General features: G+C 67.7%; 101 protein-coding genes (2 of these 101 running past the window's edge). 41 read left to right on the forward strand and 60 right to left on the reverse strand.

Going from position 1 to position 112,296, the window contains the following annotated elements; genetic code table 11:
• The 7 genes from ACSFA2_RS05560 to ACSFA2_RS05590 all read right to left on the reverse strand — a co-directional run.
• Window positions 1-4,506, reverse strand: the 5' portion of a protein-coding gene (locus ACSFA2_RS05560) for an amino acid adenylation domain-containing protein (protein ID WP_435454321.1). It extends 498 nt beyond the left edge of the window; the window shows 4,506 of its 5,004 coding nt (coding positions 1-4,506); its start codon is at window positions 4,504-4,506; its stop codon lies beyond the left edge, outside the window.
• The gene (locus tag ACSFA2_RS05565) at window positions 4,503-11,822 is read right to left on the reverse strand and encodes a hybrid non-ribosomal peptide synthetase/type I polyketide synthase (protein WP_435454322.1); all 7,320 of its coding nucleotides are present in this window, start codon (window positions 11,820-11,822) and stop codon (window positions 4,503-4,505) included. Before ACSFA2_RS05565 ends, ACSFA2_RS05560 begins: the two co-directional genes overlap by 4 nt.
• Before the next feature lie 385 nt (window positions 11,823-12,207).
• A complete protein-coding gene (locus tag ACSFA2_RS05570; protein ID WP_435454323.1) occupies window positions 12,208-12,852 on the reverse strand; it encodes a histidine phosphatase family protein in 645 nt (214 codons plus the stop codon).
• 25 nt (window positions 12,853-12,877) lie between these two features.
• Window positions 12,878-13,516, reverse strand: coding sequence for a DUF4136 domain-containing protein (locus tag ACSFA2_RS05575; RefSeq protein WP_435454324.1), 639 nt, complete (start codon window positions 13,514-13,516; stop codon window positions 12,878-12,880).
• A gap of 50 nt (window positions 13,517-13,566) precedes the next feature.
• Window positions 13,567-14,484 (reverse strand): tRNA 2-thiocytidine(32) synthetase TtcA, encoded by a 918-nt coding sequence (gene ttcA, locus ACSFA2_RS05580; protein ID WP_435454325.1) that lies wholly within the window; start codon window positions 14,482-14,484, stop codon window positions 13,567-13,569.
• Window positions 14,481-14,852 (reverse strand): dihydroneopterin aldolase, encoded by a 372-nt coding sequence (locus tag ACSFA2_RS05585; protein ID WP_286648303.1) that lies wholly within the window; start codon window positions 14,850-14,852, stop codon window positions 14,481-14,483. Before ACSFA2_RS05585 ends, ttcA begins: the two co-directional genes overlap by 4 nt.
• A gap of 7 nt (window positions 14,853-14,859) precedes the next feature.
• Window positions 14,860-15,645 carry an SDR family oxidoreductase gene (locus ACSFA2_RS05590; protein ID WP_435454326.1) on the reverse strand — a complete coding sequence of 262 codons (786 nt, stop codon included), beginning with the start codon at window positions 15,643-15,645 and terminating at the stop codon, window positions 14,860-14,862.
• On the opposite strand from ACSFA2_RS05590, the gene ACSFA2_RS05595 reads away from it, so the two are divergent.
• Complete coding sequence (locus ACSFA2_RS05595; protein WP_435454327.1) at window positions 15,644-16,774, forward strand: class I SAM-dependent methyltransferase; 1,131 nt, start codon at window positions 15,644-15,646, stop codon at window positions 16,772-16,774. The genes ACSFA2_RS05590 and ACSFA2_RS05595 overlap by 2 nt on opposite strands.
• Before the next feature lie 15 nt (window positions 16,775-16,789).
• On the opposite strand, the gene ACSFA2_RS05600 is transcribed toward ACSFA2_RS05595, so the two are convergent.
• A complete protein-coding gene (locus ACSFA2_RS05600; RefSeq protein ID WP_435454328.1) occupies window positions 16,790-17,170 on the reverse strand; it encodes a DUF5329 family protein in 381 nt (126 codons plus the stop codon).
• Window positions 17,171-17,313: 143 nt separating this feature from the next.
• Between ACSFA2_RS05600 and hisN the strand changes: the two genes are divergently transcribed.
• The 3 genes from hisN to ACSFA2_RS05615 are packed head-to-tail and all read left to right on the forward strand — an operon-like array spanning window position 17,314 to window position 19,244.
• Window positions 17,314-18,087, forward strand: a complete 774-nt coding sequence (hisN, locus tag ACSFA2_RS05605; protein ID WP_435454329.1) for a histidinol-phosphatase — start codon at window positions 17,314-17,316, stop codon at window positions 18,085-18,087.
• Between the two features lie 9 nt (window positions 18,088-18,096).
• Window positions 18,097-18,291, forward strand: coding sequence for a DUF2905 domain-containing protein (locus ACSFA2_RS05610; protein ID WP_435454330.1), 195 nt, complete (start codon window positions 18,097-18,099; stop codon window positions 18,289-18,291).
• Window positions 18,292-18,314: 23 nt separating this feature from the next.
• Window positions 18,315-19,244 carry an ROK family protein gene (locus ACSFA2_RS05615; RefSeq protein ID WP_435454331.1) on the forward strand — a complete coding sequence of 310 codons (930 nt, stop codon included), beginning with the start codon at window positions 18,315-18,317 and terminating at the stop codon, window positions 19,242-19,244.
• Between the two features lie 4 nt (window positions 19,245-19,248).
• Here the strand turns inward: ACSFA2_RS05615 and ACSFA2_RS05620 are convergent, their stop codons facing one another.
• Window positions 19,249-20,013, reverse strand: coding sequence for an SDR family NAD(P)-dependent oxidoreductase (locus ACSFA2_RS05620; protein WP_435454332.1), 765 nt, complete (start codon window positions 20,011-20,013; stop codon window positions 19,249-19,251).
• Between the two features lie 105 nt (window positions 20,014-20,118).
• Here ACSFA2_RS05620 and ACSFA2_RS05625 point away from each other — a divergent pair, with 105 nt between their 5' ends.
• Window positions 20,119-21,030: a LysR family transcriptional regulator gene (locus ACSFA2_RS05625; protein ID WP_435454333.1), complete on the forward strand. Its 912-nt coding sequence runs from the start codon at window positions 20,119-20,121 to the stop codon at window positions 21,028-21,030.
• Window positions 21,031-21,036: 6 nt separating this feature from the next.
• On the opposite strand, the gene otsA is transcribed toward ACSFA2_RS05625, so the two are convergent.
• The 3 genes from otsA to ACSFA2_RS05640 form a co-directional block, all read right to left on the reverse strand.
• Window positions 21,037-22,425, reverse strand: coding sequence for an alpha,alpha-trehalose-phosphate synthase (UDP-forming) (otsA, locus tag ACSFA2_RS05630; RefSeq protein WP_435454334.1), 1,389 nt, complete (start codon window positions 22,423-22,425; stop codon window positions 21,037-21,039).
• Window positions 22,422-23,177 (reverse strand): trehalose-phosphatase, encoded by a 756-nt coding sequence (gene otsB, locus ACSFA2_RS05635; RefSeq protein ID WP_435454335.1) that lies wholly within the window; start codon window positions 23,175-23,177, stop codon window positions 22,422-22,424. The genes otsA and otsB overlap by 4 nt, the downstream gene beginning before the upstream one ends.
• A 73-nt stretch (window positions 23,178-23,250) precedes the next feature.
• On the reverse strand, window positions 23,251-24,510 hold the full coding sequence (locus ACSFA2_RS05640; protein ID WP_435454336.1) for a multifunctional CCA addition/repair protein: 1,260 nt from the start codon (window positions 24,508-24,510) through the stop codon (window positions 23,251-23,253).
• A 120-nt stretch (window positions 24,511-24,630) separates the two neighbouring features.
• On the opposite strand from ACSFA2_RS05640, the gene ACSFA2_RS05645 reads away from it, so the two are divergent.
• Window positions 24,631-25,356 carry an OmpW/AlkL family protein gene (locus ACSFA2_RS05645; protein ID WP_435454337.1) on the forward strand — a complete coding sequence of 242 codons (726 nt, stop codon included), beginning with the start codon at window positions 24,631-24,633 and terminating at the stop codon, window positions 25,354-25,356.
• Window positions 25,357-25,427: 71 nt separating this feature from the next.
• Here the strand turns inward: ACSFA2_RS05645 and ACSFA2_RS05650 are convergent, their stop codons facing one another.
• From ACSFA2_RS05650 to ACSFA2_RS05660, 3 genes are all read right to left on the reverse strand, one after another.
• Window positions 25,428-26,117, reverse strand: a complete 690-nt coding sequence (locus ACSFA2_RS05650; RefSeq protein ID WP_435454338.1) for a glutathione S-transferase family protein — start codon at window positions 26,115-26,117, stop codon at window positions 25,428-25,430.
• Window positions 26,118-26,197: 80 nt separating this feature from the next.
• Window positions 26,198-26,740, reverse strand: coding sequence for an MgtC/SapB family protein (locus ACSFA2_RS05655; protein WP_435454339.1), 543 nt, complete (start codon window positions 26,738-26,740; stop codon window positions 26,198-26,200).
• Window positions 26,740-28,737 (reverse strand): lytic transglycosylase domain-containing protein, encoded by a 1,998-nt coding sequence (locus ACSFA2_RS05660; protein ID WP_435454340.1) that lies wholly within the window; start codon window positions 28,735-28,737, stop codon window positions 26,740-26,742. Before ACSFA2_RS05660 ends, ACSFA2_RS05655 begins: the two co-directional genes overlap by 1 nt.
• 9 nt (window positions 28,738-28,746) lie before the next feature.
• Between ACSFA2_RS05660 and ACSFA2_RS05665 the strand changes: the two genes are divergently transcribed.
• Window positions 28,747-29,376 (forward strand): 5-formyltetrahydrofolate cyclo-ligase, encoded by a 630-nt coding sequence (locus ACSFA2_RS05665; RefSeq protein ID WP_435454341.1) that lies wholly within the window; start codon window positions 28,747-28,749, stop codon window positions 29,374-29,376.
• Here ACSFA2_RS05665 and ACSFA2_RS05670 read toward each other — a convergent pair.
• Window positions 29,373-30,356: a LysR substrate-binding domain-containing protein gene (locus ACSFA2_RS05670; RefSeq protein ID WP_435454342.1), complete on the reverse strand. Its 984-nt coding sequence runs from the start codon at window positions 30,354-30,356 to the stop codon at window positions 29,373-29,375. The genes ACSFA2_RS05665 and ACSFA2_RS05670 overlap by 4 nt on opposite strands.
• A gap of 129 nt (window positions 30,357-30,485) precedes the next feature.
• Between ACSFA2_RS05670 and ACSFA2_RS05675 the strand changes: the two genes are divergently transcribed.
• Window positions 30,486-30,815, forward strand: coding sequence for a DUF2917 domain-containing protein (locus tag ACSFA2_RS05675; RefSeq protein WP_435454343.1), 330 nt, complete (start codon window positions 30,486-30,488; stop codon window positions 30,813-30,815).
• A gap of 6 nt (window positions 30,816-30,821) precedes the next feature.
• On the opposite strand, the gene ACSFA2_RS05680 is transcribed toward ACSFA2_RS05675, so the two are convergent.
• Window positions 30,822-31,223 carry a BLUF domain-containing protein gene (locus ACSFA2_RS05680; RefSeq protein WP_435454344.1) on the reverse strand — a complete coding sequence of 134 codons (402 nt, stop codon included), beginning with the start codon at window positions 31,221-31,223 and terminating at the stop codon, window positions 30,822-30,824.
• A gap of 160 nt (window positions 31,224-31,383) precedes the next feature.
• Here ACSFA2_RS05680 and ACSFA2_RS05685 point away from each other — a divergent pair, with 160 nt between their 5' ends.
• Window positions 31,384-32,085, forward strand: a complete 702-nt coding sequence (locus tag ACSFA2_RS05685) for a Crp/Fnr family transcriptional regulator (protein WP_435454991.1) — start codon at window positions 31,384-31,386, stop codon at window positions 32,083-32,085.
• Between the two features lie 120 nt (window positions 32,086-32,205).
• Complete coding sequence (locus ACSFA2_RS05690; protein WP_435454345.1) at window positions 32,206-33,498, forward strand: MATE family efflux transporter; 1,293 nt, start codon at window positions 32,206-32,208, stop codon at window positions 33,496-33,498.
• 7 nt (window positions 33,499-33,505) lie between these two features.
• On the opposite strand, the gene ACSFA2_RS05695 is transcribed toward ACSFA2_RS05690, so the two are convergent.
• The gene (locus ACSFA2_RS05695) at window positions 33,506-34,438 is read right to left on the reverse strand and encodes a hypothetical protein (protein WP_435454346.1); all 933 of its coding nucleotides are present in this window, start codon (window positions 34,436-34,438) and stop codon (window positions 33,506-33,508) included.
• 169 nt (window positions 34,439-34,607) lie between these two features.
• On the opposite strand from ACSFA2_RS05695, the gene glmU reads away from it, so the two are divergent.
• Window positions 34,608-36,032, forward strand: a complete 1,425-nt coding sequence (gene glmU, locus ACSFA2_RS05700; RefSeq protein WP_435454347.1) for a bifunctional UDP-N-acetylglucosamine diphosphorylase/glucosamine-1-phosphate N-acetyltransferase GlmU — start codon at window positions 34,608-34,610, stop codon at window positions 36,030-36,032.
• Here the strand turns inward: glmU and ACSFA2_RS05705 are convergent.
• The gene (locus tag ACSFA2_RS05705) at window positions 36,029-36,535 is read right to left on the reverse strand and encodes an Lrp/AsnC family transcriptional regulator (protein WP_435454348.1); all 507 of its coding nucleotides are present in this window, start codon (window positions 36,533-36,535) and stop codon (window positions 36,029-36,031) included. The genes glmU and ACSFA2_RS05705 overlap by 4 nt on opposite strands.
• A 139-nt stretch (window positions 36,536-36,674) precedes the next feature.
• Between ACSFA2_RS05705 and glmS the strand changes: the two genes are divergently transcribed.
• Window positions 36,675-38,555 carry a glutamine--fructose-6-phosphate transaminase (isomerizing) gene (gene glmS / locus ACSFA2_RS05710; protein ID WP_435454349.1) on the forward strand — a complete coding sequence of 627 codons (1,881 nt, stop codon included), beginning with the start codon at window positions 36,675-36,677 and terminating at the stop codon, window positions 38,553-38,555.
• Window positions 38,556-38,614: 59 nt separating this feature from the next.
• Here glmS and ACSFA2_RS05715 read toward each other — a convergent pair whose 3' ends face one another.
• Entirely contained in the window at window positions 38,615-39,682 is a 1,068-nt protein-coding gene (locus ACSFA2_RS05715; RefSeq protein WP_435454350.1) for a class I SAM-dependent methyltransferase, read from the reverse strand.
• Between the two features lie 90 nt (window positions 39,683-39,772).
• On the opposite strand from ACSFA2_RS05715, the gene ACSFA2_RS05720 reads away from it, so the two are divergent.
• From ACSFA2_RS05720 to ACSFA2_RS05730, 3 genes are all read left to right on the forward strand, one after another.
• Window positions 39,773-40,849: a GlxA family transcriptional regulator gene (locus ACSFA2_RS05720; RefSeq protein ID WP_435454351.1), complete on the forward strand. Its 1,077-nt coding sequence runs from the start codon at window positions 39,773-39,775 to the stop codon at window positions 40,847-40,849.
• A gap of 95 nt (window positions 40,850-40,944) precedes the next feature.
• Window positions 40,945-41,859 carry a protein NO VEIN domain-containing protein gene (locus ACSFA2_RS05725; protein WP_435454352.1) on the forward strand — a complete coding sequence of 305 codons (915 nt, stop codon included), beginning with the start codon at window positions 40,945-40,947 and terminating at the stop codon, window positions 41,857-41,859.
• A 112-nt stretch (window positions 41,860-41,971) separates the two neighbouring features.
• The gene (locus ACSFA2_RS05730; protein WP_435454353.1) at window positions 41,972-42,172 is read left to right on the forward strand and encodes a hypothetical protein; all 201 of its coding nucleotides are present in this window, start codon (window positions 41,972-41,974) and stop codon (window positions 42,170-42,172) included.
• 27 nt (window positions 42,173-42,199) lie between these two features.
• On the opposite strand, the gene ACSFA2_RS05735 is transcribed toward ACSFA2_RS05730, so the two are convergent.
• The 3 genes from ACSFA2_RS05735 to ACSFA2_RS05745 all read right to left on the reverse strand — a co-directional run bounded on the left by ACSFA2_RS05735 (window position 42,200) and on the right by ACSFA2_RS05745 (window position 47,633).
• On the reverse strand, window positions 42,200-42,586 hold the full coding sequence (locus tag ACSFA2_RS05735; RefSeq protein ID WP_435454354.1) for a hypothetical protein: 387 nt from the start codon (window positions 42,584-42,586) through the stop codon (window positions 42,200-42,202).
• Window positions 42,587-42,772: 186 nt separating this feature from the next.
• Window positions 42,773-45,340 (reverse strand): cyanophycin synthetase, encoded by a 2,568-nt coding sequence (gene cphA, locus ACSFA2_RS05740; RefSeq protein ID WP_435454355.1) that lies wholly within the window; start codon window positions 45,338-45,340, stop codon window positions 42,773-42,775.
• A 40-nt stretch (window positions 45,341-45,380) separates the two neighbouring features.
• On the reverse strand, window positions 45,381-47,633 hold the full coding sequence (locus ACSFA2_RS05745; protein ID WP_435454356.1) for a cyanophycin synthetase: 2,253 nt from the start codon (window positions 47,631-47,633) through the stop codon (window positions 45,381-45,383).
• A gap of 127 nt (window positions 47,634-47,760) precedes the next feature.
• Between ACSFA2_RS05745 and ACSFA2_RS05750 the strand changes: the two genes are divergently transcribed.
• The 3 genes from ACSFA2_RS05750 to queC all read left to right on the forward strand — a co-directional run bounded on the left by ACSFA2_RS05750 (window position 47,761) and on the right by queC (window position 51,298).
• On the forward strand, window positions 47,761-50,031 hold the full coding sequence (locus ACSFA2_RS05750; protein WP_435454357.1) for a cyanophycin metabolism-associated ABC transporter: 2,271 nt from the start codon (window positions 47,761-47,763) through the stop codon (window positions 50,029-50,031).
• Window positions 50,031-50,507, forward strand: coding sequence for a cyanophycin metabolism-associated DUF1854 family protein (locus ACSFA2_RS05755; RefSeq protein WP_435454358.1), 477 nt, complete (start codon window positions 50,031-50,033; stop codon window positions 50,505-50,507). Before ACSFA2_RS05750 ends, ACSFA2_RS05755 begins: the two co-directional genes overlap by 1 nt.
• Window positions 50,508-50,596: 89 nt before the next feature.
• Window positions 50,597-51,298 carry a 7-cyano-7-deazaguanine synthase QueC gene (gene queC, locus ACSFA2_RS05760; protein WP_435454359.1) on the forward strand — a complete coding sequence of 234 codons (702 nt, stop codon included), beginning with the start codon at window positions 50,597-50,599 and terminating at the stop codon, window positions 51,296-51,298.
• Here queC and ACSFA2_RS05765 read toward each other — a convergent pair.
• The 17 genes from ACSFA2_RS05765 to gspG all read right to left on the reverse strand — a co-directional run bounded on the left by ACSFA2_RS05765 (window position 51,277) and on the right by gspG (window position 69,825).
• Window positions 51,277-53,049, reverse strand: coding sequence for an ABC transporter ATP-binding protein/permease (locus ACSFA2_RS05765; RefSeq protein WP_435454360.1), 1,773 nt, complete (start codon window positions 53,047-53,049; stop codon window positions 51,277-51,279). The two genes, queC and ACSFA2_RS05765, sit on opposite strands and share 22 nt — an antisense overlap.
• Window positions 53,050-53,155: 106 nt before the next feature.
• Window positions 53,156-55,408, reverse strand: coding sequence for a phosphocholine-specific phospholipase C (locus ACSFA2_RS05770; RefSeq protein WP_435454361.1), 2,253 nt, complete (start codon window positions 55,406-55,408; stop codon window positions 53,156-53,158).
• A gap of 20 nt (window positions 55,409-55,428) precedes the next feature.
• Entirely contained in the window at window positions 55,429-55,674 is a 246-nt protein-coding gene (locus ACSFA2_RS05775) for a hypothetical protein (RefSeq protein ID WP_435454362.1), read from the reverse strand.
• Window positions 55,675-55,783: 109 nt separating this feature from the next.
• Complete coding sequence (locus ACSFA2_RS05780) at window positions 55,784-56,680, reverse strand: 5'-nucleotidase (RefSeq protein ID WP_435454363.1); 897 nt, start codon at window positions 56,678-56,680, stop codon at window positions 55,784-55,786.
• A 293-nt stretch (window positions 56,681-56,973) separates the two neighbouring features.
• Window positions 56,974-57,606: a hypothetical protein gene (locus ACSFA2_RS05785; protein ID WP_435454364.1), complete on the reverse strand. Its 633-nt coding sequence runs from the start codon at window positions 57,604-57,606 to the stop codon at window positions 56,974-56,976.
• A gap of 28 nt (window positions 57,607-57,634) precedes the next feature.
• Window positions 57,635-58,450 (reverse strand): hypothetical protein, encoded by an 816-nt coding sequence (locus ACSFA2_RS05790; RefSeq protein ID WP_435454365.1) that lies wholly within the window; start codon window positions 58,448-58,450, stop codon window positions 57,635-57,637.
• Between the two features lie 705 nt (window positions 58,451-59,155).
• Window positions 59,156-60,388, reverse strand: coding sequence for a type II secretion system inner membrane protein GspF (gene gspF / locus ACSFA2_RS05795; RefSeq protein ID WP_435454366.1), 1,233 nt, complete (start codon window positions 60,386-60,388; stop codon window positions 59,156-59,158).
• Window position 60,389: 1 nt separating this feature from the next.
• Window positions 60,390-61,808, reverse strand: coding sequence for a type II secretion system ATPase GspE (gspE, locus tag ACSFA2_RS05800; protein ID WP_435454367.1), 1,419 nt, complete (start codon window positions 61,806-61,808; stop codon window positions 60,390-60,392).
• A 25-nt stretch (window positions 61,809-61,833) separates the two neighbouring features.
• On the reverse strand, window positions 61,834-64,107 hold the full coding sequence (gene gspD / locus ACSFA2_RS05805) for a type II secretion system secretin GspD (protein ID WP_435454368.1): 2,274 nt from the start codon (window positions 64,105-64,107) through the stop codon (window positions 61,834-61,836).
• 2 nt (window positions 64,108-64,109) lie between these two features.
• On the reverse strand, window positions 64,110-64,907 hold the full coding sequence (gene gspN / locus ACSFA2_RS05810; protein ID WP_435454369.1) for a type II secretion system protein N: 798 nt from the start codon (window positions 64,905-64,907) through the stop codon (window positions 64,110-64,112).
• Between the two features lie 6 nt (window positions 64,908-64,913).
• The gene (gene gspM / locus ACSFA2_RS05815) at window positions 64,914-65,531 is read right to left on the reverse strand and encodes a type II secretion system protein GspM (RefSeq protein WP_435454370.1); all 618 of its coding nucleotides are present in this window, start codon (window positions 65,529-65,531) and stop codon (window positions 64,914-64,916) included.
• Window positions 65,528-66,733, reverse strand: a complete 1,206-nt coding sequence (gene gspL / locus ACSFA2_RS05820) for a type II secretion system protein GspL (RefSeq protein WP_435454371.1) — start codon at window positions 66,731-66,733, stop codon at window positions 65,528-65,530. The genes gspM and gspL overlap by 4 nt, the downstream gene beginning before the upstream one ends.
• Window positions 66,734-66,855: 122 nt before the next feature.
• Window positions 66,856-67,896, reverse strand: a complete 1,041-nt coding sequence (gene gspK, locus ACSFA2_RS05825; RefSeq protein WP_435454992.1) for a type II secretion system minor pseudopilin GspK — start codon at window positions 67,894-67,896, stop codon at window positions 66,856-66,858.
• A 2-nt stretch (window positions 67,897-67,898) separates the two neighbouring features.
• Entirely contained in the window at window positions 67,899-68,546 is a 648-nt protein-coding gene (locus ACSFA2_RS05830; RefSeq protein WP_435454372.1) for a PulJ/GspJ family protein, read from the reverse strand.
• Between the two features lies 1 nt (window position 68,547).
• Window positions 68,548-68,910: a type II secretion system minor pseudopilin GspI gene (gene gspI / locus ACSFA2_RS05835; RefSeq protein ID WP_435454373.1), complete on the reverse strand. Its 363-nt coding sequence runs from the start codon at window positions 68,908-68,910 to the stop codon at window positions 68,548-68,550.
• Window positions 68,907-69,410 carry a prepilin-type N-terminal cleavage/methylation domain-containing protein gene (locus ACSFA2_RS05840; RefSeq protein ID WP_435454374.1) on the reverse strand — a complete coding sequence of 168 codons (504 nt, stop codon included), beginning with the start codon at window positions 69,408-69,410 and terminating at the stop codon, window positions 68,907-68,909. The genes gspI and ACSFA2_RS05840 overlap by 4 nt, the downstream gene beginning before the upstream one ends.
• Window positions 69,385-69,825: a type II secretion system major pseudopilin GspG gene (gene gspG, locus ACSFA2_RS05845; protein ID WP_435454375.1), complete on the reverse strand. Its 441-nt coding sequence runs from the start codon at window positions 69,823-69,825 to the stop codon at window positions 69,385-69,387. The genes ACSFA2_RS05840 and gspG overlap by 26 nt, the downstream gene beginning before the upstream one ends.
• 76 nt (window positions 69,826-69,901) lie before the next feature.
• Here gspG and ACSFA2_RS05850 point away from each other — a divergent pair, with 76 nt between their 5' ends.
• Window positions 69,902-70,393, forward strand: coding sequence for a type II secretion system protein N (locus ACSFA2_RS05850; RefSeq protein ID WP_435454376.1), 492 nt, complete (start codon window positions 69,902-69,904; stop codon window positions 70,391-70,393).
• Between the two features lie 18 nt (window positions 70,394-70,411).
• Here the strand turns inward: ACSFA2_RS05850 and ilvA are convergent, their stop codons facing one another.
• Window positions 70,412-71,965 (reverse strand): threonine ammonia-lyase, biosynthetic, encoded by a 1,554-nt coding sequence (ilvA, locus tag ACSFA2_RS05855; RefSeq protein ID WP_435454377.1) that lies wholly within the window; start codon window positions 71,963-71,965, stop codon window positions 70,412-70,414.
• Window positions 71,966-72,214: 249 nt separating this feature from the next.
• Between ilvA and ACSFA2_RS05860 the strand changes: the two genes are divergently transcribed.
• A complete protein-coding gene (locus ACSFA2_RS05860; protein WP_435454378.1) occupies window positions 72,215-72,664 on the forward strand; it encodes an OsmC family protein in 450 nt (149 codons plus the stop codon).
• Between the two features lie 9 nt (window positions 72,665-72,673).
• Here ACSFA2_RS05860 and coq7 read toward each other — a convergent pair whose 3' ends face one another.
• Window positions 72,674-73,303, reverse strand: a complete 630-nt coding sequence (gene coq7 / locus ACSFA2_RS05865; protein ID WP_435454379.1) for a 2-polyprenyl-3-methyl-6-methoxy-1,4-benzoquinone monooxygenase — start codon at window positions 73,301-73,303, stop codon at window positions 72,674-72,676.
• 272 nt (window positions 73,304-73,575) lie between these two features.
• Here coq7 and ACSFA2_RS05870 point away from each other — a divergent pair, with 272 nt between their 5' ends.
• The 7 genes from ACSFA2_RS05870 to ACSFA2_RS05900 all read left to right on the forward strand — a co-directional run bounded on the left by ACSFA2_RS05870 (window position 73,576) and on the right by ACSFA2_RS05900 (window position 81,918).
• Window positions 73,576-74,781 carry a porin gene (locus ACSFA2_RS05870; RefSeq protein WP_435454380.1) on the forward strand — a complete coding sequence of 402 codons (1,206 nt, stop codon included), beginning with the start codon at window positions 73,576-73,578 and terminating at the stop codon, window positions 74,779-74,781.
• A 220-nt stretch (window positions 74,782-75,001) separates the two neighbouring features.
• Window positions 75,002-75,982, forward strand: a complete 981-nt coding sequence (locus ACSFA2_RS05875; RefSeq protein ID WP_435454381.1) for an ABC transporter permease — start codon at window positions 75,002-75,004, stop codon at window positions 75,980-75,982.
• Entirely contained in the window at window positions 75,982-77,205 is a 1,224-nt protein-coding gene (locus ACSFA2_RS05880; protein ID WP_435454382.1) for a M20 aminoacylase family protein, read from the forward strand. Before ACSFA2_RS05875 ends, ACSFA2_RS05880 begins: the two co-directional genes overlap by 1 nt.
• Before the next feature lie 34 nt (window positions 77,206-77,239).
• Window positions 77,240-78,823 (forward strand): ABC transporter substrate-binding protein, encoded by a 1,584-nt coding sequence (locus tag ACSFA2_RS05885; RefSeq protein ID WP_435454383.1) that lies wholly within the window; start codon window positions 77,240-77,242, stop codon window positions 78,821-78,823.
• A 151-nt stretch (window positions 78,824-78,974) separates the two neighbouring features.
• Window positions 78,975-79,886 (forward strand): ABC transporter permease, encoded by a 912-nt coding sequence (locus ACSFA2_RS05890; protein WP_435454384.1) that lies wholly within the window; start codon window positions 78,975-78,977, stop codon window positions 79,884-79,886.
• The gene (locus ACSFA2_RS05895; RefSeq protein ID WP_435454385.1) at window positions 79,886-80,893 is read left to right on the forward strand and encodes an ABC transporter ATP-binding protein; all 1,008 of its coding nucleotides are present in this window, start codon (window positions 79,886-79,888) and stop codon (window positions 80,891-80,893) included. Before ACSFA2_RS05890 ends, ACSFA2_RS05895 begins: the two co-directional genes overlap by 1 nt.
• Complete coding sequence (locus ACSFA2_RS05900; protein ID WP_435454386.1) at window positions 80,890-81,918, forward strand: ABC transporter ATP-binding protein; 1,029 nt, start codon at window positions 80,890-80,892, stop codon at window positions 81,916-81,918. Before ACSFA2_RS05895 ends, ACSFA2_RS05900 begins: the two co-directional genes overlap by 4 nt.
• Before the next feature lie 24 nt (window positions 81,919-81,942).
• Here ACSFA2_RS05900 and zwf read toward each other — a convergent pair whose 3' ends face one another.
• Window positions 81,943-83,409 (reverse strand): glucose-6-phosphate dehydrogenase, encoded by a 1,467-nt coding sequence (gene zwf, locus ACSFA2_RS05905; protein WP_435454387.1) that lies wholly within the window; start codon window positions 83,407-83,409, stop codon window positions 81,943-81,945.
• 124 nt (window positions 83,410-83,533) lie between these two features.
• Between zwf and ACSFA2_RS05910 the strand changes: the two genes are divergently transcribed.
• Complete coding sequence (locus ACSFA2_RS05910) at window positions 83,534-84,175, forward strand: HAD family hydrolase (protein WP_435454388.1); 642 nt, start codon at window positions 83,534-83,536, stop codon at window positions 84,173-84,175.
• Here the strand turns inward: ACSFA2_RS05910 and ACSFA2_RS05915 are convergent.
• Window positions 84,167-84,841: a lipocalin family protein gene (locus ACSFA2_RS05915; protein ID WP_435454389.1), complete on the reverse strand. Its 675-nt coding sequence runs from the start codon at window positions 84,839-84,841 to the stop codon at window positions 84,167-84,169. The two genes, ACSFA2_RS05910 and ACSFA2_RS05915, sit on opposite strands and share 9 nt — an antisense overlap.
• A 105-nt stretch (window positions 84,842-84,946) precedes the next feature.
• Here ACSFA2_RS05915 and tal point away from each other — a divergent pair, with 105 nt between their 5' ends.
• The 3 genes from tal to ACSFA2_RS05930 all read left to right on the forward strand — a co-directional run bounded on the left by tal (window position 84,947) and on the right by ACSFA2_RS05930 (window position 87,889).
• Entirely contained in the window at window positions 84,947-85,900 is a 954-nt protein-coding gene (tal, locus tag ACSFA2_RS05920; RefSeq protein WP_435454390.1) for a transaldolase, read from the forward strand.
• Window positions 85,897-87,456: a glucose-6-phosphate isomerase gene (pgi, locus tag ACSFA2_RS05925; protein WP_435454391.1), complete on the forward strand. Its 1,560-nt coding sequence runs from the start codon at window positions 85,897-85,899 to the stop codon at window positions 87,454-87,456. The genes tal and pgi overlap by 4 nt, the downstream gene beginning before the upstream one ends.
• A gap of 100 nt (window positions 87,457-87,556) precedes the next feature.
• A complete protein-coding gene (locus ACSFA2_RS05930; protein WP_435454392.1) occupies window positions 87,557-87,889 on the forward strand; it encodes a DUF805 domain-containing protein in 333 nt (110 codons plus the stop codon).
• A gap of 57 nt (window positions 87,890-87,946) precedes the next feature.
• Here the strand turns inward: ACSFA2_RS05930 and msrA are convergent, their stop codons facing one another.
• The 5 genes from msrA to ACSFA2_RS05955 all read right to left on the reverse strand — a co-directional run bounded on the left by msrA (window position 87,947) and on the right by ACSFA2_RS05955 (window position 90,739).
• Window positions 87,947-88,669 (reverse strand): peptide-methionine (S)-S-oxide reductase MsrA, encoded by a 723-nt coding sequence (gene msrA, locus ACSFA2_RS05935; protein ID WP_435454393.1) that lies wholly within the window; start codon window positions 88,667-88,669, stop codon window positions 87,947-87,949.
• Between the two features lie 26 nt (window positions 88,670-88,695).
• The gene (locus tag ACSFA2_RS05940) at window positions 88,696-88,932 is read right to left on the reverse strand and encodes a thioredoxin domain-containing protein (protein WP_435454394.1); all 237 of its coding nucleotides are present in this window, start codon (window positions 88,930-88,932) and stop codon (window positions 88,696-88,698) included.
• 22 nt (window positions 88,933-88,954) lie between these two features.
• A complete protein-coding gene (locus ACSFA2_RS05945; protein WP_435454395.1) occupies window positions 88,955-89,206 on the reverse strand; it encodes a pentapeptide MXKDX repeat protein in 252 nt (83 codons plus the stop codon).
• A 106-nt stretch (window positions 89,207-89,312) separates the two neighbouring features.
• A complete protein-coding gene (locus tag ACSFA2_RS05950; RefSeq protein WP_435454396.1) occupies window positions 89,313-90,104 on the reverse strand; it encodes a molybdopterin-binding protein in 792 nt (263 codons plus the stop codon).
• Complete coding sequence (locus ACSFA2_RS05955; protein WP_435454397.1) at window positions 90,101-90,739, reverse strand: cytochrome b/b6 domain-containing protein; 639 nt, start codon at window positions 90,737-90,739, stop codon at window positions 90,101-90,103. Before ACSFA2_RS05955 ends, ACSFA2_RS05950 begins: the two co-directional genes overlap by 4 nt.
• 99 nt (window positions 90,740-90,838) lie before the next feature.
• Between ACSFA2_RS05955 and ACSFA2_RS05960 the strand changes: the two genes are divergently transcribed.
• On the forward strand, window positions 90,839-91,564 hold the full coding sequence (locus ACSFA2_RS05960; protein WP_435454398.1) for a response regulator transcription factor: 726 nt from the start codon (window positions 90,839-90,841) through the stop codon (window positions 91,562-91,564).
• On the forward strand, window positions 91,561-93,039 hold the full coding sequence (locus ACSFA2_RS05965; RefSeq protein WP_435454399.1) for a sensor histidine kinase: 1,479 nt from the start codon (window positions 91,561-91,563) through the stop codon (window positions 93,037-93,039). Before ACSFA2_RS05960 ends, ACSFA2_RS05965 begins: the two co-directional genes overlap by 4 nt.
• 64 nt (window positions 93,040-93,103) lie before the next feature.
• Here ACSFA2_RS05965 and groL read toward each other — a convergent pair whose 3' ends face one another.
• The 5 genes from groL to ACSFA2_RS05990 all read right to left on the reverse strand — a co-directional run bounded on the left by groL (window position 93,104) and on the right by ACSFA2_RS05990 (window position 100,688).
• The gene (groL, locus tag ACSFA2_RS05970) at window positions 93,104-94,756 is read right to left on the reverse strand and encodes a chaperonin GroEL (protein ID WP_435454400.1); all 1,653 of its coding nucleotides are present in this window, start codon (window positions 94,754-94,756) and stop codon (window positions 93,104-93,106) included.
• Between the two features lie 29 nt (window positions 94,757-94,785).
• A complete protein-coding gene (locus ACSFA2_RS05975; RefSeq protein ID WP_056572926.1) occupies window positions 94,786-95,076 on the reverse strand; it encodes a co-chaperone GroES in 291 nt (96 codons plus the stop codon).
• Window positions 95,077-95,303: 227 nt separating this feature from the next.
• Window positions 95,304-96,155, reverse strand: a complete 852-nt coding sequence (locus ACSFA2_RS05980) for a glycoside hydrolase family protein (protein WP_435454401.1) — start codon at window positions 96,153-96,155, stop codon at window positions 95,304-95,306.
• Window positions 96,156-96,335: 180 nt separating this feature from the next.
• Entirely contained in the window at window positions 96,336-98,939 is a 2,604-nt protein-coding gene (locus ACSFA2_RS05985) for a di-heme oxidoreductase family protein (protein WP_435454402.1), read from the reverse strand.
• A gap of 840 nt (window positions 98,940-99,779) precedes the next feature.
• Window positions 99,780-100,688 carry a LysR family transcriptional regulator gene (locus ACSFA2_RS05990; protein WP_435454403.1) on the reverse strand — a complete coding sequence of 303 codons (909 nt, stop codon included), beginning with the start codon at window positions 100,686-100,688 and terminating at the stop codon, window positions 99,780-99,782.
• 113 nt (window positions 100,689-100,801) lie between these two features.
• Between ACSFA2_RS05990 and ACSFA2_RS05995 the strand changes: the two genes are divergently transcribed.
• Window positions 100,802-101,671 (forward strand): NAD(P)H-binding protein, encoded by an 870-nt coding sequence (locus ACSFA2_RS05995; protein ID WP_435454404.1) that lies wholly within the window; start codon window positions 100,802-100,804, stop codon window positions 101,669-101,671.
• Window positions 101,672-101,711: 40 nt separating this feature from the next.
• Entirely contained in the window at window positions 101,712-102,539 is an 828-nt protein-coding gene (locus ACSFA2_RS06000) for an aldo/keto reductase (RefSeq protein ID WP_435454405.1), read from the forward strand.
• 445 nt (window positions 102,540-102,984) lie between these two features.
• On the opposite strand, the gene ACSFA2_RS06005 is transcribed toward ACSFA2_RS06000, so the two are convergent.
• Window positions 102,985-105,201: a bifunctional diguanylate cyclase/phosphodiesterase gene (locus ACSFA2_RS06005; protein WP_435454406.1), complete on the reverse strand. Its 2,217-nt coding sequence runs from the start codon at window positions 105,199-105,201 to the stop codon at window positions 102,985-102,987.
• Between the two features lie 74 nt (window positions 105,202-105,275).
• Complete coding sequence (locus ACSFA2_RS06010) at window positions 105,276-105,542, reverse strand: hypothetical protein (RefSeq protein WP_435454407.1); 267 nt, start codon at window positions 105,540-105,542, stop codon at window positions 105,276-105,278.
• 732 nt (window positions 105,543-106,274) lie between these two features.
• Between ACSFA2_RS06010 and ACSFA2_RS06015 the strand changes: the two genes are divergently transcribed.
• The 3 genes from ACSFA2_RS06015 to ACSFA2_RS06025 all read left to right on the forward strand — a co-directional run bounded on the left by ACSFA2_RS06015 (window position 106,275) and on the right by ACSFA2_RS06025 (window position 109,041).
• Window positions 106,275-107,348, forward strand: a complete 1,074-nt coding sequence (locus ACSFA2_RS06015; protein WP_435454408.1) for an acyltransferase family protein — start codon at window positions 106,275-106,277, stop codon at window positions 107,346-107,348.
• 229 nt (window positions 107,349-107,577) lie between these two features.
• The gene (locus ACSFA2_RS06020; RefSeq protein ID WP_435454409.1) at window positions 107,578-107,712 is read left to right on the forward strand and encodes a hypothetical protein; all 135 of its coding nucleotides are present in this window, start codon (window positions 107,578-107,580) and stop codon (window positions 107,710-107,712) included.
• An 81-nt stretch (window positions 107,713-107,793) separates the two neighbouring features.
• Window positions 107,794-109,041, forward strand: coding sequence for a M16 family metallopeptidase (locus tag ACSFA2_RS06025; protein ID WP_435454410.1), 1,248 nt, complete (start codon window positions 107,794-107,796; stop codon window positions 109,039-109,041).
• A 69-nt stretch (window positions 109,042-109,110) separates the two neighbouring features.
• Here ACSFA2_RS06025 and ACSFA2_RS06030 read toward each other — a convergent pair whose 3' ends face one another.
• On the reverse strand, window positions 109,111-109,311 hold the full coding sequence (locus ACSFA2_RS06030; RefSeq protein ID WP_435454411.1) for a hypothetical protein: 201 nt from the start codon (window positions 109,309-109,311) through the stop codon (window positions 109,111-109,113).
• Window positions 109,312-109,565: 254 nt separating this feature from the next.
• Between ACSFA2_RS06030 and ACSFA2_RS06035 the strand changes: the two genes are divergently transcribed.
• A complete protein-coding gene (locus ACSFA2_RS06035) occupies window positions 109,566-110,054 on the forward strand; it encodes a hemerythrin domain-containing protein (protein WP_435454412.1) in 489 nt (162 codons plus the stop codon).
• 81 nt (window positions 110,055-110,135) lie between these two features.
• Here the strand turns inward: ACSFA2_RS06035 and ACSFA2_RS06040 are convergent, their stop codons facing one another.
• Window positions 110,136-110,324 carry a hypothetical protein gene (locus ACSFA2_RS06040; RefSeq protein WP_435454413.1) on the reverse strand — a complete coding sequence of 63 codons (189 nt, stop codon included), beginning with the start codon at window positions 110,322-110,324 and terminating at the stop codon, window positions 110,136-110,138.
• Between the two features lie 379 nt (window positions 110,325-110,703).
• On the opposite strand from ACSFA2_RS06040, the gene ACSFA2_RS06045 reads away from it, so the two are divergent.
• Entirely contained in the window at window positions 110,704-110,829 is a 126-nt protein-coding gene (locus ACSFA2_RS06045; RefSeq protein WP_435454414.1) for a hypothetical protein, read from the forward strand.
• Window positions 110,830-110,892: 63 nt separating this feature from the next.
• On the opposite strand, the gene flhD is transcribed toward ACSFA2_RS06045, so the two are convergent.
• Window positions 110,893-111,243 (reverse strand): flagellar transcriptional regulator FlhD, encoded by a 351-nt coding sequence (gene flhD / locus ACSFA2_RS06050; RefSeq protein ID WP_435454415.1) that lies wholly within the window; start codon window positions 111,241-111,243, stop codon window positions 110,893-110,895.
• A 349-nt stretch (window positions 111,244-111,592) separates the two neighbouring features.
• Here flhD and ACSFA2_RS06055 point away from each other — a divergent pair, with 349 nt between their 5' ends.
• Complete coding sequence (locus tag ACSFA2_RS06055; RefSeq protein WP_435454416.1) at window positions 111,593-112,249, forward strand: hypothetical protein; 657 nt, start codon at window positions 111,593-111,595, stop codon at window positions 112,247-112,249.
• A gap of 2 nt (window positions 112,250-112,251) precedes the next feature.
• On the opposite strand, the gene ACSFA2_RS06060 is transcribed toward ACSFA2_RS06055, so the two are convergent.
• Window positions 112,252-112,296, reverse strand: the 3' end of a protein-coding gene (locus ACSFA2_RS06060) for a hypothetical protein (RefSeq protein ID WP_435454417.1). It continues 654 nt past the right edge of the window; only the last 45 of its 699 coding nucleotides appear in the window; its start codon lies off the right edge, out of view; the stop codon is at window positions 112,252-112,254.

Here is a 112,296-nt window from a genome sequence, read left to right on the forward strand (position 1 = left end):
GTCCCGGAAGGCGGTGCCGGTCTCGGGCAGGTAGATGTCGGCGTTGTAGGCGATCGGGCCTTCGAGGCCGTGCGGCTTCTCCAGCAGCCACAGCCCCAGGTCGTCGGTGGCGCCGCGCTGCAGCAGGTGCACCTGCTTGTGCGCCAGGCCGCCGAAGTCGAGCGGGCGCTCGCGCGCGTCCTGGAACGAGAAGAGGCCCTGGTACAGCCCCGCGCCCTGCGCCAGGTTGACGAACTCGGGCTCGGTCGCCATGCGTTCGAAGGGCACCTGCTGGTAGCCCATGACCGCCACCAGCTCGTTCTTCACGTAGCGGATGAAGCCACCGAAGCCCAGCGTTCTGTCGACCTGGAAGGGCAGCGGCAGCACGTTGTTGAAGAAGCCCATGACCGATTCGAGTTCGGGCACTTCGCGGCCGCGCACCGGCGTGGCGATCACGACCGAGCGGCTGTCGATGGCGCCGCTCATCATCAGCACGTAGGCGCCCAGCGCCAGCATGCTGAGCGTGACGTCGTGCTGGCGCGCCACTTCGCGCAGGCGCTGCGTGGTGGCCTGGTCGATGTGGATCCAGTTCACGCCGCCCTTGCCGGACATGCCGGCCTTGCGCGGCATGTCGGTCTTGGCGGCGCGCGGTGCGGGCATGCGCGCGAAGCGCTGCTTCCAGAAGTCGAGTTGCCGGGTGAACTCCGGCTGCGCCATCCAGTCGGCGTACCACTGCGCGTAGTCGCCCATCGAGACCGGTGGCTCGGGCAGCGTGTGCTTCTGGCCGCGCACCAGCGCGCCGTAGATGGCCGACAGCTCGGTCTGGTAGATGTCGAAGGACCAGCCGTCCCACACCAGGTGGTGCGGCACGAACATGAAGGCATGGTCCTCCGGCCCCATCCTGTAGAGCGCCATGTGGAAGAGCGGCGCGCGGTGGATGTCCAGCGGCTGGTCGGCCAGTTGCTGCATGCGGCCGGCGAGCTCGGCCTCGCGTTCTTCCTCGGGCATCGCGCTGAGGTCGACCAGCGGGATGTCGAAGTCGACCCGCGGGGCAATGACCTGCACGGCGGCGCCGTGCTCGTCGGTGCCGATCGCGGTCCGCAGGGCGGCATGCCGCTGCACCATCGTCTGCAGCGCGCTGCGGAACTTGGCAACGTCCAGCGGTCCGCGGAAGCGGTGGCCCGACGGCGCGTTGTAGACCGGACGGCCCGGGTGCAGTTCTTCGAGGAAGCGGATGCGTTCCTGCATCGGCGTGAGCGGCGCGCTGCGGCGATCGGGCATGTGCACGATCGGTTGCTGCGCCACCGCCTGGCCGGTGCCGCGCAGGCGGTTCACCGTCTGCGCGATGCGCTCGACCGTGGGCGATTCGAACAGCGTCGACATCGGCAGCTTGAGCTGCAGGTCGCGGCTGAGCTGGGCCGTGAGGCGCGCGGCCAGCAGCGAATGCCCGCCGAGCGCGAAGAAGTCGTCGTGGATGCCGAGGCCGGGCAGGCTCAGCGTCTGCTCCATCGCCGCCAGGATCTGGCGTTCGAGCTCGTCGCGCGCCGGCACGGCGGCGTCGCGGCGCGTGGCGGCGGCGCTGACGGGCGGGGGCAGGGCCTTGCGGTCGATCTTGCCGTTGGGCAGCAGCGGCAGCGCGTCGAGCGCGACGAAATGCTGCGGCAGCATGTACTCGGGCAGGAAGCTGGCCAGGTGCTGGCGCAGGGCCGTCGCCTCGGGCATGGGGCCGCGCGGCACCACGTAGGCCACGATGCGCACATCGCCCGGCGCGTCCTCGCGGGTGACCACCAGCGCACGGTCGATGGCGCCATGGCGCGCCAGGTTGGCTTCGATCTCGCCGAGCTCGATGCGGTAGCCCCGCACCTTGACCTGGTGGTCGGCGCGGCCCAGGCATTCGAGCACGCCGTCGGCGCGCCAGCGGCCCAGGTCGCCGGTGCGGTACCAGCGGGCGCCGCTGCCGTCGTGGGCGGGCACGAAGCGCTCGTCGGTCAGTTCGGGGCGGTCGAGGTAGCCGAGCGTCACGCCGGCACCGCCGATGTAGAGCTCGCCGGTCACGCCCACGGGCAGCGGCTGCCCCTGCGGGTCGAGCACGTGGAACTGGGTGTTGATCACCGGGCGGCCGATGGGAATGACGCCCTCGGCGCGCAGCACGCGGTGGAAGCTCGACCAGACGGTGGTTTCGGTCGGGCCGTAGCCGTTCCAGAGTTCACCGACCATCGGCAGCAGCTGGCGCGCCAGATCGGCGGGCAGCGGCTCGCCGGTGCAGATGGCCAGCAGGTCGCGGCGGCCGGGCCAGCCGGCGTCCAGCAGGATGCGCCAGGTGGAGGGCGTCGCGTCGACGAAGTCGACTTCCTCGGACTCGATCAGCTCGCGCAGGCGGTCGCCCTGCATCGCCTGCGTCTTGTCGGCCACCACGATGCGCGCGCCCACCGTCAGCGGCAGGATCACTTCGGACACCGCGATGTCGAAGGACAGCGTGGTCACCGCCAGCACGCGGCGCTGGGCGTCGATGCCCGGCACCGTGCGCAGGCCGGTCAGGAGATTGACCACCGTGCGGTGCGGCACGCGCACGCCCTTCGGGCGGCCGGTGGAGCCGGAGGTGTAGATCACGTAGGCCACGTTGCCGGCATCGCCGCCGTGCGACGGTGCCGCTGGGGTCGGCTGCACGCCGTCGGCGCGCACGCGGGCCAGCCCCTGCAGGGGCGTGGTGGCGTCGGTGTCGGCATCGGTCACGGCGACGCGCAGTTGCGCATCCTCGATCATGAATTCGATGCGTTCGCGCGGGAAGGCCGGGTCGAGCGGCACGTAGCCGGCGCCCGACTTCAGGATGCCGAGCAGCGCCACCAGCATGTGTGCGTTGCGCGCGCAGCACAGGCCGACCAGGTCGCCCGGGCCGATGCCCTGCGTCTGCAGGGCGGCGGCGAGGCCGTTGGCACGCTGGTCGAGCTCGCGGTAGCTGAGCGACGCGCCGCCGGCGCGCACCGCCACCGCATCGGGCGTGGCCTGGGCCTGGCGGCCGATGAGGGTGTCGATGCGCAGCTGCGCGTCGTAGGGCGCGGCCGTGGCGTTGAAGGACTGCAGCAGGGTGAGGTCTTCGCTGCTGCAGGCCAGGGCCTGGGCGACGGTGGCCTGCGGCTGGCGCGCAAGCTGCGCCAGCGCGTCGCCGTACAGCGCGAGCCAGCGCCGCACGGTGGCTTCGTCGAACAGCGCCGTGTTGTATTGCAGCTCGAGCTGCAGGCCGTCGGCCACGGGCACCGCGTTGAGGAACAGCTCGAAGTTCTCGTAGTGGCGGGCGTTGCCCGACAGCCGGCTCTGCAGCCCGGGGAAGCTGCCGCCCTGCGCGGTCGTGGCGCGGTCGAGGTTGAACATCACGCTGACCAGCGATGGGCGGCTGGGGTCGCGTGTCACCGGCAGGTGCCGCAGCAGCGTGCCGTAGGTCAGCGTCTGGTGGTCGAAAGCGTCCAGCAGCGTGTTGGCGATCTGACGCAGCAGCACGTCGAAGGGCTGGGCCGGATCGACCGTGACGCGCACCGGCAGCAGGTTGACGCAGTGGCCGACCAGCTTGGGCATGCCGCTGGCCGCCTGGCCGGCGGAAGGCACGCCGACCACGAGATCGTCCTGCTGCGACAGGCGATGCACCAGGGCGGCAAAGACGCTGAAGAGCGTGGCGAACAGGCTGACGCCGGCACGCGCGCCGAGCTGGCGTGCCGCCTCAACCAGCGGCGCTGGCAGCAGCACGTCGGCTCGCCGCGCATCGAAGCTGCGGCGCGCGGCGCGCGGGCGGTCCAGCGGGAGTTCGAGCGCGGGCAACGAGTTGCCGGGGTACTGGCCGAGCCAGTACGACAACTGCGTCTGCGCCATCGGCGTGACCGCTTCGGCGCGTTCCCATTGGGCGTAGTCGGCATAGCGGGGCGCCGGCTCGAGTGCCGTGACCTGGCCGCGCTGCGCGGCATAGAGCAGGCCCAGGTCGTCGGCGATGACGCCCCACGACCAGCCGTCGCACACCGAGTGGTGCGCCGTCATCAGCAGCACGTTCTGCGTGGGGGCCAGCCGGTAGAGCGCGGCGCGAAACAGCGGGCCCTGTTCCAGGTCGAAGGGCGTCTCGACCGCTTCGGTGTGCGCCTTGGCCATGGCCAGGGCTTGCGCCGCGGCATCCATGCCGCTCAGGTCGTGCAGTGGAAGTGCGAATGCGCCCGGCACGGCGACGACCAGCTGCTCGCCATCGGGCGAGAAGGTCGCGCGCAGCGCCTCGTGCCGCGCCAGCAGCGCGGTCATCGCGGCCGACAGGGCGGCGGTGTCGAGCGTGCCATCGAGGTGCAGGTCGACCGACTCGTTGTAGGCGAGCGAGGCCTGGCTGCCGAGCCGGTGCGCCAGCCAGACTTCACGCTGGGCCTCGGTGGTCGGGATGACGCCGGAAATCGCGCCCAGGGCGAAGGGGTCGAAGTCATCGACTTCGATGGCTTTGGCAACGTTCTGCAGGGTCACGTCGTGCTTTGCCGCGTCGCGGGTGTCGGGCCAGCTGCTCACGCGTCCACCTTGCGGTACTTGCCGGGGCTGGCGGGGTCGGGCACGAACCAGGCGGGCTGGCCGTCCTTGTCGCGGCCCAGGCGGGCATCGGGCACCGGCGGGTGCGCGGCGTCGAAGGCGCGGCTGGCCGGCGCGCGGCCGGGCAGGAATTCGGCTTCCTGCATCTCGGCGATCGATTCCCGGAAGGCCGACTTGATGGTCGCGATGTCGTCGCGCGTGTGCGCGGTCGTCATGAAGCAGGGGAAGTTGTCCAGGATGTGCACGCCGCGGCTGCGCATCATCGCGAACAGCAGGTCCTGCAGCGGGTGGTCTTCCAGCCAGCTCACGCGCCAGAGCGACGCGAAGTAGCGGATCTCCAGCGGCGCGCCCACCTCGCGGCAGAAGGCCGTGAGCTCGTCGGCCATCGCGGCCGTGTGCAGGTTGAGCTGCGTCTGCAGCGCGTTGCCCGAGGCCTTCAGGTGGTCGAGCGAGGCCTTGGCCGCGGCCAGCGTGAGCGGGTGCCGCACGAAGGTGCCGGCGAAGTAGGTGACGCCGACGGTCGGAATCGAATCGTCGCCGTAGTTCCAGGCGCCGCCGTCGAGCGCGTCCATGTACTCGCGCTTGCCGGCGATGGCGCCGATGGGCATGCCGCCCCCGATCACCTTGCCATAGGTGGCGAGGTCACCGCGGATGCCGAACAGCGCCTGGGCGCCGCCGGGGTGCGCGCGGAAGCCGGTGATCACCTCGTCGAAGATCATGCAGGTGCCGCTCTGCGCTGTGATGGCGCGCACTTCCTGCAGGAATTCCTTCGGCTGGAAGTCGGGACGGCGGCTCTGCACCGGCTCGATCAGCACGGCCGCCAGCTCGTCGGCGTTCTCGCGGATGAACGCGAGCGATTCGGGCGTGCCGTAGTCGAGCACGCGCACGTCGCCGAACATGCCGCTCATCACGCCGGGCGTGGCCGGGATGCCGCGGGCGCCACGGCCGGCGCGCACCAGCACCTCGTCGAAGGTGCCGTGGTACGAGCCGCTGAACAGCACGACGGTGCTGCGGCCGGTGTGGGTGCGCGCGATGCGGATCGCCGCCATCACCGCTTCGGAGCCGGTGTTGCACAGCGCCGCGCGGTCGAAGCCGGTGAGCTCGCAGATGCGCTGCGTCACCTCGGCGGCCAGCGGGTGCTGCGGGCCGATCTCGTAGCCGAGGTCGAGCTGCTTGCGGATCGCGTCGTTCAGGAAGTCCGGCTGCCAGCCGAACATGTTCATGCCGAAGCCGTTGAGGGTGTCGACGTACTCGTTGCCGTCGATGTCCCACACGCGCGAGCCCTTGGAGCGGTCGACCACCAGCTGGTAGGTGATCTCCTTGGTCGCCGGGCGGAAGCCGTTGACCACGCGCGGGTCGGCCATGTGGGGGCGGTTGGCGGCGGTGAAGTCCTTGCTCTTGCGGCTGCGCTCGACATAGCGCCGCACGAAGGCGTCGAGCCGGGCCTGCTGGCGCGGCGTGATCTCGCGGTTGGGCGTGGTGTGGATGCGGGCGATGGCGCCGAAGGCCTTCTTGACGTCGTAGGGGACGCCGCCGGTCGGCCTGTCGTCCGTCGTTGCCGGCGTGGCCGATGCCACGGGGGTCGCAGCGGCGATGGCGACAGGAGCGGCCAGGGTCGGCGTGCCGGCCAGCAGCGCGAGCTGCTGCTGCATGAGCTGCATCTGCTGCGCGATCACCTGTTGCAGCAGCGGCGTGCCGGCTTGCGGCAGCGCGGGGGCGAAAGTCGGTACCGCCATCGACGGCAACGCGGTCGCGACGGCCAGCGGCGCAGCGACCAGGGCCGGCGTGGCGCGCACCGGCGCCGGCGCTGGCGTGACGCTCGCCGTCGGTTCGGGCGGCAGGCTCTTGTCGAGGTGATCGACCAGCAGGTCGAAGCTGCGGCAGCCCTCCATCAGCTGGCGGAAGCTGATGTTGATCTTGAAGTGCTTCTTGACCTGCAGCGCGGCCTGCGTGAGCACCAGCGAATCCATGCCCTGGTCGATGAAGGTGGTCGTGCCGTCGGCGTCGGCCATCGGCGTGCCGGAGATGTCTTCGAAGAGTTCGCGCACCTTGGCGTGCAGGGTGGCGTGGCGGGCGTTCAGGACGGCGGTGGGCATGGCGTGCTCCGTGGGAGGGTCGATGACAAGGGCGGAAGCGGCAGGCGCAGGCGACAGGGGCACGGCGGCCGACGGGGCCGGTGCTGCGATGTCGACCCAGTGGCGCTTGCGCTCGAAGGGGTAGGTGGGCAGCCGGACGCGGGCCTTGCGGCTGCGCGTGTCGAGCTGCTGCAGGTCGGGCGTGGCGCCCAGCGTCCACAGCCGGCCGAGCGCCAGGCGGTGGGCGACGAGTTCGTCGGCCGGCGCGGCGCCGAACACCGGCAGGGCGGCCGGCGCCGGCCTGTCGCGCGTGGCCTGTTGGCGCACCAGCGTGCTCAGCGTGTTGCGCGGGCCGAGCTCGAGGAAGAGCGGTTGTGCGAACTGTGCGAGCGCCTCGGTCACGGCGGGCGCGAAGCGCACCGCCTCGCGCAGGTGGCGCGCCCAGTAGGCCGGGTCGGTGGCTTCGGCGGCGCTCAGCACGCGGCCGGTGAGCGTCGAGAGGATGGTTCGCTGCGGTGCGTTCAGCGTGACCTCGCGCACCAGCGCCTCGAAGGGCGCCATGGCCGGCGCCATCATGGCCGAGTGGAAGGCGTGGGAGGTCTGGAGCAGCCGGGCGGCGACGCCGTCGGCTTCGAGCCGTGCCTGCAGTGCCGCGATGGCCTCGGTCGGACCGGCGGCGACGCAGGCGTTGGGGCCGTTCTCGGCGGCCAGCGAGAGGTCGGCTCCGAGGTAGGGCGCGAGCTGGGCGGCCGCGAGCCGCACCGACAGCATCTGGCCGGCCGGCAGCGCCTGCATCAGCGCGCCGCGCTGCGCCACCAGGCGCGCCGCGTCGGCCAGCGACATCACGTTGGCGATCACCGCGGCGGCGAATTCGCCCACGCTGTGGCCGATCATCGCGGCGGGGCGGAGGCCCAAGGCCAGCGTGCGGCGTGCCAGCGCGACTTCGAGCGCGAAGGTCGCCGGCTGCGTGACCGAGGTCGGCAGCAGCGCGTCGGCATCGTCCGAGAACATGCGTTCGCGCAGGCTGAAGGGCAGCACCGCGTCGAAGGCGGCGAAGCAGTCGTCGAGCGCGGCACGGAAGATCTCGTCGTGCACATACAGCGTGCGGCCCATGCCGGGGTACTGCGCGCCCTGGCCGGGGAACAGCAGCACCAGATCGTGCGTGCGGGGGGCCACGGCACCGCTCACCTTGTAGGGCGTGGCGGCGTCGCGCAGAAAGGCCACCGCTTCGGCGCTGCTGTCGGCCACCAGCGCCAGCCGTTGCGCAAAGGCCTTGCGGCCGACGCGCAGCGTGTGGGCCACGTCGCCGACGTTCAGCGTGGGCTGCGCTTCGAGGTGGTCGGCCAGCTGTGCGGCCATGCGGGCCAGCGCCGTGGGCGTGCGGGCCGACAGCGTGATCAATTGCGGGCCGGCGACCGGCTCGGAGGGCGGGGCCAGCGGCGCTTCTTCGAGGATGACGTGCGCGTTGGTGCCGCCCACGCCGAAGGAGCTGACGCCCGCGCGGCGCGGCGTGCCGGCCTCACGCGGCCAGGGCGAGAGCTGCGCGTTCACCTGGAACGGCGTGCCGTCGAAATCGATCGAGGGGTTGGCGCTGTCGAAGTGCAGCGACGCCGGCAGGCGCTGCTCGTGCAGGGCCAGCGCGGTCTTGATGACGCCGGTGGCGCCCGCAGCCATCAGCGTGTGGCCGACGTTGCTCTTGACCGAGCCGATGGCGCAGAAGCCGCTGTCGGCCGTGTGGCGCGCATAGGCGCGGGCCAGGGCGGCCACTTCGACCGGGTCGCCCATCGGCGTGGCTGTGCCGTGCGCTTCGACGTACGAGATGCTGCGCGCGTCGACGCCGGCCGAAGCCAGCGCCATCGACACCACCGCCGCCTGGCCGTCGACGCTGGGCGCGGTGAAGCTGGCCTTGACCGCGCCGTCGTTGTTCACGCCCACGCCGCGCAGCACCGCATAGATGGTGTCGCCGTCGGCCTGCGCGTCGGACAGGCGCTTGAGCATGACCACCGCGGCGCCGTCGCTGAACACCGTGCCCTGGGCCTTGGCGTCGAAGCTGCGCGTGTGGCCGTCGGGCGAATACATCGCGCCCTCTTGATAGAGGTAGCCGCTGTTCGGGGGGCAGTGGATGGCGACGCCGCCGGCCAGTGCCATGTCGCACTGGCCTGAGCGCAGCGCGTGGAAGGCCTGCGCCATGGCCACCAGCGAGGTCGAGCAGGCCGTGTTCAGGCTGATGGCCGGGCCGGTGAGGTTGAGGCGGTTCGCCACGCGGGTGGCGAGGTAGTCTTTCTCGTTGCCGAGCATCACGGCGAAGTCGCCGACGGCTTCGATCAGGTCTTCGCGCGGCATCACGTGGCGCTGGAAGTAGGTCGCGTTGTGCATGCCGGCGTACACGCCGACCGGGCGCTGCTGCTGGTCGGGCGCATAGCCGGCGCGCTCCATGCATTCCCAGCAGATCTCCAGGAAGAGACGCTGCTGCGGGTCCATCAGCGTTGCTTCCTTGGGGTTGATGCCGAAGAAGGCGGCGTCGAACTGGTCGACGTCGTCGAGCACGCCGCGGGCGCGTACATAGGCCGGGTCGGCGCGCAGCGCGGCGCTCACGCCGGCGTCGAGCGTGGCGTCGTCGAAGAAGCGGATGGTGTCGCGGCCTTCGACCAGGTTGTCCCAGAACTGCTCGACGTCGGCGGCGCCAGGGAAGCGGCCGGCCATGCCCACCAGGGCGATGGGCTCCTGCGCGTCGCCGCCGAGGGGTGCGGCGCGCACGGTCGCGGGTGCGGCGGCTTCGCCGTCGAGCGCGCGGGCGATCGCCTGCGGCGTCGGGTTCTGGAAGAAGAGATTGGTCGACAGGCGTTGGCGGCTGCTGGCCTGCAGGTCGGCCAGCACCTTGAGCACCCGCAGCGAGTCGCCGCCCAGGTCGAAGAAGTTGTCGGCGCGGCCGGCCTGGTCGATGCCCAGGGCGCGTGCGAAGGCGGCGCACACCAGGCGTTCGGTGTCGGTGCGGCCTTCTTCATACGGCTCGGCCATCTCGGGGCGCTGGGCCAGCGGTTCGGGCAGGGCGCGGCGGTCGATCTTGCCGTTGGGCGAGCGGGGCAGCACGTCGAGCACCACGAACAGGCCCGGCACCATGTACGGCGCCAGCGTGGCCTTGAGGTGGGCGCGGAAATCGTCGGCGCTGGGCGCGGTGCCCGGTTGGGTGGTGACATAGGCGACCAGGCGCGCATCGCCGCCACCGTCGTGGCGCGCCAGCACGGCGCCTTCGCGCACGGCGGGGTGCGTCAGCAGCGCGCTCTCGATCTCGCCGAGCTCGACGCGGAAGCCGCGCACCTTGACCTGGTGGTCGTTGCGGCCGATGTAGTCGATCTGGCCATCGGCACGCCAGCGGCCGATGTCGCCGGTCTTGTAGAGGCGCGCGTCGGGGTCGTGGCTGAACGGGTCTGCGACGAAGCGTTCGGCCGTCAGTTCGGGCCGGTGCAGGTAGCCGCGCGCCACGCCGACGCCGCCGATATGGATCTCTCCGGCCACGCCGATCGGTGCGACCCGGCCATGGCGGTCGAGCACGTGGATGCGGTTGTTCGCCACCGGGCGGCCGATGGCGGGCAGGGCGGCCCATTCGCGCGGGTCGGCGGCCAGCTGCAGCGCGGTCACGACGTGGCTTTCGGTCGGGCCGTACTGGTTGTGCAGGCGGCAGCCGGGGTGGCGCGTGAAGAAGGCGCGCACCGCCGGGCTGGCGTGCAGTTGCTCGCCGGCGGTCATCACGTCCTGCAGGTCGGGCAGCGATTCGTCGGCGGCGACGGCGTATTCGGCGAAGTTCTGCAGCGCGATGAAGGGCAGGAACAGGCGTTCGACGCGGTGCTCGCGCAGCACGGCCACCAGCGCCTGCGGGTCGCGACGCACGCTCTCGTCGATCAGCACCAGCGTGCCGCCGGCCACGAGCGTCGCGAAGATCTCCTGGAAGGCGACGTCGAAGCCCAGTGCCGCGAACTGCAGCGTGCGCTGCGGCCGGGCGACCCCGGGGTTGGACAGCTGCCAGTGCAACAGGTTGACCAGGCCGCGGTGCGGCATGGCCACGCCCTTGGGCGTGCCGGTCGAGCCCGAGGTGTAGATGACGTAGGCCAGCTGCGACGGCGACATGGGGGGCACGGCGGCAGGCAGCGGTGCGCCGGCGTCGGTCGACTCGGCGGGCGCCGACATCAGCGCGTCGAGCAGCAGCACCTCGGCCGTGCCGGCGGGCAGCGTGGTCTGCAGCGTGCGCTGCGAGAGGATGACGGCGGGCCGGGCACCCTCGAGGATCACGGCGGTGCGGTCGGCCGGGTGGCTCGGGTCGAGCGGCACGTAGGCGCCGCCGGCCTTGAGCACCGCCAGCAGCCCGACCACCATCTCGAGGCTGCGCTCGACATACAGCGCCACCGGCACGTCGGGGCCGACGCCGCGGGCTCGCAGCTGGCGGGCGAGGCGGTTGGCCTGACGATCGAGCTCGGCGTAGCGCAGCGTGCGCTGGCCGAAGCGCACGGCCTCGGCATCGGGCGTGCGCGCAGCCTGCGCCTCGACCAGTTCATGAATCAGTCGATTCGATGGCCAGTCGGCCGAGCTGGCGTTGAAGCCATCGAGCAGCGCCTGTTCGTCCGTGCCGATCAGGGGCAGCGCGTGCCACGGCGTGTCGGCGTGGTCGGGCAGCGCCGCCAGCACGGTCTGTACATGGCCAGCCCAGCGGGCGGCGGTGGCCGCGTCGATGCTGGCGGCGTGGTGCAGCACGCCGCCCAGGCCGCCGTCGGGGCGTGCGGCGAGCGCCAGCGTGAGGTCGCAGGGGGTTTCGGTGCCCAGGGGCGCGAGGGTGCCGAAATGGAAGGCGGCTTGCGTTCGCAGGTCGATGGTGCCGGGCTGCGATGTGGCGTCACGCAGCATCGCCTCAAGGCGCGGCAGCCAGGCGGCCAGCGTCGGTTCGCCGCGCAGGTCGAGATGTAACGCGCGCACGGACGCGTCCGTGCCAGGGCGGCCGGCGAGCAGGAACTCGTCCTGGGTGCTCAGCCGTGCCAGCACCACGGCCCACGCCGCGAGCGCCAGCGTCTGGACGGACGACCCGTGCGCGCGGGCCAGCCCGTCGAGGCGGGCGGTCGAGGTGGGGGCGATCGTGAATGCGAAAGAGGCGGCACGCCCGGCACCGATCGGCGAGGGCAGGGGAAGTTCGAGGGGGCTCGCGGCGGAGGGAAACGACGGAAGTGTCTGGTTCATCGGTGTGCCTTTCACACGACGGTTCCCAGTTGGGAAACCTCCGCGGTCATCTCTCTCGTCCTCGCCCTGCCTGACTTGTCAGATTTAATAACAAAGCGCTCTTTTTGCTGCTGATCTTCCACCTTGTGGATTGAGTTCGCCCTCTGCCGAAAGTCCAATCCACGGCATAGGCCGTTCTGGCAGATGGTGACGTGGGACGCAATTGGTTGCGATTGACAACTTGACAGCAGTCATCGTGACAAGGCGTTACGCACAGTGCATTGTGCGCCCATTCTTGTAAGAAATGAATACTAAACACCTCAAGTCAACCATCGATCGACCCCGCTGGTGGGTCGATGTGTGATGTATTACCGCTGAACGCCGCCAGGGGCGCGAGCCCGGCAACTCAGTCGATGGTTTCGTCGAGGGCGTTGTCGACGAGGTGACCCACGTCGCCCCAGCCGACCAGGCTCAGGCCCTGCGGCGTCCAGAGGAGCCGGTTGATGGCGGCGTTGCCCAGGTGCCAGGTGCGCGGCGCCTGCAGGTCCTGCCGCGTGGCGGCGCGGTACAGCACGTCCATGACGCCGCCATGGGCCACCAGCACGACCAGCTCGCCGGCGTGCCGCGCCGCCAGTTCCTCGGCCACGCCGGTCACGCGCTCACGGAAGGTGAGCAGCGACTCGCCGTGGCCGCCGGGCCGGTAGTCGGGTTCGCGCGTGCGCCAGCGCCGGGCATCGTCCGGCGTCTCGGCGTCGATCTCGGCGAAGGTGCGCCCTTCGAAGCTGCCGAAGGCGCGCTCGCGCAGCCGCGGCTCCGGTTGCACGGCCAGGCCCCGGGCCGCCCCGATCGCCTCGGCCGTCTGCCACGCCCGGGCGAGGTCGCTGGCGTAGATCGCCGAGATCGGCTCCTCGCCGAGCGCCCGGCCGACCTGCCGGGCCTGGCGCAGGCCGGTGTCGTTGAGGCCGATGTCCAGCTGGCCCTGGATGCGCGTGTCCACGTTCCAGGCCGTTTCCCCATGGCGGACGGCGATGAGCCGGGTCGCCTCCATCACGCGGCGGGCGCGCGCAGGCGCTGCGTCATGGCGTGGCCTTGGGAATCTCGATGTTCACGCGGCGCTCGCCCTCCGGCGGGGTCGGGAAACCCTGCAAGGCGGCCTGGAACATCACCGGCAGGACGGCCGAATCCGCGCTGTAGGGCCCGTCGTTCCGGGCACGGGTCTCGTACACCACCTTGTTCGACGGCAGCTCGCGCAGCACCACGCTCACTTCGCGCAGGTACCAGGGGCTGGACGCCGGCGGGAAGCCCGGGCCATACCAGCCGGGGCCGTACCAGCCGCGCCCGTAGCCCATGCCGAAGCGCGGCCCCGGGCCCCACGGCCCCCAGCCCGGGTAGAAGCCGGGGTCGCCCCACGGCGAATAGGTGGGCGTGACGCGGGCGCCGATCTGCGCGGTGTAGCGGGCACCGGCGTCGTCGCGCCGCAGGCCCGCGCGTTCGAGCGCCGGCGCGGCCATGGCTTCGAGCGCCGCTGCGCCGCGCGCGCCGTCGCCGTCCTGCTGCGAAGGCAGCCGTTCGAAGCGGTAGGTGGCGCCGGCCGCCACATCGGCGGCCGGCAGGCTCGAGAAGCTGCGCACGTCGCTGTCGACCACCCAGCGGGTGGCGCAGCCGCTGAGCAGGGTCAGCAGCGCGGCGGCGGTCAGGATTCGGCGAAGAGGCATGGCGAGAGATCTCCAAAGGCGCGATGGCGGCAGCAACGCCGTCGCGCCGCTCAGAGCTGAACGATGCGCAAGGGTGAGGCCGTCGCAGGGAACTCGGGTGCGTCGAAGGCCTTGTCGCCGTCGGGGTCGGGCACACCCGTCGCCTTCAGACCCTTGAAGTCGAAGGATGTTCCGTCGAGCAGGTGCGACGGCACGATGCTCTGCAGGGCGCCGAACATGTTCTCGATGCGACCGGGGTGCTTCTTCTCCCATTCGCGCAGCATTTCGCCGACCTGCTTGCGTTGCAGGTTTTCCTGGCTGCCGCACAGCGTGCAGGGAATGATCGGGAATTCGCGGTGCTGGGCCCAGCGGATCAGGTCCTTCTCGGCCACGTAGGCCAGCGGGCGGATCACCACGTGGCGCCCGTCGTCGCTCACCAGCTTCGGCGGCATCGACTTGAGCTTGGCCGCGAAGAACATGTTGAGGAAGAAGGTCTGCAGCATGTCGTCACGGTGGTGGCCCAGCGCCACCTTGGTGGCGCCCAGCTCGTCCGCCACGCGGTACAGGATGCCGCGGCGCAGCCGGCTGCACAGGCCGCAGGTCGTCTTGCCTTCGGGGATCACGCGCTTGACGATGCTGTAGGTGTCCTGCTCCTCGATGTGGAAGGGCACGCCCAGCGCCGTGAGGTAGGTCGGCAGCACGTCTTCGGGGAAGCCGGCCTGCTTCTGGTCGAGGTTGACCGCCACGATGTCGAAATGGATCGGCGCACGGGCGCGCAGCTTGAGCAGGATGTCGAGCAGCGCGTAGCTGTCCTTCCCGCCCGAGACGCACACCATGACCTTGTCGCCCTCTTCGATCATGTTGTAGTCGACGATGGCCTTGCCGACTTCGCGGCACAGGCGCTTCTCGAGCTTGTGCGTTTCGCGCTCGATCTTCAGGACCTTGTCCTGCGACACGGCTTCTTCGTGATCTGTCCAAACAACGCTCATGACCATTGCCCCGTTTCCACGCGAATCGCCACTTCGCAGTCGTCGAAGATCTTCAGCTTGGCGATCTTCACCCGCACGCCCAGCACGCCCGGCAGTTGCATCAGCCGGTGCGCCAGCTTGCCGATGAGGCTTTCCAGCAGGTTCATGTGCACCTCGGTGCACTCGTCGATGATGATGCGACGCACCTTTCGGTAGTCCAGCACGTGCGTGATGTCGTCGTCGGCCGGCAGCAGCGGCTGGCTGCCGAGGTTGAGCTCGGCGTCGACCTGAATCTGCTGTGGCGCGTCGTGTTCCTGCGCAAGGATGCCGAGGCTGGCGTCGAAGCGCAGGCTGGTCAGCGTGAGGATCTGGGTGCCCTTGGTCAGCATCGGCGGCTCACATCAGCGAAAAATCGCGTTCGAATTTCATCAGGTGCTGGCCACCGTCCACCAGCAGCGTCGTGCCGGTGATGGACTGGTTCTCCAGCGCGAATCGCACGGTGGCCGCCACGTCGGCGGCCGTCGAGGAGCGGCCCAGCGGGCTGGCCGAATGCAGGCGGCGGAATTTCTCCTCGCTCAGCAGGTGGCTCGTGAGCGTGAGGCCCGGCGCGACGCCCACCACGCGCAGCTGTGGCGCGAGCGCCAGGGCCAGCATGGTGTTGGCGGCCTCCAGCGCGGCCTTCGACAGCGTGTAGCTGAGGAAGTCGGGGTTCTGGTTCCAGAGCTTCTGGTCGAGCAGGTTCACCACCGCGCCTTGCGCCTCGGCGCCGCGCGACAGCAGGTGCGTGTGCAGGGCCTGCGCGAGCAGGATCGGCGCCGCGGTGTTGGTGCGCAGATGCGCCTCCAGCGACGCGAAGCCCAGGCTCGCCGCGTCGTCGTGCTCGAACAGCGAGGCGCTGTTGACCACCGCGTCGAGCCGACCGAACTGCGCGACCACCTGCGGCAGCAGTTCGCGCACCTGGGCCTCGTCGGCCAGGTCGGCGCTGACCATCGCCGAGGTCACGCCCGAGCGCGCGGCGCAGTCGGCCGCGGTCTGCCGCGCCTCGTCGGCCGAGTGCCGGTAGTGCACCGCCACCTGCCAGCCGCCGTCGGCCAGTGCGAGCGCGATCTCGCGGCCGAGCCGCTTGGCGGCGCCGGTGACGAGAACGGTGCGCACGGGGCGCGCGGACGAGGGCTGGGGCATGGGGGAAGAAGTGAAGAGAGACAATCGCGGCGTGACCACGACCCCTCCAATTTTAACGACCGCGCTCGACCGGCTCATCGGTCAGGCCATTCAACGTGCCGGGGGCTGGATCGGCTTCGACCGCTTCATGGCGCTCGCGCTCTATGCGCCAGGGCTCGGCTACTACGCCAACGCGAGCCGCAAGTTCGGCCACCTGCCGTCCTCGGGCAGCGACTTCGTCACCGCCCCCGAGCTCACGCCGCTGTTCGGCCAGACGCTGGCCGTGCAGGTGGGCGAAGCGCTGGAACGCAGCGGCACCGACGAGGTCTGGGAATTCGGCGCCGGCTCCGGCGCGCTGGCGCTGCAGTTGCTCGACACGCTGGGCGAGCGCATCGCGCGCTACCGCATCGTCGACCTGTCGGGCACGCTGCGCGCGCGCCAGCAGGAGACGCTCGCGGCCCACGCGGCGAAGGTCGAATGGCTCGATGCGTTGCCCGAGGCGATGCAGGGCGTGGTGGTCGGCAACGAGGTGCTCGACGCCATGCCGGTGCAGTTGCTGGCCCGCGTCGGCGGCCGCTGGTTCGAGCGCGGCGTGGTCGCCGGCGTGCAGGGCGGCTGGGCCTGGGAGGACCGCCCGACCACGCTGCGCCCCCCGATCGAGATCGACGGCGAGCACGACTACCTCACCGAGATCCATCCGCAGGCGAAGGCCTTCGTCGCGACGCTGGCCGACCGGCTGACGAAGGGCGCGGCCTTCTTCCTCGACTACGGCTTCCCCGAGTCGGAGTACTACCACCCGCAGCGCCACATGGGCACCGTGATGTGCCACCAGGCGCACCGTGCCGACGACAACCCGCTGCTCGACGTCGGCGCCAAGGACGTCACCGCGCACGTCGACTTCACCGGCATCGCCCTGGCCGCGCAGGACGCCGGGCTGCACGTGCTGGGCTACACCAGCCAGGGCCGCTTCCTCATCAACTGCGGGCTGCTCGGCCTGTCCGACCAGGCCAGCGTGGCCCAGCGTGCGCTGGCGGGCCACCTGGTGCACGAGCACGAGATGGGCGAGCTCTTCAAGGTGATCGGCCTGGCCGCTGGCGAACCCTGGGAGCCGGTCGGCTTCGCCGCGGGCGACCGCAGCCACACCCTGTAGCGCGCCGAGTGCGCATCAGGGCGGCGGTGAGCCGCGGACCGCGCGCAGCTCCTTCTTCAGGAAGGTGTTGGCCTCCACGGGCGCGGCGTCGCCCAACTTCACCATGTATGGCTTGCCGGTCATTTCCGAGCGCGAGGCGCACAGCTCGATGAAGTCCTCGGCGGTGACGATCTTGTCTTTGAAGTGCGCGTACTTCGCCTGCATGTGCTGCGCCGCTTCGGCCGCCGTGTGGGCGCCGCCGTTGCGCAGGAAGGTCATGGTCGACATCTTCTCGACGCGCTGGATCAGCGTCTGGATCACCACATGCTCGTCGGCGGAGGGCGTCGCCGCGCTCAGCGTCGCCCAGGCCAGCAGCAGTGCCGGCAACAGGTGCCGAAGCCATCGATGAAATGCCATGCCTTTGTCTTTCCGTGAGGTCTTTCCGTGAGAGTTGGGGCCATGCTTGCAGCCTCGGCGCGGCCTGTCAAACTGACACCCCCCACTCGGGTCTAATGGCCCGTCTGTCCTCGATCCCGTCACCCTTCGCCGAGCCCTGCCCGATGAGCCTTTCCCCCGACCTCCTGCGCACCGCCCATGCCCTCGCCGATGCCGCGGCCGCGCAGTCGATGGCCTACTTTCGCACGCCGCTGGACATCATCACCAAGGCCGACGAAAGCCCCGTGACGCTGGCCGACCGCGCCGCCGAGACGGCGATGCGCGCGGTGCTCGCCGCCGAGCGGCCGGCCGACGGCATCTATGGCGAGGAGCATGGGGCCGAGCGCGTCGACGCCGCGCGCGTGTGGGTGCTCGACCCGATCGACGGCACGCGCAGCTTCATCACCGCCTCGCCGCTGTGGGGCACGCTGATCGGCGTGCTCGAAGGCGCGCGCGTGGTGCTCGGCATGGTCGACATGCCGGTGCTGGGCGAACGCTGGGTGGGGCAGGCCGGCGTCGGCGCGCACCGCAACGGCGTGGCCGTGCAGGCGAGCACCTGCCGCGAGATTGCAAAGGCCCGCATCGTCACCACCTCGCCCGATATCTTCAATGCCGCCGACTGGCAGGCCTTCGACGCGCTGAGCCGGCGCTGCGCGATGCGCCGCTTCGGCGGCGACTGCTACGGCTACGCGCAACTGGCCGGTGGCACCGTCGACCTGGTGGTCGAAACCGGCCTGCAGCCCTACGACTACCTCGGCCCGGCCGGCCTGATCGAGGCGGCCGGCGGCGTGATCACCGACTGGGAAGGCCGCGCGCTGGGCCTCAAGTCCGATGGCCGCGTCGTGGCGGCGGCCACCCCCGAACTTCATCGACAGGCGCTGGCTGCCCTGGCTGCCTAGACTGTTGGCATGATTCGCTGGCTGCTCGTCGTCGTGCTCGCGCTGCTGCTCATGAGCGGGCTGACGGCGTGGCTGCGGCGCTTTGGCTTCGGGCGCCTGCCCGGCGACTTCGAATTCCGCGCCTTCGGTCGCGAATGGCAATTGCCGATCGGCAGCACGGTGGTGCTCAGCACCCTCGCTGCGTTGGTGGCCAAGCTGATCTGATTCCCAAGAGAGAAACCCACGCCATGAGAGCCTGCGTCGACATCGGCGGCACCAAGGTCGCGGTCAGCCTGGCCCTGCCGGGCAACGACACGCTGATGGCGCGCCAGTCCGAGCCCACCGCCAAGACCGGCCCCAACGACGCGGTCGCGCAGCAGGTGCTGCGGCTGATCGATGCGGCCTGCGTCGCCATCGGCGTGTCGTCGTCGGCCATCGAATCGGTCGGCGTCTCGTCGGCCGGGCCCTTCGTGTTGAACGACGGCTGCATCGAACTCGCAACGCCCAACATCTGCGGCGGCCTGGCCGGCCCGGCGCGCGGCCTGCCGAACGACTGGATGACGGCTCCGATCGAGGCGCCGCTGCGCCAGCGCTTCGCGCACGTGCGGGTCGAGAACGATGCGGTGGCCGCGCTCGAGGCCGAGCGCCGCTGGGGTGCGCTGCAGGGCCTGGACCACTGCGCCTACGTCACCTGGAGCACCGGCGTGGGCGTCGGCCTGTGCGTCGACGGGCGTCCGCTGCGCGGCAAGAATGGCAACGCGGGCCATGCCGGCCACACCTTCGTGTCGGACGACGACAACCGCGACGCGCTGTGCGGCTGCGGCAATGTGGGCGACGTGGAAGGTCTCATCGCCGGCAACGCGATCGCGCGGCGCTTCGGCCAGCCGGCGGAGGAACTGTTCAAGGCGGCGGTCGCCGGCGAGCCCGAGGCCGTGCGCACCACCGACGCGCTGTGCCGCGTCATGGGCCGCACCCTCTACAACCTGGTCGTCACGCTCGACCTGCAGGCCATCAGCCTGGGCGGCAGCGTGTTCTGGCACAACCGCGACTTCCTGCTGCCGCGCCTGCAGGCGCACATCGACGGCCACCTGGCGCCGCTGACCCGCGGCGTGCGCTTGCACGCGGCGGGCCTGGGCGACAAGGTCGGCGACTACGCCGCGCTGGCGCTGGTAGATTGAGACCTCAAAGGAACATCCCGCCAGACGCTTCGATGCGCTGGCCGGTGATCCAGCGGTTGCCCGGCTGCAGCAGCATCGAGATGGCGCCGCCGATGTCGTCGGGCAGGCCGACGCGGCCGAGCGCGGTCTGCGCGGCGATCATGGCGTTCAACTGCGCGTTGTCGCGCACGGCACCGCCGCCGAAGTCCGTTTCGATGGCGCCAGGCGCCAGCACGTTCACCGAGATGCCGCGCGGGCCCAGTTCCTTCGCGAGGTAGCGCGTCAGCACCTCGATGCCGCCCTTCATCGACGCGTAGGCGGCATAGCCGGGCAGGGCGAAGCGCGCGAGGCCGCTCGAGATGTTGACGATGCGGCCACCGTCGGCGATCAGCGGCAGCAGTGCCTGCGTGAGGAAGAACGGGCCCTTGAGGTGGATGTCGACCAGCGCGTCGAACTGCGCCTCGGTCGTCTCGGCGATGGACGCGTGGATGCCGATGCCGGCGTTGTTCACCAGGTGGTCGAAGGTCTCGCGCTGCCAGACGCGGGCCAGCGCCGCCTTCACCTCGGCGGCGAAGGCCGGGAAGCTGCCGCTCTTGGACACGTCCAGCGGCAGGGCGACGGCACGGCGGCCGAGCGCCTCGATTTCGCGGACCTGCGCCTGTGCTTCGTCGACGCCGCTGCGGTAGGTGAGGATCACGTCGGAGCCCTGGCGGGCGAGGTGCTGGGCGGTGTTCTTGCCGAGGCCGCGGCTGGCGCCGGTGATGAGGGCGATGGGTGCGTTCATGGTCATTCCTTGGGGTTGAGAGTCGATGGAATGAACTGTAGGAGGAGACAATCAACCGATAAACAGCTGAAAATCAACAAAACTGTTCAGCCATGGAGAACAATGGCGGCCATGGTCATGGAACTCGGCGCGCTGCGCACTTTCGTCACAGTCGCCGAATTGGCGAGCTTCACCCGCGCGGCCGAGCGGCTCGGCATGCCCAAGGCGCGGGTGTCGACCACGGTGCAGCAGCTCGAGGCCGAACTGGGCACGCGGTTGTTGCATCGCACGACGCGCACGGTGCGTCTCACGCCCGACGGCGAGCAGTTCCGCGAGCGCGCCCTGTTGCTGCTGGCCGATGCGGACGAACTGCAGGCGCTGTTCCAGCAGGCGCCCAGTGCGTTGCGTGGCCGGTTGCGGCTCGATCTGCCCATCGGGCTGGCGCGCGCGGCGGTCATCCCGCGGCTGCCGGAGTTTCTGGCCCTGCATCCGCAGCTCGACGTGGAGCTGAGCACCACCGACCGCCGGGTCGACCTGATCCATGAAGGCTTCGACTGCGTGCTGCGCATCGGCACGCTGGAGGATTCGGGTCTGGTGGCGCGCCGTCTGGGCGAACTGGCGCAGATCAATGTCGCCAGCGCGGCCTACGTGGCTGCGCACGGCACGCCGCGCACGCTCGACGATCTGGCGGCCCACCGGCTGGTGCGCTATGCGCCCGGGCTGGGCGGCGGCGCGGCGCTGTGGGAGTACGACGTGGGCGAGGGCTTGCAGACGCTGCCGATGGCCAGCATCGTCACGGTGACCAGCACCGATGCCTACCAGGACGCCTGCATCGCCGGGCTCGGCATCATCCAGGCGCCGTCGTTCTGGCTGCGGTCGTTGATCGATGCGGGCCGGCTGGTCGAGGTGTTGCCGGCGTTCCGCGCGCCGCCGATGCCGGTGTCGCTGCTCTACCCGCACCGCCGCCATCTGTCCAAGCGGGTGCAGGCGCTGATGGACTGGATCGACGGCGTGTTGCGTCCGTTCCTGCAGACGCCCGCCTGAGGCGCGTCAGGAGCGCACGTTCGGCAGGGCGCGCAGTGTGTCGAGGAAGGTGTTGCGCCACCAGTGCACATCGTGGTCGCGGATGCGCTGCAGCAGCTTCTGATGCCGCGCGCGCCGTTCGTCGAGCGGCATCTGCAGCGCCTGCTGGACCGTCTCGGCCGTGCCGTGCACGTCGTACGGGTTCACCAGCAAGGCTTCCTTCATCTGCTCGGCCGCGCCGGCGAAGCGCGACAGCACCAGCACGCCGGGGTCGGCCGGGTCCTGGGCGGCGACATATTCCTTGGCCACCAGGTTCATGCCGTCGCGCAGCGGCGTCACCAACCCGACAGCGGCCGCGCGGCACAGACCCGGCACGCGCTTGCGGGCCACCATGCGGTGGATGTAGCGCACCGGCATCCAGTCGAGCTCGCCGTAGTCGCCATTGATTGCACCGCACAGCGATTCCAGCTCTCGCCGGATGTCGCCATAGGCGTCGACGCTCTCGCGCGTGGGCGAGGCGATCTGGATCAGGGTCGCGCTGCGCCGGTTCTCCGGGTAGTTCGCCAGCAACTCGCGGAAGGCGCGCACGCGGTGCGGAATGCCCTTGGAGTAGTCGAGCCGGTCGATGCCCAGCAGCAGACGACGCTGCGAATACTCGCGCTTCATCGTCTCGTACATGTCCTTGGCTTCCTTGGCGTGCGTGAGCGCCAGGAACTGGTCCACATCGATGCCGATGGGGAAGGCACTGCAGCGCACCGTCTGGCCGTAGGCGCGGTACATGTCGTCGCCCAGCGCCTGGCCATGCGCCTCGTTGATCACATAGCGCTCGAAGTGCTGCACGTCCTGGTTCGCTTGAAAGCCGATCAGGTCGTAGGCGAAGAGGGAGCGCGCCAGCCATTCGTGCTGCGGGATCGCCGCCATGATGATCTGCGGCGGCAGCGGAATGTGCAGGAAGAATCCGATGCGTTGGCGGCACCCCATGGCGCGCAGCTCGGCGGCCAGCGGGATCAGGTGGTAGTCGTGCACCCAGATGATGTCGTCTTCCTGCAGCAGCGGCATCAGCTTGCGCGCGAACAGCTGGTTCACGCGCCGGTAGCCGCCGATGAAGCCGGCGTCGAAGTTGGCCAGGTCGAGGCGGTTGTGGAACACCGGCCACAGCACGTCGTTGCTGTAGCCGGCGTAGTAGCTGTCGTGGTCTTCGCGGCTGAGGTCGAGGGTGGCCAGCGTGACCTTGCCGGCCTGGTGCTTGTGCATCTCGCCTTCGCCGGTCGGGCCGTCCTCGACGATGGTGCCGCTCCAGCCGAACCACAGGCCGCCGGTCTGCTGCAACGATTCGCCCAGCGCCACGGCCAGGCCGCCGGCGGCGGGTTTGCGCGGATCGGCCACGCGGTTGGAGACGACGACGAGCCGGCTCATGCCTTCGCCTCCGGACTCGGACCATTCGCCAGCAGGTCGCGCGCTTCGAGCAGCCATTCGTAGACGGCGAGCGTCGAGTCGAGCCGGTGCAGCGCCTGCGTCGGCCCGGAGCCGACCTTGATCGCGATGCCGCCGCGTGGCTGCACGACCGCGAAGCCGGTCTCGTCGGTCGTGTCGTCGCCGGCGAACACCGGCACGCGGCCGGCGAAAGGCGCCTCGCGCATGAAGGCGTCGATGGCGACGCCCTTGTTCACGCCCGCAGGCTTCACCTCGAAGACAAACTTGCCGTGCAGCAGCTCGAGTTGCGGCTGGCCGTCGAGCAGGCGCACGAGTGCGTCGCGGCAGACGTCGCCCAGGTCGGGCGCCATGCGGTAGTGCAGCGCGATGGCCGAATGCTTGCGTTCCACCAGCAGGCCCTTGTGCGCGCCCGCGAGGTCGTTGCAGGCGTCGAGCACGAAGGCGAGGTCGGGCGCGCGCTGTTCCTGCATATGGCCTTCGGCATTGCGGCGCTGCACGCCATGCTCGCCGGCGGAGGGCAGGCGCAAGGGCGCCAGGAACCGGTCGAGCACGTCGATCTGGCGACCCGAGACCACGGCGAGCGCGCCGCCCAGCAATCCGTGCAGATCGGTGAGCAGGGCCACGAGGGCGGGTGGCACTTCGATGGCTTCAGGGGTTTCGGCCAGGGCGACCAGCGTGCCGTCGAAATCCAGGAAGAGGGCGGCGTCGGGGGTGAGGCGAGGAGGCTTCTGCATCGCGACAGACCTTAACAGTCGCTGCCGTGGCGTCGCGTCGGCCAACGCCGCGAGTGCCTGGGGGCCGTAGGGCTCAGCCCGCCTCGCCCAGCAGTGCCGCCACCGCCTCGGTGCGCGCGCGGGTCACCGCCTCGCCGATCTTCGGTCCGGTGGCGCCGCGCTGCGCCGCCGCCTCGGCGATCGGCCGCGTGGGCACGGCCAGCGCGGCGTCGAGCACGCGCTGCAGGCGTTCGCGTTGCGGATAGGGTCGGTCCTCGAAGCCGAGCCTACCGCGCGCATCGCATTCGCAGGCCAGCAGCGCCTGGGCGAAGCGCTGCGGCTTGCGCAGGGCGTCGCAACGCTCCAGCAGGCGCATCAGGGCGGTGGCGCCCAGGTCCGCGCTGCGGTGGATGTTGCCGTGCTCGCGCGCCACCACCTCGGCCAGTTCGCGCAGCTCGACCGGGATGCGCCAGCGTTCGCAGACGGCCTGTAGGAGTTTCGCGCTGCGCTGCTCGTGGCCGATGTGGCGCGGCAGTTCGTCGACGCGGGTCGTGCCCTTGCCCAGGTCGTGCACCAGGCAGGCGAAGCGCACCGGCAGCGGCGCCTGCAGGCGCGCCGCCATGTCGAGCACCATCATCAGGTGAACGCCGGTGTCGACCTCGGGGTGGTGCGCCTCCGGTTGCGGCACGCCCCACAGACGATCGACCTCGGGCAGCAGGACCTTCAACGCGCCGCAGTCGCGCAACACCTCGACCATGCGCGACGGGTGTGCCTCCATGAGGCCGCGCGCGAGCTCCTGCCAGACACGTTCGGGCACCAGGGCATCGACCTCGCCGTCGGCCACCATGGCGCGCATGAGTGCCTGCGTCTCGGGTGCGATCGAGAAGTCGGTAAAGCGCGCGGCGAAGCGCGCGACGCGCAGGATGCGCACCGGGTCTTCGCGGAAGGCGTCGGTGACATGGCGCAGCACCTTCCGCTGCAGGTCGCGCTGGCCGTGGTACGGGTCGACCAGCGCCGACGCGTCGATCGGCACATCGCCCGCACGCTCGGCGGGCAGGGCGATGGCGTTGATCGTCAGGTCACGGCGGGCCAGGTCCTGCTCGAGCGTGACGTCGGGCGCGGCGTGCACGACGAAGCCGCGGTAGCCTGGCGCGCTTTTGCGCTCGGTGCGGGCCAGGGCGTATTCCTCGCGCGTCTGCGGGTGCAGGAAGACCGGGAAATCGCGGCCCACGGGCAGGTAGCCGCTCGCTTCCATCTGTGCCGGCGTCGCGCCGACGACGACCCAGTCGCGGTCACTGCCCGGCCGGCCGAGCAGGGCATCGCGGACCGCACCGCCGACCAGAAATGTGTTCATGGGGTCGAGTGTAGGGATAGCCCGGGGACAAAAAAAGCACGACCGTTCGTAATATTCGGGATGGCATCCGGCCAACGTGCCGGTGTCGGCATCGCATCTTTACTTGGAGGCAAATCGTCAATGAAAAAATCACTTTTCGCGCTGGCGGCCATGACGGCCTTGGGATCGGGCAGCGCCATGGCGCAGAACGCGGGCGACTGGGTGCTCGGCACCGGCTGGCTGCACTTCGCGCCGCAGGACTCCAGCAAGCCGCTGACCTTCACCTCGCCGATCAGCGCCGCGGTGCCGGGTTCGGGGGCCGGCGTCGGCAGCGCCGACACGCTGGGCCTGAGCGCCATCTATTTCTTCGACAGCAGCTGGGCGATGGAAGGCGTGTTCGGCATGCCGCCGACCTTCAAGCTGGAGGGCGAAGGTTCGCTGGCCCCGATCGGCCGCCTGGGCGAAGCGAAGCAGTGGAGCCCCACCTTTCTCGCCAAGTACTACTTCGGCAACGGCAACGATGCCTTCCGTCCGTCCGTGGGTCTGGGTGCCACCTATGTCTGGTACAGCGACGTCGATCTGTCGAATGGCCTGCAGACGGCACTGGGCGCGCGCCTGGGCCGCCCGCCGGGCAGCACGAGCACACGTGCCAAACTCGACGACTCGTTCGCGCCCGTCTTCAACGTGGGCGCTTCGTACCAGATCGACAAGCACTGGGGCATCTCTTTCTCGGTGTCGTACATCCCCCTGAAGACGACCGCGAAGCTGACCACGCGCAATGCGGCCGGCGCGACGATCGCCACCAGCGAGGCCAAGCTGAAGCTCGATCCGATCGTGACCTATCTGGCAGCCACCTACCGCTTCTGAGTTCTGCGCATCGGCTTCGCCTCAGGAAAAACGCCGCGTAGTGCGCGGCGTTTTTTTTGTAATGCGGGGCTTCAGTCCTGCAGCCGGTAGGGCTCGTCTTCCACGACGAATTGATGCTCGGCCAGCGCCGCGTCGGTCCAGGCCCTGACCGATGGCAAGGCGTGCACGCGCGCCACGTACGCCGCGATGGCCGGCGGCACCGGCAACGCATAGGTCTTCAGGCGCGAGGCCATCGGTGCGAAGTAGGCGTCGGCGATGCTGAAGTCGCCGAGCAGCATCGGGCCGCCGTGCTGCGCCAGCAGGTCGCCCCACAGTTGCACCAGCCGGTCCAGGTCGGCGCGCACGTCCGCCCGGTCGCGCATCAGCAACCGGCCCTGGGATGCGAGGTCGGCGTCGATGTTCATGCCGCAGTGGCCCCGGATCGCGCGGAAGCCGGCGTGCATCTCGGCGCAGGCACTGCGCGCCTGCGCGCGGCGGGCCTTGTCGGTGGGCCACAGCGCCTTCTCGGGAAAGGACTCGGCCAGGTACTCGGCGATGGCCAGCGTGTCGGACACGACGATGTCGCCGTCGACCAGGAACGGCACCGTGCCCGCGGGGTTGATCGGCCGCACGGCCTTCTTGAAGGCCGAGTCCGGGCTGGAAAAGTCCGCCCCGAAGCGCACCATGACTTCCTCGAACGGAATGCCGGCCTGCGTCATGAGCACCCAGGGGCGCATGGACCAGGACGAGTAGTTCTTGTTGCCGATGTAGAGCTTGAGCATGGCGGTTCCCCGATCAAAACGCCGATGCTAGCGGCGATCGGTCTGGCCATTGATGCCGAAGCACGTCTGATTTGATGCGCTCAGCGCGGCGGCGCCCGGTCGTCGGCGGCGTTCTCCGGCGGCGCCTGCCGCGGGCCGACGACGCGTTCCAGCAGCGCCACCGCGCGTGGCACCAGCATCAGCACGGCCAGCGCCAGCAGCGTGCTCAGGATGGCCGTCGTTTCCCGGCCGAGCCCGCAGGCCATGCCGATGGCGGCGGTCATCCACAGGCCCGCGGCGGTGGTCAGGCCCTGCACCTGCTGTTCATCGCGGCCATGCTTGAGGATGGTGCCTGCGCAGAGGAAGCCGACGCCCGCCACCAGCCCCTGGATCACGCGGCTCATGTCGGCCGGCACGATGCCGGTCTGCTGCGGGATCAGCACGAACATCGCCGAGCCGATCGCCACCAGCATGTGGGTGCGCACGCCGGCCGCCTTCCCCTGCTGCTCGCGCTCGAAGCCGAGCGCGAAACCCAGCACGCTCGCGAGGGTGAGGCGCACCACGATGCGGGTGAACTGGGCGACGTCGCCGGCATCCGAAAATTCGGCTGCGACGGTGTCGAGCACCTCGTCCACCCAGGCCATCAGGGCAGGTCCTTGTTGGGCTCGGGCTCGCGGGCATCGCGCGGGCCGACGCGGCCGAGGCGGCTCTTGAGCGACTGCGGCTGTCCGGTGATGATGGCGGCGTAGTTGGTGGTGTTGGCCAGCACCTTCTTGACGTAGTCGCGCGTTTCGTTGAAGGGCACGTTCTCGGCCCAGATGGCGGCGTCCATCACCGGTCCGTTGCGCCAGTTGCGCGGCCGGCCCGGGCCGGCGTTGTAGGCGGCCGCGGCGAGCGCCATGGAGCCGTCGAAGTCATCGAGGGCCAGCTTCAGGTAGTTGGTGCCGATCGTGATGTTGGTTTCGCGGTCGTTGATCTGGTTGGGTGTGAAGCCGGCGAGGCCGATCTTGTTGGCGGTCCACTTCGCCGTGGCCGGCATCACCTGCATCAGGCCGGAGGCGCCGACGCCCGAGCGTGCGTCCATGATGAAGCGGCTTTCCTGGCGGATCAGCCCATAGACGTAGGCCGGGTCGAGCCCGATGTCCTGGCTCTTGCGCAGCACCGTGTCGTGGAAGGGCATCGGGAAGCGCTGGTCGATGTCGATCGCGCCCTTGGTGCGTTCGCTGGTGTTGATGCAGCGGTCCCACACCTCGCGCTGGCAGGCGAAGTCGGCGGCGGCGAGCAGTTCGCGATCACCCATGCCGCCCTTGTCGTGCAGGTTGGTGGCGTAGTTCCACTCGCGCACGCCCTCGGGCCGCAGGCCGATCGCGATGGCGTACAGGCCGCGTGCGAGCGACGGGTTGTTGCGCGCCGTCTGCTTTTCCTCGGGCGTGAGCGGGTCAGGCCTGGTCGGCACCATGGCGCGCTGGCCCAGGTCTTCCAGGGCCAGCAGCTCGTAGAAGCCGCGCGTGCCGGCGATGGTTTCGAGCAGCGTGCGCGCCTGTGCCTTGCGCTCGTCGCCGCCCATGGCGGTGAGGGCGCGGGCGCGCCAGTAGACCCAGGTCGGGTCGTCCTGCGCGACCTCGCTCATGGCCAGGACGGAGGCGTTCACGTCCTTCCACTGGCCGGCGCGCAGCGCGGCGCGCACCTTCCAGCCGAGCATGTCGTCGGACAGGTCGCTGTTCTTCGTGACGTTCGCGAAGTAGACGTTGGCCTGCGGCGAGAGCTTGGTCGCGGCCTGCCGGCCGATGGTGCCCCACAGCCAGTTTCGCTCTTCGGCGGTGAGCATCGGCGCCCACTTGCCCTCGAGCTGGCCGGCGGCCTGGTCGGGGTCAGCGACGGCGACCTTGATGAGGGCCAGCACCACCATCTCCTTGCGGGCGCGCGACGCGGCGATGATCGCGCCGCCCAGGAACTTCGCGGCGCTGGCGTTGACCTGGTCGAACGTCGGCAGCGCATCCGGTGCGGCCAGCGTGACGGCGGCGCGCGCGGCCTGTGGCCGGTTGGCCTCGATCGCCAGGCGGGCCTTCTTCCAGGCTGTGTCAGGCGACAGCAGGCGGGAGGCGATCAGCCGGTCGGCCGCGGTCAGGCAGCCATCGTCGGCATCGCGCTGGCGCAGCCAGGTGTCGCGCACCGACTCGACCTGCGCCTTGGTGGCCGCGCCGGTCTTGAGGACATCGACCAGCGTCGCGTAGCACTGCACCTGCGCGTCGTCGCGCATGCGAAAGCCGGCGTACATGTCGGCGAAGCCGTCCCAGTCGCGGCGCTGGCCGAGCAGCAGCAGCCAGTCGTTGCGCAGGCGGTCTTCCTGGTAGGTGCCGGCGTAACGCGCAAGAAAGTCCTGCACCTGGATCGGACTCGCCTCGTTGAGCCGCACCTTGAGTTCCCAGTAGGCGGCCCAGGGTTCGAGCGCATGGCCGCGCGCCTGGGGCAGCAGGGCGGCCAGGCGCGCCTTGTCGCCGCGCTGGAAGGCCTGTTTCATCTGAACGATCACGTCGTCGTTCGTGTTTTGAGCGCAGGCGGGCTGGAGCAGCGCAGCGAGCGTGAGGGCGATTGCGCCGAGGAGGTGGCGCCGGGGTGCCAAAATGCCAGGAACTTGCATCGGGGGATTATGGACAAGGCACACGATGGAAACGCGGCCGAAGGCCGCAAGGAAACGGCTGCTTTTCTGAAGGCTCAGCTACGGGCAGCGCTCATCGAACAACGTCTGGCGATGCCCGACCGCGGACAGCGCGCCGATCTTTTGCAGCGCGTCATGCGCATCTGGCTGGTCGGCCGGCCCGACACCGTCATCGGCGCCTACTGGCCGATCAAGGGCGAATTCGACCCCCTGCCGGCGTTGCACCGCTGGAAGGAAGATGGCGAACTGCTCGACGAGCCGCATCGCCGCCGCATCGGGCTGCCGGTGGTCAACCGCGTCCACAAGACCTTGACCTTCCATTCCTGGTACCCCGGTTGCCCGATGGAGAACGATGCCTATGACATCCCGAAACCCAAGGACACCGAACTGATCGTGCCGACGCTGCTGTTCGTGCCCTGCCTGGGCTACAGCGCGGGCGGCTATCGACTGGGCTACGGCGGCGGCTTCTACGACCGAACGCTGGCGGCGCTGGAGCCGCGGCCCTTCACGGTGGGCCTGGGCTTCACGAATGGCTTCCTCGACGACCTGGAAACCGAGGCACACGACATGCCGCTGGACGCCATCCTGAACGACAACGGCGTGGTCTGGCCGGTGGGCTAATCCATGTGGTCGACGGTGTCCGGGTCGGGCACCTCGCCGATGGTTTCCCGCGTGATGGCCGCCTGCTCGCGCAGCCAGTCGCAGAAGGCCTTGATCTCCGGGCGCAGCGCGTTGCGCGGGCCGATCAACAGCCAGTAGGCCATCGGTGAATCGAGCCGGTGCTGCGGCAGCACCTCGACCAGGTCGCCGTTGGCCAGGCTCTCGGCGATGAGCGAACTGCGCGCCAGCACCACGCCCTGGCCGGTGAGGGCGGCCTGCACCATCTGGTAGGCATAGTTGAAGTAGAGCCAGCGCTTGGGCTGGGCGCGGCTCTGGCCGTTGTCCTCGAACCAGCGGCGCCAGGTCAGCCATTCGAGGTGGGTGCGGTGGGCGTCGCCGGCCTCGATCAGCGTGAAGCGGGCGATGTCGGCGGGCGCCTTGATGGGCGGGTTGCTTTTGATGAGCCACGGGCTCGCGACCGGCGTGAGCGTTTCGCCGAACAGGCGGATCGCGTCCGGCGGCATGTTTTCAGGCGGTGCATAGCGCAGCGCCATGTCGACGTCGGCCACGTCGAGGTCGACCGCCGTGTCGCTGGCGTCGATGCGGATGTCGATGTCGGGGTTGTCGCGCTGGAAGGCTTCGAGCCGCGGGATCAGCCACATCGACGCGAAGGACGCGAAGGTGGTGAGCGACACGCTCCGCCGCCCCGCGCTCTGGCGGATCTGCCGTACCGCGCCGTCGATGCGCGGCAGCGACTGCTGCACCGCCAGCAGCAGCAGCGCGCCGGCGCTGGTGAGTTCGACAGCCCGCGTGTGGCGCAGGAACAGCGCCACACCCACCTCTTCCTCCAGCGACTGAATCTGCCGGCTCACCGCCGACTGCGTGAGCGCCATCTCCTCGGACGCCGCCCGGAAATTGAGGTGCCGCGCCACCGCCTCGAAGGCGCGCAGGTGGCCGGCAGAGATCGGGCGGGTGCGCAGGTGGGTCTGGGAGTGCTGCATGGATTGATGCGGAAATGGAATCAGTAGCGTACTTCCATTTCATTGGACCGCCAATGGCAAGGCGCCGATCATTCATTCCCGAAGCGTGCCACTGCGCTTTGGAGATCCAGCCCGTCAAAGGAGTCCGCCATGTCCGCCACCCTCAGCCCCTCGTCCTCGCTTTCCTCTCTGCCGCTGCCGAGCAAGGCCGCCATTCCGCCAGCGGTGCGCCGCGGTGCCTGGCAGATCGCCGCTGGACAGGCGATGACCCTGAAGGCGCGCAGCGAGAGCGTCCTGCGGGTGCGTCAGGGCCGGTTGTGGGTCACCCGCGATGCCACGGCCAGCTGGGGCAGCGAAGACCTGGTGCTGGCGCCGGGCGAGTCGCTGGTCGTGGCGGCCGGGCAAAAGCTGGTGATGGAGCCCTGGGACAGCTTCGGGGCGACCTACAGCTGGGACGCCAGCGCCGCCGCGGCGGCCTGAAGGCGTTCAGCCGTTGACGTCGAAGCTCGGACGCAGCGCCAGAAAGCGCTCCAGCGCGGCCGGGCCCTCGAGCGCGTGGATGCCCGCCATGTCGTCCGGCTCCTCGCTCTGCGCGAAACCCAGGTCGAAACGATGGTAGCGGCGCTCGTCGCGCGGGCCCTCGTACAGCACCTGCACGCCCTCGTGTCGCGCGTCCTGGCGAATCCGGTCCATCAACGGGGTCAGGGCTTCGGGCGGGCCCTCGATGTGTTGGCAGAAGTGGAGGCCGTCGAACACCAGCAATCCGGTGATGCCTCGTTCGGCATTGCGGGTGCGCGCCTGGGCAACGATCTGGCCGACCACGGTGGGCCGCTGATGGGGGGCGAGGACGCTGACGTAGAGAAGTTCGAAAAGAGCGGGTGCAGGCATGGGCGCGAAAGAGTGCCGGGGGAGTGTAGGGAGCAGAACCAATTCATGAAATGTCAAAAGACACTCTCACCGCGCCTATAGTCCCGGCGTGAAATTCGACGAACACACCCTGCCCACGCCCCTGCCGCCCCATTGCGACCGCGCGTGCGAAGCGTGCGGGTTGCGCGGCAACGCGGCCTTCCTGCCGATCTCGGCCGAGGAATTGAAGGCGATCGAGTCCTTTCGGGTCGACACCCGTCGTGTCGAGGCGGGCGGTACGGTCATCGAGGAGCATTCGCGCAGCGCCCAGCTCTACACGCTCTACGCAGGATGGGCCTTTCGCTACAAGTCGCTGAGCGACGGTCGGCGCCAGATCCTCAGTTTCCTGCTGCCGGGCGACTTCATCGGGTTGCAGGACGAGTTCGCGGAGGGGCAGACACACGGGGTCGAGGCCGCATCGGACGCGACCTTCTGCGTGTTCGAGCGCGACCGGCTCTGGGACCTGTTCCATGCGCAGCCCAAGCTGGGCTACGACATCACCTGGCTTGCCGCGCGCGAAGAGAAGATGATCGACGACAACCTCGTCACCACCGGCCGGCGCAATGCCGGCGAACGGGTGGCCATGCTGCTGATGCACCTCTACCGGCGGGCGGAGCGCGTGGGCATGGTGCGCGACGGCTGGGTCCCGTTCCCGTTCAACCAGCAGCACATCGCCGATGCCCTGGGACTGTCGCTGGTGCACACCAACAAGACGCTGCGGCGGTTGCAGCGCATGGGGCTGCACAAGATCGACGGCGGCTGGCTGCGCATCCTCGAGCCGCATGCGCTCGAGGCGCTGGGCGACTATTTCGAGCGGCCTTTGCGACATGTGCCACTGATCTGAGGCGCCCGGCCGGCCGAACGGCCGCGCCTTCGCGTATCGTCGGGGCTCCTCGCCGGGAGGCGGCCGCTGCCGGCTTCGTCCTTCCCCTTTCATGCCGCCACCCTGCGTCCCGTCCATTCCGTGAAGCTTTTTTCCCGCGAACGCCTGCGCCAGGTCGTCATGGTCGGCGGCATCGAGTCCTTCGGTGTGATCCTGAGCGGCATCGCCGGCCTGCTCATCGTGAACGTGCTGCCGAAAGACCAGTACGCCGCCTACACCTTCCTCATCGCCTGCGCGACGCTGATGATGGGCATCACCGACCTCGGCGTGGCGCATTGCTGCATGCCGGTGGTGGGCCAGCGCACGCGCGACGTGCCCTGGGTCGTCGCCGTCTGCCATCACGTCTTCCACAAGCGCTGGCTGTTGCTGTCCCTCGGGCTGGTGATCATCGTGCCGTACTGGTACTTCACCTCGCGCGAGCACCGCTGGACCGGGTCGGGCTACTGGCTCGCCTCGGCGGTGGCGATGGGCGGGGTGCTGGTGACGCTGCGCGAGCACAACGCCAACACCGTGCTGCTCATCCTCGGGAAGATCTCGACGCTCAACCGGGTGGCCTTCAGCACCCATGCCGTGCGCATCGCCTTCGTCGGCTTCGTCTTGTTGCTGCCGATGAGCATCTATTCGACAGCCGGGTTGATCGCTGCGACCGTGGCGGCCAGCATCGTGGCGCTGATGCTGTACATGCGCGCGTTCCGCGACCAGCACATCGGCGACCATCGGCTCGATGCCGACACGGGCCGGCGCGTCGATGGCGAGATCATCCGGATTGCCAAGCCGCTGATACTGCCGGCCATCTTCTACCAGGTGCAGGGCGTGGTGACCGTCTTCATCGTCTCGCTCTTCGGCACCGCCAACATGGTGGCCGAGGTCGGCGCCTTCGGCCGTTTGGCCATGGCGCTGGTCGTGGTCGACCGGGTCGCGAACATCCTGCTGTTCCCGGCGATCGCCCGGGCACAGACGGGGCCGCGCTTCGTGCGGGTGCTGGCGCAGGTCCATGGCCTGTACCTGCTGGCGATGGCCTGCACCTTCATGACCTCGCTGTTGTTCCCGCAGTACTGGATCCTGCTCCTGGGCGAGCAGTACCGCAGCATGACGCCGCTGGTCTGGATGATGTTTCTGTCGTCGCTGCTCGGGAACGCGTCCGGCTTCGCCTTCCGGACGCTGACCGTGCGTGGCGCCACGGCGCGCCAGAGCTTCAGCATCGTCGCGACGCTGATCACGCAGGTGCTGTACCTCTGGCTGATCGGCATCAGCGACCTGAAGTCGGTGCTCGGCTTCGGCCTGGCCAGCAGTGCCGCCAACTGCGTGTTCCAGTACGCCCTGCTGCTGGCGCGCTGGCGTGAATGGCGCACCGAGGCGCCGACGGCCGCCTGAAGGCGCTTCAGCGCCGCTGGTAGACCCGTCCGATGGCCGACGCCACCCGCAGCGCGAGGCGGTGGCGCTTGAGTTCGGCGTCCGAGAAGATCCGGATCGGCCCTTCGACATGCTCGAAGTACGCCTTGGTCGCCACCGACGGCGACTGGCCGCCGAGCGCCTTGCGGACATGCGGCGTGTTCCAGGGCTTGGGCGAGCCGATCGCGTGCGACAGGTAGTAGCCGCCCGCGATGAAGTCCATGGCGTCGGGCCCGGCCGTGTTGAGCGTCGCCTCGTGCGCGGTGAGCGCGAAGTTCAGTGCGTCCTGGTCGGTCGAATGGAAGAGCGTCGCCGACCCGCCCGCCTTCAGGTGCTTGACGCCCTGGTTGTAGCCGAGCACGAGGTGGCACAGCCGTTCCCAGAGCACGAGGAAGTCCAGGTGCTGCCGCGGCACGCCGATGAAGCCGGCGTTGTAGTAGCGCTCGCTCGGCCGGATCGACGGGATGCCGTGCTCGGTGAAGAAGGCGTTCCAGAGCAGGCGCTTCGGATGGCGCGACGGGAAGGCCCAGTTGACGTCTTCCGCCAGCGAGAGCGCGTCGTCCGTGAACCAGCCGCAGAACGACGGCCAGTCGCACTTCACCACGATGTCGGGGTCGATGTAGGCGACCAGATCGGTGTCGGGCGCGTGCTTGTCGAACACCTCGCGCAGGAAGGTCGGCTTGTAATAGGTGAAGTGCATCGGCGTGTCGAGCAGCACCATGCGCAGCTGGAAGGCCGGGCTCACCTGGTAGGTGGCGGTCGCCGCGTCGTAGGCGGGCGATTCGGTGAGCCATGCCGGCAGGGCGCCCCGGTAGCCGGCCCACAGCACGCCGGAGAATCCGGCGGTGACGAGCGAGTTGGACAGTGCGGCAACCCCGAAGTGGTAGTTCCCTTCGAACAGCGTACAGAGAGAAATTTTCATGAAGCTTGGGTTGGCAGCGCCAGAAGTGTATTCAAAAGTTTTAGTTTTCTTGGTGTTTTCCAGGAGCGCCGCGCAATTGTTGCAGTTTGTGGACGCCAAACCGTGACGAAATGGGCAGTGCACCTCGGCCGATAATCCGGCCCCACCGAACGCGAGAGAAGCAAGAAGCATGAACCAGGCACAAACCGACAAACCCGCAACGGCGGTCGACGTCGTGGTGATGGCCGCAGGCAAGGGCACACGCATGAAGAGCGTGCGCCCGAAGGTGCTGCATCGTCTGGGCGGCCGGGCGCTGGTGGCGCGCGTGCTCGACACCGCGGCACGCCTCGGCGCACGGCATGTGGTGGTGGTCACCGGCCACGGTGCCGACGAGGTCGAGGCGGCCATCGGCGCCGAATTCGCCGGCATGGCGCCCCGTTTCGCGCGCCAGATGCCGCAGCTCGGCACCGGCCACGCGGTGCAGCAGGCCGTGCCCGTGCTGCCCGACGACGGCACCGTGCTGGTGCTGTCGGGCGACGTGCCGCTGATCGGTGAGCCGGCGCTGCGGGCGCTGATCGCGGCCAGCGCCGGCGAACGGCTGGCGCTGCTCACCATCGACTTCGACGACCCGACCGGTTACGGCCGCGTCCTGCGCGACGCCCCGACCGGCCAGGTGCTGGCCATCGTCGAGCAGAAGGATGCCACCGCGGCGCAGCGTGCCGTGCGCGAGGTCTACAGCGGCGTGATGGCCGTGCCGGCCCGCCAGCTCAAGACCTGGCTGGCCCGCCTGGACAACCGCAACGCGCAGGGCGAGTACTACCTCACCGACATCGTCGGCTTCGCGACCGCCGACGGCGTGCCGGTGGTCGCCCACCGCATCGACGACCCGGTGCAGGTGGCGGGCGTCAACAGCCCGGCGCAGCTGGCCACGCTGGAACGTGCGCTGCAGCAGCGCCAGGCCGACGCGCTGATGGCCGATGGCGTGCGGCTGGCCGACCCGGCGCGCTTCGACCTGCGCGGCACGCTGGCCTGCGGCATGGATGTCGAAATCGACGTCAACTGCGTGTTCGAGGGCGCCGTGGCGCTGGGCGACGGCGTGCGCATCGGCGCGAACTGCGTCATCGCCAACGCGCGCATCGAGGCGGGCGCGGTGATCCATCCCTTCACCCACATCGATGGCGAGAAGGCCGGTGTGAGCGTCGGCCCCGATGCGCGGGTCGGCCCCTTCGCCCGTCTGCGGCCGGGCGCCCAACTGGGCGCGGAGGTGCACATCGGCAACTTCGTCGAGGTGAAGAATTCCACCCTCGCCGACGGCGCCAAGGCCAACCACCTGGCCTACCTGGGCGACGCCACGGTCGGCGCGCGGGTCAACTACGGCGCGGGCAGCATCACCGCCAATTACGACGGCGCGAACAAGCACCGCACCGTGATCGAGAACGACGTGCACGTCGGCAGCAACTGCGTGCTGGTGGCGCCGGTGACGATCGGCGCGGGCGGCACCGTCGGCGGCGGCTCGGTCGTGAGCAAGAGCACGGCGCCCGGCGCACTGACGGTGGCGCGGGCGCGGCAGACCAGCTTCCCGAACTGGCCGCGGCCGCAGAAGAAGCAGGGCTAAGGCGCCGCCGTCGGCGGAATTGGCAGGATCGGCAGCCGGGTGTCGAATTTCGCCCGCTTGACGGCGAAGAAGGCCTTGACGTTGCGCACGTTCGCATCGGCCGTGAACAGGCGCTGCGCCAGCGCCTGGTAGCCGGGCATGTCGCGCGCGATCACCACCAGCACGAAGTCGGGGCCGGGCGAGACGCGCCAGCACTGCTGCACCGCGTCGTCGGCGATCACGCGGGCCTCGAAGGCGTCGAGCGCCGCGGCGTCCTGCCGGTCGAGCGAGACCTCCACCAGCGCCTGCAGCCCGTGGCCGAGCAGCGGTGCCAGCCGGTCGGGTGAGAGGACCGCGACCTGGCGTTCGATCAGCCCGGCGGCGCGCAGACGCTGCACCCGACGCAGGCAGGTGGGCGGCGAGATGTGGTGGTCGGCCGCGAGTTGCTGATTCGTCTGCGAGGCGTCGCGCTGCAAGGCGTCGAGCAGCCGCAAGTCGATCGCGTCGAGTGCTATGGATTCCACGATAAGTCAAAAAACGAAATAAAAGTTCATTGATCCGAGTGGATGGAATTTTATTGCCTTCGTCGCCAGATTAGGAAACCATTATTCATTCGGTGCGGCCTACGATGGGCGCACTCGGACCCAACCCAAAAGGCTTCCCATGTGTGGCATCGTCGGCGCAGCTTCCCATCGCAACATCGTTCCCATCCTCGTGCAGGGCCTGCAGCGGCTCGAATACCGCGGCTACGACTCCTGCGGGGTGGCCGTCCACGCCAACGGCCTCACCCGCACGCGCACGACCTCGCGCGTCGCCGACCTGGTGGCGCAGGTGCGTGACGACCATGTCGAGGGCCTGACCGGCATCGCCCACACGCGCTGGGCCACGCACGGTGCGCCGGCCGTGCACAACGCCCACCCGCATTTCAGCTACGGCCCCGGCGAAGGGCCCGACAGCACCCGGCCCCCGCGCGTGGCGCTGGTGCACAACGGCATCATCGAGAACCATGAGACGCTGCGTGCGTCGCTGCAGGGCCGCGGCTATGTCTTCTCGAGCCAGACCGACACCGAGGTCATCGCCCACCTCATCGACAGCCACTACGACGGCGACCTGTTCGAGGCGGTCAAGGCGGCGGTGCGGCAGCTGCACGGCGCCTACGCCATCGCCGTGATCTGCCGCGACGAGCCGCACCGCGTGGTCGGCGCGCGCGCCGGCTCGCCGCTGATCGTCGGCCTGGGCGCCGACGGCACCGAGCGCTTCCTGGCCAGCGACGCCATGGCGCTGGCCGGCGTGACCGACCAGATCGTGTACCTGGAAGAGGGCGACGTGGTCGACCTGCAGCCGGGCAAGCACTGGATCGTCGACCGCGCCCACAAGCCGGTCAGCCGCACCGTGCGCACCGTGCAGGCGCACAGCGGCGCGGCCGAACTCGGCCCCTACCGCCACTACATGCAGAAGGAAATCTTCGAGCAGCCACGCGCCATCGCCGACACGCTCGAGGGCGTCGAAGGCATCGTGCCCGAGCTGTTCGACGGCGTCGGCCAGGACGGTGCCATCGGCGCCAGCGCGCACCGCGTCTTCCAGGCGATCGACAAGGTGCTGATCCTCGCCTGCGGCACCAGCTACTACAGCGGCTGCGCGGCCAAGTACTGGCTGGAAGGCATCGCGAAGATTCCGACCCAGGTCGAGATCGCCAGCGAGTACCGCTACCGCGATTCGGTGCCCGACCCGAAAACGCTGGTCGTCACCATCACGCAGTCGGGCGAGACGGCCGACACACTGGCCGCCCTGAAGCATGCCCGCTCGCTCGGCATGGAACAGACGCTGACCATCTGCAACGTGGCCACCAGCGCGATGGTGCGCGAGTGCAAGCTGGCCTACATCACGCGCGCCGGCGTGGAGATCGGCGTGGCGTCGACCAAGGCCTTCACCACGCAGCTGGCCGGCCTGTTTCTGCTGACGCTGGCGCTCGCCCAGGCCAAGGGCCGCTTGAGCGACGAGGCCGAAGCCGATTACCTCAAGGCGATGCGCCATCTGCCCGTCGCGCTGCAGTCGGTGCTGGCGCTGGAGCCGCAGATCATCGGCTGGGCCGAGGACTTCGCACGCAAGGAGAACGCGCTGTTCCTCGGCCGCGGGCTGCACTACCCGATCGCCCTGGAAGGCGCGCTGAAGCTCAAGGAAGTGACCTACATCCACGCCGAGGCCTATGCCGCTGGCGAGCTCAAGCACGGACCATTGGCGCTCGTGACCAGCGAGATGCCGGTGGTCGCCGTCGCGCCGAACGACGCGCTGCTCGAGAAGCTCAAGAGCAACCTGCAGGAAGTGCGCGCGCGCGGCGGCGTGCTCTACGTGCTGGCTGACGGCGACACGCACATCGAGAACAGCGAAGGCATCCACGTCATCCGCATGCCGGAACACTACGGCGCGCTGTCGCCGCTGCTGCACGTCGTGCCGCTGCAATTGCTGGCGTACCACACGGCCTGCGCGCGCGGGACCGACGTCGACAAGCCACGCAATCTGGCCAAGAGCGTGACGGTGGAGTGACGGGCGATCGGGGCGGCACAGCAGCCTGAACGGCGCGATGAGCAGCCGGAGAGGCGCTGCTATCGCCGCGCTTCGAAGACCAGGTTGAACGGCGTCTCGGCCGCGCGTCGGAATTGCGTGAAGCCGGCCTTGCGGAACACATCGGCCAGGCGTGCCTGCCCCGCCTGCGCGCCCAGCACCAGCTTGCCGCCTTCCGAGATCGAGTGCGCGCAGCAGATCAGGCAGGAGCCCGCGTAGTAGAGCTGCCCGACGGTCGAGAGGTTGTCTTCCACGCGGTCGTTGGCAAAGGGCTCGACCAGCATCACCGTGCCGCCCGGCGCCAGCGCCTCTGCCGCATGGCGCGCGGCAGCCACCGGGTCGCCCAGGTCGTGCAGCGTGTCGAAGAAGCAGATGAGCCCGTACTGCCGCTTGGGGTAGTCGCAAGCCCGTGCTGCGCTGAAGTCGACGCGCCGGTCGACACCGGACGCTTGCGCATTGCGGCGCGCTTCGACCAGAGAACGCTCATGCGTGTCGAAGCCATGAAAACGCGAGTTCGGGAAAGCCTTCGCCATCAGCAAGGTGGCGTGGCCGTGGCCGCAACCCACGTCGGCCACGTCGATGCCGGCGTCGAGTTGCGTGACCACGCCTTCGAGTGCCGGCAACCACTGTGGCACGAGGCTCGCGCGGTAGCCGTTGCGGTAGAAGGCCGCGACGCCGCAGGCCAGTCGCGCGTCATGGTCGCCCCATGCCACGCCCTCGCCGGTGCGAAAGGCGTGCAGCGCCTTCTCCTCGTCGAACCACATGGCGGCGGGCACGTTCCATGCCGGCGGCAGGTAGACAGGGCTGTCCTCGTCGGCGAGCACCATCGCCTGTTCGGGCGGCAGTTCATAGGTGCCGCTCAGCGCGTGGTAGGCGACATAGCCATTGGCGGCCTGCGCGTTGAGCCACTCACGCACGTAGCGTTCGGCACAGCCCGCGCGTATCGAGACTTCCTGGGCGCTGAGCGGGCCGGCGCCGGCCATGGCGCGGTACAGCCCCAGCTTGCTGCCGAGGCTGACCATGATGCCGGTGTAGCCGGCTGCCAGGTCGCCGACGGCGCGCATGACGAAGGCGTCCAGCCGGGTGGGGTCGATGGTGGTTGAAGACATGTCCGTTTCCTTGTCGAATGTGATGAACAACGGACTGAATCATCCCGAACGAAGGTCTGATGCGACAGGGCGGATCTCGCCCGAAAACGGGTGCTTCGTGCCACCCATCACTGCGCTATTCTTCGGCGCACACACCGAAGGCTTGCTGCCGTGAGCACTGAATCGAACACCCTGAGCGTCAGCCTGGTCGTCTTGCCGGACGCCGTGGTCTCCACGGTGGCCGGCATCCTGGACGTGTTGAACGGTGCTGCGCTCATGGGCCTGGGGGCGCCGGGCGCGCAGCCGCCGTTTCGCATCGATATCGTGGGCGAGCGCCAGGGCCTGCTGCCGCTGGCGAGCGGGGTCCCCTTCGACGTGCAGCGCGCCATCGACGGCATCGACGCGACCGACATCGTCATCGTGCCTTCGGTGCTGCTGGGTGCCGCGGGCTGGCAGAGGGGCCGCTATCCGCAGTTGGTGGAATGGGTCCGGCGCATGCACGCGCAGGGCGCGATGCTGTGCTCGGCGTGTTCGGGGATCTTCCTGCTGGCCGAGACGGGGCTGTTCGACGGCAAGGACGCCACGGTCCACTTCGCCTACGCGCGCACCTTCGCGGCGTTGTATCCAGCGATCACCATCCACCCGGAACGCGTGCTCGTCATTTCCGGATCGCGCGAGGAGTTGTGGAGTTCGGGTGCCTCGACGAGTTGGCACGATCTGGTGCTCTACCTCACGGCCCGCCATGCCGGCGCCACCGTCGCGCAGGAGGTGGCGCGCATGTTCGCCCTGCAGTGGCATCAGGACGGGCTCGCGCCGTACATGGTGTTCGAGGGAAGGACCGACCATGGCGACGGCGAGATCTTGAGCGCGCAGCGCTGGCTCGACGGCAACTTCGCCTCGGCGCGCCCCGTCGAGGAGATCGTCAAGCGCTCGACCTTGGCCGAGCGCACGTTCAAGCGGCGCTTCGTCCATGCCACCGGCGTTGCGCCCATCGACTATGTGCAACGCCTGCGCATCGAGGACGCAAAGCGCCGCCTCGAGCGAACAGAGACATCGGTGGAGGAAATCAGCTGGCGTGTCGGCTACGAAGACCCGGCATTTTTTCGCCGCCTGTTCAAGCGCACGACCGGGTTGGCACCCGGCGCCTATCGCAAGCGCTTTTGCATTCCGGATTTCGCCAAAGGGTGAGTGTTGGCGGGATCGCAAGTAGGGTGGCGACCGGCGGGCGGCCCGCTCGCGTGTGAAACAATACCTCGGCCCTCAACTCGCCAGCAGCCCACGGAATGGAAAAGGAAGTCGACCCCCAGGTCCTCAAGATCATCGATGAGAAGCGTCTGTCGGGGCCTCGGCTGACGCCGGTCGACATCGTCGCGAAGATGGGCGTGTTCGACGCGCGGGACAAACCTTTCGAATACGCCTGGCTGGCGACCGGCGACATCGTCATCGCAACGATCTGGGCCGAGTACATCGGCGTGGGCACCGGCGGACGCTGGTTTATGCTCGAGTCGCTGGACACGCAGCGCCGCGCCGGCGGCGGCGCGCGCAATGCCAACCAGACGCAACGCGCGAAGGACCGGCTCGAACTGCTCAAGAAGACCTTCGATGCGGGGCAGGGCTTCCGCGCCGTGCTGCAGACCAACCGCATCGCGATCGCCGAAGTCGAAAGCAGCAAGAATTCCAAGGTGTCGACCCGCGTGCGGGACGACGACGAATGGCACGTGGCCGCGTGGGAGCCCGACCGTCAGTTCGCAGTGCTCGTTCGCGGCCCGCGGGGCTGGCTGCCGACCGATGCCGAACTGCTGGCCGCCCGAGTACGTGGCAGCATGCCGAACGACGGCGATGCGGGAGCGTCGTCGATGTCTGGAACGGCATCGCCGGACCAGGTCCACGCAGCGGCGCTTCTCTACGTGACGAGGCACTTCAACGGCTACGGCTACAAGACCGAACAGGTGGCCGGCCAATCCCTGGGCTACGACCTCGACGTGCTCGACAAGAAGGGCGCCACGCTGCTGAAGGTGGCGGTCAAGGGCACGTCGAGTGCCGTGACGAAAATCAGTCTGTCTGAGGACGAGCGCGCGGGTTCCACGCGCGAGCCGTTGTGGCGCATGCTGGTGGTGTCGGACGCGCTGACGGCGTCGCCCAGCCACAAGATCTACAAGCCCACAGAAGTGACGAACGCACCGGGCTTCGACGCTTGACGCGGCGGCGTTACAGCTTCAGATCACAATCCGTGACAAACTGCAAGGCGCAGAGCCCCTAGGCCGATTGGCGGATGTTCTTTCCCGCCCATTGCGCCCTACGATTCCGTCCATGTCCTCTCCTGATCCCGACACTTCTGAATTCGCCGCGCTGTTGGACTTCGTGGCCACCGGAGGCCGCGCTCGGGAACAGTTGAAATCCACGCAGAACGCCGAGCAACTTGCCGCCCAGATGCTTGCACCACGGGCGCGTGCGATGACGACTGCGCTGCTCACCATCGCCAAGGCCGTGCTCGGCGGGCGTGCGCACTGAATCAGAAGATCGCCCGCGCGCTGCGCATCAGCGCGCCGGTGCAGGAATCGGCGTGACGGTTTCGCGGATGACGCCACCGCCCAGCACGCTGCCTTCCGTCGACGACATCCCCGTTCCTTTGACACGTGCCTCGCAGGCGGCGCGATCGGCCATCGGCTGCAATTCGCAGCGCGCCAGCGCGTTCTGGTCGTAACCACTCGGCGACGCGCTGGTCAGGCCGTTGCGCTGCGCCTCCTGCTTGGCCGCGCCTGCTTCGCGCTGGCAGGCCGCACGATCCTGCAGGACGCCATCGCAGGGCATGAGCGTGGGCGTCTGTGTGCTGCCCGTGGCGCTCTGGGCGAAGACGGCCGGCGCGCCAGCCAGTGCGCCTGCGGCGCATGCGATGAGACCGAGGGTTCGAATCGAACGGATCATGGAAAGGCTCCTGTAGCTCGTGATGGCCGCACCGACCAATGACACGAAAGCCACAGTCTGGAAGGAGCGGGGGCGACCCGCTGCGGGACACCAGGGCGAGCTCGGCGTGCGCGGAGCGTCAATCGGTGTGGGACACGTCTTGCACGCGCCCCGAACAGGTCGAACAGTCCGAAGCGGTTCCGACGTTCAGCCGGCTGCGATGCGCTGCGCCAGATGCGCCAGCGCTTCTTCGACCTGATCGACCAGGATGAGCGACAGGTCACCCGGCTGCAGCCGCTCCAGCGCGCGGTCGATGGCGATGAACTCGCCGCGGATCTCTTCGATGTGCCGTGTGCGTCCGGCACCCTGCAGGCCCTGGCGCAAGAGGTTCATCACCTCGCCGTCGGCACGCCCGCGCTGGGCGGCGTCCTGGTAGAGGAGCACGTCGTCGAAGGCTTCGCCAAGGATGGCGGTCTGGTCGCGGATGTCGCAGTCGCGCCGGTCGCCGGCACCGCTGATCACGACCGAACGCCTCTGCGCCGGCAGCGTGTCCACGGCGGCCACCAGCGCCTTCATGGCGTCGGTGTTGTGGCCGTAATCGGCGATCACGGTCGCGCCGCGGTACGTCATCATGTTGAAGCGGCCCGGCACACCGGCCGCGTCGTTCTTGAAGCTGGAGAGGCCGCTGCGGATCGTGTCCCAGTCCAGCCCCACGGCCCAGGCCGCGGCGGTGGCCGCCATCACGTTCTCGACCTGGAAGGGCAGCGTGCCGTTGTGGGTGATCGGCACGTCGCGCAGCGGCACGCGCTCGCGCCACGAGCCTTCGGCGGCGATCAGCGCGTCGCGGTCGATGTACACGGTGCGTTTGCCCTGCGCGCGGTGCGTGGCCATCACGGGGTGCTGGCGGTCGGCGGTGAAGAAGATGACGTGGCCGGGGCAACTGGCGGCCATCGCCGCGACGTTCGGGTCGGCGGCGTTGAGCACCGCGTAGCCGTGGTCGGCCACATTGCGCACGATCACGCGCTTGAGCACCGCCAGATCTTCGACCGTGGTGATGTAGTTCAGCCCCAGGTGGTCGCCGCTGCCGATGTTGGTGACCACCGCCACCTGGCAGCGGTCGAAGCCCAGGCCCTCGCGCAGCACACCGCCGCGGGCCACCTCGAACACGGCCGCATCGACCTCGGGATGCAGCAGCACGTTGCGCGCGCTCTTGGGGCCGCTGCAGTCGCCGCTGTCGGTCTGGCGGCCATCGACCCACACGCCGTCGGTGTTGGTCATGCCCGTGCGCAGCCCGCTGGAGGCAAGGAGGTGGTTGATCAGGCGCGCCGTCGTCGTCTTGCCATTGGTGCCGGTGACCGCCACGACCGGGATGCGGCCGTCGTCGCCGTGCGCATACAGCGTGTCCATCACGGCTTCGCCGACCGCGCGGCCGCGGCCGAAGGAGGGCGAGATGTGCATGCGCAGGCCGGGCGCGGCGTTGACCTCGACCACGCCGCCGTGCTGCTCTTCGAGCGGACGCAGCACGTTCTCGCAGACCATGTCGACGCCGCAGATGTGCAGGCCGACCATCTGCGCCGCGTCGACCGCGCGCGCGGCAACCTCGGGGTGCACCGTGTCGGTCACGTCGGTGGCGGTGCCGCCGGTCGACAGGTTGGCGTTGTTGCGCAGCACCACGCGCTGGCCGCGCGCGGGCACGCTGTCGGGCGTGAGGCCTTGCGCCTCGAGCCGGCCGACGGCGATGTCGTCGAGCCGGATTTTCGTAAGCGAGGTGGCGTGGCCTTCGCCGCGGCGAGGGTCGAGGTTGACCGTGTCGACCAGCTGGCGCACGGTGTGCGTGCCGTCGCCGATCACCTGCGGCGGATCGCGCCGCGCCGCGGCCACCAGCCGGTCGCCCACCACCAGCAGGCGGTAGTCGAAGCCCGGCAGGAATTTCTCGACCATCACTTCGCCATAGGCCGCGGCGGAATCGAAGGCGGCGTTCAACTGCTCACGCGTCACGATGTTGACCGTCACGCCCTTGCCCTGGTTGCCGTCCTGCGGCTTCACCACCACGGGCAGGCCGATCTCCATGGCCGCGGCCCAGGCGTCGTCGGCGTCGCTCACCGGCCGGCCCAGCGGCACCGGCACGCCGGCGGCGTTGAGCAACTGCTTGGTGAGTTCCTTGTCCTGCGCGATGGCTTCGGCCACACCGCTGGTGCTGTCGACCTCGGCCGCCTGGATGCGGCGCTGGCGCGAACCCCAGCCGAACTGCACCAGGCTGCCGCGCGTGAGGCGGCGGTACGGAATACCGCGCGCCACGGCGGCGTCGACGATCGAGCCGGTGCTCGGGCCGAGGCGTTCGGACTCGTCCAGGTCGCGCAGTTCGGCGATCGCCGCCTGTGCGTCGAAGGCGCCGTCGTTCAGCGCGGCGCCGATCAGTTCGGTGGCCAGTGCGACCGCGCGGCGGCCGACGGCCTCTTCGCAGTACTGCACCACGACCTGGTACACGCCGTCTTCCAGCGTGCGCGTGGTGCGTCCGAAGATCACGCTGCAGCCGCTCTGCGACTGCAGCGCCAGCGCGGCGTTCTCCAGCACATGCGCCAGCGACAGCGGCTGGCCGAGCACCATCGGGTGCAGCTCGCCGATGGTCGGGAACAGCGCCCGCAGGCGCGTCTCGAAACCGGGCAGCTGCTCGATGGCGTTCTCGTGGCGCTGGCACGCGACGACCGCCTCGATGGCGGTGTGGCGGCTCCAGAGATTGGGCCCGCGCAGGGCGCGGATGCGGGTGACTTCCATGGCGTTGAAACCTCTGCGGCCTTCGTGGGCCGTCGAATCGTCAGGCGAATTGGGGGATGGGCGAGGGCACGCTTTGCGACAGCTGCAGCGACGCGAGCGCCGCCTGCAGGTCCGACTCGAATGCCTCCGCGCCGGCGCCGATCAGGTTGAGCGGAATGCCCAGCGCCCAACCGGTGGCCACGGCCGCGAGCAGCACGTCGAGGCTCACGCCGACGTGCGTGGCGCGCCAGACGGTGAGCCGGCCCAGGCCCGGCAGGAAGGATTCGCTGCTGCCGTTGGCCAGCACCACGCGGTCCTGGCGCACCAGCACGGCCTTGCCGCCGGCGGCCTGGTGGTCGATGAGCGCGGGGGCGCCGACGTCCGAGGCATAGAGGATGACCGCGCCGTCGCACAGCGGCGCCAGGCCGGCCACGCGCGGGTCGACCGCGTTCAGCACCGCGGTGCCTTCGGGCAGCACCACATCGACCTGCGTGCGCAGCACCTTCACCATCTGGTCGCTCTCGGTGATGTCGAATTCGGCCAGCGTTTCGAAACCGTCGAGATCGGTCACGATGCCGATCTGGCACCGGTCGTAGGCCAGCCCGTCGCGCAGGATCGATGCGGCGCCGTTCTCGATCACCACCGCCTCGACCGCGCGGTTGACCAGCAGCCGGTGGCCGGCGTCCCAGGTGGCGCTGGGCCGTGCGTCGACCCGGCGGCGTTCCAGGAACAGGCCGTCAGCGCAGGCCAGGCCGGTGTGGCGCCCGCCCAGGCCGGTCAGCCACGCGACCAGGCGCGCCAGCACGGCGGTGTCGCGTGAACCGGCCACACCCACGACCGGGATGCGGCCGGCCGGGCCGTCGTCGTCGGCCAGCGGGAACAGGTGGTCGCAGATGGCGCGGCCCACCGGGCGCGGCGAGCCGACCCCCGGCTTCAGGTGCATCAGCAGGCCGGGGCCGGCGTTGACTTCGACGATGGCGCCGCGCTGCGCCGCCAGCGGCCGCGAGATGTCTTCGGCCACCAGGTCGATGCCGGCGATGTCGAGGCCGACGATGCGCGCGGCCAGCACGGCCGCATGGGCCACTTCGGGATGGACCTGGTCGGTGCAATCGACGCTCAGGTTGCCGTTGCGCTGGATCGTCACCACCTGGCCCTTGGCCGGCACCGATGCGCCGTCGAGGCTCTGGCGCTTGAGTTCGAGCTGCAGCTTGGCGTCGGTCGCGAGGTCGATCACGTCCAGCGGGAATTCTTCCTCGGCGCCGCGCCGCGGGTCGCTGTTGAGCTGGCTGTCGATCAGCGCCGCCACGGTGGCGCTGCCGTCGCCGGTCACGGTGATCACGTCGCCGCGCGCGGCCGCGACCACCTGGCCGCCGACCACCAGCAGGCGGTGCTCGTGGCCGCGCACGAAGCGCTCGACCATCACGTCGCTGCCTTCGGGTTCGGCCACCGCGAAGGCGGCCATGACTTCTTCGCGCGTCGTCAGTTCGAGCGACACGCCGCGGCCGTGATTGGCGTCCGACGGCTTCACCACCACCGGCAGGCCGATGTCCTCGGCGGCGTCCCAGGCTTCTTCGGCGCTCTCGACCACCTGGCCTTCGGGCACCGGCACGCCGCAGGCCTGCAGCAGCGACTTGGTGAGCTCCTTGTCGCTGGCGATCGATTCGCCGATGGCGCTGGTGTGGTCGGTCTCGGCCGTCCAGATGCGCTGCTGCGCGGCACCGTAGCCCAGCTGCACCAGGTTGCCGCTGTTGAGCCGCGTGTACGGGATGCCGCGGTCGGCGGCGGCGCCCACGATGCAGGCGGTGCTCGGGCCGAGGTAGCAGTCCTCGACCTTGGCCTTGACCGCATCGACCGCGCGCTGCACGTCGGCAGCGTCGAAGGGCGTGTCGTTGATGGCGGCCATCAGCAGGCGGTGGCCCTCGGCCAGCGCGGCGCGCGCCACCTGTTCGTCGCGGGCGCGGAACACCATGCGGTAGACGGCGTGCTTGGAGGTGCTGCGGGTTTGCCCGAAGCCGGTCGGCATGCCCGCCAGATTGAGCAGTTCGATCACGACATGCTCCAGCACGTGGCCGGCCCAGGTGCCTTCGTTCAGCCGCTGGATGAAGCCGCCGCGCTCGCCGACACCGCAGTGGTGCTCGATCAGCGCCGGCAGCAGCGCTGTCAGGCGGTCGGTGAAGCCGGGGATGAGGTTCGACGGGAAATCCTCCAACTGGCCGAGGTCGAGCCAGACTTCGAGCACCGGTCGGTAGGTCCAGAGGTTGGGGCCACGCAGATAGCGCGTGCGCAGCAGGCGGATGTCGTCGAAACGGGTCATGGAAACGTTCGTGGTGCTGGGGCCGAGCACGCGGGCGCCTTCAGGCGCGCCCATGGCGATGGATCAGAATCGGCGCCGGGCGGGCGCCTTGACGGGGCCCGCGACGGGTCAGAGACACAGAAACACAATGCAACATCACGATCCAGTCGGCACCCCGGAGGGCGAAGCGGGAACGGCTCCAGACGCGCTGAAAAGCCGGCTTACAGCCGCCGAGAACGTTCTGGCAACGCTGGCGGTTGACCTCGACGGTGAACTTCGGTTTGCGGACAGCCTGCTGGCCTTGACCGACCGCCGCCTGCTCAGCCGCGGCCCGGATGGCACATGGCGTGAGTGGGCGCTCGCCCCAGACCTGCAGTTGCAGCTGGCCGACCACGCTGGCGTGGGCACACTCGACCTGCTCGGCACACCCGGCCCGCTGGCGCGCTGGCGTTACACCCTGGCACAGCAACCCGCCGCGCTGCGCCTGCTCAAGCGCTTCGAACAGCAGGTGGTCGGCGTCGCCGACACCAGCGCTTCTGCTGATCCCGACGACCTGGCGGCCGAGCCCGAACTGCAGCCACCGCCCTCGACCTGGGTGCTGCTGCGCCTCGGCCGCTTCGCCAGGCCCTACCGCAAGCAACTGATCGCCGGCTTCCTGCTCACGCTGGCCTCGACCGCGGCCACGCTGGTGCCGCCGTACCTGACGATCCCGCTGATGGACGACATCCTGATCCCGTTCCAGAACGGCCATCAGATCCCGATCGGCAAGGTCGTGATGTTCCTGGTCGCCCTGTTGGCAGCAGCGCTCACCGGCTGGGGCCTGGGCTGGGCGCGCACCTACCTGCTGGCGCTGGTGTCCGAGCGCATCGGCGCCGACCTGCGCACCACCACCTACGAGCACCTGCTGACGCTGCCGCTCGACTACTTCGGCGGCAAGCGCACCGGCGACCTGATGTCGCGCATCGGCTCCGAGACCGACCGCATCAACGTGTTCCTGTCGCTGCACGCGCTCGACTTCCTGACCGACGTCCTGATGATCGTGATGACCGCCGTCATCCTGGTGTCGATCAACCCGCTGCTGGCGGTCGTCACGCTGGTGCCGCTGCCCTTCATCGCGTGGATGATCCACGTGGTGCGCGACCGGCTGCGCACCGGCTTCGAGAAGATCGACCGCGTGTGGAGCGAGGTGACCAACGTGCTGGCCGACACCATCCCCGGCATCCGCGTGGTCAAGGCCTTCGCGCAGGAAAAGCGCGAGGCCGACCGCTTTCATGCTGCCAACGCCTACAACCTGCAGGTCAACGACAAGCTCAACAAGACCTGGTCGCTCTTCACGCCCAGCGTGTCGCTGCTGACCGAGATCGGCCTCCTGGTGGTCTGGGGCTTCGGCATCTGGCAGGTGGCGCGCGGCAGCATCACGGTCGGTGTGCTCACCGCCTTCATCGCCTACATCGGGCGCTTCTACACGCGGCTCGATTCGATGAGCCGCATCGTGTCGGTCACGCAGAAGGCGGCGGCCGGTGCCAAGCGCATCTTCGACATCCTCGACCATGTGAGCAACGTACCCGAGCCCGCGAACCCGGTGAAGCTCGCGCAAGTCACGGGCCGCATCGAAATGAAGGACGTGGGCTTCCGCTACGGCTCGCGCGCGGTCATCCGCGACCTCGACCTGGTCATCGAACCCGGCGAGATGATCGGCCTGGTCGGCCACAGCGGCTCGGGCAAGAGCACGCTGGTCAACCTGATCTGCCGCTTCTACGACGTGACCGACGGCGCGATCCTGGTCGACGGCACCGACATCCGCCGCTTCGCCGTGGCCGACTACCGGCGCCATGTCGGGCTGGTGCTGCAGGAGCCCTTTCTCTTCTTCGGCACCATCGCGCAGAACATCGCCTACGGCAAGCCCGATGCGACGCGCGAGGAAATCGTCGCGGCCGCGCGCGCGGCGCATGCGCACGACTTCATCCTGCGGCTCGCGCACGGCTACGACTCGCTGGTCGGCGAGCGCGGCCAGGGCCTGTCGGGCGGCGAGCGCCAGCGCATCAGCATCGCGCGTGCGCTCTTGATCGACCCGCGCATCCTGATCCTCGACGAGGCCACGTCCGCGGTCGACACCGAGACCGAAAAGGAAATCCAGAAGGCGCTCGACAACCTCGTGAAGGGCCGCACCACCATCGCCATCGCGCACCGCCTGTCGACGCTGCGCAAGGCCGATCGCCTGGTCGTGATGGACCGCGGCGAGGTGGTCGAGGTCGGCCCGCACGACGCATTGATGGCAAAGGAGGGCGCGTACTGGCGGCTCTACCAGGCGCAGCTGCGGCAGGCCGATGAAGAGGCCAGCGATGGCGCGGTGGCCGAGCGCACCGGCGTCGCGGTGGCTCTGAGCAACCATGCGGCGCATCCCGCAGGAGATGCGTGATGAGCGCCATGAATCCTGATTTCCAACTCGAACGCGACGCCTTCGGCCGCCTGGTGCTCATCGATGCGCAAGGCCAGCGCCACGAAGGCATCGTGCCGGTGCGCGCCTTTCCACTGAGCGCGCCCGGCGAAGGGTTGTCGCTGGTCGGTGCCGACGGGCGCGAGTGCGTGTGGGTCGACCGCATCGACGCGCTGCCTGCGGCGACGCGCGCGCTGCTCGACGCCGAACTTGCCGCACGCGATTTCGCACCGACGCTCTTGAAGCTGCACACCGTGTCGAGCTTCGGCGTGCCGAGCACCTGGCAGGTGAGTACCGACCGTGGCGAGACGAGCTTCGTGCTCAAGGCCGAAGAGGACATCCGGCGGCTGGAAGGCGGCGCGCTGCTCATTGCCAGCGCGCACGGGGTGCAGTTCCGCATCCCTGACGTGAAGGCGCTCGACCGCGCGTCACGCCGGCTGCTGGAGCGTTTCCTCTAGGGCCTGCTAATGCTATTTCCGCAACTCCGGAAATAGCGTTAGCAGGCCCTGGCTGCGAAACTCGGGCGTCTGCTTCAAGGAAAACGCCCATGCACACCACCGCCCTCGTTCTCTTCTCCGGCGGGCAGGACTCGACCACCTGCCTGGCCGACGCGCTCAGCCGCTACGAGCGCGTCGAGACGCTGGGCTTCGAGTACGGCCAGCGCCACCGCATCGAGATGGACGTGCGGCACACCGTGCGCACGCAGCTGCGCGAGCGCTTTCCCGAATGGGCACCGCGGCTCGGCGACGACCACCTGCTGAGCGTCGATTCGCTCTCGCAGATCGGCGGTTCGTCCCTCACCGACGAGGTCGCCTTCGCCATGCAGGCCGACGGCCTGCCCAACACCTTCGTGCCAGGGCGCAACCTGCTGTTCCTCACGCTGGCCGGCGCGTTGGCCTACCGGCGCGGGCTGCAGGTGATCGTCACCGGCGTCTGCGAGACCGACTACTCCGGCTACCCCGATTGCCGCGACGACACGATGAAGGCAATGCAGCTCGCGCTGTCGCTCGGCCTCGACCGCCGCCTGGTCATCGAGACGCCGCTGATGTGGATCGACAAGGCGCAGACCTGGGCGATGGCGCACCGGCTCGGGGGCGACGCACTGGTCGACCTGATCGTCGAAGAGACCCACACCTGCTACCAGGGCGACCGCACGCAGCGGCACGCCTGGGGCTACGGCTGCGGTGCGTGCCCGGCGTGCGAGCTGCGCGCCGCGGGGTGGGCAGGTTACGTCGACGCGACCGTGTAGCGCGCAGCGGCGCCGTCGGTCGACGGCACCAGGGTCCAGCGCTTGTCGTGGAAGGCGCCGAGCGTCTTACCGTGCGCGATCGAGACGAGGGCGCCGCCGCCTTCCCTGACCTGCGCCACGAGGCGCTGGTACACCGTGGCTTCGGCCGCTTCGTCGAGCGCGCTGGTGGCCTCGTCGGCAAACACCCAGGCCGGCTTCTTGAGCAGAACGCGCGCGATGGCCAGGCGTTGCTGTTCGCCACCGGACAGCTTCTGGCTCCAGGCATCGCTGTCGTCCAGCCGCGTCGCGAGTTCGGGCAGCAGCGCGTCGTTCAGGGCTTGGCGCAGTGCATCGTCGTCGTAGCCGGCGGCGTCGTTCGGGTACGTCAGCGCATCGCGCAGCGTGCCGTCCGGCACGTAGGGGCGCTGGGGGATGAACATGGTGTCGCTTGGCACGCCGACGGTGCCCTGCGCGAACGGCCAGATACCGGCGAAGGCCCGGAACAGCGTCGACTTGCCGCTGCCCGAGGGGCCCTGCAGCAGCACGGTGTCGCCTGGGCGGACCGACAGCGCCGCATGGCTGAGCAATTGCACGCCGGTCGGCAAGGCCACGTCGAGGTCCTCGGTGTGGAGCATGTCGGCGTCTTGCCGCTGGAGCGCGCTGTCGGTTTGGGCATGCGCGCGCATGGCGTCGTCGAAGGTGGTCAACCGGTCGGCGGTGGCGCGCCAGACGGCCACGCGGTCGTAGTTGTCGACGAACCACGAGAGTGCTTCCTGCACCGTGCCGAAAGTGCGCGAGATCTGCATCAGCTCGCCGAACTGGATCCCTCCGCTGAAGAAACGCGGCGCCGCGAGGAAGAAGGGGAAGACGACGGACAGCTGCCCGAAGGACGCGGTGAAAGCCACCAGGTTTTTCTGCTGCTTGATGAGCGAGATGTAGTTGCGCAGCACGCTCGAGAAGCGCGTGTCGAGCTGACGGTGCTCGACGGCTTCGCCCCTGTCGAGCGCGATCGCCTCGCTGTGCTCGCGCACCCGGACCAGGTGGTGGCGGAAGTCGGCCTCGAAGCGCTGCTGCCGAAAGTTGAGCCCGATCAGCGGCCGCCCGATGTAGTGGGTGATGGCGGTGCCAACCGCGCAGTAGATCACCGCGACCCAGACCATGTAGCCCGGCAGCGACAGGTCATGACCGCCCAGGCTGAATGCCAGCGGGCCGGACAGGCCCCAGAGGATCCCGATGAAGGTCACCAGCGTCACGACCGAATTGAGGATGCCCATCGAGAGCGTCACCGTGTAGTCGGTAAAGAGTTGCATGTCCTCCTGGATGCGCTGGTCGGGGTTGTCCGGGTTCGCGGGCTGGCCCGTGCCGGTCGGCGTCTGCGCATAGCGCGCCAGCTCGAGCCGGTAGAAGGTCCGGTTTTCGAGCCAGCGGCCGAGGTAGCTGCGCGTCATCCAGGCGCGCCAGCGCACCTGGAGCAACTGCGTGAGATAGAACTTGAAAACGGCCACCAGGATGCCGGCCATCGCGATGTAGGTGAAGTGCAGCAGCTGCGTCCAGAACACCGGTTGGTTTCTGGCCTGCACCGCGTCGTAGAAGACGCGGCTCCAATCGTTGAGGAGCACTGTCACATAGACCGTGCACAGGTTCAGCGCCACGACACCGATCAGCAGGCCGCGCGCCTTCCATTTCTCTTCCGAGCGGAAGTAGGGCGCGGCGAGCCGGCCGATGCGGCGCAGGGTGTCGAGGAACGAGGCGGAGCGCGCGGGGTCGGACATCGGTGGGGCAGTCATCGTGGGCGCTTTCGAGCGCAATGTTGCACATCCTAGCCCCGACCTTCGTGGCTTCGCTTAGGCGCGGCTTAAGCTGCCGCTGCGCGACCGCTCAGAGGTCGCCCAGTCCGAGCGCCGGATCGCTCACCGTGTGCTTGCCGGTCTCGACCCGGCCGGCGAAGCGGCGCTGGTAGCTCGTATCGCTGTCACAGCTCACGACGAAGTCGTACCACTGGCCGCTGCCGGCCAGGTCCCAATGCTGGTCGATCGATGCGCCCGCCGGCACCGTGACGGTCCACGGGCCATCGTTGCGGTAGGCCTTGGCCCGCACCGTGAAGGTGGCCGGTTTCTGGCCTGCATTCCTCATCGTGAGGTAGACATTGCCATTGGCGATGTCGTAGCAGACGCGCACCTCGGGCGACGTCGCACCGGCGGCACGCAGCGTGTTCAGGTCGCCCTTGAAGCTGCGGTGGAAGCCGTTCGGGCCGAGCACCCACAGGTCGTAGCGGCCCGCGTCGTCGGCCATCGCGGCCCAGCTGTCGTCCAGCGTCTTGCCCGGTTCCACCATGAAGCGGCGCGGCAGGCGGTCGAGATGCAGCTGGTCATAGACATGGAACACGGCGGCGGCCTTGCCGGTGTTGGCGAACAGCAGGCGCATCGTGCCGGCCACGGTGTCGCTGCGCGCGCTCACGTGCAGTTCGTAGGGCAGCGCGCGCGACGGCCGGGTGCCCGTGGCCTGGCGTGGCAGCAGTTGCGTCGCAGGCGGTGCAAGCTGCGCGAGTGCTTCCTGCTGCGTGCGCAGCGCGTCGGCCTCGGCCTTGCTCTTGCGGCCGGTCAGCACCGGCAGCTGCTCGCTGTTGGGCGTCGCGAAGTTGAAGGCGCTGGTGAGGTCGCCGCAGACGGCTCGGCGGTAGGCGCTGATGTTCGGCTCCTGCACGCCGAACCGGGTCTCGAGGAAGCGCAGTACCGAGGTGTGGTCGAACACCTGCGAGTTGACCCAGCCGCCGCGGCTCCAGGGCGAGATGACGAACATCGGCACGCGCGGACCGGGGCCGTAGACCCGGCCGTCCGGTACCGGCTGCTTGGTGCTGCTGCTGCCCAACGGTCGTTGATGTGTGAAGTACTCGACGCCCAGGTCAGCGGCGGGCATCGTGGTCATGCCCGCAAAACCGCCCTTGCCGTCCGGCGATGGTGCCGACGGCGAGGGGACATGGTCGAAGTAGCCGTCGTTCTCGTCGAAATTCACCAGCAGCACGGTTTTGCTCCAGACCTCTGGCGCGGCGGTCAGGGCATCGAGCACTTCCTGCAGGAACCAGGCGCCTTGCACCGGTGTCGAGGGCCCGGGATGCTCGCAGTAAATCGAAGGGGCGTTGAGCCATGACACGGCCGGCAGCCTGCCCTCGCGGATGTCGCGCTTGAAGGCGTCCAGGTACTGCTCGGGCTGCGTCCCCGGCAAGGTGTTGGCGATGCCCTTGTACAGCGGGTTTGCCGCGTTGTCCGTCGCCGGGTCGTAGGCCTTGTACGGCAAGGCCTGGCCGGTGTTCGCATAGGCGCTGTTGGGGGCGCCGCCGCTCGACACCGGGAAGCCCGAGGCGATGTTCGCTTGCCGAAACTTCCGGAATGCGCCCAACATGTTGTCGCCCCATTCATCGGGCATGTTCTGGTAGCTGATCCAGCTGACGCCGGCTTCTTCGAGGCGTTCGGCGTAAGTCTTCCAGGTGTAGCCGGTGTTGACGGAGGCCGCCTGTCCGTCGATCCAGTCCCACTCGTTGTTGACGAAGGCCGTGCTCGTGGGCCCCGCCCCGTTGGTGCCGGTGATATGGAAGGACCGGTTGGCGTCGGTGCCGGTGTGCATCGCGCAGTGGTAGGCGTCGCAGAGCGTGAAGGCATTGGCCAAGGCGAACTGGAACGGGATCTCGCCTTCCTCGAAGTAGCCCATGGAAATGGGGTTCTTGTAGCGCGGCCACTGGTACATGCGCCCTCCATCCCAGGCGTCTTGACTGTCGTTCCATTCGTGCGGTGTGCCGTTCGCACGCTGCGCATTGCCCTTCGTTCCATCGAGGTGGAAGGGGTAGATCGGCTTGCCGCCGGCATCGCTTTGCTGCCAGACGTTCATGCCCTTGGGCAGCGGGATCGTGAAGCGGTCGCCGAAACCACGCACACCGCCCAGTGTGCCGAAGTAGTGGTCGAACGCGCGGTTCTCCTGCATCAGGATCACGACGTGTTCGACGTCGTTGATCGTGCCGGTCTTGTTGTTGGCGGGGATGGCGAGTGCGCGGCGGATGGCAGGCGGGAAGGCGGCGAGCGTGGCGGCGGCGATGCCGGCCGAAGCGGAGCCGCGCAGGAAGTTGCGTCGTGAGGTCATGGTTGTTCTGGGAGGCAGGGTCAGGGCGCGCAGCGCATCTCGGGCTTGACGGGGGTCTCGGGTGTCGCAGGTTGGGCGGGTGTGGCGGGCGAACCCGTGCTGCTGTCGCCGCCACCGCAGGCGACAAGCGCGCAGGTCAGGAGTGCGAGCATGAGATGGCGCGCGGCGCGCGGAGAAAGACGGTCGGCGTGGGGCATGGCGGTGGACGTGGCGCTCGAATCGCGCTTGTTGTTGTCGGAGTGCGGCACGCAAATGGGTGCGCGCATCGGACCGCTAGACTAGGGACGCGGCATGACGCGGCCATGAAGTGCCGATGACCGCCGCATGGCGCCGCCGTGACGGCACAGGCGCGGCGAGCGCGCTTGCAACGATGTGTCAGGCGTTGCTGATGCCGCTCGACACGTGGCCCGAAGGCACGTGGCGCGCGGCGGCATCGACGTGGCCGGTCTGGTCGTCGAAGAAGAAATCGGGCTCGAATTCGCGCAGGAACTCGCCCTTGGGAAGGCCGCCAAGGAACATCGCCTCGTCGACGCGCACGTTCCAGTTCATGAGCGTGCGGATGGCGCGCTCATGCGCGGGTGCGCTGCGTGCGGTGACCAGTGCGGTGCGGATCCGCATGGATGCGTTGCCGGCCATCTGCAGCCGATGCAGGGCGGCGAGCAGTGGCTTGAAGGGTCCTTCGGGCAACGGCAGTTTCGCCTTGCTCGACTCGTGCAGTTGGAAAGCATCGAGCCCCTCGGCCTGGAACACGCGCTCGGCCTCGTCGCTGAAGAGCACGGCGTCGCCGTCGAAGGCGATGCGCACCTCGTTCGGAAAGGCGTCGCTGGCCTTGACCGATTCGACCAGCACGCGCGCGGCGGGGAAGCCGGCATGCAGCGCTTCCCGCACGTCCTCCGCGTTGGCAGAGAGAAAGAGATGCGCACGCAGCGGCCGGAGGTACCCGAAGGGCGCGCGGCCTTGCGTGAACACGCCGCGCTGCAACTTGATGCCGGCGGCGGTGCTGGAACGAAAGATGCGCATGCCCGACACCGGATCGTTGCGCGAGAGGATGACGACCTCGACGCGCTGCACGCCGTCGTCGTTGAAGCGCAGCAGCTTCTGTACCAGCGAGTACGCAATGCCCGGTTGCGCGGGCACGTCGAGCCGCTCGTACTGCAGCCGCATGTACCCGTCGGGGTCACCGGACTCGAAGAGCCGGTTCTCTTCCTCGAGGTTGAACAGCGCCCGCGAGGAGATCGCGACAACGAGCTTGTCGTCAAGGGTGACTGGCATGGCTGATCGTTTTCTAGCGGCTTTTCTCGGTCAGATCAGAAACGGATTGAACCAACGGAAATTCAGCTTCAGTGCCGAGGTGATTTGAGTGTAGGCGACGCCAACCAGGCCCATCACAAGGATAGGTGCAAGCACCATGTGACAAGTGGCACGCTCCACTGGATACTCGAAATCGTCGCACATCCCCCGACCTGCCGGGATGGCGACAACGATCCAGACAAGAGCGATCAGCGCTGCGTTACGGAGTCTGGTACGCCACATAGGGGCTAAGCATTCTCGATCCGAGGCGCACATCACAACTCGCAGGCATCACCCGATGGACGCGTGGTCGAGCTTCCTGAACGAGCAGCGTTGTACTGCATGTAGCGCGCGGCACGTTCCTTCGTGTTCGCCGTCATTGCTTCGATCTTTCCAGCGAACTTGGAGAACATCGCATAGTCTGGAAAATTGTCACCCCCGCATTTGGAGGAGGCGGCTAGACCGTCATCCGCTTTCTGTAGCGCAGCTTGGTCCTTGAGATCTATGGTCAGGGTCCTCTGCAAGGAACGAGCTTTCTGCATAAGCGCCCTTCGCTGTCCGTCATTGACCGGCTGCGCATTGATCCATGTCTCGATGTCGTCGCGCACGCCGTTGGCATTGGAGTCGGGGCCTGTGATGTCGCTAGTGCGGTCGAGCGTGGGATAGGCGCCGCTGCGTTCCAGCGATGCAATCTGCTGCGCCAGGGTCGGCGCGGATGCCGCGCTCGCCGGGGGCGGCACGGTGCCAGGGCCCGTGGCCAGCGCCGTGGCCGTTGGCGTTCCCACGGGAGCTGGCACGCTGTCATTGCCGCGCCCGCCGCAGGCGGCCAGCAAGGCCAGCAGCACGGCGGCGAAGGCAGTACGGATGGTCGAGGCCGCTAGCAGATGAGACGTTCGGTTGGTGTTCATTTTGTTCTCCCTGGTTTCATGCACGCCATCACAGCCCGTCGAGGGCGCTGTCAATCAAGGCCTTGACCTTGGCGCGACCCTCGCGGGCGGCGTCGAGGTAGGTCGCGACCAAGGTGTGGCCGCTGGCGTCCACCATGCTGAAGGGAATGCTCCAGTTGGCGGGCTGCACACTGGTGATGCCCTGCACCCGCAGGCCGTTGATCACAATATCGAAGCTCGACAGGCCGTGATCTCCGCGCACCGTGGGCGATGCCGGCGCCACGTGGACCACCTTGGCCTTCGTGTCCGGGTGGCTGGTGCGCAGGCCGTCGTAGGCGGCATTGACGAACAGGTTGCCCTGCGAATGCGCCACCAGCACGAAGTCCGATTCCTCATCGGCCAGCGCTCGCAGTTTTGCCAGTTGCGCACCCATGTCGGCACCGGTGGGCGGGTCGGTGAGCATGCGGGCCCAACCGGCGACGATCTGGCCCAGCGTGGCGTTGAAGGTGGCGTCGATCAGGCGCGCCAGCGCCGCCGCGCCGTTGCCCAGGCCGCTGATCAGACTGCCCGTCAACGAATTGGGATCGCCATGCCGGCCGGCCACCAGGTCCCAATGCTGCTCCCACCGGTTGTTGAGCACGCCGTCGAGTTCGGTACCGCGCTGCGCGAAGGTTTCGGCGATGTCTTGCAGCGAGGTGCTGGACGTGCCCTGGCCCGTCTGGTTGTAGAAGTTCTCGTAGCGGATGGGCGTGTCGCGATAGCTTGGGCCGACCAATTCCTTGAGCGCCGTCAGGCCATCCTTGGCCTGCTTGGATGTGTTCCAGACCCCATTAAAGAACCCGATGGTTACTGGCCGCGAGATCATGCAGTAGCCATGCTGGGCATTCCAGCGAAGATTGGGCTTGAACAGCGTGTCGCATACACAAGCGTACGAAGAGCCGGGCGAGCCCCACATGAGTGGCGAGGGTCCTTGGATTTCGCGGATTGGGGCAATGTAGCCCTTCGAAGCCCATAGATTCCGGGGGACGGGATTCCCATTGCCTAGGCGCTCCGTACACGTGAAGCTCCCCTGATGAGCCGCGGGGCCGGTACTAGCCGGCAAGGGGTTTGGAGGTATAGGGGTGACCGTTCCAGTGCCGTCGCAACTCACTTCCCCGCTTCCAAAGGGCGCTGTGGTGCGACCGTCCCCGTTGGGAACGAACTCATACTTCAGCGGGTACCGTGGTGAGGGTCTTTACCAATCTCAATGTACGCAGAATGTCGGCATCCGTCCACGCCGTTGTCGCTCGGCACAAGCGCGTCGGGTGATCCCTGGATACCGTGAAATCTGAGTTGACCAATTCCTTGAATCGGCCTCGGCAACTCTGCAGCATGGCCTGGATGCCAGAACAAATTTCGCATAGAAACAGCAAGCCCTGCGACGTGACGTGCCGAAGCTGAAGGCGATGAGCCATCGGATTTCCTCCCTCAAGTTCTTATATGTAACTTGATGGTACTCGTCTACCAAGCCTGATTTGCATGGAGTCGCCCCAATCACGACTGACCAATCAACTCAATCCGTCTTACGGTCTTATTTCACGAACTGGTTCAGTTGGATGATCGGCATCAGCACCGCCAGCACGATCAGCATCACCACGCCACCCATGCCGACGATCAGCAGCGGCTCGAGGATGGTGGCCAGGTGCATCGCGCGGCGCTGCACCTCGGCGCCCAGCTGCGTGGCCGCGCGCTGCAGCATCAGCGGCAGCGTGCCGGTCTGTTCGCCCAGGCGCGCGAACATCGAGACGATGCCGGGGAAACGCTTTTTCTGCGCGAGGGCGGAGGCCAGCGGCGCACCTTCGCGCACCAGCACCAGCGCATCGAGGGCATCGGCCCGCATGGCGCGGTTGCCGAGCGTTTCGGCAGCAGCCTGCAGCGCGCGCAGGATCGGCACGCCGGCGGTCGCCAGCATCGCGAGCGTGCTCGCGAAACGCGCCGCGTTGTAGCCGCGCGCCAGCTTGCCGACCAGCGGCAGCTCGAGCCAGGCCGCATCGAACTTCTCGCGGAAGGCGGGCCGCGCGAGCGCGGTGCGCATCGCGACCACGCCGACGACGATGGCGATGAGCATCGCCCAGCCGTAGTTGCGCACGAAGTCGCTGATGGCCAGCATCGCGACGGTGAGGAAGGGCAGCGCGCGCTTGGTGCCGGCGAACACGTTGGCCACCTGCGGCACCACGTAGCTCACCAGAAAGATCACGATGACGATCGCCACCAGCGTGACGATGGCCGGGTACAGCGCCGCGCCGACCAGCTTTTGCTGCAGCGCCTGGCGCTGCTCCAGGTCGTCGGCCAGGCGTTCGAGCACCAGGCCGAGGTTGCCGCTGTGCTCGCCGGCGCCGATCACCGCCGTGTAGATCGGCGAGAACTCGCGCGGGTGCTGCGCCAGTGCGCGCGCAAAGGGCGAGCCGGCGTTGACCTCGGCACGCAGCGACGCGACCAGGTTGCGCTGGTTCTCGCGCTCGGCCTCGTCGGTGAGCGCGGTGAGTGCGCGTTCCAGCGGCAGGCCCGACGACACGAGCCCGGCGATCTGCCGCGTCCACACCGCCAGCTCGGTCGTGTTGAAGACGCGACCACCGCCGAAGAGGCGGCGCCAGCCGCCGCTCTCCTTGCGCTGCGCGGCGGCATTGCCGACCACCGTGACCTCGAGCGGAATGAGCTTCTGTGCGCGCAACATGCCGCGCGCGTTGCGTGCGGTGTCGGCCTCGAGCACGCCCTTGCGCGGATTGCCCTGCGCGTCGATGGCCTCGAAGGAATAGGCGGGCACTTCAGTCTCGGGTCACGCGCAACAACTCGGCCCGCGAGCTGATGCCCGCCTGTACCAGTCGCTCGCCGTCTTCGCGCATCGAGCGCAGGCCACCGCGTTCGGCCGCCACGAAGATCTGGCTTTCGGGCGCGCGGCTGTGGATGAGCGACTGCACCGCATCGTCGGCCACCAGCAGCTCGAAGATGCCGGTGCGGCCCTGGTAGCCGGTGTGGCCGCAGGCCTCGCAGCCGACCGGTGCGAACTCGCCGCTGTCGGTGCGCGCGGCGCAGACGGGGCAGAGCTTGCGCACCAGCCGCTGCGCGAGCACGCCCAGCAGCGACGAGCTCAGCAGGAAGGGTTCGACGCCCATGTCGGTCAGCCGTGTGACGGCGCTGACCGAGTCATTGGTGTGCAAGGTGGCCAGCACCAGGTGGCCGGTGAGGGAGGCCTGGATGGCGATCTGCGCGGTCTCGAAGTCGCGAATTTCACCGATCATGATCACGTCCGGGTCCTGCCGCAGGATGGCGCGCAGGGCCTTGGCGAAGGTCAGCTCGATCTTGGCGTTGACCTGCGTTTGCCCGACACCGGCCAGTTCGTACTCGATCGGGTCCTCGACGGTCATGATGTTGCTGCGGCTGGCATCGAGCCGGGCCAGCGCCGAGTACAGCGTGGTGGTCTTGCCCGAGCCGGTCGGACCGGTCACCAGGATGATGCCGTGCGGTTGCGAGATCAGCGTCTCGAAGCGCTCGAGCGTGTCGCCCAGCATGCCCACCGATTCGAGCGTGAGCTTGCTTTCGTTCTTGTCCAAGAGACGCAGCACCGCGCGTTCGCCGTGCGCGCTGGGCAGCGTCGACACGCGCACGTCGACCGCGCGGGTGCCGATGCGCAGCGAGATGCGGCCGTCCTGCGGCAGGCGCTTCTCGGCGATGTCGAGGTCGGCCATGATCTTCAGCCGCGAGATCAGCGCAGCATGCAGCGCGCGGTTGGGCTGCACCACCTCGCGCAGCGTGCCGTCGATGCGAAAGCGCACCGACGACGTGCGCTCGTAGGGCTCGATGTGGATGTCGCTGGCACCGTCGCGCGCGGCCTGCGTCAGCAGTGCATTGAGCATGCGGATGATGGGCGCGTCACCGGCGCTCTCCAGCAAGTCCTCGACCGCGGGCAGCTCCTGCATCATGCGCGACAGGTCGGCCTCGCCCTGCACCTCGCTCACCACGGTGGCGGCGTTCGATTCACCCTTGGCGTAGGCCGCGCTGATGCGCTGCGCCAACTGGTCGGCCGGCAGCGGCTCGAAGGCCTTGATGGTGAAGCGTCGCGACACCTCGCTGAGCGCGCTGCGCGGCGGGGTCTTGGGCATCCACAGCGTGCAGCTGCCGTCGTCGGCTTCTTCCAGAAGCAGTTGCTGGGCACGCGCAAAGGCGTAGGGCAGGGGGTAGCGCATCGCGGGGTGTGGGCTCTCGGCGTTCTCAGGGCAGTTCGCGGCGGCTCGTGGGGTCGGCCGTGGGCGGCAGCGCGCCCCGGAGCGGACTGTTGCCCAACTGCGAACTGGCCGGTGCCAGGGGCGGCGGAATCAGGCGCGTGCCTTCGATGCGGCGGTCGCCACCGTCATCGGTGACCAGCGGCAGCGGCGGCAGGATGGCCGATTCGGGCACCGCCCGCATGACCACGTTGCTATCGGGCTGCAAGGTCTGCTGCATCGTGCGGATCGCGTCGTAGCGGTCGAGCGCGAAGGCGCTGGCGCTCTGGGCGTCGCGCATCACCACGGGCCGCAGGAAGACCATCAGGTTCGTCTTGTTGCGGCGGCGGGTTTCGCTCTTGAACAGGTTGCCCAGCACCGGGATGTCGCCCAGCAACGGCACCTTCTCGGTGCCGCCCGAATAGTCGTCCTGCAGCAGGCCACCGAGCATGACGATGCTGCCACTCTCCACCAGCACGTTCGACTCGATGCTGCGCTTGTTGGTGGTCAGGCCGTTCACGTCGGTGCGCGATGCCGGGTCAACGTTCGAGACCTCCTGGAAGATCTGCATCTTGATCGTGCCGTTCTCGTTGATCTGCGGCTTCACGCGCAGCGTCAGGCCCACGTCCTTGCGCTCGACGGTGGTGAACGGGTTGACGGTCGAGCTGCTGCCGTTGGTGCTGGCGTACTGTCCGGTGACGAAGGGCACGTTCTGGCCGATGATGATCTTCGCTTCTTCGTTGTCCAGCGTGAGCAGGTTGGGCGTCGACAGCACGTTGCCTTCGCCATTGCTTTGCAGTGCGCGTGCCACCAGGCCGAGCACGCTGACGCCGCCGACGGTGGTGCCCAGACCGATGTTGAAGCCACTCGACGGTTGCTGCGCCGTGCCCGTGCCCGATGTGGCCGAGCTCAGGTTGAAGATGTTGGTGCCGGCCAGGCTCGAGTTGTTGCCGACCGCGCCGGTGGCGCCGATGGCGGTCTGCCACTGGACGCCGAACTCCGCCGCCTTGTTCGCGTTGACCTCGATGATCAGGCTCTCGACCATCACCTGCGCACGACGTCCGTCGAGCTTGTCGATGACCGCGCGCAGTTGGCGGTACTGCGGCTCGGCCGCGGTGATGATCAGCGAATTGGTCGTCGGGTCGGCCTGGATCTGGCCGCCGGTGGACGGCTGGTTGTTGTTGTTCAGCGGTGCCGTGGCGGCGCTGCTGAGGCCGCCACTCAAACCCTGCTGGTTCTGGCTGAGGTTGGTGGGTTGCTGCTGCGTGGTGCCGGTGCTGGCGAGCGCATTGGCGCCGCCCGCGTTCGCCCCCGCGCCGCCCCGCGCATCGCTCGACATGGCTGCACGCAAGGTGACGGCCAGCTTCACCGCGTCGGCGTTCTTGAGGTAGACCACGTAGATGTTGCCGGCGTCGCCGTTGCTGCCGATTTCCGGCGCCCGGTCGAGCTTGGCGACCAGCGTGCGCACCAGCTGCGCGCGTGCCGGGTTGGCCGCGCGCAGGATCAGTGAATTGCTGCGCGGGTCGGCCAGCAGCGTGGTGCGGAAGGTGGCATCGGCCGTGCCGGGTGCAGCGGCCCCAGCCCCGGTGCCGCTGCCGCCTTCGACCAGGCGCGTGACGAGCGGCACCATGTCGGTGGCGATCGAGTATTTCAGCGGAATGACTTCGATGTCGGACGCGTTGGGCACGTCGAGCGCGGCGATGATGCGCGCCAGCCGGCGCATGTTCTCGGCGTAGTCGGTGATCACCAGCGAGTTGTTGCCGGGGTTCACGTTGATGGTGTTGTTCGGCGCGATCAGCGGGCGCAGCACCGGCAGCAGGTTGTTGGCGGCTTCGTAGTTGAGCTTGAAGACCTGCGTCACGATCTGGTTGCCGCTCAGGTTCGCGGCGGCACCGATCGAGGTGGTCACGGCGCTGCTCTGCAGCTTGGCGTCGGCTTCGGGCACCACCTTGTAGAGGCCGTCAGCCTGTACCACCGCGAAGCCCTGCAGGCGCAGCGCGGCGGCGAACTGGTTGAAGGCCGCGGCCGGCGCGATGGCGCGGTCGGTCTGCAGGTTGATCGTGCCCTTGACGCGCGGATCGACCACCACGTCGCGGCCGGTGATCACGGCCATCGTGCGCGCCACCGATTCGATCTCGGCATTGCTGAAGTTCAGGGTGATCGGCTCGCCGCGGCGCGGTGCGCCGTCCTGCGCGAAGGCGGGCGGAATGCCGGTCGTCAGCAGCAGCTGCGCCGCCAGAGCGACGAGGCGAAGGCGCGTGCCGAAGGAGGGGAATGGCTTCATGGTCAACCCAGTGTGATGAGCGAGCGCGCCCCCTGGCGCCGCCCGATGATGTTCAACAAGTTCGACAGTGCGTCTTCACGGCCCGGGGCCGCGCTGGCCTCGCCGTCGAAGCGCATGGCGCGGCCGTTCCAGCGGCCGCTGCCATTGAGCTGCAGGCTGCCTTCGCGCGTGGTGAGCAGAAGTGTCGGCGTCGGGCCGCCGTCGACGGTGATGCGGTAGCTGCCCATCGGCCGCAGCGTGGAGAGACTCGACGCGATGTCGGTCGCGTCGAGCGTGGCACGGCCGGTCACGCCGAGCTGGTCGCCCTTGAACTCCATGACCAGGCCCTGCGTGGCCAGGTCGAGCGTGCCTTCCGGCTTGAGCGTGTTCCACGGTGCGCCGAAGCCGCTGAGTAAGGCAGCCGGCCAACGGGACGTGCCGTCGCGCCAGTCGAGCTGGGCGCCACCGGCGCCGGGGCGGGCCAGCAGGCGAAGCGGTTGGGGCGCGCAGCAGGGCAGGCGCAGCGTCGCGTCGAGCGCGCCCCAGCGTGGGCGCACGGTCCAGTCGAGCGTGCCGGGCAGCGAGATTGATTCGGCACCGCTGGCGCCGCTGGAGAACACCACGCCGGCCGTGCCGTTCCAGACGGTGCCGCGTGCGTTGACCAACTGCAGCCGGTCGCCCGTCGCGCTGGCCAGCAGCGCGGCCAGCCAGCGAGCGGGTGCATAGAGCGTCAGCGCGATCGCCGCGCCGATCAGCCCGCCCAGCAACGCCCAGCGCCAGCCGTGGGCACCGGGGGATGGGGGAACGGAAGCGGTGGCCATCGGGTGTCAGCGCGCCGGCAGGTTCATGACGAGCGTGCCGTCCCAGCGCACGCGCGTGTCTGCTGCAGCGGCCGCCGCCGCTGTCGCAGCGGCCGCCGCATTGGCGGCACCCGGTCCGCTCGGGAAGGCGCCCGGCGCGCGCACCGGCGCTTGCGCGCCGCCCTGCGTTCGCGTCAGGTGCACTTCGCGCGGCACCGCCCGGGCATTGCCGCGCGCCTGCGCCAGCCATTGCGCGAGACCGTCGGCCGGCGTGGCGCGCAGCGTGACCAGCACGCCGTCGCCGGCGCCGGCACCGGCCACCTGGATCTGGGCGTTCGGCCCCAGGCCCTGGCGCACCGAGGTTTCGAGCGCGCGCAACGCGTCTTCGCGGTTGGCACGCGGCTGCGACTGCAGCGCCTTGGCCTGGATCTGCAGCGCGGACATCTGCTGGAGTTGCGCGTCGAGTTCCGCATGGGCGGCCGGCGCAGTGGCCAGCGTGCGCAGGGCGGGTGCCAGCGCGACCCACCAGACCAGCGCCAGCAGCACCAGCGTCCCGGCGATGACGACCATGCGCTGTTCGCGCGGGGCGAGCTCGGGCCACCACGCCTGCCAACGGGCTTGCAGGGCTTCGATCCAGGCGTTCATCGGGTGGCCTCGGCCTGTACCAGCAGCAGGTCGCCCTCGCTGCGCGCGTTGTAGCCGCGCGAGGCGAGCGTCGTCGACAGCGCATTGGTGTCGGCCATGCCGAGCCCCAGGCCGCGCAGCCGCAACTGGCCGGCGCTGTAGTCGATGGCGGTCGGCAGCTTGCCGGCCGGCAGGCTGACAGCCAGGGCCGCGAGCATCGGCTCGAGGTCGGCCGGGGAGATGCCGCCGGTGGCCTGCTGGAGGGTGGCGACTTCGCGTGTCATCTGCACCTGCGGTTCGTAGATCTGCACCGAGGGAAAAGTCTGGGCCAGGATGCTGCGGATGCTGCCGCGCTTGGCTTCGAGGGCGTTGCGCTCTTTCCAGGCCCAGGCGTTGACGCCGATGAGTTGCGCGAGCACCAGCATCAGCGCACCCCAGCGCGCGGCGCGCCACTGCGGCGCGCGCCACAGGGCTTGCGCAATCGCACCGAGCTTCTTGCCGGCGCGGGCGCGGCCGGTGGAGGCCAGGTCGAACTGCGCCAGGTCCCAGCCGGTACGCGTGGTTTCGAGCCAGCGCACCGCGGGCTTCACGATCGGCACGGGCCGACCCAGCAGGCGCTCGGCCTGCTCGGCCACGGCCGGCTCAGCCAGTGCATTCGCGCCTTCGGGCAAAGCGCCCAGGGTCGTCAGCACAGCGCTGTCGAGCGGCAGCGTGAGAACACCTTGCGCGTCGCAGACGGTGATGAACGCGTCGTCGGCATCGCCTGTCGCGAACACCATCGGCGGCGCGCCGGCCGGCTGCGGCGTGAATTCGGGAACGATGCGCGTGACGCGGCGGCCGGCCGCTTCGAGCGCCTGGACCGCGCCGCGCACCCAGGCGCGGTTGCACGCCACCACCCAGACCGGCTTGCCGACGGCGGCGTCGGGCTCGAGCGCGAAGTGCAGGCTGTCGGGTTCGTCGAGCAGGCGGTCTTCTAGCAGGCCGTTGAGCACCGCACGCAGCCGCGTCGCGCCGTTCAGGCTGCCCTGCGGCAGCGTGACCTGGTGCCACGACAGCGCCGCAGCGGGCAGCGTCAGCGTGACCTCGTCGCTGGTCGGCAGCAGCGAGGGCAGGGCGCTGCCGCGCGAACGGTACTTGCGCCCGTCGCTGGACCACATCACCCAGCCAAACTCGCCGCCGGCCGGGACCGGAGGGGGTGGGAGGGTGACGATCAGAAGCGGCATGGGATCGGTAAGAAGAAAGGGGTCGCCATTGTAGAAGTCGACGGCGCCGAAATGCTATGGACTTGATAGCGATCAAGGCAATCCGGACGGACCTTGGCAGGGTTTTTTAACTTAAAACTGTGTCAGAACGTTCGAGTTCCCGGTTTGCCGGGAGTCACCGTGGCGCCGGCGCCACGTTCGCGCCAGAGGATGGTCAGGTCGGTGCCGTTGCGCTGCACCAGCGAATGCTCGTCGACCCAGTGGTTTTCCAGCCGCAGGCGGCCGTGGACTTCGAAGAACGCGGTCGACACGCCGAGCGCCGTGGTGGTGATGGGCTTGGTGCCGGTGGCCGGGAATGCGTCGGCCGGCGACTTGAAATAGCCGCTGGCGCGTTGCAGCACCACGCGCCGTGCGCCGGCCAGATCGAGTTCGGGCACGGCCGCGAAGAGGGCTTCCGCGCTGGCGGTGTTGACGTTGAGTTTGGTCGTGTTCGGCAGCACAGTGGCGTAGGGTTCCAGCGCCGCCGCCGTGCTCGGCGAGACGCCCAGCCACACGATCTGCGCGAGCTGCTGCGGAATCAGCGGCGCCGTGCTGTCGTCCGTCGGCGCGGTGGCCGAGACGCCGCCGGTGGCGGGGTTGGCCGGCGCCGGCTTGGCGCGTTGCAAGGCGCTGCTCATGACCATGACCTCCTGCGTCGGCAGCCCCAGCAGTTCGAACAGCTTGGTGAACGATGCGACCGCCTCAGGCATCGGCTTGCCGTTCTCCACCAGGTTCATCACGTTGAGCTTGGACTGCGCATCGACGATGCGGCCCGAGAGGAAGGCATCGGGCAGGCCATCGAGCTCGTCGGCCGAGACGTTCTTGTCGCCGGCCAGGAAGCTCGTCAGCCGCGCTTCCTCGAGCGGAACCGCCCACGGCTCGCTCAGGTTGTCGGTGCCGCTGGTCGCGCTGCCCGACCGCCCGTCTTCCCGCAGGATGAGCCGTGACCAGTCGAGCGCGCCGATCAACACCCAGGCGGCCTGCACCCGCGCTCGCTCGGCCGCCTCGACCTCGGTCGCGCGCCACTGCTGCCACAACGCGCCGGCCGCGAAGGTGGCGACCAGCGTGACCGTGAGCATGGCGGCCAGCAGGGCGGCGCCGGCCTGACGGGCAGGGTGGGGGCGGTGCGTGCAGCGCGGGCGCATGGTCATGTCTTGGGCACCGCGGCGGTCGGCCGCACCCAGTCGCGGGTCAGCACACCGGTCAGGCCGGTGCCCGGCGGCAGGTTCAGCACCAGGCGGATGCCGTCGGGGAGGGCGTTCGCCATGCCGTCGGCATTGACCGCTGCCGTCCAGACGCCATTGCGGAAGTACAAGAGCTGCCAGCTTTCCAGCGGCATGAGCATGAGTTCGGCGCCACTGGCGACGGCGCCGCCGTCCTGCGCCCACGTGGCGGCGCGTTCCCAGGCCTGCTGCCAGTCGGCGCGCGTCGTGACCTCGGGCGACTGCCAGCGTCGCCATTGCGCGCCGGTGGCCGCATCGGTGCGCAGCGTCCATGCCACCACGACCACCGCGGGCCGGGTGCTGTCGCCGCTGCGGCGGGTGATGCGCAGCACGCTGCCGTTCCAGTCGATTGGCTGCAGCTGCGTGAGCGCGATGGTCGCGTCCAGGTCGGTCGCCCATTGCGACAGCGTGGTCTGCAGCGTGAGCACCGCATCGCCGCGCGCCTGCGTGACGGTCTGCGCGCGCGTCATGCCGTCCAGCCCGCGCCAGCTCATCAGGGCGAGCAGCGCCATGGCCGCGATGGCGACCATGAGTTCGATGAGCGTGAAGCCGCAGGCGTGATGTCGGCGCATATCAGTAGCGTCCTACCACGGTCGAGACCTGAAGGATCTGCGCCTCCGCCGCATCGCGCACGCGCACGTCGACGCGGCGGAAGTTGGGGTTGAGCGTCTGCGTGGTCGACACGGCCACCGTGAAGGCCACGTTGGCCTGCGTGCACAGCACGGTGCCGGTGCCGACCGCTGGCATCTGGCGCGCGAGCCGCGCCTTGGTCAGCTCGTTCTCGGCGCAGAGCTGCGCCAGCATCACGTCGGTCTGGCGCTGCGCATTGCGGGTGAGCGCCGACGTGGCCTGCGTGCCTGCGGCCAGCGCAATGGCGACGATGGCCAGCGCGACGAGCACCTCGATCAGCGTGAAGCCGGCGGCGCGGCGCGTCATGGCGCGACTACGGCAAAGGGGCGCAGGCCGTCGGTGGCGATGCGTAGCGTGCGCACCGGCAGGGTGTCGCTGGTCAGCAGCACCTGTTGCGGCGCGATGATCGGTTCCGGCCCCAGTTGCAGCGCTGGCAGGAGCCGGCCGTCGGCGGTTGCTGGTTGCGCGCTGATGCCCTCGGCCAGCCAGTCGCTCGGCAGCGTGCCCGGCGGTAGGCCGTCGAAGACGAAGGCGCGCGGGCCCTGCGGCGTCGGCCGCCAAAGCACGACGGTGCCGCTGGTGCGCGACTGCGCGCGGGCCGATTCGAGCAGGGCCGACAGCCGGTCCGCCTCGCGGTCGAGCGTCACCTGGCCGGAATCGCGCAAGGCCAGGCCGACGCCGGCCGTGGCCATGGCGATGATGGCAATCACCACCAGCAGTTCGAGCAGCGTGAAGCCGGCGCGACGGCGTCGTGTCGCGGCGCCGGCAGCCCAGGGATGTTTATTGCCAGCTGCCGATGTCGGCATTGTTGCCTTCGCCGCCCGGCTGCCCGTCGGCGCCGAGCGAGAGCACGTCGATCTCGCCCTTGATGCCCGGGTTCAGGTACTGGTAGGGGCGGCCCCACGGGTCGTTCGGCAGTTTCTCGACGTAGGGTTTCCAGTTGGGCGCGGCCGGGCCGTTGGTCGGCCGCGCCAGCAGCGCCTGCAGGCCCTGCTCCGCCGTCGGGTAGCGCTGGTTGTCGAGCCGGTAGAGCTTCAGCGCCTGCATCAGGTTGTTGACGTCGGTCTTGGCGGCGGTGGCGCGCGCGTCGTCGGCGCGGCCGATCACGTTGGGCACGATCAGCGCGGCCAGCACGCCGATGATGACGAGCACCACCATCAGTTCGATGAGCGTGAAGCCGCGTTGCAAAGCGCGTGCGAGGGGGCGGCGGGAGGATGGCATGGGCAAGTGGTGGCTGTCGTCTGCTGACATGGTGTTGTCGCCTTCGGGGGCGTTGGCTGCATGATAATCCGCCCTCATGACGCTTCCCTACGCTTCTCCGCGCTGGCCCGTGGCCACCACCACGCTGGGCCTCTGGGCCCTGGCCGCGGCGAGTGTCGTGTTCTGGGGCTTGCGGCTGGCGGCGCCGGCCGATGCGATGGTGCCACCGCCTGTGGCGCGCGCCCCGGCAGCGTCCATCGACCCGGCTGCCGTCGCGCGCATGTTCGGCGTGGTCACGGCAAAGACCGAGGTCGCTGCCGCGCCCGAGGCCGCGAGCCGCTTCTCCTTGCTGGGCGTGGTGGCCGACACCGCGCAGCAAGGCGCGGCGCTGATCGCCGTGGACGGCAAGCCCGCGCGGCCCTTCCGGGTCGGCAGCATGCTGGTCGAGGGCTTCGTGCTGCAGTCGGTCGGTCCGCGCAGTGCGGCGCTGGGGGGCAGCTTCGACGGCCCGACGGCGCTCACCTTGCAACTGCCGGTGCGCCCGATGGCGATTCCGGCCGCGCCGACGCCGGTCACCGCGGGCAGCTGAACCTTCCGGCCTGCAGGCTCAGGCCTGCAGGAACAGGCGGTAGGCCGGGTTGCCGGTCTCTTCCACGTACGGATAGCCCAGCGTCTTGAGGAAGTCCTCGAAGGCGCCGTGGTCGCTCGCAGGCACCTGCAACCCGACCAGGATGCGACCGTAGTCGGCGCCCTGGTTGCGGTAGTGGAACAGGCTGATGTTCCAGTTCGGCCGCATCAGGCTCAGGAACTTCAACAAGGCACCCGGCCGCTCCGGGAAGACGAAGCGCAGCAGGCGCTCGTCGTGCGCGAGGCCGGTGCGGCCACCGACCATGTGGCGGATGTGCTCCTTGGCGAGCTCGTCGTGCGTCAGGTCGATGGCGCCGAAGCCCTGCGCCACGAAGGTCTGCGCGATGGTCGTCGACTCGCCGCGCACGGTTGTCGTGAGGCCGACGAAGACGTGCGCTTCCTTCGCGTCGCTGATGCGGTAGTTGAATTCGGTGACGTTGCGCGACGCGCCGGGCAGTTGGCCCACCAGTTCGCAGAAGCGGCGGAAGCTGCCACGCGCCTCCGGAATGGTCACGGCGAACAGCGCCTCGCGTTCCTCGCCGACTTCCGCGCGCTCGGCCACGAAGCGCAGCCGGTCGAAGTTCATGTTGGCGCCGCAGAGGATCGCCGCGTAGGTTTCGCCGCGCGTGCCGTGCGTCTCGACGTACTGCTTGATCGCCGCGACGGCCAGGGCGCCGGCCGGCTCGACGATGCTGCGCGTGTCGATGAAGACGTCCTTGATGCCGGCGCAGACCGCGTCGGTGTCGACGGTGACGAATTCGTCCACCAGGTCGCGCGCGATGCGGAAGGTTTCCTCGCCGACCAGCTTGACCGCGGTGCCGTCGGAAAACAGGCCGACGTCGGACAGGGTGATGCGTTCGTGCGCCGCCACCGACTGCATCATCGCGTCGGAGTCGTTCATCTGGACGCCGATCACCTTGATCTCGGGGCGCACCGCCTTGATGTAGTTCGCCACGCCCGAGATCAATCCGCCGCCCCCGATCGCGACGAACACGGCGTCGAGCCGGCCCTGGTGTTGCCGCAGGATCTCCATCGCGATGGTGCCCTGGCCGGCGATCACATCGGGGTCGTCGAACGGGTGGACGAAGGTCAGGCCCTGGGCCTGCTGCAGTTCCAGCGCGTGGCCGTAGGCGTCGGAGTAGCTGTCGCCGAACAGTGCGACATCGCCGCCGAGCGCGCGCACCGCGTCGACCTTCAGCTGCGGGGTGGTCACCGGCATCACGACCACGGCGCGGGTGCCCAGGGTGCGCGCGCTGAGCGCCACGCCCTGCGCATGGTTGCCCGCGGAGGCGCAGATGACGCCGTTCGCCAGCTGGGCCGGCGTGAGCTTCGCCATCTTGTTGTAGGCGCCGCGCAGCTTGAAGCTGAACACCGGTTGCTGGTCTTCGCGCTTGAGCAGCACCGTGTTGTTCAGCCGGGCGCTGAGCGCGCGCGCCGGTTCGAGTGCGGACTCGACGGCCACGTCGTAGACGCGTGCCGTGAGGATGCGCTTGAGGTAGTCGGCGGGGGTGAGGGGCGTGGTGGGCGTGGGCATCGGGTGCCGATGATAGAGAGGCCCCCAGATCAGGCGCCAAAGAAAAAAGCCCCGAGTCTTGCGACTCGGGGCTAAATCCACCAATTGAGAGGGTGGAGGAGACAACCGGTGCGCACTCCGGAAAGTGCGCGATGAAATAAAGTATATCGACTGTTTGTTGCAATGCAACAAGCGGTGATGCTTTTCCCACACAGATCGCAGCGCCATCTGTGCGCAGCGCACGGTTTTCTTCTTGGAGTTCGCACACATATGGAATGCACAGTCAGCTGGACCGGCAACGCCGGAACCGATTCGTCCATGGGCTTCGTGGCCGAGACCGGCAGCGGCCACGTCCTGGTCATGGACGGCGCGCCCGATGCCGCCAAGCCACAGAACGGCGGCCGCAACCTGGCGCCGCGGCCGATGGAAACCGTGCTGGCGGGCACTGGCGGCTGCACGGCCTACGACGTGGTGCTCATCCTCAAGCGCGGCCGCCACCAGGTCGAGCGCTGCAGCGTCAAGCTGACGAGCGAGCGGGCCGAAACGGATCCAAAAGTGTTCACCAAGATCCACATGCACTTCACGGTGGCGGGCAAGGGCATCCCACCGGCGGCCGTCGAACGGGCGATCGCCCTCAGCCACGAGACCTACTGCTCGGCCAGCATCATGCTCGGCAAGATGGCGGACATCACCACCAGCTTCGACCTCGTCGAGCTCTGACGGCGTCGCTCAGACGCGGTGCGCGACGGTCGTCATGACCCGCGCCGCCATGCGCATCAGCGCTTTAACGGGCGGCGGCAGTTCGAGTCCGCCCGCGTCTCGGGCCTCGGCCGCATGGCGGGCTTCATCGAGCTTCATTTGCGCGACCACCGCGCGCGATGCGGTGTCGCCCGCCGGCAGCTTGGCCATGTGCCCGTCGAGATGGGCTTCCACCTGACGTTCGGTTTCCGCAACGAAGCCGAGGCTCACCCGGTCACCCAGCCGCCCGGCCACCAGGCCCAGACCGAAGGCGCCGGCGTACCAGAGCGGGTTGAGGCGAGAAGGGTGGGCGCCCAGTTCGTCCAGCCGCTGTCGGGTCCAGGCCAGATGGTCCGTTTCTTCGTCGGAGGCCGCCATGAGGTGCGCCCGCAGGGCCGGGTCCCGTGTCGCAGCGGCTTGGGCGGTGTAGAGCGCCTGGGCGCAGACCTCGCCCACATGGTTCACACGCATCAGGGCGCCGGCCTCCTTTCGATCGGCGTCGCTCAGCTTGCCAGGTGGGCCGCTGGGCAGTGGGGGCGGCCGGTTGGCGTGCGGCTTGGCAAACAGGGTCCGCAAGGCGGCATCGGCGGCGATCAGCATCGAATCGGGCGAGAAAGGCATGCCGTCATTCTGACCTGTGCACGCCTGCCAGCTTGATGCGCGGCTTTTCCGCAGCGCATGGGGCCGCCGCGGCGCCTGTTGCGGCTCTGCAACGAAACAGCCGGCCCTTTCGACATTTCAAGTGAATTCTTTTGCTCTGCTGCGACGGCTCTGGTGCAATAGCTACAACTTCCCAAAAGGAGGTTGGCCCGGGGTCCGGTGGGAGCACAAAGTGTCCAGCACAGTGAGCCCTCTGCACCGGAGCCCTATGTTTAACCTTGGAGAAACTTGCAATGAAAAAATCCCTAGTTGCTCTGGCTGTCCTGGCTGCTGCCGGTGCCGCCTCGGCTCAGTCGTCGGTCACCCTGTTCGGTATCGTTGACGCTGGCATCAGCTACACCGACGCAAAGACGAACACCGCGACCGGTAGCGTCAAGCAAAGCCAATACGGCCTGTCGAACTCGGGTTACAACTCGAGCCGTCTGGGCTTCCGTGGCACGGAAGACCTCGGTGGTGGTCTGGCTGCTGGTTTCTGGCTCGAAGCCCCCCTGGGCAACGACAACGGCACGATCTCCAACGCCGCCTTCTTCAACCGCCGTTCGACGGTGAGCTTGTCGGGTGGCTTCGGTGAAATCCGTCTGGGTCGTGACTTCACGCCTACGTTCTGGAACGACACCACGTTCGATCCGTTCGGCACCAACGGTGTTGGCACCAACATCATCAACATGGCTCACCCGGCTGATCCGGCTTACACGCGTTCGAGCAACAGCGTTGGCTACTTCCTGCCGCCGAACCTGGGTGGTTTCTACGGTCAAGCGATGTACGGTTTCGACGAGAACGTGCAGACGAACAACGGCTTCAACTCGCAGCAAGGTCGTTACGCTGGTGGTCGCTTCGGCTACGCCAATGGCCCGCTGGACGTCGCCCTCGCCTATGGTCAGAGCAAGGTTGTGGATCGCGCAGCTGCAGCAGCAGTGCCCGCCGCGTTTAACGCTGCCGGCGTGTTGACCACGCCGGGCTCGCTCGCAGTGGGCGCCCTGGAAAACAAGGTTAAGACGATCAACCTGGGCGCTTCCTACGACCTCGGCGTTGTGAAGCTGTTCGGCGAACTGTCGCAAGTTCGTAACGAATCCGAAACCACCGCCGGCACGACCAAGCCGAAGATCAACGGCTGGCTGCTCGGTGCGACCGCACCGGTGGGCCCTGGCCTGATCCGCGCCAGCGTCGGCCAAGCTCGCTACAGCCTCGACGGCGCCGGCGACGATCCGCGTGCGACGAAGTTCGCTCTGGGTTATGTGCACAACCTGTCGAAGCGCACCGCGCTGTACGCCACCGTGGCTCACACCTCGAACAAGGATGGCTCGCGTATCGTTACTGCGACCAACCTGAATCAAGGCAATGCTCAAGCAGCGACCACTGGCGCGTCCAGCGTTGGTTTCGCTACCGGCGAAGCCAAGAGCTCGAACGGCTACGAATTCGGTCTGCGTCACTCGTTCTAATCCCTGGCTGGCCTCGGCCAGCTTTGGTTGAAGAACCCAAGGTCGCCCGGCGAAAGTCGGGCGACTTTTTTTATGCCTGCACGCATGTGAAGGCGTGCTCCCACAATGGTGCATGCGCACCGCAACAGCTTGCGCTTGTCAACCGCGCTTGACCCGGGGGCGGGCATGGCGCTTGCTCGTTAGGATTCCTTCTTCCCTTTTGTTGGAACGCGCTCCCTGAATGCTTGCTTTTGTTCTCCGTCGCCTGTTCCAGGCCGCGATCGTGCTGGTCGTGGTGGCATTCATCTCCTTCCTGCTGTTCCAGTATGTCGGCGACCCTGTCGTCTTCCTTCTGGGTCAGGATGCCCGGCCTGAGCAGATCAACCAGCTCCGTGCCGATCTGGGCCTCGACCGGCCCTTCTTCGTGCAGTTCTGGCACTTCCTCTCCAATGCCGTGCAAGGTGAGTTCGGCCTGAGCCTTCGGCAAGGCGCCAAGGTGTCCCGGCTGATCGGCGAGCGCTTCCCGGCCACGCTCGAGCTGGCGTTGGTAGCCGCCGTTCTGGCGCTGGCCATCGGCATTCCGATGGGCGTCTACACGGCGCTGCGTCGTGGCACCTTCATGAGCCAGTTCTTCATGACGATGTCGTTGTTGGGCGTTTCGCTCCCGACCTTCCTTATCGGCATCCTGTTGATCCTCGTGTTTGCCGTGCACCTGGGCTGGTTCCCCAGCTTCGGGCGTGGCGACACCGTGCAGATCGGTTGGTGGAGCAGCGGGCTCTTCACGCGCGATGGCTGGCATCACCTGGTGCTGCCGGCCGTGACGCTGGCCATCTTCCAGCTCACGCTGATCATGCGGCTGGTGCGTGCCGAGATGCTCGAAGTGCTGCGCACCGACTACATCAAGTTCGCGCGCGCACGGGGCTTGAGCAACCGCGCCATTCACTTCGGCCACGCGCTCAAGAACACGCTGGTGCCGGTGATGACCATCACCGGCCTGCAGCTGGGCGGCCTGATCGCCTTCGCGATCATCACGGAGAGTGTCTTCCAGTGGCCGGGCATGGGCCTGCTTTTCATCCAGGCCGTGACCTTCGCCGACATCCCGGTGATGTCCGCCTATCTCTGCCTCATCGCGCTGATCTTCGTCGTCATCAACCTCGTGGTCGACCTGCTTTATTTTGTGGTCGACCCGCGACTGCGCGTCGGCAAGGCCGGGGGGCACTGATGCAGGCCGTACGCATCCGACCGGCGGGCCGCGCGTTCGCCCATATCGCCGAGTTCCATTCCGAACTCACGGCCCTGCGGCGTGAGCTGCACGCACATCCCGAGCTTGGCTTCGAAGAGGTTTACACCGCGGCGCGCGTGAAGGAGGCCTTGCGGGCCTGCGGCGTGGACGAGATCCACGAAGGCATCGGCAAGACCGGCTTCGTCGCCGTGATCCGCGGCCAGCAGGACACGCGAGGCGCCATGATCGGCCTGCGCGCCGACATGGACGCGCTGCCGATGACGGAGCACAACGACTTCACCTGGAAATCGGCGAAGCAGGGCCTGATGCACGGCTGCGGCCACGACGGCCACACGACGATGCTGGTCGGTGCCGCCCGCTACCTGGCCAAGACGCGCAACTTCGACGGCACCGCCGTGCTCATCTTCCAGCCCGGCGAGGAAGGCTTTGCCGGCGCCCGCGTGATGATCGAAGACGGGCTGTTCGACCGCTTCCCGGTGCAGTCGGTCTACGGCATGCACAACTGGCCGTCGATGAAGCCGGGCACCGTCGGCATCAACATGGGCGCGATGATGGCGGCGGCCGACCGGGTCACCATCGACGTCACCGGCCGCGGCGGCCATGGCGCGCATGCGTACCAGACGGTCGATCCGGTGCTGGTGGCGGCGCACATCATCACCGCGGCGCAGAGCCTGGTGTCGCGCAACGTGCGGCCGATCGACAGCGCCGTGCTCAGCCTGGTCGCGATGCAGGCGGGCGACCTCGGTGCCTTCAGCGTGATCCCCGGCAAGGCGACCCTCGTGGGCACCGTGCGCACCTTCAACCCCGAGGTGCAGGACCTGATCGAGCGCCGCCTGAGCGAGCTGTGCAGCGGTGTGGCGCTGGGCTTCGGCGCGAGTGCCAGCGTGCACTACGACCGCATCTATCCGGCCACCATCAACACACCGCGCGAAGCGGCCTTCGCGGCCGACGTCGCCGAGCGCCTGGTGGGCGCCGAGCACGTCGATCGCGACATGGAGCCGAGCATGGGTGCGGAAGATTTCTCGTTCATGCTGCAGGTCAAGCCGGGCGCCTACCTGCGCATCGGGCAAGGCGGCGCCGGGGGCGTCGGCAGCACCTCGCTGCACAACAGCCGATACGATTTCAACGACGAGATCCTGCCGCTTGGCGCGGCCTTGCACGCCAGCCTGGCCGAGCAGGGCATGCCGCTCGAGGCGACTTGATTTTCCTTTTTCCAACGCAGTCAGGAGTCTTTCCATGAAGTTCAAATCCACCGTGCTCGCCACCGCTGTCCTGTCTGCGCTGTGCGCGGCCAGCCTGTCGGTCGGTGCACAGACCATCCGCATTGCCAACCAGGGCGACGCGCTGTCGCTCGACCCGCATTCGCTGAACGAATCGCTGCAGCTGAGCACGACCAACAACGTGTATGAAACCCTGGTCGGCCGCAACAAGGATCTGTCCGTGGCGCCGGTGCTGGCCACGAGCTGGAAGCAGACCTCGCCGACCGTCTGGCGCTTCGAGCTGCGCAAGAACGTGCAGTTCCACGACGGCACGCCCTTCACCGCCGACGACGTGCTCTTCAGCTTCGCCCGCGCTGCCGGCGAAGGTTCGGACCTGAAGTCCAACACGACCGACATCAAGGAAGTGCGCAAGGTCGGCGACCATGTCGTGGAGATCGAGACCAAGGGCCCGTTCCCGATCCTGCCGGACGTCATCACCACACTCATGATCATGAGCAAGAAGTGGTGCGAAGAGAACAAGGCCACCATTCCGGTCGATCGCCGCAAGGGCATCGAGAACACGGCCTCGTTCAAGGCCAACGGCACCGGTCCGTTCCGCGTGCGTGAGCGCCAGCCGAACGTGCGCACCGTCTTCGTTCGCAACGGCACCTACTGGGGCAAGATCGAGGGCAACGCGCAGGAAATCATCTTCACGCCGATCGCCAACCCCGCGACGCGGGTCGCGGCCCTGGTGTCGGGCGAGATCGACGTGATGGAGCCGGTGCCCGTGCAGGACATCGCCCGCATCAACTCGAGCCCCAATGCCCGCGTGATCGCCGGCCCCGAGCTGCGCACCATCTTCCTGGGCATGGACCAGAAGCGCGACGAACTGCTGTATTCGAGCGTGAAGGGCAAGAACCCGTTCAAGGACAAGCGTGTTCGCCAGGCTTTCTACCAGGCCATCGACATCGTCGGCATTCAGCGCACCGTGATGCGCGGTGCATCGCGGCCCACGGGCCTGATGGTCGGCCCCGGCATCAATGGCTGGAGCGATGCGCAAGACAAGCGCCTGCCGCTGGACGTCGAGGGCGCGAAGAAGCTGCTGGCCGATGCCGGCTATCCGACGGGCTTCGAAGTCACGATGAACTGCCCGAACGACCGTTATGTGAACGACGGCCAGATCTGCCAGGCCGTCGCCGGCAACCTCGCGCGCATCGGTGTGAAGATCAACCTCGCTGCCGAGACCAAGGGCACCTACTTCCCGAAGATCCTGCGCCGCGACACGAGCTTCTACCTGCTGGGCTGGACGCCGAGCACCTACGACTCGCACAACGCGCTGACTGCGCTGATGGCCTGCCCGGACGACAAGACGGGTGCTGGTCAGTTCAACCTGGGTGCTTACTGCAATCCCAAGGTCGACGAACTGACCAAGAAGATCCAGTCGGAAACCGACAAGCCCAAGCGCGACGCGATGATCAAGGAAGCCTTCGACCTGCACACTGCGGACGTCGGCCACCTGCCGCTGCACCAGCAGACGCTGGCCTGGGGCGTGAGCAAGAAGGTGTCGCTCGTGCAGATGGCCGACAACTACATGCCTTTCAAGTGGATCAGCATCAAGTAACCACCCCCGGCTCCGGCGCACTGCGTGTCGCCGGACTCCCCCTCTAGGGGGCAACGCCAGCGGCCCGGCAGAGCCGGTTCCGCGGCGTTTCACGAACGGGCTTAGCTTCGCTCGCCATGGGGCAGGCGAAGCGGCCCTCTTAGCACTCACGATGATCAAAACACTCGCGCGCTGGGCCGACAGCGACGTCGGTTACAGCTTCCGCACCTCTCCCGTCGCCATGGTGGCGGCGGTGATCGCGTTCGTCTGCATCTTCTGCGCGGCCTTTGCCGGATGGGTGTCGCCGCACAACCCGTTCGACCTGGCCAAGCTCGAGCTCATGGACGCCCGCCTGCCGCCCGCCTGGTACCCCGAAGGCAGCAGGAAGTACCTGCTCGGCACTGATGACCAGGGGCGCGACATTCTCTCGGCCGTCATCTACGGCGCGCGCATCTCGCTGATCGTCGGCGTCGTGTCGGTGTTTCTCTCGGTCGCGGTCGGCACCTTGCTCGGGCTCATTGCCGGCTTCCGCGGCGGCTGGGTCGACTCGGCGCTGATGCGTCTGTGCGACGTGATGCTGTCCTTCCCGCCGATCCTGGTGGCGCTGCTCATCTCGGGCGTCGGCCGGGCCCTGTTCCCGAACGCCGACACCACGGTCGCGTTCGGCGTGCTGATTTTCTCCATCTCGCTGACCAAGTGGGTCGACTACGCGCGCACGGTGCGCGGCTCCACCATGGTCGAGCGCAACAAGGAATACGTGCAGGCCGCGCGCGTCACCGGCGTGGCGCCGATGCGCATCATGCTGCGCCACGTGCTGCCCAACGTGACCGGCCCCGTGATGGTGCTGGCGACCATCCAGATCGCGACAGCGATCATCACCGAGGCGACGCTGTCCTTCCTGGGCGTCGGGGTGCCGCCCACCTCGCCGTCGCTGGGCTCGCTGATCAGCACCGGCAACCAGTACCTCTTCTCCGGCGAATGGTGGATGACGGTGTTCCCCGGCCTGATGCTGGTGCTCATCGCGCTCAGCGTGAACCTGCTGGGCGACTGGCTGCGCGACGCGCTCAACCCGAGGCTTCGCTGATGACCCAACCCTTGCTCCAAGTCCAGAACCTGGTCGTCGAATTCCCCGGCCGCCGCGGCACGCTAAGGGCGCTCGACGACATCTCCTTCGACATCGCACCGGGCGAGATCCTCGGCGTGGTGGGCGAGTCCGGTGCCGGCAAGTCGCTGACGGGCGCCGCCATCATCGGCCTGCTCGAGCCGCCGGGGCGCGTCGCCGGCGGCGAGATCCGCCTCGAGGGCGAACGCATCGACCAGCTCTCGCACGACAAGATGCGCCACATCCGTGGCCGCAAGATCGGCGCGATCTTCCAGGACCCGCTGACCTCGCTGAACCCGCTCTACACCGTGGGCCGCCAACTGGTGGAAACCATCCAGGCCCACCTGCCGGTGAACGGTGCCGAGGCGCGACGCCGCGCGATCGGCCTGCTGCAGGACACCGGCATCCCGGCTGCCGAGCAGCGCATCGACCACTACCCGCACCAGTTCTCCGGCGGCATGCGGCAGCGCGTGGTGATCGCGCTGGCGCTGGCGGCCGAGCCCAAGCTGATCGTGGCCGACGAGCCGACCACGGCGCTCGACGTGTCGATCCAGGCGCAGATCATTCAACTGCTCAAGCGCATCTGCAAGGAGCGCGGTGCGGCCGTGATGCTCATCACCCACGACATGGGCGTGATCGCCGAAACCTGCGACCGCGTGGCTGTGCTGTACGCCGGCCGCATCGCCGAGATCGGCCCGGTGCAGGAGGTGATTCATCAACCGGCGCACCCGTACACGATGGGCCTGATGGCGTCCATTCCCGACATCGAGGTCGACCGCGAGCGCCTCAACCAGATCGACGGTGCCATGCCCCGCCTGAACGCCATTCCGCGCGGCTGCGCCTACAACCCGCGCTGCCCGCGCGTCTTCGAGCGCTGCACGCAGGAGCGGCCCGACCTGCTCAATGCCGGTGCCACCCGCGCGGCCTGCTGGCTGCACGACGCGCACGACCCGCACACGGCGCTGCACCGCACGGGAGCTGCCGCATGAGCGCCACGACGACGATGAACGCCTCGCAGGCCGGCGTGCCGCTGGTCGAAGTGCGCGACCTCGCCAAGACCTTCGACGTCTCGCCGCCCTGGCTCAACCGCATGATCGAGCGCAAGCCGAAGCAGCTGTTGAACGCGGTCGACGGCGTCAGCTTCGAGATCGAACGCGGCAAGACGCTGGCGCTGGTCGGCGAATCGGGCTGCGGCAAGAGCACCGTCGCGCGCCTGATGGTCGGCCTGTACGGCCCCACGCGCGGCGGCATGCAGTTCGACAACCAGGACGCGCACGCTGCCTTCAAGACGCCCGAAGGCCGCACGCTGCGCCGCCGCATCCAGATGATCTTCCAAGACCCGTACGCGAGCCTGAACCCGCGCTGGATCGTGGAAGACATCATCGGCGAGCCACTGCGCGAACACGGCATCCTGCAGAAAGGCCCGGCGCTCAAGCAGCGCGTGGGCGAGTTGCTGCAGTCGGTCGGCCTGAGCCCGCTCGACATGCCGAAGTACCCGCACCAGTTCTCGGGCGGCCAGCGCCAGCGCATCTCGATCGCGCGGGCGCTCGCCACGCAGCCGGAGTTCCTGGTGTGCGACGAGCCGACCTCGGCGCTCGACGTGAGCGTGCAGGCGCAGGTGCTCAACATCATGAAGGACCTGCAGCGCGAGCAGGGCCTGACCTACCTCTTCATCTCGCACAACCTCGCGGTGGTGCGGCACGTGGCGGACCAGGTCGGCGTGATGTACCTCGGCCGCCTGGTCGAGGTGGCCGACAAGAACATGCTGTTCGATTCGCCGCAGCACCCGTACACGCGGATGCTGCTCGACGCCATTCCGCAGATGAAGCACACCGGCCGTTCGCGCACGCCGGTGCAGGGCGAGGTGCCGAACCCGCTCAACCCGCCGACCGGCTGCACCTTCCACCCACGCTGCCCGCACGCCAACGCGCGCTGCAAGGCCGAGCGCCCGCCGCTGCAGATGCTGCGCGGCGTGAAGGTAGCCTGCCACGCAGTGGAAGAAGGCCGGATCTAGCCTCGGCCAATCAGGGTCTGCGGGCTACTGTTCCTCGCTCCACGAGAAGCCGTCGCGCGCGATCATCGCGCTCGACGCGCTGGGTCCCCAGGTGCCGGCCGCGTACGGGCGCGGCACGCCGTCGGACGACCAGCTGTCGATCAGCGGCTCGACCCAGCGCCAGGCCTCTTCCTGCTCGTCGCTGCGCACGAAGAGGTTGAGCCGGCCGTCGATCACGTCCAGCAGCAGGCGCTCGTAGGCACCCACGCGCTCGCTGCCGAAGCGCTTGTCGAAATCGAGGTCGAGCTGCACCGGCGCCAGCGGCTGCGTCGCGTCGCCGTTGCTGCGCTTGCGGTTGTTCTGCGCCTGCGACAGCAGGTGCAGCTCGAGCCCGTCCTTAGGCTGCAGGTTGATCACCAGCCGGTTCGCGGCGCCGGTCGGCGCGCGGAAGATGGCATGCGGCGTGGGGCGGAAGTTCACCTCGATGCGCGCGTCGCGCGATGCGAGCCGCTTGCCGGTGCGGATGTAGAAAGGCACGCCGGCCCAGCGCCAGTTGGCGATCTCGGCACGCAGCGCGACGAAGGTCTCGGTGCGGCTCTGCGGGTCGATGCCTGCTTCCGACAGGTAGCCCGGCACGCGCTCGCCGTAGGCCGTGCCCGCCGTGTACTGGCCGCGGATGGCGTGCAGGCCCAGCGTCTCGGGCGTCCAGGGCTTGAGCGAGCGCAGCACCTTCAGCTTTTCGTCGCGCAGCGCGTCGGCATGCGCGTTGATCGGCGGCTCCATGGCGATGGCGCAGACCAGCTGCAGCGCGTGGTTCTGCACCATGTCGCGCAGCGCGCCGGTCTGGTCGTAGAAGGCGCCGCGCTTTTCCACACCCAGGTCTTCGGCGATCGTGATCTGGATGTTGGCGATGTGCTCGCGCCGCCAGATCGGCTCGAACAGCGCATTGCCGAAGCGCAGCGCGAAGAGGTTCTGCACCGAGGGCTTGCCCAGGTAGTGGTCGATGCGGAAGACCTGCTTCTCGCTGAGCACCTTGCGCACCGCGTCGTTGATCGCACGGTTCGACGCCAGGTCGTGGCCCAGCGGCTTCTCGAGCACGACGCGGGTGCGCGGCGTGTTGAGGTTGGCCGCCGCGATCTGCTCGACCACCTGCGTGAAGAGCGCCGGCGCCGTGGCCACGTACATCACCACCGTGTCGGCGTTGCGGCGCTTGAGCATGTCGGCCAGCTGGGCGTAGTGCCCGGGCTTGGACAGGTCCATGCGCAGGAAGTAGAGCATCGAGGCGAACTTCTTGAACTCCTCCGGGCTGGGGCGCTTGGCCCCTTCGACCGCAGCGAAGCGCGATTCGATCAGCTCGCGGTACTGGTCGTCCGACAGGTCGTCGCGTGCCACGCCGATGATGCGCCCGCCCTCGGGGAGGCTGCCGTGGCGGAAGGCCTGGAACAGGGCTGGCATCAGCTTGCGCCATGCCAGGTCGCCGGTGCCGCCGAACAGAACGAGGTCGAAGCTCATGGAAAAGGAATCCGTGGAGTTGGAGGAGGGCCGAGCACGAAGCTTGCCACCCGGATGGTACCGGCCGCCGGCCTATCGCACGGCGGCCCGGCCCGCGCCGACGCGCCATGAAACAATCGCACCCATGAATGTCGTTTTCGATCTCGGTGCGGTGGTGGTGGCCTGGGAACCGGCCCGGCTCCTTCAGGCGCATTTCCCGGACCGCGCGCCGACGCCGGAGGCTGCGCAGGCACTGGCCAGGGCCTTCTTCCACCACGAGGACTGGCTGGCCTTCGACTGCGGCATCCGCAGCGTCGACGAGGTGGTGGCCCGCAGCGCAAGCCGCCTGGGCCTGTCGGAAACGGCGGTGCACGACATGATCGCGCCGCTGGGCGAGCGGCTCGACCCGATCCCTGAAAGCATCGAACTGCTCGACCAGCTTCGCGCACGGCGCGACAGTGGCGAGGACGTGCGCCTGTTCTACCTGTCGAACATGCCGGTGCCGTATGCGCGGGCGCTGGAGCGGCGGCTGTCGTTCTTCCAGTGGTTCGACGGTGGCGTGTTTTCAGGCGACGTGAAGCTCATCAAGCCGAACAGCGAGATCTACGAACTGCTGGCCTGGCGCCATGGCTTCGATCCGGTGCAGACGCTCTTCATCGATGACACGGCCGCCAATGTCGAGGCGGCAAGGGCGCTGGGATGGCGTGCCATTCACTGCACCACGCCGAAGGGTCTCGGCGCGCAGGTCACGCGGCATCTGGCGCCGCGCGACCAGCCCTCAGTCTGAAGCGACGGTGCGCACCACCTTGTCGACGTCGAAGCCCAGACTGCGTGCGTACTCGAGGTAGGTGTAGAGCGTGGCCGCGTCGAGCACCGGGTCACGCGACAGCACCCACAGGTAATCGCGGTCGGGCGTCCCGACCAGCGACACCTCGTAGTCGCGGTCGAGCTTGAGAATCCAGTAGTCGCCCCAGGCCATCGGCAGCCAACTGAGCCACGACGGCGCGAAGCGCACCTCGAGCCGACCGGCACCGGGCTGGCCCGCGACCGGCACCACGCGGGCGCTGCCCACCGCTTCCTCGAAATTGCCGTCCGCCAGGATGCAGCGGTTGCGCACTTCGATCGTTCCGTCGGCCAGCGGCGTGTACTCGGCCGTGACCGGGCCGGTGCATTGCTTCTGGAAGCGGTTCGGCAGCCGTGCCTGCTCGTGCCACATGCCCGCGTAACGCTTGAGGTCGACCGGCGCGACCGCCTGCAACGGCGCCCGCATCAGCGGCGCCCCGTCGGCAGGGCCCGCGAGGGCATGAGCCCGCGCGCTGCGTGCCACGCCGAAGGCAGCGAGGGCCAGCACGCCACCCACGCAGAAGGCGGTGGCCAGCGTGCCGATCGACGCACTGAAGCGGCGGTCGTCGAAGGGGGCGGGAGCGGGGGGCGTGCGGCGGCGATTCGGCATGGGCTTCTCCAGAAATGCAGCCTTGGAGCGTAGGCGCCCCGGCCCGCCTCGCCCGTCAGCCATGGACCACACGGCCTGTAGTTTCCGGACGGGATAATGGCCGGCATGAACCAACTCGATGCCCTCCGTCAATGGACCACCGTGGTCGCCGACACCGGTGACTTCCGCCAGCTCGCCCAGTTCAAGCCGCAGGACGCGACGACCAACCCGTCGCTCATCCTGAAGGCCGTGCAGAAGCCGGAGTACCGGCCGCTGCTCGACGACGCGGTGAAGACGCACCGCGGGCTCGCCGTCGACGAGGTCATCGACCGGCTGCTGGTGCGCTTCGGCACCGAGATCCTGTCGCTCATCCCCGGTCGCGTGTCGACCGAAGTGGACGCCCGCCTGAGCTTCGACACCGCCGCCACCGTGGCGCGGGCCGACCGCATCGTGGCGCTGTACCGCGCGGAAGGCATCGACCCCGAGCAACGGCTGTTGATCAAGATCGCCGCCACCTGGGAAGGCATCGAGGCCGCGCGCATCCTGGAGCAGAAGGGCATCCACACCAACCTCACGCTGCTGTTCGCCTTCGCGCAGGCCGTGGCCTGCGGCGCGGCGGGGGTGAAGCTCATCTCGCCCTTCGTCGGGCGCATCTACGACTGGCACAAGAAGTCGGCCGGCAGTGCCTGGGACGAGGCCGCGCGCAGCGGCGCCAACGACCCCGGCGTGCAGTCGGTGCGGCAGATCTTCGACTACTACAAGCGCCACGGCATCGCCACCGAAGTGATGGGCGCGAGCTTTCGCAACACCGGGCAGATCGCCGCACTGGCCGGTTGCGACCTGCTCACCATCAGCCCCGACCTGCTGGCCGAGCTGGCCGCCAGCGACGCGCCGCTGACGCATGCGCTCGACGCCGACGCGGCGAAGTCGCGCGACATCCCGAAGCTCACGCTCGACGAGGCGGCCTTCCGCTTTGCGCTGAACGAGGACGCGATGGCCACGGAGAAACTGGCCGAAGGCATCCGCGCGTTCGCGGCCGATGCGGTCAAGCTCGAGAAGCTGATGCAGGAGGTCCGATGAGCGCCCGAACCGGTGTCCGCTGCGACCGTACCGCGGCGTGGAAGCAACTGCAGGCGCACTACGCCGAGGCCGGCCGGGGCTTCGACCTGCGCACCGCCTTCGAGACCGACGGTGATGCGCGCTTCGCCGCCTTCAGCAAGGCGGCGCCGCACGTCTTCGCCGACCTGTCGAAGAACCTGATCGATGCGCGCACCGAAGCGCTGCTGCTGGCGCTGGCCCGCGAATCGGGCCTGGAGGCGCACCGCGACGCGATGTTCGCCGGCCAGCCGATCAACCGCACCGAAGACCGCGCGGTGATGCACTTCCTGCTGCGCGCCCCGACCGATGCCCCCGTGGCCGCACACAACAAGGCCGCGCTGGCCGACGTGCACGCGACCCTCGATGCGATGCTGGCGTATGCGGAACAGGTCCGCGGCGACCACACCATCACCGATGTGGTGAACATCGGCATCGGCGGCTCCGACCTCGGGCCGCAGATGGCGGTGCTGGCACTCGACGAATTCGTCGCGCCGGGCAAGCGCTTCCATTTCGTCTCGAATGTCGACGGCCACGAGCTGGCCGGCGTGCTCAAGGGCCTGGCGCCCGAGCACACGCTGTTCCTCATTGCGTCGAAGACCTTCAACACCGCCGAGACCATGGCCAACGCGCAATCGGCCAAGCGCTGGTTCGCGCAGTCGGGCGGCGTCGACGTGGCGCGCCACTTCGCCGCGCTCACGACCAACGTCGAGGCCGCGCGCGCCTTCGGCATCGAGAAGACCTTCGGCTTCTGGGACTGGGTGGGCGGGCGCTACTCGCTGTGGTCGGCCATCGGGCTTCCGATCGCGCTGGCCATCGGCGCCGAGGGCTTCCGCGCGCTGCTCGCGGGCGCGCACGCCATGGATGAGCACTTCCGCACCGCGCCACTGGCGCAGAACCTGCCGGTGCGGCTCGGCCTGCTCGACGTCTGGTACCGCAACTTTCACGGCTTCACCAGCCGCAGCATCGCGCCGTACCACAGCGCGCTCAAGCGCCTGCCGGCCTACCTGCAGCAGCTCGAGATGGAAAGCAACGGCAAGCAGGTCGACGCCAGCGGCGAAGCGTTGCCTTTCGGCACCTCGCCCGTGCTGTGGGGCGAGCCCGGCACCAACGGCCAGCACGCCTATTTCCAGATGCTGCACCAGGGCACCGACGTGACGCCGCTGGAATTCGTCGCGGTGCGCGATGCGGCGCATGACCTGGAGGGCCACCACCCCAAGCTGCTGGCCAACGCGCTCGCGCAGGCGCAGGCGCTGATGGTCGGCCAGGCCGATGCGGGTGGCCACAAGAACTTTCCCGGCAATCGGCCCAGCACCTTCTTCGTGCTGGAGAAGCTCACGCCCGAATCGCTCGGCGCCTTCCTCGCGATGTACGAACACCGCGTGTTCACCAGCGGTGCGCTGTGGGGCATCAACAGCTTCGACCAGTGGGGCGTGGAACTCGGCAAGGTGCTCGCCAGGGACATCGAGCCGCGGCTGGCCTCGGGCGATACGAAGGGGCTGGACGCTTCGACGGCCGGGTTGCTCACGCGCCTGCGCTGAGCGCAGGGCACGCCTCGGGGCCGCCTGTCATCGGCGACCCGATCCCCACCGATATGATGGCTCGGGGTCTTCCCATGGGAACGAAAAAAGAGGAGTTGTCATGAATTTTCAACAGGCCGTTGCGACCTGCTTTGCCAAGTACGTGGACTTTTCGGGACGCGCTTCGCGCGCCGAGTACTGGTGGTTCTTCCTGGCCTACCTCGTGCTCGCGGTGGTGGGCAGCTTTATTCACCAGTATGTGTACTTCATCGTCGTGCTCGCGTTCATCCTGCCGATGCTTTCGGCCGGCGCGCGCCGCCTGCACGACATCGGCAAGAGCGGTTGGTGGCTGCTGATCGGGATCATCCCGCTGGTGAACCTCGTGCTGCTGTACTTCGCGGTGCAGCCGAGCGCACCGGAGTCCAACGAGTACGGCCCACCGCCGGCGGGCTGAAGCACTCTCGCTGCCAGCGAAGGGCCGCCGATGCGGCCCTTTTTCATGCGGGCTGCCTCAGACGCCAGTGCCGACCAGCGCAGGTTTGGCGCGGTACACCGCCGGGAACACCCGCTTGAGATTGTCGACCTTCGGGATGTCGTTGATCACGATGTACGGATGGTCCGGATGCCGCGTCAGGAAGTCCTGGTGGTACGCCTCCGCGGGGTAGAAGGCCTTGCCCGGTTCGATCGTGGTCGCGATGTTTTTGCCGAACACCTTGGTGCTATCGAGCTGCGCGATGTAGCTCTTTGCCACGCGCGCCTGCTCGGCATTGGTCGGAAACACCGTGGAGCGGTACTGCGTGCCGGTGTCCGGGCCCTGGCGGTTCACTTCTGTCGGGTTGTGTGCCACCGAGAAGTAGATCTGCAGCAACTTTCCGTAGCTCACCTGCTTCGGGTCATAGGTGATGCGCACGGCCTCGGCGTGGCCTGTGTTGCCCATGCCGACGTCGTCGTACTTGGCGGTGTTCGCCGCGCCGCCGGCATAGCCCGAGACCGCATTGCTCACGCCCTTGACGTGCTGGAACACGCCTTGCACGCCCCAGAAGCAGCCCCCGGCGAACACAGCCGTTTCTGTACCGGCACTGGATGCGGCGGCAATGTCTTGGGCGGGCGGCGGGATCACGACCGCTGCTTCGGCAGCGAACGAGGGCATGGCGTGCCACACAGCCGCGCCAACGACCAGGGCGCCCAGCGCGAGCAGGGGGCGACGCGACAGCAATGCCCGCCGTGTGGCCATGGGCGGAGTTGATTTCGACGAAGGGTTCATACCGGTTTGCTCTCCTTGCGTGCTTCTTCAAGCAGTTGCTGAATCACTTCGATGCCGAGATCCTTCAGCGCGTGCTTCCCATTGTTGATGCTTTTCTCATAGTCGAACCCGTGCGCACGCCCGCCGACCACGACGAGGCCTTGGTCTTTGTACTTGCGGTGCCATTCGCGCACGTCGGGCAGGGCGTGTCGGCAGTTGATGCAGCCGAAGGTCCAGAAGTCGACCCGCGCCACCTTGCCGCGTGAGCGCCCGGACTTACTTCTTCATGCCGTCCTTGGCCATCGAGTCCTTCGACATCGAATCCTTGGCCATGCCGTCCTTCTTCATCGCATCCTTGGACATGGCGTCCTTCGCCATCGAATCCTTGTGCATGCCATCCTTCTTCATGCCGTCCTTGGCCATGGAGTCCTTGGCCATGCCGTCCTTCTTCATCTCGTCGGCGGCGAAAGCCGAGACCGAGCCAATGGCCAGGAAGGTGGCGAGCAATGTGGTGGTGAGCTTGTTCATTTCGGTGTCCTTGATGAGTGGGTGAGAGAGTCGTTGTCGAAGAAAAATGGCGCGGTTCGAAATGAATCCGGCCTCACGTTCCAGCAGCGCTGAGCCTTGCGGGCGCTCAACTCCCGCCGAACCAGTTGTAGCCCTGGTCTTCCCAGTAGCCGCCAGGGTTGGTGTTGGTGACGAAGATCGCCTGGATATGCTTCGGGTTCTTGTAGCCGAGCTTGGTCGGCATGCGCAGCTTCATCGGGAAGCCGTACTTGGGCGGCAGAGGCTCGCCGTCGTAGGACAGCGTGAGCAGCGTCTGCGGATGCAGCGCGGTCGGCATGTCGATGCTGGTGTAGTAGTCGTCTGCGCACTTGAAGCCGACGAACTTCGCGCTGGTGTCGGCGCCCACGCGCTTCAGAAAATCGGCGAAGCGCACGCCGCCCCATTTGCCGATGGCGCTCCAGCCTTCCACGCAGATGTGGCGCGTGACCTGGTCCTGCTGCGGCATGGCGCGCAGTTCGGGCAGCGTCCAGCGGCGCTTGTCCGCCACCAGACCGGTGACTTCCAGCCGGTAGCTGGTTTCGTCGACCTCGCGCACCTCGTTCTCGCCGTAGTAGGCGTTGAACGGAAAGGGCCGCGTGATCATCGATTCCGGGTACGTCGGCGCGAGCTGGTTCGGATCGAAGATCAGGCCTTGCACCTTGTCGTTGAAGCGCGAGATGGCGCTGAGTGCGGCCTCGACGCCCGCGTTGTCGCTGATGCTGCAGCCGGTGAGCAGCGACAGGCCGCCCATCGTGAGCGAGCGCGTGAGAAAGGCGCGGCGCGCGGGATGTTCGATCTTGCGATCCATCAGTTGGCGGGCTTCTGCCAGAGCAGCGCTGCTGTCGACACCGACGAGCGGGATGCGGCGGAGGATTTTCATGCGGCGGTCTTTCGGGTACGACCTGCGCGGCCGCCGAGCATCGAGAGCAGGGTTCGGGGCACGAGCGCCACCATGACCAGGTGCACGGCCACGAAGGCGACCAGGGTGGTCATCGCGAAGAAGTGGATGCGTCGTGCCAACTCGTAGCCGCCGAGCAGATCGCGCAGCACGGCGAACTGCACCGACTTCCACAGCACCAGGCCGGAGAGCACCAGCAGCACGATGTCGAGCATCACGAACAGGTAGGCGAACCGCTGCACGCTGTTGTAGCGGCGCGGGTCGGCGTGCGACAGCTGGCCGCGCATTGCGGCGAGGGCGTCATGCCAGATGCCCGAGATCGACAAGGGGAAGAACTTGGCGAACAGCCGACCGCTGGCGATGTTGAGCACCAGGTAGACGAGGCCGTTGGCCGCCAGCAGCCACATCGCCGCGAAGTGCCATTGCAGCGCGCCGCCCAGCCAACCGCCGAGGGTGAGCCCGGCCGGGATGTCGAAGGGGAAGAAAGGCGCTGCGTTGTAGATGCGCCAGCCGCTGGTCACCAGGACCAGCACCGCCAGGGCGTTGAGCCAGTGGGTGATACGCATCCACACCGGGTGGATCGGCGGGCAGTCGGTGGTGGCGGATTCGCTGTGCATGGGGCGGATTGTTGGGCGCACCCCCTCGCCGAATCATCACGAAGAGTTCAATTAATCGTGATAACTCCCCACGGCATATCGCGGGACAATCCGCCGAACATGGAAACCACCAAACGTGTGCTGATCGTGGAGGACGACGCCCACATCGCCGAGCTGCTGCGCATGCATCTGCACGACGAGGGCTACGCCGTCACGCATGCTGCCGACGGCGATGCCGGCGTGCGTGAACTGGAGCGCGGCAGCTGGGACGCGCTGATCCTCGACCTGATGCTGCCGGGCGTCGACGGCCTCGAGATCTGCCGCCGCGCCCGCGCCATGACGCGCTACACGCCGATCATCATCACCAGCGCGCGCTCGAGCGAGGTGCACCGCATCCTCGGGCTCGAGCTGGGGGCCGACGACTACCTCGCCAAGCCGTTCTCGATGCTGGAACTCGTAGCCCGCGTGCGTGCCTTGCTGCGACGCACGGAAGCCATGGCGCGCAACGCTCGCATCGAATCGGGCCGACTTGACATCGGCACCCTGGGCATTGACCCGGTAGCGCGCGAGGTGCGCCTGGACGGCAAACCGATCGAACTCACGCCGCGCGAGTTCGACCTGCTGTATTTCTTCGCGCGCCATCCGGGCCGCGTGTTCTCGCGCCTGGACCTGCTCAACCAGGTGTGGGGTTACCAGCACGACGGCTACGAGCACACCGTCAACACGCATATCAACCGCTTGCGCACGAAGGTTGAAGCCGACCCGGCCGAGCCGCGCCGCATCCTGACCGTATGGGGCCGCGGCTACAAGCTGGCCGGTGCCGGTCCGGACGAGGGGGCGCCATGACCTGGCCTTTCGGCTGGACCCTGTCGCGCCGCCTCTCCGTGGTGTTCGCGGCACTGCTGCTCGCCTGCTGCGGCGCTTCGGTCTGGCTGCAGATGGCGGCGAGCGTCCGCTACGAGCAGGAGGTCACGCAGCGCCTGTCCAGCGGCCTCGCGGCGCACATCGCGGGCAACGCGGAGCTGATGCGCAGCGATGGCTTGAACGAAGCGGCCGTCAAGGCGCTGTTCGATCAGCTGATGGCCGTCAACCCGAGCGTCGAGGTCTACCTGCTCAACCCCGAAGGCCGTATCGCCGCGCAGGCTGCGCCACCCGGCCACCTCAAGCGCGACCGGGTCGACCTGGCCCCCGTGCGTCAATTGCTGGCCGGTGCGCCGCTGCCCATCCTGGGTGACGACCCACGTGGCGATGGCAGTCGCAAGATCTTCAGCGCGGCGCCGATGAAGGTGAACGGGCGCGATGCCGGTTACGTCTACGTGGTGCTGTCGGGTGAAGAACGCGAGGCGCTGATTGCCAATGCCGCGATCAGCAACGTGCGTCGCACCATGCTGTGGTCGATGGCGCTGGTCACGTTGCTGGGCCTGCTGGCCGGTGTGGCCGCGTTCCGCTTGATCACCCGGCCACTGCGCGAGCTGACGGGCGCCGTACAGCAGTTCGAGCGCGACGGCGTGGCGTCGCTTCAGCAGGCGACGCCGGCGCTGGATCGCCTGGCGAAGAGCGGCAGCGGTGAGATCGGCACGCTGGCGCAGACCTTTCGCCAGATGACGCAGCGCATCGCCGAGCAGTGGCACGCGCTGACGGCCCAGGACCAGCAGCGGCGCGAGCTTTTCGCGAACATCTCGCACGACCTGCGCACACCGCTGACCTCGCTGCATGGCTACCTCGAGACACTGCTGATGAAGGCCGACACGTTGCCGCCAGCCGACCGCCGCCGCTATCTCGAGATTGCCCTGGGCCAGAGTCGCAAGGTGGGCCGTTTGGCGCAGGAACTGTTCGAACTCGCGCGGCTGGAGTACGGTGTGGTCAAGCCTGAGAAAGAGCGCTTCGCGCTGGCCGACCTGGTGCAGGACGTATTTCAGAAGTTCGAGCTGGCCGCCGAGGCGCGTCGCCAGCGGCTGGTGCCGGATATCGCGCCCGGGCTGCCGGTGGTGATGGCTGACCTCGGAATGATCGAACGCGTGCTGACCAACCTGCTCGACAACGCGATCCGTCACACGCCGGAAGGTGGCGAGATCGTTGTGCAGCTGCGGCCGGGTCGGGATGGCGTAGAGGTCGAGATCAGTGACAACGGCCCGGGCATTCCCAAGGAACTGCAGCCGGTGCTCTTCAATCGGCCCGCCTTTTCCTCTGCGGGCGAGGGCCGCAGTGGCGGTGGACTCGGTCTGATGATCGTGCGTCGCATCCTGCAATTGCACGACAGCGACATCCGGCTCGTGCTCCAGGCCGACAGGGGCGCCGTCTTCCACTTCCAGCTGAAATGAAAAAAGCCCTGCAGCTCGCGCTGCAGGGCTTCGGTTCGGATGCGTGATGCAGCCGCAGGGGCAATTACATGCCCATGCCGCCCATGCCACCCATGCCGCCCATGTCAGGCATGCCGCCGCCGGCGCCCGACTCGTCCTTCGGTGCTTCGGCGATCATGGCCTCGGTCGTCAGCAGCAGCGAGGACACCGAGGCTGCGTTCTGCAGTGCAGTGCGCGTCACCTTCGTCGGGTCCAGGATGCCCAGCTCGAGCATGTCGCCGTACGTGTCGTTCGCAGCGTTGAAGCCGAAGTTGCCCTTGCCGGCCAACACCGCGTTCACCACCACCGAGGCTTCGCCGCCGGCGTTGTTCACGATTTCACGCAGGGGTGCTTCGACGGCCTTGAGCACCAGCTTGATGCCGGCGTCCTGGTCGGCGTTGTCGCCCTTGATCGACTCGCCCACAGCTTGCTTGGCGCGCAGCAGTGCCACACCACCACCAGCCACGACGCCTTCTTCCACGGCAGCGCGGGTGGCGTGCAGTGCATCTTCGACGCGAGCCTTCTTTTCCTTCATCTCGACTTCGGTGGCAGCGCCAACCTTGATCACGGCAACACCGCCGGCCAGCTTGGCCACGCGCTCTTGCAGCTTTTCGCGGTCGTAGTCGCTCGAAGCTTCTTCGATCTGCACGCGCACTTGCTTGACACGGGCTTCGATGTCACCGGCCGCGCCAGCGCCGTCGATGATGATCGTGTTTTCCTTGCCGACTTCGATGCGGGCAGCCGAGCCGAGGTCGGCCAGGGTCACCTTTTCGAGCGTCAGGCCGACTTCTTCAGCGATGACCTTGCCGCCCGTCAGGATGGCGATGTCTTCCAGCATGGCCTTGCGGCGGTCGCCGAAGCCCGGTGCCTTGACGGCGACGACCTTCAGGATGCCGCGGATCGTGTTCACCACCAGCGTCGCCAGGGCTTCGCCTTCGACTTCTTCGGCAATGATCAGCAGCGGACGGCCCGACTTCGCGACTTGTTCCAGTGCGGGGAGCAGGTCACGGATGTTGCTGATCTTCTTGTCGTAGAGCAGCACGAAGGGGTTGTCCAGAATCGCCGATTGCTTTTCCGGGTTGTTGATGAAGTACGGCGACAGGTAGCCGCGGTCGAACTGCATGCCTTCGACGACGTCGAGTTCGCTGTCGAGCGACTTGCCGTCTTCGACGGTGATGACGCCTTCCTTGCCGACCTTGTCCATCGCGTCAGCGATGAGCTTGCCGATGGTTTCGTCGCTGTTGGCCGAGATCGAGCCGACTTGTGCGATTTCCTTCGACGTCGTGGTGGGCTTCGATGCCTTCTTCAGCTCGGCGACCAGGGCCGTGACAGCCTTGTCGATGCCGCGCTTCAGGTCCATCGGGTTCATGCCGGCAGCCACCAGCTTGAAGCCTTCGCGAACGATGGCTTGGGCCAGGACCGTGGCGGTCGTGGTGCCGTCGCCGGCGTTGTCCGAAGTCTTGGAGGCCACTTCCTTCACGAGCTGGGCGCCCATGTTCTGGAGCTTGTCCTTGAGTTCGATTTCCTTGGCGACGGACACACCGTCCTTGGTCACCGTGGGGGCGCCGAACGAACGCTCGAGCACCACGTTGCGGCCCTTGGGGCCCAGGGTCACTTTGACTGCGTTGGCCAGGATGTTGACACCCTCGACCATGCGTGCGCGGGCTTCACCGCCGAAGACTACGTCTTTTGCTGCCATGTTGAATTACTCCGAATGGGATGGGTTGATTACTTCTCGACGACTGCGAACAGGTCGTCTTCCTTCATGACCAGCAGCTCGTCGCCGTCGACCTTGACGGTCTGGCCCGAGTACTTGCCGAACAGGACGCGGTCACCAACCTTGACGGTCAGCGCGGCGAGTTCACCTTTGTCGTTGCGCTTGCCCGGGCCGACGGCCAGGACTTCGCCTTGATCGGGCTTTTCGGCGGCTGCGTCGGGGATGACGATGCCAGAGGCGGTCTTGGTTTCACTGTCAACACGCTTGACGATCACGCGATCGGCCAAAGGACGAAGTTTCATTGCATCTCCTGGATATAGAAACGGGGGTTGGGTTTGGGCACAGGCCATGGGCCGGTACACCACCGCCTGGAAACCGGGTTGTTAGCACTCGGGTTCGGCGAGTGCTAATGATACGGGCATTTGGGTGGGTTTCAAGGGGGCAGGTCCATGGAGAGCTCTTTCAGCTGTTGTCGGGCCGCTTCCAGGCAGCGTCGGCTTCGGCGAAGTGCTAACGCGACGCAAACCTCTCAGTTGAAGGGCAGCGAAAGGTAATGCTGTCCCAGCTCGGTCAACACGCCATTCGCGCCGAGCAGACTGGTGTGGTGCACGTCGTTGCTCCATCGGCCCGTGAACCACGCGTAGCGAAACACGTCGGAACGTGACTCGCATGTGGCAACCATCTCGGTCATCTGCGCCTGCTGCTTGGCCACCGTGTCGATCTGCGCGCCGTCGGCCTGGCTGTGCCAGTTCGCAAACTCGGTCACCCAGAAGGGCTTGCCGTACTTCGTCAGCCGGTCGAGCTGGGCACCGAGGCCGTAGTCGTACCAGTGGAAGGCGAGGTAGTCGATCTGCGGATCGCGGCTGCCGTTGGCCGAACGGTAGGCGGCGTAGAAGGCATCGAGCCACGCCACGGGATCGGCGTAGCCGGCCATCGTGCCCCACGTGATCGCCGGCCCGACCAGCTTCACCCCCGTGGCCGCTGCGACGGCCTCGTAGCGTGGCCACAGTGCTGCGGCCTGCGAGGGCGTCAGGTTGGCCTGGTCGGTGAGGTTGGGCTCGTTCAGCAGCAGCAGGTGGCGAATGTCCGGCTGTGATCGGAGCCAGGCCGTGACTTCCGTCGCATCGAAATTTCCGTTCCACAGCATCGGCTGAAAATCGATGCCATAGCGCGTACGGTAGTCGGCAGGGGCCGCGGCGTTCGGGCGCAAGCCCCAGTCGTACCACCAGCTGACACCTGGCGAGAGCGCGTTCAGGTCCTCTGCAGAAGCCAGGTCATAAGCGATGCCCCGCTTGTTGCTCTTGGCAACGGGCGATGCACCCGAAGCAGGCGTCGACGATTCTGGCGCTGTGCCACCGGGCATCGCGGGATTGCCGGCCACGGGTGCCGCCTCGGTCGTGTCCCCCTCAGAGCCACCGCCGCCGCCGCATGCGGTGAGTGCCACGCCGGCGGCCGATGACGCAAGCGCTGCAAGAAACTGGCGACGAGCAGGCGGAGTCGGCCGCGTCGACGTGCGTGGACGTACAGAAATCATGGAGCCTTCGCAAGTTCTTGAGCCAGATCAAAGAGAGTTCAGGAAGACCAGGATGTCCGTACGATCCGACTTCGGCAATGCCTCGAACCTCGAGCGACTTCCTGCCGCTTCGCCACCGTGCCACAAGATGGCTTCCATGAGCGTCCGGGCCCGGCCATCGTGCAGATAACGCACGCTTTGCGTGTTGCCCTGTGTGTAGTTCAGTGAGCCCAGACCCCACAACGGCGCCGTGCGCCACATGCTGGCGGATGCCTTGCCCTCTGCCAGCGTGTCGGCCAGGCCCGGACCCATGTCGTGCAACAGGAAGTTGGAGTAGGGGCGAATGACCTGGTTGCGGAGTTCCGCGAACGGATGGTTGTTGCCTGTCTTCATCTGCGGTGTGTGGCAGGCGATGCACTGGGCTTGAGCAAACAACGCCTGTCCGCGGGCGATCTGCGTCGGGTTCACATCGTGTTCGGGCGAGACGCGGGCCTCGGCCGGGAAGCCGCTGCGCAAGCTGCGCTGCGCCGGGACGGCCAGAAGCGACAGATAGTCGGACAGACGTTCCAGTTCGGATGCCGAGATGGCCGTGGCGCCGCCGGCGGTATGGCAGTTCGCATCCAGTTTCTGGCATTCGGGTTTCGGGTACACCGGGCTCGTGACGCCGATGTCCTTGAGCAGTGCATCGCCGACCTGCTGGCGCAATGTCGCCTTCGACGCCTTCCAGCCATAGCGACCGAGGTGGGTCTTGCCATCCTCCGGATTCACCACCCAGTTCGGCAGCCCGCGCACGCCGTCGCTGTTGGCGTCCGTCGGGTCGGCCAGCGCCAGGATGGTCGACTCGTCCAGTGCCTCGACCAGGCCCGTTCCGACGATCTGAGCCGCCTGCCGCACGGAGTACTGCGCCGGCGCGCCGCCCTTGAAGGCATAGACCGGCTTCTGCAAATCGACCCGCTCCCCGTCGGGTAGCACATAGGGCGTCGTGGTGTATGACTGCACGCTCACCGCCCAGTCTGCGTCCCCGGCGTTGCGCGAGCGCTGCTGCACATTCATGCCGTAGGTGGGATCAGGAACAGGCGACGTACCCGTCGACGTGGCGGCCGCCGTGAGCACGGACATCGCATCCAATCGTGCGTTGATGGTCGGTGCAGGGCTGCGGCCGTTGAGCGTGTGGCAGGCAATGCAGCGCTCCTGGTTGAAGCGCTGGCCGAGCTGGCCCACATGCGCGGCGAACACAGGGTTGTCGTTCGGATGTTCCGAATGCTTGCCGTCCAGGAACGAGGTGTGGAACAGGCGGCGGCCCTGCACGAAGCGCTTGGCGTTGACGATGCCGATGTTGTTGGCCATCTGCTGGAAGACGCGCATCGGCTCTTCCGAATAGTTGTACGACAGGCTGGTCGTTCCTCCCAGCAGCGTGTCGTCGGGCAGCGGCGCGGAATTCAGGCGTGGCGCCACGCCGAACCACGGTGCCAGCCCCTTGCCGACGACATAGAGCTGCTCGAACGAGTAGTAGCGGCTGCCGGCGCCGTCGACCACCGCCTTGCCCTTGAGGCTCTCGGGCGTCGGCTCCCCCGCGTGCATGCCGTCGCCGTAGCGCTCCATGCGTTGCGCGGGCGCCAGCTCGATCACGTCGCCCATCTTGAGCGCTCGGTGCGGCTGGCCCTTGGGCACGTCCCAGAACGAGTCGAAGTCGATCTTGCAGTCGCGGCTTCCCGCCGTACAGATCGGCTTTCCGCCCCGGTTGGGATTGTTGAAGCCGGTATTGAGCGACCAGCCGTAGTCGCGGACGCCCTCGTCATTGCTGTTGCGGAACAGGCTGAAGGTGGTCCCGTCGAAGGTGCCATCGTTGACGATCAGCGTCATCTCGATGAGCTGCTTGCCCGCCGGAACGTGGTCGCGGATCTCGATGCCGTAGGTGCGGTTCTGAAAGTACGCCGAGGGGAAGGTGAGGTAACGCCCCGGCGCCTTGTCGGGCTCGTTCCAGTCCTCACCGCGTTCGCGTGCATGGCGTTCGGTGGGGCGCATGCCCATCAGCGTGACCAGGGTGCCATCGGCTTCGCGATACTGAAGCTGCTCGGTCATCGGCGTGCCGAACGCGAACAGCGGGTAGTAGCTCGAGATGCCCAGGCTGGGGTCGACCGCCGTGGCGACCGTGGGCGGCCGCGCTGGCGTTGGCGGAACTGGATTGGGCGCGTCGCGATCCGTTCCGATGTTGCTGGGCTCGTCAATCGCGACCTCGCCAGGGGAATCAGCGGCAGGGGTGCCCGCCACAGGAGGTGGCGTGCTGCCGCCCGCAGAACTGCCTGAACCGCCGCCGCAGGCGGCGATCACCGCGGCGACGATCACGAGCAGGCCTGCAGCGGCAACCTGGTTGCCGAATGGGTGGCGCGTGGCCTTTGCGGCCTTCTTGGTATCCATGATGGGTTCCTCGTTTTGTTGTGCGCGCGCCAGTGAGCTGTCCCACGGATCGCGACTTTTTTCTGGCTTTCGCCCCTCGCTGACAAACGGTGCAGCCTTCGTGCCAGATTGGTGATAAGAAAAATTCAACGATAAACGAACGCGGTTTGTCACTTCAGCGACGGAAATTGACAAGTCCCGTCCCGTGACGGGCCGGATGCGTCGCGCCGACACCGCGCTGCCGACGCGGCGCACTGGATGTCCTCGTCGATGGCGTCGACGTTGCTGGGTTTGCGAGGCGATCTGAAATAGTTACAGCGCGCCTCACGAGGTTTTAGAGGAGTTGCCAAGACGCTCGCGCAGATAAGCGCAGTGAGGTACGCATATGCGAAGTGCATCGCCGGCATCTGCAAAGCGAGCGGTGCTGCGCCTGAGCGCGCGCTCACTCATTGATGGCACGTTTCTCGGCACGCGACTGTCGTTAAATCTCTTGCTGAGTGCCTGACGCACCAAGCAACGTGCGTCCATGGCGCACAAACCACTCATGCAACCGCCCTACGCTGCAACCGTCTGGCCTTGGTCTGTGCACAGTCAGTGCCGCGAGAGGACTCGGGCTCAACGAGCGGGTTTGTGTCAAGTGACATGAACGCGCGGCACGATGCGATTGGCCTGGATCGGCCTCGAGCAGTACCGGCTGCCTGCCAGTGCTGCCTACGACGAGATCGCCGAGAGCACAGCCACGCGGCTGACGCAGTGATGGTAGTTGTGCCGCTCTCCATGGACAGAGCGTGAAGTCAAGTACAGCCGGGCGCTTCACATTGGCTGAAAATTGGAAACCTTTGACGCTCCGCGGCCAGTCACGAATGCCTCGGGGTCGATTGACTGAGCGGCTGAGAGAGCCCCTCGGCTTCCACACGTCAGCGGAGAGGATCGGCCAGACTGTTGCATCGACCGGTTGAATCCACCGCCCTTCTGAGACATTTGAATCGTCGCCCCGAAGCTGACATTCAGCGCTCAGCGCGCCTCGCTGCCGCGGGAAACAGAGCGACCAAGCTGATAGCCAGTACCACCTCGCCTGGGTCGCCTGGCCCCAACTCACCGCAGCAGGCTGACCACGAAGTCCAGCAGCGCCCGCGTCTTGGCCGGAACGTGGTGTCTGCTGGGGTAGTAGGCGTGCAGTGGAAAGCGCTCATCCGGCCAATCAGGGAACAAGGGCTCGAGCTGGTTGCCGGCGAGGTAACTCTCGGTGCCCAGTTCGAACAATTGGGCGATGCCGTGACCGGCCAGGCAAGTGCTGTAGAGGGTGCCGGCATCGTTGACAGTCAGGGCGCCACGGGCCGCGACGGTGAGCTTTCGTCGGCGCTGGTGGAATTCCCAGGGGAATGGCCGACCAGTGGTCGAGTCACGAAACAGGATGCACCGGTGGTGACCTGCCTCGAGTTCGCGAGGGTCGGTCGGCTGGCCGTAGCGTCGGAGGTAGGACGGCGACGCGACGGTCAACACCCGTGTATCGAACAACTTGCGGGACACCAGCGACGAGGATTGCGGATGACCGAAACGGATGGCCAGGTCGAACCCGTCGCTCACCATGTCGCCAAGGTCGTCCCGGCTGCGCAGTTCCACCTCGAGACCCGGATGACTGTCCAGAAAGGCGCCCAGCCTGGGTCCGAGGATCAGCCGGGAAAAGAATGGGTCGATGTTGACGCGCAGCCGACCGCGTACCGCGGCAGTTCCTCCCGCGGCGCTGCTGGTGGCCTCTTCGAGCGCACCGACCAGTGGCATGACCTGCTCGTAGAAACGGCGCCCCTCGTCCGTCAAACGCACCGACCGGGTACTGCGCTCGAAGACACGGATGCCCAGCCTGCTTTCGAGTCGCGCCACGGCCCGACTGACGCCGGATTGGGACATGTCGAGTGCTTCACCGGCCCGGCTGAAGCTGGCCATGTCGACGACGGCGGCCATGACGTCGAGGCCTTCAAGCAGTTGCGCGTCGAACATTGCCATTGATGACTGCCAAGCATGAACAAGATACCTCCCATGCTATCGCCTTTCGCGGCGTTCGCGTCCAGACTCCCGGTCAACGCTACGCACCCCGCGTGGCATCAGGAGAAAACAACATGTTTGTCATCACCGGAGTGACCGGCCAGGTCGGCGGTCAGATCGCCAGAGCGTTGCTGACCGAAGGCGTTTCCGTGCGCGCTGTTCTGCGGGACGCGGCCAAGGTATCGACGTGGACCGGTCTCGGTTGCGAGACGGCATTGGCCGCGATGGACGATGCCGCGGCGCTGGCAGACGCGTTCGCCGGTGCCGAAGCCGTGTTCGTGCTCTTGCCGCCAGTGTTCGATCCGACACCGGGCTACGCCGAAACCCGGGCCAATGTCGCAGCGTTGGTCACGGCTCTGCAGCAGGTCCGGCCGCGTCGTGTGGTGGCGCTTTCCACCATCGGCGCCCAGGCGACGCAAGACAGTTTGCTGACCCAGTTGCAGATCATGGAACGCGCCTTTGAAACGCTGCCCATGCCGGTTGCTTTTCTGCGCCCGGCGTGGTTCATGGAGAACACCGCTTGGGACATCGACGGTGCGCGCTCGCTCGGTGTCGTGTCGAGCTTCCTGCAGCCGCTGGACAAGCCGGTGCCCATGGTTGCGACGGCAGACGTCGCGGCGACGGCCGTTCGGATGCTGCGCGAGGTCTGGGAGGGGCCCCGGGTGGTCGAGTTGGACGGGCCGCACCGCATCACGCCTTTGGCGCTGGCGGCGGCCTTGGGCCGGGTGCTCGGGCGCGATGTCGTGGCGCAGCCTGTACCGCGGACGACGTGGGACGCGCTCTTCCGTTCACAAGGCATGGCCAACCCGGAGCCGCGCATCCGGATGCTGGACGGTTTCAACGATGGCTGGATCGAATTCGAGGCCGGCTGTGATGCATCGCTGAAGGGCACGATGGAACTCGAGACGGTGTTGAGACGCCTTGTGGCCCCGGCGATCGCCTGATGCGCCAAAGCCTCTTCGAGAATCGAACGGAGTCGACGCGATGGACAGTCTGAGCACGCAGGGTGTGGAGATCCCCCGCCTGGGTTTGGGAACGTTTCGTGTGCCGGGGGCCGGGTGCCAGCCGATGGTGGAAAGCGCGCTGGCGCTTGGCTTTCGCCACATCGACACCGCTGCGATGTACGAGAACGAGGCCGCCGTCGGTGCGGCGCTCGCGGCCTCCGGCCTCGCGCGGGAGGACTGCTTCGTCACCACCAAGGTCTGGCATGACCAGCTGGCGCCCGCGGCGCTGCGAGATGCGTTCGACCGCAGCCTTGCGCGGCTCGACCTCGGCTACGTCGACCTCTACATGGTGCACTGGCCTTCGCCCGCGATGGACATGACGGCCACGCTGGAGGCGCTCATGGCGCTGTGCAGCGAAGGACTCGCGCGGGCCATCGGGGTGTGCAATTTCAACCTGCCGATGCTGCGCTTCGCGATCCAGCAGGTGGGCTCGCCCATTGCGGCGGTGCAGGTGGAATACCACCCCTTCCTCGATCAGTCCGCGTTGCTGGCATATCTGCGCGGGAAGGGCATTCCGCTGGTCGCCTATGCACCGCTGGCGCAGGGCAGAGTCGCGGAGGACGCCGTGCTGCAGCGCATCGGCGCGAAGCATGGCGCCTCGGCATCGCAGGTGACCATCGCCTGGCTGATGGGGCAGCCCGGTGTAGTCGCGATTCCCAAAGCCGCACGAGCGGCCAGCCAGCAGGCGAACCTGGAAGCGCTCAGCCTGCGCCTTGACGATGAAGACTGCGCCGCCATCGCGGCACTGCCGAAGAACCGGCGGTACGTTCAGCCTGCCTTCGCGCCGGACTGGGATCCAGGCGAATGACAGGCATGAACATCGGTGGAGCGGCAAGTCGATCGTGCGGCAAGCGGTTGACCTTGAGCGAGCCAATGGAAAGGCGACATCCGCGCAAGACCGTTCATGTCAGTACTGGTCTTCCCGTCGGCCTTGGGCGCACTTCGCTGGCTGAGGCCGACGACCTGCGGCGGCGCCGGTGCAAAGTTAGGTGAGACAGAGAGCCCTGAATTTCGAGTGAAGTGAATCTGCAGTTTCAAAGCGCGTGAGGCAACCCGACGCAAGTCGTTGATTCACGAGGAACTGGGGTTTTAGGCAGGATGGGAATCGACAGCTGTCGAGATTCAGCTAAGAACTCTGACTGCCGGCATCGGCTCGGGGTTGCCGTGGTTACTTGCGTGAACTGCTGCGCTGGCACCCAGAGCCAAGGTCGTCAGGGGCGGCATCGGCTTGCGACATACCGATTCGTTCGGCATCAGGACCACCACACTTTGCTTTTGGCCGTGCGCTTGCCTCGCAGCATGATGTCGTCTGCATGGTCAAGCAGCGACTCCGCGTCTGAGGCATCGGATTGCGACACAGCGACGCCGATCGTGACGCGCACCGAGGCGGGCATGCCTCGATTCAGGTCGACCGGCTGCGCAATGCATTCCATCAGGCGATCGAGCAGTCGCTGCCATTCCGTCGGGAGCGACGGCGCAAGGATCAGCACGAACTCGTCTCCGCCGACGCGGAACGCAGCGTCCCCCGGACGCAGGACCGCTGCCACCCGGCGCGCAACCTCCACCAAAAGAACATCGCCCGCTTCGTGGCCAAGCTGATCGTTGATGGCCTTGAAGCCGTCGAGATCCATGTAGCAGACGGCGACGGCGCTGCCTTCAGCCGCGGCTGCCGCCAAGCTCTGCTGCAGGCGATGCCACAGCAAGAGCCGATTCGGCAGGCCTGTGAGTGCATCGTGTGAGGCCGCATGCGCGAGCTGTTCATGCGTTTGCTTGATGGCCGTGATGTCTACGGCCATCCAGAACGTCTGCGAACTCGACAGACGCACGCCGCTCACCGCGATCCAGATGAGCTCGCCCATCCTCCGACGCATTCGCAGCTCCATGCGGTGCTGTACCAATCCATCGAGCATCGAGGCAGCGCCCTTGCCGGCTTGGCTGTAGGTTTCGTCGTCTGGATACAGCACACGCAGCGGCTTGCCGGCCAGATCACCGGACTCGTAGCCGAAAAGACGCTCGAACGCCCGGTTCCTCCAGCCGATGATCTGGTTTTCCACCCTGACCATGCCGACCAGGTCGCTCTCGAGCATGGCGGTCTGTTCGAGCAGCAGGCGCTTGACCTGCGTGATGTCCCGGCCCGACGCGAAGATCATCAGTTCGCCGGCAATCTCGGTGACCCGCATCTGAAGTTCGACGTCGATGATGGTGCCGTCGTCCCGGCGGTGCTGGACTTCGACGCGTTGCTTGTCGCCGATCGAGAGCTTGGCAAGCCATGCGTTGATCTTCTGCTCGTCCTGGTTCACATCCCACGTGGAAACATGGCGGCCCAGCAGCTTGTCTCGCGTCGAGCGCAGCATCTCGGCGAAGGAGTCGCTCATTTCGACCAGTCGGCCATGGCGGTTCATGATGTGGATGCCATCTGCCGCCACGCGCAGCAGTGCCTGCGTCTGCCGCGTCTGTTCCGCGAGCGCGGCCAGCGCGCGGGCCTGCCGGGCGCTCGAGCGAAGGGCTGCAAGCGACGCCATCGCAACCAGAAGCCAGGAAAGTGCCGCGAGCGAAGACACCGTCCATGCGTGCTGCCACCAGGGCTTCAGGAAGCGCGCGTTGTTCAGGCCGGCGTACACCACGAAAGGCCAGCCATCGACGGCGCGGTAGGCGGTGGTCCTGTCGATCTGGTCCACGGCCACCTTGGAGATGTAGACGCCACCGGTGCTGTTCTCCCGCGTTGCGGCGAGCATTTCCGGCGACACGATCACCTCGCCGACCTCACCCTGGGAAGCGCTGCCGGGGGAGCGCCTGGCGATGAGCTGCATGGCGGTGTTGCGGAGGGTGACGGCATCCTTGTCGCCGAGTTCGTAGCGGCTGAAAAGTCCCTCGAAGTGGCTGACCGCGATGCTGGCGTACAGCACCCCGCCGAACTCCCCACCCCGCCGGATGGGTCGGAGCAGGGCGATGATCCAGTGGCCGGAGACCCGGGAGCGCAGCGGCTCGGTGACCAGGGTCGATGCCTGCTGGCTGGACTTCGCCTTCTGGAAGTAGGGGCGGTCGGCGATGTTGGCGGGAGCGGCCGGGGAGAGCGCATTGCCCCACCGAACTTGGCCTTTTGCGTCAGACAGCCGCAACGCCTCGGCGCCAGGCACAAGGGGCATGCGCGACGCCAGCATATCAAGGAGAACTTGATCGTCGCCGAGACCCGCGGCCTGCAGCCGCTCGATTTCGTCCGCGGTCGCCGTGAGCACCGCATCAATGCGACCCAACTCGCTTTCGATGTTGAGCTTGGCGATAGCAGCCAGATTTTCTGCAATTGCCTGGGTCTGGTCGGTGACGGTCTGCCTCGACGCATTCAGGACGAAATACACCAGGACACAGAGGAGCAGGGCGATCGCGGTATTGAGCGCAGCGAGCTTGACAACAAGGCGCCGCCGCCGGTGTGCTGCGTGCTCCAGTTGTGCCTGAACAAAAGGCAGTGGCATGGCGTGACGTTTCTACTCTCGCCGCGAACGGCCTCCGCGCCCTGGTGCCGGACGGTCGTAGTCTGGCTGTCGTGTCAGGGCTTGGGTCCCGGTGCTCGAAGCTCGCAACCGGTCTCATCGACCCTGATGCTGAAGAAGCCGAGCGCCTCGTGAATCTCGTCGTCTGTCAGCTTAGTAATTTCCGCATCAACGTCGAGCCAAAACCGTTCGACCGCCGCCTCATAGACAGCCGCACTCTGCTCCGTTGAAGGCGCTGTTTCCAAAGGCTCTTTTGGCAGCTTTCCGAAGAGTTCAAGAATTTTGAGCTTCGTGTTGGGGAAAAGATCGAATCGCATGCTCATACCGTTGCTTTTGAAATACTCTGCTCGGGACAGACGACCAGGTGTGGAAGGAGGCCTGCATCAGGGTCGCGGTCTGCTGCCGTGGTGGTCTTCTCGTTCTGTAACCTTCCGCGTTGGTCATTGCAGGAACGTAACAACGCCTTGGCGAATTTTCAGCCTTCATCACGTTAGAGCACAGTATCTGGCACTGTTGTTAGTGGCCGCAAGAGCTTGTCCCTGGGCGCTCCGGACCAGAGGCGGCGCTAGCTCAGAAGAGGCACCTTCGCCAACGTGCGGGGTGCAGCACATGAGACCGATCACGGAACATATGGTCGCAGGGCAGTGCGCGCCCTTGTCATGCACCGGCGCCAGTCGCATTGGCACTTCAGCCGGCAAGGAAGTGGCGCACGTTGTCCATACCCTCGCGCAGTGCGGTGCTCAGCGTGCTGGCTTCCGGCGAAACCTGCAGCGGGTTCAGACGCAACTCCGCCCGGTCTTCGGCCAGCGCGGCGACAAGGTTCTTTAGATTTGATGGCGTCGGGCGCCAGAGCCCCTCGATCGGTCAGCCACCGAGGACTAGACCCGTGATGACGTTTGCGAACCTCTTGCATCGTCTTGAAACACGCAATGTCTTACCGCTTCAGCGTGCATGTGTGGGCAAATCGGCACCGCGCGATTTCCGTCGCTTACTACAATCTGATTACATTGTGCCCGGCCTTATGGCGAAGCGGCGCCTAGCCACCCTGGACACACATGACCCGTAGTTTTGGCCTGGACCTGGCGCGCGTCGCCGCGATCGCGTTCGTTCTCCTCTCCCACTTCGCACACAAGCTCGAGTTCGTCGGCGTCTTCGGCGTCGAGCTGTTCTTCGCCCTCAGTGGGTACTTGATAGGTGGCGTCCTATATCGCTCGCTTCTGACGACGCCCCGGTGGTCTTTCCACGATGTGCGGGTCTTCTGGGTGAGGCGCTGGTACCGCACCGTGCCGAACTACCTATTCTTCCTGGTGGTTGCGCTCTTCTTTCACGCGTACTTCGGTGGCCTGCCGACGGCTCGACACCTGGCGGCACATCTGGTCTTCATGCAGAACATGATGTCGGGCGACAACGCGTTCTACGGCGTGTCCTGGTCACTGGCGGTCGAAGAGTGGTTCTACCTGACTTTCCCGCTGGTCATCCTCGCCTTCACGGCCGCAGGGCTGCACAAGCGTGCGGCATTTGTCGCCACCACGGTGGTCTTCATCGTAGTCCCGGCAGCGCTACGCGAGTTGGTGCTGATGCACTCGCCGGCCGAGAGCGTGCGGCTGATGACCCTTCCGCGCCTGGACGCAATCTTCTATGGCGTGGGTGCTGCTTTCTTGGTGGCGCGCAGGCCGATGGGCGGTAGCGCGCGCCTTGCATGCATGCTGGTTGGCTCGGTGCTGTCGCTCACCCTGTTCGTACTGCACGCGCTCGACATGGACGGTGTCGGCGTGTATCGAGCGACTTTCCTGCTTGCCCCTACGTCGTTTGCGCTGATGCTTCCCTGGTTGCAGCGCCTCGCGGTGCCCACTGGTCGACTGGTTTTCGTGCGTGCGTCGATCACAAACCTAAGCCTGTGGTCCTATTCGATCTATCTCAGTCACATCCCCGTGCTGTTCGTGGTCTATGCGCTATTTGGCAGCTCTCGGGTGAGCACTGCCGTGAACGTGCTGTCGAAGCTCGTAGGCCTGGCGGCCTGCTTGATTCTGTCGCGCTTCATCTTCCTTCACTTTGAGAAGCGGCTCACTGATATGCGCCCATCTGAACGGCGTCTGCGGTTACCCGTCGGCAGCCGGTCTGCTATTTGACCAACATTTTGATGATGCCTAGATTGTCGATAGTCCAGCGGCGCGGGCGCAGCCGGATCGGCTATGCCAAGAGCAATCTTCTGGGCTTGGGAGTGACAGGGTCAGCGTCGGTCAGATGGCAACCGGAATCTTCAGCGCTTTGTCACCGGGGCGGGCCTGCATAGCGGATGGCGGATTGGCGTCGGCCAGCCCTAGCCGGACGCAGCCGCCGCGCAGCGACAATGCACACATGACCCAAGGCAAGCGCATCTCGGCAGACATCCGCAGCGACGTCTGGCAGGCAACCCGGCGGTTCAGGCGCGTGCCAGGCCTTTTCGCGCTCTGTGGCATCGGCGTCAGGCTGCAGCCGCCGGAAGGCCGCTGAGCCATGGTTCGGCCGCAGGCGGAGCGCACCGCTATCACCCTCCGCACGCTTCCAAACGGCGTGAGGCTGCTCGCCCTTCCCATGCCCCACGTTCAGAGCGCCAGTGTGGGCGTGTTCTTGCGTGTCGGCTCCCGCGACGAGACGCTGGCCACCAACGGCATCGGGCATGTCCTGGAGCACATGGCGTTCAAGGGGACGACCACCCGCTCGGTTCAGGCCATCAACCTGGATGCGGAGCGGCTTGGCGCCGACGTCAACGCATTCACCGGCAAGGACACCACCGGCTATTTCATGACAGGCCTGGGTCGGCACGCGGAGCAGTTGCTGCGCATGACGGCCGACATCGTCCTGAACAGCACCTTTCCCGAGCACGAACTGCAGCGCGAACTGGACGTGATCCGTCAGGAGGCCATCGAGTACGAAGAGGATCCAGATGACAGCGCCAGCGAACTGCTCGACCGCGCCATCTGGGGCGACGACCCGATGGGGATGCCGGTGATCGGCACGGTCAAGAACATCGAAGGCTTCACCCGGCAGGACCTGGTGCGCCACGTGCAGTCCCACCAGGTGGCGTCGAATACCGTCGTCGTGGCGGCCGGGAACTTCGACGTCGAGGCCTGGCTGGCCCTTGCGGGCGATCTCTTCGCAGCGATGCCTTCATCGGCCGCCCCCTCCGCATCGCGCCCGGCAACCCCGGCAACGTACGTCGGTCAGGCGTTGGCACAGCGTTTCACGCAGGTGTCGCAGGTGTTTTTGAACATGGCCTATCCGCTGGTGCCGGCGCGGCCGGACGCGATGCCGCAGCAGCGCTGGCGCCTGGCGGCGTCGCTGGCGGCCAGCGTGTTCGGAGAAGGCATGTCGTCGCCGCTGGTCGACACGGTTCGTGAGCGACTCGGCCTGGCCTACACGGCCCACGCCACGATGGACAGCGGCGACGTCTGGGCCAACTTCGTGGTGCACGCGGTCACCACCCCGGACAAGCTCGACGCGCTGGTGACGGCCACGGGCGCGCTGCTGCGTGCGCAGGCCACCGCCATCGATCCGGTGCACCTGGAGCGGGCGAAGAACCAGCTGACCGTGTCCCGCGTGCGCGCAGCCGAGCGCACCTATGCAACGATGGAGCAGGCTGTCGAGGAACTCTTCGCCAGCGGGACCGTGACGCCGATGGCCGAAGCCATCGCGATGATCGACGACATCGACGCGGAAGAGGTGCGGGCGGTCTTCGAGCGGATGCTGGCCAACCCCCCGGCGCTGGCGATGACCGGCAAGGGCATCAGCGCACGCGCCGCGCGGCAGTTGGCGGCGCGCCTGTCTGCCGGCGCCCGGTAGCGGACCTTCATCGCTGAAGTCCGTCCAGCCCGAATCGTCGCCCCGTGATGGGCGAATCATGTCGACGCCTCAGATCTTGTTCATCTGGTCGTTCAACTGATCGAGAGCAGCGTCTTCCGACATGCCCAGCTCTCCCCGGAATCGCGCGGCGGTGGGTTTTCGCCCGCTGGCGCGAAGTCGCTGGAAGCCGTCGCGGCCGGCATCGCCGCGGTGGTGCTCGAACCGGGCATGCTCGACGAACGCCGCAGCGCGCTGCCTTTGTTCAGGCATGGCGTGGTGGTGCTCGACGCGCGCGCCAGGGCGAACTCAGCTACATCGCGCGCGAATTGGCGGGTGAAGTTTCCGCGTTGATTCAGGGCCTGCACCGGAGCTGAGGTCACGGCCAGCTCGCAGCAAGACGGAGGTTTGAATCGCCGCGAACAAGACGCGCGCGGGTCCTCCTACGGAATTTCGGTCGTGTTCCTACGCACGGGGCATCGGCGCGGCAGCATCTTGGCGATCCCCCACGAACAAAGGAGTTTGATATGGCAACCACCCGCACCCCCGCCGATGCATGCAGCCTGCTGGATGCAGACCATCGCAACGTCAAGAAGCTTTTCAAGGAGTTCGAACCTCTGGCAGAGTCGAAGGCCAAGACGGCACCTGCCAAGCGGCGCGAGCTCGCCGACCAGATCTGCCTGGAACTCACGGTCCACGCGCAAATCGAGGAAGAGATCTTTTATCCGGCGCTGCGCGCGGTCCTCAAAGAGGAAGACCTTTTGGATGAAGCCGAAGTCGAGCACGCAAGCGCCAAGGAATTGATTGCGCAGATCAGGGATGGCGACGAGAACGATTCGAAGTGGTGCGCCCGGGTGATCGTGCTGGGCGAGTACATCGACCATCACGTCAAGGAAGAGCGCAACGAGATCTTCGTCAAGGCACGTGCCGCACAGAAGCTGGATCTGGTGGCCATGCGCGACGAACTCCAGGCCCGCAAGGAAGAATTGTTGGCTGAGCTCACGGCGACGGCGTAGCCATGTGAATGGCTCGAGTCAGCCCTTCGCGTGCGCCAGCGGGGCGGCGCTACCGAGTGACACTGGGGACGGCGCCGCGCCTCAGCGCAGCACGAACGCTGCAACCACGCAGGCGATCACGACCAAGGCGGCGATCGTGAGGTTGCGGCGCCAGCCGTCGCGGTACTGTTCCTGCTGCTCGAGGCGGCTGCGAAGCGTCAGCTCGCCGAGCCGCGAAGGCACGGTGTCGGGTTCATCGTCGTAGTGACCGCCGTGGAAAAACTTGGGCATGAAAATGGCTCGGCAGGCAGTCCCGCGGCATTCGGCACACGGGGCGGGGGCGTTGAAAAGACGCCGCTTGCGCGGCGCCGAAGAATTTGGAAACGGTCGTTAACCAACCCAAATTCTGTAACAAAGCCGCCGATTTGTAGTACCGATGTTTTCATTTTCATGTGCATTTCATTCATTTCGTGAATTTATGCACACGTCACCGGGCCGCGCCGCCACGTATTCCACGCTCAGGGCCGGGATGCATCCCGGGATGCGTTCACAGGCGAACTGGGTGGTCTTCCCGTCCTTGATGGCGCCATGCACGCGAGCGGGTGCGTGAGATGCTTGCAGCGTCTCGGGCCCGTCCCGATCCCGAGTCCGGTCACCCTGGAGCGACGCCATGAACACCCACCACGCCCGCCTGCAGCCGCAAGACCCCTTCGCCGCCAAGCTGGGGGTGTACGTCGTGCGCGTGGGTCTTGTGATGACCCTCGTGGGGGTCGTGGCGTCTTTCTTTCGCAGCTGACCGTCGGGCTCGTCGCAGCCCCCCGACTGTGCGATGCCGGCCCGACGCCGAGCCGGCGGCGGGTCAACCGAAGCTGGCGGTGTTTTCGCGCATGTGGCGCGCAGCCATCAGGATGGACATGTGCGCCTGCTGCAGGCCGCTGCTCTTGTCGTCGGCGGCCACCGTCAGCATCGGCTTGTTGTCGAGCCGAAAGCTGCACAGCAGCAGCTTTGACGCGGCAAGCTTCACGATCTGCGACAGCGACATGCTGGCCAGCAGTTCTGCCAGTTCCGGGCCGATGCCCAGGCGGAACATCGCGGCTGCCTTGTCCTGCTTCACCAGCTTCTGCGCCAGGAGCATGTAGGCCAGATTGATGTCGCCGATTTCCTTGTGCACCTCGGCCACCGCGCCGCTGTCATTCGAATCGATATCCACTTGAAAACTCCGTGTTGAACCAACTGAAGTAAGTAGACCATCGAGAGTTTTACATTTGTTAACCATCCAGTAGGTGCAACCGGAAAGCGTGTGAAACAACACGTTCTTCGTCAGTGCGGTCCTACAAGAGGCGTGCATGAAACCAGAAAGTAGTGCATATGGGTTACCCCCTTGTGCCTCGGCTCGCAGGGATACGGCGGGGAAGCCGACCACACCGCGTGGTTTTACCAATGCCTAAGTACGCATCGGTGCCGCAAGACCGGCGTGACGGTCCAAAGCGGCCCGGATCGGGTCTCGCCAAGCCCGTGTGGCACTTCGATGCTTCGAGCAACGGCGGTGGGACCGCACAATGGCGCACATGACCGATTGCGTGGAACGTATGTTTCGACAGGTGGCGGGGCTTTGGATCGCCCCGGAGGTCCCCGTCGCGGCGCCGTGGCGAGCCGGGCCGCTGCCTTGCGTGGACCACAATGCCGTGGACTACGAGGGCCTTGCCGACTTTCTGGGCAGGCACTTCTACTGCGGGGAGACCGTGGCGCTCCGGCTGCCGGACGACACGATCGACTCGGTCACCGTGGCGCCGCGATTGCGCAGTGCGCTGCCCGAACTCGCCCGTTGCCACGATTTCGCCGAGCGGCTGCTGCATGCCGCCGCCGATGGCGCGAGCCCGATCCCGGTGCGGCACGCATGGGACGCGTTGCACCGCCACAAGGACCGTCGTTGTGCGCCGCCTCCGGTTCTGCTCATCTTCCTGATCGAAGGCTCGTTCGAGGCGGTGACGATCTGGCATGCCCAGGCCTCCATGCGGCTGGGCATTCGTGCGGCCGATCTCAGCGTGCTTCTGTCGGGCGACATGAAAGCGAGCGACCATGACGGCCGGCTCACGGACGAACTGCGTGCCGAACTCGAGCGTCATTTCGGCGTGCCTTACCAGCGCCAATGCAAGCTGTCGAAAATGGTCTCGACGCCCCCACCGGCCTGGGCAACCGGCGCGGTCCTGACCTGACCCTAGCGCGGCGTCAGCGAATAGCCTTTCAAGAGGCTCGCGGCGCT

It is taken from the genome of Variovorax cryoconiti, from assembly GCF_051216395.1.
Taxonomy (GTDB): Bacteria; Pseudomonadota; Gammaproteobacteria; order Burkholderiales; family Burkholderiaceae_C; genus Variovorax.

Bases quoted from the DNA above. Each gene is read 5' to 3' on its own strand.
- ACSFA2_RS05565 (WP_435454322.1), bottom strand. From the start codon at position 11,822: ATGAACCAGACACTTCCGTCGTTTCCCTCCGCCGCGAGCCCCCTCGAA.
- ACSFA2_RS05575 (WP_435454324.1), bottom strand. From the start codon at position 13,516: ATGCCTCTTCGCCGAATCCTGACCGCCGCCGCGCTGCTGACCCTGCTC.
- ttcA (WP_435454325.1), bottom strand. From the start codon at position 14,484: ATGAGCGTTGTTTGGACAGATCACGAAGAAGCCGTGTCGCAGGACAAG.
- ACSFA2_RS05585 (WP_286648303.1), bottom strand. From the start codon at position 14,852: ATGCTGACCAAGGGCACCCAGATCCTCACGCTGACCAGCCTGCGCTTC.
- ACSFA2_RS05595 (WP_435454327.1), top strand. From the start codon at position 15,644: ATGGGGGAAGAAGTGAAGAGAGACAATCGCGGCGTGACCACGACCCCT.
- ACSFA2_RS05590 (WP_435454326.1), bottom strand. From the start codon at position 15,645: ATGCCCCAGCCCTCGTCCGCGCGCCCCGTGCGCACCGTTCTCGTCACC.
- ACSFA2_RS05600 (WP_435454328.1), bottom strand. From the start codon at position 17,170: ATGGCATTTCATCGATGGCTTCGGCACCTGTTGCCGGCACTGCTGCTG.
- hisN (WP_435454329.1), top strand. From the start codon at position 17,314: ATGAGCCTTTCCCCCGACCTCCTGCGCACCGCCCATGCCCTCGCCGAT.
- ACSFA2_RS05610 (WP_435454330.1), top strand. From the start codon at position 18,097: ATGATTCGCTGGCTGCTCGTCGTCGTGCTCGCGCTGCTGCTCATGAGC.
- ACSFA2_RS05615 (WP_435454331.1), top strand. From the start codon at position 18,315: ATGAGAGCCTGCGTCGACATCGGCGGCACCAAGGTCGCGGTCAGCCTG.
- ACSFA2_RS05620 (WP_435454332.1), bottom strand. From the start codon at position 20,013: ATGACCATGAACGCACCCATCGCCCTCATCACCGGCGCCAGCCGCGGC.
- ACSFA2_RS05625 (WP_435454333.1), top strand. From the start codon at position 20,119: ATGGTCATGGAACTCGGCGCGCTGCGCACTTTCGTCACAGTCGCCGAA.
- otsA (WP_435454334.1), bottom strand. From the start codon at position 22,425: ATGAGCCGGCTCGTCGTCGTCTCCAACCGCGTGGCCGATCCGCGCAAA.
- otsB (WP_435454335.1), bottom strand. From the start codon at position 23,177: ATGCAGAAGCCTCCTCGCCTCACCCCCGACGCCGCCCTCTTCCTGGAT.
- ACSFA2_RS05640 (WP_435454336.1), bottom strand. From the start codon at position 24,510: ATGAACACATTTCTGGTCGGCGGTGCGGTCCGCGATGCCCTGCTCGGC.
- ACSFA2_RS05645 (WP_435454337.1), top strand. From the start codon at position 24,631: ATGAAAAAATCACTTTTCGCGCTGGCGGCCATGACGGCCTTGGGATCG.
- ACSFA2_RS05650 (WP_435454338.1), bottom strand. From the start codon at position 26,117: ATGCTCAAGCTCTACATCGGCAACAAGAACTACTCGTCCTGGTCCATG.
- ACSFA2_RS05655 (WP_435454339.1), bottom strand. From the start codon at position 26,740: ATGGCCTGGGTGGACGAGGTGCTCGACACCGTCGCAGCCGAATTTTCG.
- ACSFA2_RS05660 (WP_435454340.1), bottom strand. From the start codon at position 28,737: ATGCAAGTTCCTGGCATTTTGGCACCCCGGCGCCACCTCCTCGGCGCA.
- ACSFA2_RS05665 (WP_435454341.1), top strand. From the start codon at position 28,747: ATGGACAAGGCACACGATGGAAACGCGGCCGAAGGCCGCAAGGAAACG.
- ACSFA2_RS05670 (WP_435454342.1), bottom strand. From the start codon at position 30,356: ATGCAGCACTCCCAGACCCACCTGCGCACCCGCCCGATCTCTGCCGGC.
- ACSFA2_RS05675 (WP_435454343.1), top strand. From the start codon at position 30,486: ATGTCCGCCACCCTCAGCCCCTCGTCCTCGCTTTCCTCTCTGCCGCTG.
- ACSFA2_RS05680 (WP_435454344.1), bottom strand. From the start codon at position 31,223: ATGCCTGCACCCGCTCTTTTCGAACTTCTCTACGTCAGCGTCCTCGCC.
- ACSFA2_RS05695 (WP_435454346.1), bottom strand. From the start codon at position 34,438: ATGAAAATTTCTCTCTGTACGCTGTTCGAAGGGAACTACCACTTCGGG.
- glmU (WP_435454347.1), top strand. From the start codon at position 34,608: ATGAACCAGGCACAAACCGACAAACCCGCAACGGCGGTCGACGTCGTG.
- glmS (WP_435454349.1), top strand. From the start codon at position 36,675: ATGTGTGGCATCGTCGGCGCAGCTTCCCATCGCAACATCGTTCCCATC.
- ACSFA2_RS05715 (WP_435454350.1), bottom strand. From the start codon at position 39,682: ATGTCTTCAACCACCATCGACCCCACCCGGCTGGACGCCTTCGTCATG.
- ACSFA2_RS05725 (WP_435454352.1), top strand. From the start codon at position 40,945: ATGGAAAAGGAAGTCGACCCCCAGGTCCTCAAGATCATCGATGAGAAG.
- ACSFA2_RS05730 (WP_435454353.1), top strand. From the start codon at position 41,972: ATGTCCTCTCCTGATCCCGACACTTCTGAATTCGCCGCGCTGTTGGAC.
- ACSFA2_RS05735 (WP_435454354.1), bottom strand. From the start codon at position 42,586: ATGATCCGTTCGATTCGAACCCTCGGTCTCATCGCATGCGCCGCAGGC.
- cphA (WP_435454355.1), bottom strand. From the start codon at position 45,340: ATGGAAGTCACCCGCATCCGCGCCCTGCGCGGGCCCAATCTCTGGAGC.
- ACSFA2_RS05745 (WP_435454356.1), bottom strand. From the start codon at position 47,633: ATGACCCGTTTCGACGACATCCGCCTGCTGCGCACGCGCTATCTGCGT.
- ACSFA2_RS05750 (WP_435454357.1), top strand. From the start codon at position 47,761: ATGCAACATCACGATCCAGTCGGCACCCCGGAGGGCGAAGCGGGAACG.
- ACSFA2_RS05755 (WP_435454358.1), top strand. From the start codon at position 50,031: ATGAGCGCCATGAATCCTGATTTCCAACTCGAACGCGACGCCTTCGGC.
- queC (WP_435454359.1), top strand. From the start codon at position 50,597: ATGCACACCACCGCCCTCGTTCTCTTCTCCGGCGGGCAGGACTCGACC.
- ACSFA2_RS05765 (WP_435454360.1), bottom strand. From the start codon at position 53,049: ATGTCCGACCCCGCGCGCTCCGCCTCGTTCCTCGACACCCTGCGCCGC.
- ACSFA2_RS05770 (WP_435454361.1), bottom strand. From the start codon at position 55,408: ATGACCTCACGACGCAACTTCCTGCGCGGCTCCGCTTCGGCCGGCATC.
- ACSFA2_RS05775 (WP_435454362.1), bottom strand. From the start codon at position 55,674: ATGCGCGCACCCATTTGCGTGCCGCACTCCGACAACAACAAGCGCGAT.
- ACSFA2_RS05780 (WP_435454363.1), bottom strand. From the start codon at position 56,680: ATGCCAGTCACCCTTGACGACAAGCTCGTTGTCGCGATCTCCTCGCGG.
- ACSFA2_RS05785 (WP_435454364.1), bottom strand. From the start codon at position 57,606: ATGAACACCAACCGAACGTCTCATCTGCTAGCGGCCTCGACCATCCGT.
- ACSFA2_RS05790 (WP_435454365.1), bottom strand. From the start codon at position 58,450: ATGATCTCGCGGCCAGTAACCATCGGGTTCTTTAATGGGGTCTGGAAC.
- gspE (WP_435454367.1), bottom strand. From the start codon at position 61,808: ATGCGCTACCCCCTGCCCTACGCCTTTGCGCGTGCCCAGCAACTGCTT.
- gspD (WP_435454368.1), bottom strand. From the start codon at position 64,107: ATGAAGCCATTCCCCTCCTTCGGCACGCGCCTTCGCCTCGTCGCTCTG.
- gspN (WP_435454369.1), bottom strand. From the start codon at position 64,907: ATGGCCACCGCTTCCGTTCCCCCATCCCCCGGTGCCCACGGCTGGCGC.
- gspM (WP_435454370.1), bottom strand. From the start codon at position 65,531: ATGAACGCCTGGATCGAAGCCCTGCAAGCCCGTTGGCAGGCGTGGTGG.
- gspL (WP_435454371.1), bottom strand. From the start codon at position 66,733: ATGCCGCTTCTGATCGTCACCCTCCCACCCCCTCCGGTCCCGGCCGGC.
- gspK (WP_435454992.1), bottom strand. From the start codon at position 67,896: ATGCGCCCGCGCTGCACGCACCGCCCCCACCCTGCCCGTCAGGCCGGC.
- ACSFA2_RS05830 (WP_435454372.1), bottom strand. From the start codon at position 68,546: ATGCGCCGACATCACGCCTGCGGCTTCACGCTCATCGAACTCATGGTC.
- gspI (WP_435454373.1), bottom strand. From the start codon at position 68,910: ATGACGCGCCGCGCCGCCGGCTTCACGCTGATCGAGGTGCTCGTCGCG.
- ACSFA2_RS05840 (WP_435454374.1), bottom strand. From the start codon at position 69,410: ATGCCGACATCGGCAGCTGGCAATAAACATCCCTGGGCTGCCGGCGCC.
- gspG (WP_435454375.1), bottom strand. From the start codon at position 69,825: ATGCCATCCTCCCGCCGCCCCCTCGCACGCGCTTTGCAACGCGGCTTC.
- ACSFA2_RS05850 (WP_435454376.1), top strand. From the start codon at position 69,902: ATGACGCTTCCCTACGCTTCTCCGCGCTGGCCCGTGGCCACCACCACG.
- ilvA (WP_435454377.1), bottom strand. From the start codon at position 71,965: ATGCCCACGCCCACCACGCCCCTCACCCCCGCCGACTACCTCAAGCGC.
- ACSFA2_RS05860 (WP_435454378.1), top strand. From the start codon at position 72,215: ATGGAATGCACAGTCAGCTGGACCGGCAACGCCGGAACCGATTCGTCC.
- coq7 (WP_435454379.1), bottom strand. From the start codon at position 73,303: ATGCCTTTCTCGCCCGATTCGATGCTGATCGCCGCCGATGCCGCCTTG.
- ACSFA2_RS05870 (WP_435454380.1), top strand. From the start codon at position 73,576: ATGAAAAAATCCCTAGTTGCTCTGGCTGTCCTGGCTGCTGCCGGTGCC.
- ACSFA2_RS05875 (WP_435454381.1), top strand. From the start codon at position 75,002: ATGCTTGCTTTTGTTCTCCGTCGCCTGTTCCAGGCCGCGATCGTGCTG.
- ACSFA2_RS05880 (WP_435454382.1), top strand. From the start codon at position 75,982: ATGCAGGCCGTACGCATCCGACCGGCGGGCCGCGCGTTCGCCCATATC.
- ACSFA2_RS05885 (WP_435454383.1), top strand. From the start codon at position 77,240: ATGAAGTTCAAATCCACCGTGCTCGCCACCGCTGTCCTGTCTGCGCTG.
- ACSFA2_RS05890 (WP_435454384.1), top strand. From the start codon at position 78,975: ATGATCAAAACACTCGCGCGCTGGGCCGACAGCGACGTCGGTTACAGC.
- ACSFA2_RS05895 (WP_435454385.1), top strand. From the start codon at position 79,886: ATGACCCAACCCTTGCTCCAAGTCCAGAACCTGGTCGTCGAATTCCCC.
- ACSFA2_RS05900 (WP_435454386.1), top strand. From the start codon at position 80,890: ATGAGCGCCACGACGACGATGAACGCCTCGCAGGCCGGCGTGCCGCTG.
- zwf (WP_435454387.1), bottom strand. From the start codon at position 83,409: ATGAGCTTCGACCTCGTTCTGTTCGGCGGCACCGGCGACCTGGCATGG.
- ACSFA2_RS05910 (WP_435454388.1), top strand. From the start codon at position 83,534: ATGAATGTCGTTTTCGATCTCGGTGCGGTGGTGGTGGCCTGGGAACCG.
- ACSFA2_RS05915 (WP_435454389.1), bottom strand. From the start codon at position 84,841: ATGCCGAATCGCCGCCGCACGCCCCCCGCTCCCGCCCCCTTCGACGAC.
- tal (WP_435454390.1), top strand. From the start codon at position 84,947: ATGAACCAACTCGATGCCCTCCGTCAATGGACCACCGTGGTCGCCGAC.
- pgi (WP_435454391.1), top strand. From the start codon at position 85,897: ATGAGCGCCCGAACCGGTGTCCGCTGCGACCGTACCGCGGCGTGGAAG.
- ACSFA2_RS05930 (WP_435454392.1), top strand. From the start codon at position 87,557: ATGAATTTTCAACAGGCCGTTGCGACCTGCTTTGCCAAGTACGTGGAC.
- msrA (WP_435454393.1), bottom strand. From the start codon at position 88,669: ATGGCCACACGGCGGGCATTGCTGTCGCGTCGCCCCCTGCTCGCGCTG.
- ACSFA2_RS05945 (WP_435454395.1), bottom strand. From the start codon at position 89,206: ATGAACAAGCTCACCACCACATTGCTCGCCACCTTCCTGGCCATTGGC.
- ACSFA2_RS05950 (WP_435454396.1), bottom strand. From the start codon at position 90,104: ATGAAAATCCTCCGCCGCATCCCGCTCGTCGGTGTCGACAGCAGCGCT.
- ACSFA2_RS05955 (WP_435454397.1), bottom strand. From the start codon at position 90,739: ATGCACAGCGAATCCGCCACCACCGACTGCCCGCCGATCCACCCGGTG.
- ACSFA2_RS05960 (WP_435454398.1), top strand. From the start codon at position 90,839: ATGGAAACCACCAAACGTGTGCTGATCGTGGAGGACGACGCCCACATC.
- ACSFA2_RS05965 (WP_435454399.1), top strand. From the start codon at position 91,561: ATGACCTGGCCTTTCGGCTGGACCCTGTCGCGCCGCCTCTCCGTGGTG.
- groL (WP_435454400.1), bottom strand. From the start codon at position 94,756: ATGGCAGCAAAAGACGTAGTCTTCGGCGGTGAAGCCCGCGCACGCATG.
- ACSFA2_RS05975 (WP_056572926.1), bottom strand. From the start codon at position 95,076: ATGAAACTTCGTCCTTTGGCCGATCGCGTGATCGTCAAGCGTGTTGAC.
- ACSFA2_RS05990 (WP_435454403.1), bottom strand. From the start codon at position 100,688: ATGGCAATGTTCGACGCGCAACTGCTTGAAGGCCTCGACGTCATGGCC.
- ACSFA2_RS05995 (WP_435454404.1), top strand. From the start codon at position 100,802: ATGTTTGTCATCACCGGAGTGACCGGCCAGGTCGGCGGTCAGATCGCC.
- ACSFA2_RS06000 (WP_435454405.1), top strand. From the start codon at position 101,712: ATGGACAGTCTGAGCACGCAGGGTGTGGAGATCCCCCGCCTGGGTTTG.
- ACSFA2_RS06005 (WP_435454406.1), bottom strand. From the start codon at position 105,201: ATGCCACTGCCTTTTGTTCAGGCACAACTGGAGCACGCAGCACACCGG.
- ACSFA2_RS06010 (WP_435454407.1), bottom strand. From the start codon at position 105,542: ATGAGCATGCGATTCGATCTTTTCCCCAACACGAAGCTCAAAATTCTT.
- ACSFA2_RS06015 (WP_435454408.1), top strand. From the start codon at position 106,275: ATGACCCGTAGTTTTGGCCTGGACCTGGCGCGCGTCGCCGCGATCGCG.
- ACSFA2_RS06020 (WP_435454409.1), top strand. From the start codon at position 107,578: ATGACCCAAGGCAAGCGCATCTCGGCAGACATCCGCAGCGACGTCTGG.
- ACSFA2_RS06025 (WP_435454410.1), top strand. From the start codon at position 107,794: ATGCCCCACGTTCAGAGCGCCAGTGTGGGCGTGTTCTTGCGTGTCGGC.
- ACSFA2_RS06030 (WP_435454411.1), bottom strand. From the start codon at position 109,311: ATGCCTGAACAAAGGCAGCGCGCTGCGGCGTTCGTCGAGCATGCCCGG.
- ACSFA2_RS06035 (WP_435454412.1), top strand. From the start codon at position 109,566: ATGGCAACCACCCGCACCCCCGCCGATGCATGCAGCCTGCTGGATGCA.
- ACSFA2_RS06040 (WP_435454413.1), bottom strand. From the start codon at position 110,324: ATGCCCAAGTTTTTCCACGGCGGTCACTACGACGATGAACCCGACACC.
- ACSFA2_RS06045 (WP_435454414.1), top strand. From the start codon at position 110,704: ATGAACACCCACCACGCCCGCCTGCAGCCGCAAGACCCCTTCGCCGCC.
- ACSFA2_RS06055 (WP_435454416.1), top strand. From the start codon at position 111,593: ATGGCGCACATGACCGATTGCGTGGAACGTATGTTTCGACAGGTGGCG.